General features: G+C 66.9%; 93 protein-coding genes and 1 pseudogene. 34 read left to right on the forward strand and 60 right to left on the reverse strand.

Annotated features, from left to right (window positions below; all coding sequences use genetic code 11):
* The coding region (locus E1261_RS45840; protein ID WP_202874253.1) for a TrbL/VirB6 family protein at positions 1 to 1,057 on the reverse strand (1,057 nt) is incomplete at its 3' end.
* A complete protein-coding gene (locus E1261_RS02540) occupies positions 1,057 to 1,770 on the reverse strand; it encodes a DUF8175 domain-containg protein (protein WP_132401143.1) in 714 nt (237 codons plus the stop codon). The genes E1261_RS45840 and E1261_RS02540, both read right to left, overlap by 1 nt.
* A 210-nt stretch (positions 1,771 to 1,980) precedes the next feature.
* Between E1261_RS02540 and E1261_RS02545 the strand changes: the two genes are divergently transcribed.
* Both E1261_RS02545 and E1261_RS02550 read left to right on the forward strand, forming a co-directional pair.
* Complete coding sequence (locus E1261_RS02545) at positions 1,981 to 2,508, forward strand: MarR family winged helix-turn-helix transcriptional regulator (protein ID WP_132401146.1); 528 nt, start codon at positions 1,981 to 1,983, stop codon at positions 2,506 to 2,508.
* A 111-nt stretch (positions 2,509 to 2,619) separates the two neighbouring features.
* On the forward strand, positions 2,620 to 4,128 hold the full coding sequence (locus E1261_RS02550; RefSeq protein WP_132401149.1) for a molybdopterin-dependent oxidoreductase: 1,509 nt from the start codon (positions 2,620 to 2,622) through the stop codon (positions 4,126 to 4,128).
* Here the strand turns inward: E1261_RS02550 and E1261_RS02555 are convergent.
* Complete coding sequence (locus E1261_RS02555) at positions 4,109 to 4,720, reverse strand: TetR/AcrR family transcriptional regulator (RefSeq protein WP_132401152.1); 612 nt, start codon at positions 4,718 to 4,720, stop codon at positions 4,109 to 4,111. The two genes, E1261_RS02550 and E1261_RS02555, sit on opposite strands and share 20 nt — an antisense overlap.
* 70 nt (positions 4,721 to 4,790) lie before the next feature.
* On the opposite strand from E1261_RS02555, the gene E1261_RS02560 reads away from it, so the two are divergent.
* Genes E1261_RS02560 through E1261_RS02570 form a run of 3 tightly spaced genes read left to right on the forward strand, consistent with a single transcriptional unit; the run spans position 4,791 to position 8,432 of the window.
* The gene (locus tag E1261_RS02560) at positions 4,791 to 5,411 is read left to right on the forward strand and encodes a hypothetical protein (protein ID WP_202874254.1); all 621 of its coding nucleotides are present in this window, start codon (positions 4,791 to 4,793) and stop codon (positions 5,409 to 5,411) included.
* Complete coding sequence (locus E1261_RS02565) at positions 5,408 to 7,471, forward strand: YhgE/Pip domain-containing protein (protein WP_132401155.1); 2,064 nt, start codon at positions 5,408 to 5,410, stop codon at positions 7,469 to 7,471. Before E1261_RS02560 ends, E1261_RS02565 begins: the two co-directional genes overlap by 4 nt.
* A gap of 19 nt (positions 7,472 to 7,490) precedes the next feature.
* Entirely contained in the window at positions 7,491 to 8,432 is a 942-nt protein-coding gene (locus E1261_RS02570; protein ID WP_132401158.1) for a cyclase family protein, read from the forward strand.
* Between the two features lie 161 nt (positions 8,433 to 8,593).
* Here the strand turns inward: E1261_RS02570 and E1261_RS02575 are convergent, their stop codons facing one another.
* The 7 genes from E1261_RS02575 to E1261_RS02605 form a co-directional block, all read right to left on the reverse strand.
* Positions 8,594 to 9,835: a hypothetical protein gene (locus tag E1261_RS02575; RefSeq protein ID WP_132401161.1), complete on the reverse strand. Its 1,242-nt coding sequence runs from the start codon at positions 9,833 to 9,835 to the stop codon at positions 8,594 to 8,596.
* Positions 9,835 to 10,674, reverse strand: a complete 840-nt coding sequence (locus E1261_RS02580; RefSeq protein ID WP_132401164.1) for a carbohydrate ABC transporter permease — start codon at positions 10,672 to 10,674, stop codon at positions 9,835 to 9,837. Before E1261_RS02580 ends, E1261_RS02575 begins: the two co-directional genes overlap by 1 nt.
* 11 nt (positions 10,675 to 10,685) lie before the next feature.
* Entirely contained in the window at positions 10,686 to 11,576 is an 891-nt protein-coding gene (locus E1261_RS02585) for a carbohydrate ABC transporter permease (RefSeq protein ID WP_132401167.1), read from the reverse strand.
* A gap of 1 nt (position 11,577) precedes the next feature.
* Complete coding sequence (ngcE, locus tag E1261_RS02590) at positions 11,578 to 12,951, reverse strand: N-acetylglucosamine/diacetylchitobiose ABC transporter substrate-binding protein (protein ID WP_132401170.1); 1,374 nt, start codon at positions 12,949 to 12,951, stop codon at positions 11,578 to 11,580.
* Positions 12,952 to 13,062: 111 nt separating this feature from the next.
* Positions 13,063 to 13,731 (reverse strand): N-acetylmannosamine-6-phosphate 2-epimerase, encoded by a 669-nt coding sequence (locus E1261_RS02595; protein WP_132401173.1) that lies wholly within the window; start codon positions 13,729 to 13,731, stop codon positions 13,063 to 13,065.
* Entirely contained in the window at positions 13,728 to 14,615 is an 888-nt protein-coding gene (locus tag E1261_RS02600; RefSeq protein WP_132401176.1) for an N-acetylglucosamine kinase, read from the reverse strand. The genes E1261_RS02595 and E1261_RS02600 overlap by 4 nt, the downstream gene beginning before the upstream one ends.
* On the reverse strand, positions 14,612 to 17,275 hold the full coding sequence (locus E1261_RS02605; protein WP_132401179.1) for a hypothetical protein: 2,664 nt from the start codon (positions 17,273 to 17,275) through the stop codon (positions 14,612 to 14,614). The genes E1261_RS02600 and E1261_RS02605 overlap by 4 nt, the downstream gene beginning before the upstream one ends.
* A gap of 101 nt (positions 17,276 to 17,376) precedes the next feature.
* Between E1261_RS02605 and E1261_RS02610 the strand changes: the two genes are divergently transcribed.
* The gene (locus E1261_RS02610; protein WP_165952327.1) at positions 17,377 to 18,207 is read left to right on the forward strand and encodes an LLM class flavin-dependent oxidoreductase; all 831 of its coding nucleotides are present in this window, start codon (positions 17,377 to 17,379) and stop codon (positions 18,205 to 18,207) included.
* A 19-nt stretch (positions 18,208 to 18,226) separates the two neighbouring features.
* Entirely contained in the window at positions 18,227 to 19,312 is a 1,086-nt protein-coding gene (locus E1261_RS02615) for a glycoside hydrolase family 172 protein (RefSeq protein ID WP_132401185.1), read from the forward strand.
* Here the strand turns inward: E1261_RS02615 and E1261_RS02620 are convergent.
* Together E1261_RS02620 and E1261_RS02625 are read right to left on the reverse strand one after the other, a co-directional pair.
* Positions 19,309 to 20,730, reverse strand: coding sequence for a gamma-aminobutyraldehyde dehydrogenase (locus tag E1261_RS02620; RefSeq protein ID WP_132401188.1), 1,422 nt, complete (start codon positions 20,728 to 20,730; stop codon positions 19,309 to 19,311). The genes E1261_RS02615 and E1261_RS02620 overlap by 4 nt on opposite strands.
* Positions 20,721 to 22,352 carry an amidohydrolase gene (locus tag E1261_RS02625; protein ID WP_132401191.1) on the reverse strand — a complete coding sequence of 544 codons (1,632 nt, stop codon included), beginning with the start codon at positions 22,350 to 22,352 and terminating at the stop codon, positions 20,721 to 20,723. Before E1261_RS02625 ends, E1261_RS02620 begins: the two co-directional genes overlap by 10 nt.
* 138 nt (positions 22,353 to 22,490) lie before the next feature.
* Between E1261_RS02625 and E1261_RS02630 the strand changes: the two genes are divergently transcribed.
* The gene (locus E1261_RS02630; protein WP_132401194.1) at positions 22,491 to 23,876 is read left to right on the forward strand and encodes an aspartate aminotransferase family protein; all 1,386 of its coding nucleotides are present in this window, start codon (positions 22,491 to 22,493) and stop codon (positions 23,874 to 23,876) included.
* Between the two features lie 454 nt (positions 23,877 to 24,330).
* Here E1261_RS02630 and E1261_RS45060 read toward each other — a convergent pair whose 3' ends face one another.
* Together E1261_RS45060 and E1261_RS02635 are read right to left on the reverse strand one after the other, a co-directional pair.
* Positions 24,331 to 24,468 carry a hypothetical protein gene (locus tag E1261_RS45060; protein WP_165952328.1) on the reverse strand — a complete coding sequence of 46 codons (138 nt, stop codon included), beginning with the start codon at positions 24,466 to 24,468 and terminating at the stop codon, positions 24,331 to 24,333.
* A gap of 112 nt (positions 24,469 to 24,580) precedes the next feature.
* Complete coding sequence (locus E1261_RS02635) at positions 24,581 to 25,132, reverse strand: TetR/AcrR family transcriptional regulator (RefSeq protein ID WP_132401197.1); 552 nt, start codon at positions 25,130 to 25,132, stop codon at positions 24,581 to 24,583.
* A gap of 82 nt (positions 25,133 to 25,214) precedes the next feature.
* Between E1261_RS02635 and E1261_RS02640 the strand changes: the two genes are divergently transcribed.
* Both E1261_RS02640 and E1261_RS02645 read left to right on the forward strand, forming a co-directional pair.
* Positions 25,215 to 26,117, forward strand: a complete 903-nt coding sequence (locus E1261_RS02640) for an SDR family oxidoreductase (protein WP_132401200.1) — start codon at positions 25,215 to 25,217, stop codon at positions 26,115 to 26,117.
* Positions 26,118 to 26,398: 281 nt separating this feature from the next.
* Entirely contained in the window at positions 26,399 to 27,103 is a 705-nt protein-coding gene (locus tag E1261_RS02645) for a thaumatin family protein (protein ID WP_238175976.1), read from the forward strand.
* Here the strand turns inward: E1261_RS02645 and E1261_RS02650 are convergent.
* The 5 genes from E1261_RS02650 to E1261_RS02670 are packed head-to-tail and all read right to left on the reverse strand — an operon-like array spanning position 27,100 to position 32,526.
* Complete coding sequence (locus tag E1261_RS02650; protein ID WP_238175965.1) at positions 27,100 to 28,470, reverse strand: NAD(P)/FAD-dependent oxidoreductase; 1,371 nt, start codon at positions 28,468 to 28,470, stop codon at positions 27,100 to 27,102. The two genes, E1261_RS02645 and E1261_RS02650, sit on opposite strands and share 4 nt — an antisense overlap.
* Positions 28,471 to 28,523: 53 nt before the next feature.
* Positions 28,524 to 29,327: an ABC transporter permease gene (locus tag E1261_RS02655; RefSeq protein WP_132401209.1), complete on the reverse strand. Its 804-nt coding sequence runs from the start codon at positions 29,325 to 29,327 to the stop codon at positions 28,524 to 28,526.
* The gene (locus tag E1261_RS02660; protein ID WP_132401212.1) at positions 29,324 to 30,226 is read right to left on the reverse strand and encodes an ABC transporter permease; all 903 of its coding nucleotides are present in this window, start codon (positions 30,224 to 30,226) and stop codon (positions 29,324 to 29,326) included. Before E1261_RS02660 ends, E1261_RS02655 begins: the two co-directional genes overlap by 4 nt.
* On the reverse strand, positions 30,223 to 31,338 hold the full coding sequence (locus E1261_RS02665) for an ABC transporter ATP-binding protein (protein ID WP_132401215.1): 1,116 nt from the start codon (positions 31,336 to 31,338) through the stop codon (positions 30,223 to 30,225). Before E1261_RS02665 ends, E1261_RS02660 begins: the two co-directional genes overlap by 4 nt.
* Before the next feature lie 3 nt (positions 31,339 to 31,341).
* A complete protein-coding gene (locus E1261_RS02670; protein ID WP_132401218.1) occupies positions 31,342 to 32,526 on the reverse strand; it encodes a polyamine ABC transporter substrate-binding protein in 1,185 nt (394 codons plus the stop codon).
* A gap of 146 nt (positions 32,527 to 32,672) precedes the next feature.
* On the opposite strand from E1261_RS02670, the gene E1261_RS02675 reads away from it, so the two are divergent.
* Positions 32,673 to 33,155, forward strand: coding sequence for an Lrp/AsnC family transcriptional regulator (locus tag E1261_RS02675; protein WP_132401221.1), 483 nt, complete (start codon positions 32,673 to 32,675; stop codon positions 33,153 to 33,155).
* Positions 33,140 to 34,474, forward strand: coding sequence for an NAD(P)/FAD-dependent oxidoreductase (locus E1261_RS02680; RefSeq protein WP_132401224.1), 1,335 nt, complete (start codon positions 33,140 to 33,142; stop codon positions 34,472 to 34,474). The genes E1261_RS02675 and E1261_RS02680 overlap by 16 nt, the downstream gene beginning before the upstream one ends.
* A gap of 190 nt (positions 34,475 to 34,664) precedes the next feature.
* Here E1261_RS02680 and E1261_RS02685 read toward each other — a convergent pair whose 3' ends face one another.
* The 3 genes from E1261_RS02685 to E1261_RS02695 all read right to left on the reverse strand — a co-directional run bounded on the left by E1261_RS02685 (position 34,665) and on the right by E1261_RS02695 (position 40,005).
* Positions 34,665 to 35,429 (reverse strand): DUF7019 family protein, encoded by a 765-nt coding sequence (locus E1261_RS02685; protein ID WP_132401227.1) that lies wholly within the window; start codon positions 35,427 to 35,429, stop codon positions 34,665 to 34,667.
* 575 nt (positions 35,430 to 36,004) lie between these two features.
* Positions 36,005 to 38,413, reverse strand: a complete 2,409-nt coding sequence (locus tag E1261_RS02690) for a hypothetical protein (protein ID WP_132401230.1) — start codon at positions 38,411 to 38,413, stop codon at positions 36,005 to 36,007.
* 230 nt (positions 38,414 to 38,643) lie between these two features.
* Entirely contained in the window at positions 38,644 to 40,005 is a 1,362-nt protein-coding gene (locus tag E1261_RS02695) for a hypothetical protein (RefSeq protein ID WP_132401233.1), read from the reverse strand.
* A gap of 264 nt (positions 40,006 to 40,269) precedes the next feature.
* On the opposite strand from E1261_RS02695, the gene E1261_RS45065 reads away from it, so the two are divergent.
* On the forward strand, positions 40,270 to 40,446 hold the full coding sequence (locus E1261_RS45065) for a hypothetical protein (protein WP_165952329.1): 177 nt from the start codon (positions 40,270 to 40,272) through the stop codon (positions 40,444 to 40,446).
* Positions 40,447 to 40,965: 519 nt separating this feature from the next.
* On the opposite strand, the gene E1261_RS02700 is transcribed toward E1261_RS45065, so the two are convergent.
* The 11 genes from E1261_RS02700 to E1261_RS02750 form a co-directional block, all read right to left on the reverse strand.
* Complete coding sequence (locus tag E1261_RS02700) at positions 40,966 to 41,322, reverse strand: hypothetical protein (RefSeq protein WP_132401236.1); 357 nt, start codon at positions 41,320 to 41,322, stop codon at positions 40,966 to 40,968.
* 71 nt (positions 41,323 to 41,393) lie between these two features.
* Positions 41,394 to 41,771, reverse strand: coding sequence for a hypothetical protein (locus E1261_RS45845; protein ID WP_202874256.1), 378 nt, complete (start codon positions 41,769 to 41,771; stop codon positions 41,394 to 41,396).
* Positions 41,772 to 41,969: 198 nt separating this feature from the next.
* A complete protein-coding gene (locus E1261_RS02710; protein ID WP_132401239.1) occupies positions 41,970 to 42,599 on the reverse strand; it encodes a hypothetical protein in 630 nt (209 codons plus the stop codon).
* 73 nt (positions 42,600 to 42,672) lie between these two features.
* Positions 42,673 to 43,236, reverse strand: a complete 564-nt coding sequence (locus E1261_RS02715; protein ID WP_132401242.1) for a phosphoribosyltransferase — start codon at positions 43,234 to 43,236, stop codon at positions 42,673 to 42,675.
* Positions 43,237 to 43,393: 157 nt separating this feature from the next.
* Positions 43,394 to 44,326: a DNA-processing protein DprA gene (locus E1261_RS02720; RefSeq protein WP_132401245.1), complete on the reverse strand. Its 933-nt coding sequence runs from the start codon at positions 44,324 to 44,326 to the stop codon at positions 43,394 to 43,396.
* An 89-nt stretch (positions 44,327 to 44,415) separates the two neighbouring features.
* A complete protein-coding gene (locus E1261_RS02725; protein ID WP_132401248.1) occupies positions 44,416 to 45,237 on the reverse strand; it encodes a carbohydrate ABC transporter permease in 822 nt (273 codons plus the stop codon).
* The gene (locus E1261_RS02730; RefSeq protein WP_238175966.1) at positions 45,237 to 46,115 is read right to left on the reverse strand and encodes a carbohydrate ABC transporter permease; all 879 of its coding nucleotides are present in this window, start codon (positions 46,113 to 46,115) and stop codon (positions 45,237 to 45,239) included. The genes E1261_RS02725 and E1261_RS02730 overlap by 1 nt, the downstream gene beginning before the upstream one ends.
* Complete coding sequence (locus tag E1261_RS02735; protein ID WP_132401251.1) at positions 46,112 to 47,404, reverse strand: extracellular solute-binding protein; 1,293 nt, start codon at positions 47,402 to 47,404, stop codon at positions 46,112 to 46,114. The genes E1261_RS02730 and E1261_RS02735 overlap by 4 nt, the downstream gene beginning before the upstream one ends.
* A 164-nt stretch (positions 47,405 to 47,568) precedes the next feature.
* Positions 47,569 to 48,666, reverse strand: a complete 1,098-nt coding sequence (locus E1261_RS02740) for an epoxide hydrolase family protein (RefSeq protein WP_132401253.1) — start codon at positions 48,664 to 48,666, stop codon at positions 47,569 to 47,571.
* Complete coding sequence (locus E1261_RS02745) at positions 48,645 to 49,472, reverse strand: alpha/beta fold hydrolase (RefSeq protein ID WP_132401256.1); 828 nt, start codon at positions 49,470 to 49,472, stop codon at positions 48,645 to 48,647. Before E1261_RS02745 ends, E1261_RS02740 begins: the two co-directional genes overlap by 22 nt.
* Positions 49,473 to 49,509: 37 nt before the next feature.
* On the reverse strand, positions 49,510 to 50,250 hold the full coding sequence (locus tag E1261_RS02750) for a GntR family transcriptional regulator (protein WP_165952330.1): 741 nt from the start codon (positions 50,248 to 50,250) through the stop codon (positions 49,510 to 49,512).
* Positions 50,251 to 50,642: 392 nt separating this feature from the next.
* Here E1261_RS02750 and E1261_RS02755 point away from each other — a divergent pair, with 392 nt between their 5' ends.
* The 8 genes from E1261_RS02755 to E1261_RS02790 all read left to right on the forward strand — a co-directional run bounded on the left by E1261_RS02755 (position 50,643) and on the right by E1261_RS02790 (position 61,112).
* Entirely contained in the window at positions 50,643 to 51,431 is a 789-nt protein-coding gene (locus E1261_RS02755) for a TIGR03084 family metal-binding protein (protein ID WP_132401262.1), read from the forward strand.
* Complete coding sequence (locus tag E1261_RS02760; RefSeq protein ID WP_132401265.1) at positions 51,428 to 53,140, forward strand: acyclic terpene utilization AtuA family protein; 1,713 nt, start codon at positions 51,428 to 51,430, stop codon at positions 53,138 to 53,140. Before E1261_RS02755 ends, E1261_RS02760 begins: the two co-directional genes overlap by 4 nt.
* Complete coding sequence (locus tag E1261_RS02765; protein ID WP_132401268.1) at positions 53,095 to 54,264, forward strand: acyl-CoA dehydrogenase family protein; 1,170 nt, start codon at positions 53,095 to 53,097, stop codon at positions 54,262 to 54,264. Before E1261_RS02760 ends, E1261_RS02765 begins: the two co-directional genes overlap by 46 nt.
* Before the next feature lie 65 nt (positions 54,265 to 54,329).
* Entirely contained in the window at positions 54,330 to 55,865 is a 1,536-nt protein-coding gene (locus E1261_RS02770; RefSeq protein ID WP_238175967.1) for an acyl-CoA carboxylase subunit beta, read from the forward strand.
* 32 nt (positions 55,866 to 55,897) lie between these two features.
* Positions 55,898 to 57,781, forward strand: a complete 1,884-nt coding sequence (locus E1261_RS02775) for an acetyl/propionyl/methylcrotonyl-CoA carboxylase subunit alpha (protein ID WP_165952331.1) — start codon at positions 55,898 to 55,900, stop codon at positions 57,779 to 57,781.
* Positions 57,778 to 58,935, forward strand: coding sequence for an acyl-CoA dehydrogenase family protein (locus tag E1261_RS02780; protein WP_132401277.1), 1,158 nt, complete (start codon positions 57,778 to 57,780; stop codon positions 58,933 to 58,935). The genes E1261_RS02775 and E1261_RS02780 overlap by 4 nt, the downstream gene beginning before the upstream one ends.
* Positions 58,936 to 58,948: 13 nt before the next feature.
* Positions 58,949 to 60,514, forward strand: a complete 1,566-nt coding sequence (locus tag E1261_RS02785) for an AMP-binding protein (RefSeq protein WP_132401280.1) — start codon at positions 58,949 to 58,951, stop codon at positions 60,512 to 60,514.
* The gene (locus E1261_RS02790) at positions 60,507 to 61,112 is read left to right on the forward strand and encodes a TetR family transcriptional regulator (protein WP_132401283.1); all 606 of its coding nucleotides are present in this window, start codon (positions 60,507 to 60,509) and stop codon (positions 61,110 to 61,112) included. The genes E1261_RS02785 and E1261_RS02790 overlap by 8 nt, the downstream gene beginning before the upstream one ends.
* On the opposite strand, the gene E1261_RS02795 is transcribed toward E1261_RS02790, so the two are convergent.
* Positions 61,085 to 61,816, reverse strand: a complete 732-nt coding sequence (locus E1261_RS02795; protein ID WP_132401286.1) for an AraC family transcriptional regulator — start codon at positions 61,814 to 61,816, stop codon at positions 61,085 to 61,087. The genes E1261_RS02790 and E1261_RS02795 overlap by 28 nt on opposite strands.
* 54 nt (positions 61,817 to 61,870) lie before the next feature.
* Here E1261_RS02795 and E1261_RS02800 point away from each other — a divergent pair, with 54 nt between their 5' ends.
* Positions 61,871 to 63,004: an MFS transporter gene (locus E1261_RS02800; protein ID WP_238175968.1), complete on the forward strand. Its 1,134-nt coding sequence runs from the start codon at positions 61,871 to 61,873 to the stop codon at positions 63,002 to 63,004.
* Between the two features lie 5 nt (positions 63,005 to 63,009).
* Positions 63,010 to 64,026: pseudogene (locus E1261_RS46235) on the forward strand (serine hydrolase domain-containing protein); the annotation flags it as partial.
* Between the two features lie 27 nt (positions 64,027 to 64,053).
* Here E1261_RS46235 and E1261_RS45850 read toward each other — a convergent pair.
* Positions 64,054 to 66,135 (reverse strand): NACHT domain-containing protein, encoded by a 2,082-nt coding sequence (locus tag E1261_RS45850; RefSeq protein WP_238175969.1) that lies wholly within the window; start codon positions 66,133 to 66,135, stop codon positions 64,054 to 64,056.
* Between the two features lie 81 nt (positions 66,136 to 66,216).
* Between E1261_RS45850 and E1261_RS02810 the strand changes: the two genes are divergently transcribed.
* Complete coding sequence (locus tag E1261_RS02810; RefSeq protein WP_132401292.1) at positions 66,217 to 67,671, forward strand: MDR family MFS transporter; 1,455 nt, start codon at positions 66,217 to 66,219, stop codon at positions 67,669 to 67,671.
* Here E1261_RS02810 and E1261_RS02815 read toward each other — a convergent pair.
* Positions 67,664 to 68,248: a hypothetical protein gene (locus E1261_RS02815; RefSeq protein WP_132401295.1), complete on the reverse strand. Its 585-nt coding sequence runs from the start codon at positions 68,246 to 68,248 to the stop codon at positions 67,664 to 67,666. The two genes, E1261_RS02810 and E1261_RS02815, sit on opposite strands and share 8 nt — an antisense overlap.
* 38 nt (positions 68,249 to 68,286) lie before the next feature.
* Here E1261_RS02815 and E1261_RS45855 point away from each other — a divergent pair, with 38 nt between their 5' ends.
* Positions 68,287 to 69,348, forward strand: a complete 1,062-nt coding sequence (locus tag E1261_RS45855) for a GNAT family N-acetyltransferase (RefSeq protein ID WP_202874257.1) — start codon at positions 68,287 to 68,289, stop codon at positions 69,346 to 69,348.
* On the opposite strand, the gene E1261_RS02830 is transcribed toward E1261_RS45855, so the two are convergent.
* Positions 69,313 to 69,744, reverse strand: coding sequence for a MarR family winged helix-turn-helix transcriptional regulator (locus E1261_RS02830; RefSeq protein WP_132401394.1), 432 nt, complete (start codon positions 69,742 to 69,744; stop codon positions 69,313 to 69,315). The two genes, E1261_RS45855 and E1261_RS02830, sit on opposite strands and share 36 nt — an antisense overlap.
* 28 nt (positions 69,745 to 69,772) lie before the next feature.
* Here E1261_RS02830 and E1261_RS02835 point away from each other — a divergent pair, with 28 nt between their 5' ends.
* Positions 69,773 to 70,171, forward strand: coding sequence for a MarR family transcriptional regulator (locus tag E1261_RS02835; RefSeq protein ID WP_202874258.1), 399 nt, complete (start codon positions 69,773 to 69,775; stop codon positions 70,169 to 70,171).
* Between the two features lie 348 nt (positions 70,172 to 70,519).
* Here the strand turns inward: E1261_RS02835 and E1261_RS45070 are convergent, their stop codons facing one another.
* Complete coding sequence (locus E1261_RS45070) at positions 70,520 to 70,690, reverse strand: hypothetical protein (RefSeq protein ID WP_238175970.1); 171 nt, start codon at positions 70,688 to 70,690, stop codon at positions 70,520 to 70,522.
* A gap of 229 nt (positions 70,691 to 70,919) precedes the next feature.
* On the opposite strand from E1261_RS45070, the gene E1261_RS02840 reads away from it, so the two are divergent.
* The 5 genes from E1261_RS02840 (at position 70,920) to E1261_RS02860 (ending at position 76,600) form a co-directional block, all read left to right on the forward strand.
* Positions 70,920 to 72,233, forward strand: a complete 1,314-nt coding sequence (locus E1261_RS02840) for an NsdA family TPR-like regulatory protein (protein ID WP_132401297.1) — start codon at positions 70,920 to 70,922, stop codon at positions 72,231 to 72,233.
* Positions 72,234 to 72,259: 26 nt separating this feature from the next.
* Complete coding sequence (locus E1261_RS02845; protein ID WP_132401300.1) at positions 72,260 to 72,817, forward strand: GNAT family N-acetyltransferase; 558 nt, start codon at positions 72,260 to 72,262, stop codon at positions 72,815 to 72,817.
* A gap of 33 nt (positions 72,818 to 72,850) precedes the next feature.
* A complete protein-coding gene (locus tag E1261_RS02850) occupies positions 72,851 to 74,500 on the forward strand; it encodes a PHP domain-containing protein (protein ID WP_132401303.1) in 1,650 nt (549 codons plus the stop codon).
* Positions 74,501 to 74,526: 26 nt separating this feature from the next.
* Positions 74,527 to 75,369: an oxygenase MpaB family protein gene (locus E1261_RS02855; protein WP_132401306.1), complete on the forward strand. Its 843-nt coding sequence runs from the start codon at positions 74,527 to 74,529 to the stop codon at positions 75,367 to 75,369.
* Between the two features lie 73 nt (positions 75,370 to 75,442).
* Positions 75,443 to 76,600 (forward strand): ROK family transcriptional regulator, encoded by a 1,158-nt coding sequence (locus E1261_RS02860; RefSeq protein ID WP_238175971.1) that lies wholly within the window; start codon positions 75,443 to 75,445, stop codon positions 76,598 to 76,600.
* 92 nt (positions 76,601 to 76,692) lie between these two features.
* Here the strand turns inward: E1261_RS02860 and E1261_RS02865 are convergent, their stop codons facing one another.
* Positions 76,693 to 77,289 carry a ParA family protein gene (locus tag E1261_RS02865; RefSeq protein ID WP_132401312.1) on the reverse strand — a complete coding sequence of 199 codons (597 nt, stop codon included), beginning with the start codon at positions 77,287 to 77,289 and terminating at the stop codon, positions 76,693 to 76,695.
* Between the two features lie 128 nt (positions 77,290 to 77,417).
* Here E1261_RS02865 and E1261_RS02870 point away from each other — a divergent pair, with 128 nt between their 5' ends.
* Entirely contained in the window at positions 77,418 to 78,869 is a 1,452-nt protein-coding gene (locus tag E1261_RS02870; protein WP_132401315.1) for an FAD-binding protein, read from the forward strand.
* Between the two features lie 232 nt (positions 78,870 to 79,101).
* Here E1261_RS02870 and E1261_RS02875 read toward each other — a convergent pair whose 3' ends face one another.
* The 6 genes from E1261_RS02875 to E1261_RS02900 all read right to left on the reverse strand — a co-directional run bounded on the left by E1261_RS02875 (position 79,102) and on the right by E1261_RS02900 (position 86,134).
* Entirely contained in the window at positions 79,102 to 79,572 is a 471-nt protein-coding gene (locus E1261_RS02875; RefSeq protein WP_132401318.1) for a hypothetical protein, read from the reverse strand.
* Between the two features lie 144 nt (positions 79,573 to 79,716).
* Positions 79,717 to 80,688 (reverse strand): ABC transporter substrate-binding protein, encoded by a 972-nt coding sequence (locus tag E1261_RS02880; protein WP_238175972.1) that lies wholly within the window; start codon positions 80,686 to 80,688, stop codon positions 79,717 to 79,719.
* The gene (locus E1261_RS02885; RefSeq protein ID WP_132401321.1) at positions 80,685 to 82,628 is read right to left on the reverse strand and encodes an ABC transporter permease subunit; all 1,944 of its coding nucleotides are present in this window, start codon (positions 82,626 to 82,628) and stop codon (positions 80,685 to 80,687) included. Before E1261_RS02885 ends, E1261_RS02880 begins: the two co-directional genes overlap by 4 nt.
* Complete coding sequence (locus tag E1261_RS02890) at positions 82,628 to 83,743, reverse strand: quaternary amine ABC transporter ATP-binding protein (protein ID WP_132401324.1); 1,116 nt, start codon at positions 83,741 to 83,743, stop codon at positions 82,628 to 82,630. Before E1261_RS02890 ends, E1261_RS02885 begins: the two co-directional genes overlap by 1 nt.
* A 97-nt stretch (positions 83,744 to 83,840) precedes the next feature.
* The gene (locus E1261_RS02895) at positions 83,841 to 84,299 is read right to left on the reverse strand and encodes a group II truncated hemoglobin (RefSeq protein ID WP_132401327.1); all 459 of its coding nucleotides are present in this window, start codon (positions 84,297 to 84,299) and stop codon (positions 83,841 to 83,843) included.
* Positions 84,300 to 85,264: 965 nt separating this feature from the next.
* Positions 85,265 to 86,134 (reverse strand): aminoglycoside phosphotransferase family protein, encoded by an 870-nt coding sequence (locus tag E1261_RS02900; protein WP_238175973.1) that lies wholly within the window; start codon positions 86,132 to 86,134, stop codon positions 85,265 to 85,267.
* 47 nt (positions 86,135 to 86,181) lie between these two features.
* Between E1261_RS02900 and E1261_RS02905 the strand changes: the two genes are divergently transcribed.
* Positions 86,182 to 86,898 carry a hypothetical protein gene (locus E1261_RS02905; protein ID WP_132401333.1) on the forward strand — a complete coding sequence of 239 codons (717 nt, stop codon included), beginning with the start codon at positions 86,182 to 86,184 and terminating at the stop codon, positions 86,896 to 86,898.
* Here E1261_RS02905 and E1261_RS02910 read toward each other — a convergent pair.
* The 15 genes from E1261_RS02910 to E1261_RS02980 all read right to left on the reverse strand — a co-directional run bounded on the left by E1261_RS02910 (position 86,895) and on the right by E1261_RS02980 (position 102,635).
* Entirely contained in the window at positions 86,895 to 87,719 is an 825-nt protein-coding gene (locus E1261_RS02910; RefSeq protein WP_132401336.1) for a siderophore-interacting protein, read from the reverse strand. The two genes, E1261_RS02905 and E1261_RS02910, sit on opposite strands and share 4 nt — an antisense overlap.
* Before the next feature lie 76 nt (positions 87,720 to 87,795).
* Positions 87,796 to 88,821: a hypothetical protein gene (locus E1261_RS02915; protein ID WP_132401339.1), complete on the reverse strand. Its 1,026-nt coding sequence runs from the start codon at positions 88,819 to 88,821 to the stop codon at positions 87,796 to 87,798.
* Positions 88,821 to 89,828, reverse strand: coding sequence for a hypothetical protein (locus E1261_RS02920; protein ID WP_132401342.1), 1,008 nt, complete (start codon positions 89,826 to 89,828; stop codon positions 88,821 to 88,823). Before E1261_RS02920 ends, E1261_RS02915 begins: the two co-directional genes overlap by 1 nt.
* On the reverse strand, positions 89,828 to 90,850 hold the full coding sequence (locus E1261_RS02925) for a hypothetical protein (RefSeq protein WP_132401345.1): 1,023 nt from the start codon (positions 90,848 to 90,850) through the stop codon (positions 89,828 to 89,830). The genes E1261_RS02920 and E1261_RS02925 overlap by 1 nt, the downstream gene beginning before the upstream one ends.
* On the reverse strand, positions 90,850 to 91,884 hold the full coding sequence (locus E1261_RS02930; protein WP_132401348.1) for a hypothetical protein: 1,035 nt from the start codon (positions 91,882 to 91,884) through the stop codon (positions 90,850 to 90,852). Before E1261_RS02930 ends, E1261_RS02925 begins: the two co-directional genes overlap by 1 nt.
* A 43-nt stretch (positions 91,885 to 91,927) precedes the next feature.
* Positions 91,928 to 92,977, reverse strand: coding sequence for a hypothetical protein (locus E1261_RS02935; RefSeq protein WP_132401351.1), 1,050 nt, complete (start codon positions 92,975 to 92,977; stop codon positions 91,928 to 91,930).
* 1 nt (position 92,978) lies between these two features.
* Positions 92,979 to 94,046: a hypothetical protein gene (locus E1261_RS02940; RefSeq protein ID WP_132401354.1), complete on the reverse strand. Its 1,068-nt coding sequence runs from the start codon at positions 94,044 to 94,046 to the stop codon at positions 92,979 to 92,981.
* Positions 94,046 to 95,092 (reverse strand): hypothetical protein, encoded by a 1,047-nt coding sequence (locus E1261_RS02945; protein ID WP_132401357.1) that lies wholly within the window; start codon positions 95,090 to 95,092, stop codon positions 94,046 to 94,048. Before E1261_RS02945 ends, E1261_RS02940 begins: the two co-directional genes overlap by 1 nt.
* The gene (locus E1261_RS02950) at positions 95,092 to 96,150 is read right to left on the reverse strand and encodes a hypothetical protein (RefSeq protein WP_132401360.1); all 1,059 of its coding nucleotides are present in this window, start codon (positions 96,148 to 96,150) and stop codon (positions 95,092 to 95,094) included. The genes E1261_RS02945 and E1261_RS02950 overlap by 1 nt, the downstream gene beginning before the upstream one ends.
* Positions 96,150 to 97,178 carry a hypothetical protein gene (locus E1261_RS02955; RefSeq protein WP_238175975.1) on the reverse strand — a complete coding sequence of 343 codons (1,029 nt, stop codon included), beginning with the start codon at positions 97,176 to 97,178 and terminating at the stop codon, positions 96,150 to 96,152. Before E1261_RS02955 ends, E1261_RS02950 begins: the two co-directional genes overlap by 1 nt.
* Positions 97,179 to 97,300: 122 nt before the next feature.
* A complete protein-coding gene (locus E1261_RS02960; protein WP_132401366.1) occupies positions 97,301 to 98,350 on the reverse strand; it encodes a hypothetical protein in 1,050 nt (349 codons plus the stop codon).
* The gene (locus tag E1261_RS02965; RefSeq protein WP_132401369.1) at positions 98,347 to 99,393 is read right to left on the reverse strand and encodes a hypothetical protein; all 1,047 of its coding nucleotides are present in this window, start codon (positions 99,391 to 99,393) and stop codon (positions 98,347 to 98,349) included. Before E1261_RS02965 ends, E1261_RS02960 begins: the two co-directional genes overlap by 4 nt.
* On the reverse strand, positions 99,394 to 100,437 hold the full coding sequence (locus E1261_RS02970) for a hypothetical protein (protein WP_132401372.1): 1,044 nt from the start codon (positions 100,435 to 100,437) through the stop codon (positions 99,394 to 99,396).
* Positions 100,437 to 101,480, reverse strand: coding sequence for a hypothetical protein (locus E1261_RS02975; RefSeq protein ID WP_132401375.1), 1,044 nt, complete (start codon positions 101,478 to 101,480; stop codon positions 100,437 to 100,439). Before E1261_RS02975 ends, E1261_RS02970 begins: the two co-directional genes overlap by 1 nt.
* A gap of 93 nt (positions 101,481 to 101,573) precedes the next feature.
* Positions 101,574 to 102,635: a hypothetical protein gene (locus tag E1261_RS02980; RefSeq protein ID WP_165952332.1), complete on the reverse strand. Its 1,062-nt coding sequence runs from the start codon at positions 102,633 to 102,635 to the stop codon at positions 101,574 to 101,576.
* A gap of 187 nt (positions 102,636 to 102,822) precedes the next feature.
* Here E1261_RS02980 and E1261_RS02985 point away from each other — a divergent pair.
* A partial coding sequence (locus tag E1261_RS02985) for an ATP-binding protein (protein WP_165952333.1) occupies positions 102,823 to 104,883 on the forward strand: 2,061 nt, incomplete at its 3' end.

Genomic DNA, 104,883 nt, shown 5'->3' on the forward strand with positions numbered 1-104,883 from the left:
CCGCACTAGCCGCGCCTCCGACCGTCCGAGCACCAGACGCCCCAGCCCCAGCCCCCGCTCCACCACCAGAGCCACCACCAGAGCCACCTCCCGAACCGCCGAGACGAGCGCGTCCAACGTTGACGGCTCCAGTCGCAAGCCCACCCGGATCGGCGACCGAACTGCCCATCGCGGCGCTGCCGCCGGCAACCGCTGCCGTGAGCGGTACGGCGAATCGCAGCAGCGCGGGCAGTGCGAACACCGCGAGCATCAGCATCATGATCCCGGTCATCGCCTGCACCAACTGGTTGTCGCTCGGCAGCATCGCCGACTGGTTGAGCTTCATCGCCGCCGCATAGATGAGCGCAGCCGCCGGTTTATAGGCGATGAACGCGAGCGACCACCCACAGAACTTGCGGAACCAGGTCCGCCCGACCTCGGTGTTCGTCGCGGCCGCCGCGAGCGGGAACGTCCCGGCCAGGATGACCAGCATCGCGGACCGGATCAGCAACAGCACGATCTGGATCACCGAGGCACACATCACCGAGATGGTGACGCAGATGGCGAGGATGACCTGGCCGGAGGCGACACCGATCTCGGTGAAGCCGCCGTTCGCGACGATGCTTTTGAAACCGGCGTCGATGTTGCCACCGGCGGCCTTGGTGACGATGTCGTGTGCGAGGCCGTCGGACCACTCGGACAGCAACTGCAGCACCGCCGCGCCGGCACCGCAGACCAGCACGAAGGTCATCATTGCCTTGAGCAACTCCTGCAGCGGCTTGGCCCGCTGCTCCCAGGCGGTCCGCAGGCCGGCGATCAGGATCGCGACGGTGAAGACCGCAGCGACGACCGTGAGTGTGCTCTGCTGCAGGTACTCGACCGGGCCGGAGTTCTTCCAGCCGCTACCGGATTCGGTCGCGATCGTTGCGTCCGGCACCTTCAACCACAGGGTCGCCATCGCATGCATGGAGTCGAGGGCGGCCTGGCTGGCCTGCTGCAGCAAGGAATCGAGACTGGACGTCGCGACGGAGATGAAACCCTCCTTGATCTGGCAGCCGATCTCGAGCTGCCCGCACATCAGAGACCACTCCACTTCACGAAGTCGGCGAGGTTGCGAACCTGAGCGAACGGGGCCCCGATGGCCGCACCGGACGGCGGTGGCTGGAGTCGCCAGTCGTGGTCGTGCCAGACCATCGTCACGGTGAGACTCATGTACTGCGTCTCGACAGGTACGGCGACAGTCACGGTGACCTGGTCGCGGCTGGCAGCCAGGACGCGGTACCCGGCGAGCTGGGTCGGCTCGGAGGTGGTCGCCGAGGTTTCCTTGGCGGTCGTGCGCAGCAGCTCGTCAGTGTCCGGGCCGGGCAGCATCAGCTTGCGGGCGGTGGCGGTCGCCTTGGTCTGATCGCCGAGTGCAGCAAGTACGTTGTACGCCGCGAACACCGCACCCGTCGGCGAATGAGCAAAACACCGCCGGAACCCGTCGGAGTCGACAACCCCGGGCCCGAACGCGGTTGACCGAGGAACGACCACCCGCCGGCTCACCTCCCATCCGTCCACGGCAGGAGCCACCGCAGGAACACCTTGGTCGCCAGCAGGTAATGAGCAAGTGGAGCGGGAGGTGGTGGGGTCCGGGGTTGCGGCGGGTGCGGTGGCGACGAGGCTGGTCTTCGGGGAGTCCGCCGTACCGGCGAAGAGGACGACGAGGCCGCAGGTGATGACGGCGGCGATGACGATGCAGGCCGCGACGAAGCCGGCGCCGAAGGGTGTGGTGCTTTCGTTCTCGCTCATTCCGCGCGTCCCCGATCAGTGGTGGAAAACCTGCTGGGACAAGGCTTGCAAAAATCGGGCGATCGCCGCGGAAGTTATCCACAGGCACCCGTCGTACCGGTCTGGACAGGTGCCCGGTTACGCTCAGGAAGTTTGCGACTCCCGGTCGATCTGTAGCCAAAAGGTCACCCCGTGTAGCGAAGTGAACTAGTCAGCTACTAGAGTCCGCGCATGACCATCGCGCCTTCGCTTTGCTCGCCCCTAGCGCTCGCCGATGCAGAACCCACCCGCGCCGCGGAACCCTGGGAAAGCGACGTCATCACGGCCTACGGTCTGCTGCGGGAAGCCGCAGCCGAGCTGGACCAGTTGATGCGGCACTCTCTCAAGCGCAGTGGTCTGCAAATGGCAATGTTCGAACTGTTGCTGCGGCTCGCCCGCAGTCACGGGGAGAAGCAGCGTTTGACCTCTCTGGCCAGGGAGCTGACCGTCACCACCGGCGGTATCACCCGGCTCGTCGACCGCGCCGAGAACCTCGGCCTGGTTCGTCGCGAGCCCTGTCCTGACGACGCCCGCGGTTCCTACGCAGTGATCACCGAGGAGGGGAAGCGGCGGCTGCGCGAAGCACTGCCGGATCACCTCCTGGAGATCGACAGTCTGTGGATGTCGCAGCTGTCCGACGAGCGCGACGTCGTGCTCGGCAAGCTGCGCCGGGTCCGGGACAACGCACGTCGCTGGCCCAACGGCCGGCCGGCACTCTGAGCGCACCAAGGCGAGCAATAAATCAGCAAGTACAACTTCAACGCATTACCCGGAACTAACGGATGGGGCGCTCGACTGGTGTCGGGCGCCCCTCCGCGTCAAGGTTGAGATGTGAATCAACAGATTCGTTGGAGGGGCGCGGTCGGCGGGATACTCGCTGCCCTCGGGGGGCTCGCGGCCGGCAGTGTGGCGGCCGGGCTACTCGGTACGTCGCAGACTCCCGTGGTCGCGATCGGCTCGGCGTTCATCGATCGGGTGCCGCCGTGGCTGAAGGACCTGGCCATCTCCTGGTTCGGAACGAACGACAAGACCGCGCTCCGCACCGGCATTCTGATCGTCCTGCTGGCCCTGGCCGCGGTTGGCGGGATTCTTGCGGTACGGCGGTACTGGGCCGGCGCGCTGATCGTCGTCGTACTGGGCGGGGTGGCCGTGGCTGCCGCGATGACTCGCGCGGACTCGGGGCAGACGGGATTCGTGCCGTCGGCTGTCGCCGGGCTCACGGCGCTGGGCATCCTGCGTCTGTACACGAAACGTCTGGAACCACTGCTCGACTTCCCCGATGACGGCGTCAGCCGCCGGGGCTTTCTGCAGTTGTCGGCCGGTGTCGCGATCGGTTCGGCCGCGATCGCTGCGCTCGGGCGCGTGATCAGCGGCAGCCGGACCGCGGTGGCCGATGCCCGCAAGGCATTGAACCTGCCGAAACCGCCGACACTCGATCCGCCGGCCGGAGTCCAGGCCGATGGCGCTACGCCGTGGGTCACGCCGAACGAGGACTTCTACCGCATCGACACCGCGCTCGCGGTCCCGCAGATCATGCCGTCGGACTGGAAGCTACGGATCCACGGCATGGTCGACAAGGAGCTCAACCTCACCTTCGACGACCTGCTGAAGCGCAAGGTCATGCACAAGTGGGTCACGTTGACCTGTGTCAGCAACGAGGTCGGTGGCGACCTGATCGGGAACGCGTTGTGGTCCGGCGTGCTGCTCAAGGACCTCCTGGAGGAGGCCGGGCCCTCGAAGGACGCGGACGCGATCCAGTCGATGTCGAAGGACGGCTTCACTGCCGGTACGCCGCTCAGCACGCTGCTCGACGATCGCCAGTCGATGCTCGCGTTCGCGATGAACGGTGAGCCGCTGCCGGTGGAACACGGGTTCCCGGTGCGGATCGTCGTACCGGGTCTGTACGGGTATGTGTCGGCGACGAAGTGGCTGGTCGATATCGAGGTGACGCGGTTCGATCAGTTCGAGGCGTACTGGACGCCGCGGGGCTGGTCGGCGCTGGGACCGATCAAGCTGTCGTCGCGGATCGACGTACCGCTGGGCAAGAAGGTGACGGCCGGGCCCGTGACGGTGGCCGGTGTGGCGTGGGACCAGCATGTCGGGGTGTCGAAGGTCGAGGTCCGGGTTGATGGTGGCCCTTGGCAACAAACGACGCTGGCCGCGGACGGGTCGATCGACACCTGGCGGCAGTGGCACTGGACCTGGGACGCACCGCGCGGGACGCACATCCTGCAGGTCCGCGCGGTCGATGCCAAGGGCACTCCGCAGATCGAGGCGTCCGCACCACCGGCACCGGACGGGTCGACCGGTCTGCACACGATCAGTGTGAAGGTTGACTGACTGCGTCGAGGACGATCGGGAGGAAGGCGTGCTCTAGCGAGCCCGCCGGAACCTTGGTGGGCTCGAGCAGGCTCTGCGATCGCGCGCCTTCGTGCAGCGCGATGATCAGCCGGACGAACAGCTCCGGCGGCACGCTGAAGGTCACGTCGCTCGCGGCCGAGATCTCTTCCACCAACCGGGTCAGGCTGGCCCGGAACATCGCGCGCTGCTCGTTCAACGCCCGCGCCGCCTCGGGATTGCGCAAAGCGTGCAGGGTGAACTCGGTCGAAATCAGGTGCCATTGCCGCTGATCGCCGATCGCCTCGTCGAGCAGGCCTAGTACGGCGTCCAGCAGCGTGCCGGGCTGAGTCGCCAGGTCGGGGAGCAGTGCCTCGATCTGCTCGAGCAGCCGGTCGGTCGTTGCCTGGAACAACGCTAGGACCAGCTCGTCCTTGGAGCCGAAGTTCGAGTAGAAGGCACCCCGGGTGAACCCGGCCTGGTCGCAGATGTCCTCCACCGAGGCACCGGCGAAGCCACGCTCGGCGAAGACTTCGAGCGCGCCTGCCAGCAGGCGGGCCCGAGTGGCGGTACGACTGCGCTTGGGCGGTTCCATAAGAGTAGGATACAGTTCTGTATTGGATACACAAACGTATTGAACTGCCCTAGAAATAGATGGAGCATAGATGCAACTCGAGGCCGTCGGAGTCAGCGTGTTCGGTCTGCACGCCCCGATGCTGACCGGTACGTCGGTGCGAGTCGACGAGAAGCAGGTCGTGCTGCTGACCGGCTATCCAGGCCCCGGACATGTTGCTGCCGCGCTGGCGCTCTCCGGGCGTCTCAAGCCGGATACCGGCGAGGTGACGCTCCAGGGCTCCTCAGATCCCGCCGTACTGCGCCGCAAGGTTGCTGTGGTCGACGCACCCGGAATCACTGAGCCGGATGACGCCCTGCCCGTTCAGACGGTTGTGGGCGAGGAGCTGGCCATGGCTGGTCACAAGGCCAGCCGGAAGGCTGTGCTGGAGTGGATGGACGAGCACGGCGTCGCTGAGCATGCGCGCACCCGCTTCGAGCACCTCCCGGTCGCTGCGCGCACCAGACTGCTCGCCGAGCTGACTGTCGCCCGGCCGGACGTGAAGGTCGTCATTCTGACCATGCCGGACCGTCATGGCGGCGATCCGCACGAGTGGTACGCGCTGGGCCAGGATCTGGCCGACCGGGGCTACGCAGTCCTGATCACGTGCGCGGATACCTCCGCCCGGTTGCTCGACGTACCCGCAGATCAAGTTGAGGAGATGAAGGCGTGACCGCGCTCCGGATGGCCCTGAGTGAGCTGCGGCGGCTGACCGCCGGCCGACTGCCCAAGCTGGCCGTGGTGGCCCTGCTGCTGGTGCCGGTCCTGTACGGCGGCCTGTATCTCTACGCGAACCACGATCCGTACAAGCGGCTCAACCAGATCCCCACCGCGGTCGTGGTGGAGGACGAGGGCACCACGCTGGCGACCGGCGAGAAGCTGAACGTCGGGCCGCAGGTGGCCGACGAGCTGGTCAAGTCGAAGAGCTTCGGCTGGCACAAGGTCACTCGGGCCGAGGCGACCAAGGGAGTGTCGGACGGCACGTACGAGTTCGCTCTGGTGCTGCCGAAGTCGTTCTCCGGGGACCTGGCGTCCAGTGCGGACTTCACGCCGCGGCAGGCGAATCTGGAGCTGCTGACCAACGACGCCAACAACTACATCGCGCACACGATCGCCAACCAGGTCGTTGCGCAGGTGACCAAGACCGTCGCGTCCCAGGTGAGCGAGACGGCGGCGAGCAAGCTGCTGGCTGGGTACAACACGATCCACGGTCAGATCAGCCAGGCGGCGTCCGGTGCGGCGCAGCTACAGAACGGACTGACGTCAGCCTCCACTGGTGTTGGCAAGCTGCAGTCCGGTGCTGGCCAGCTCAACACCGCACAGCAGAAGCTGTCGGCCGGTGCGGCCAAGCTGGCCGCTGGGACAGGGCAGGCGCAGCAGGGTGCGGCGAAACTGGCCACTGGTGCTGACCAGCTCAGCGACGGCCTCGGCACGCTGAAAAGTAAGACCGCGAGCCTGCCGAAGCAGACCAAGGCGTTGGCGAACGGCGCCGACCAGGTGGCCGACGGCAACGAGAAGATCGCCGGTGTGGGTCGTCAGGTCGCCACCGCGTCGAACACGTTGGTCAAGGACCTCAAGGCGTTCGACAAGACGCTCGCAGCCCGTCTGAAGGCACAGGGGCTGAGCAACCACCAGATCAACCAGATCCTCTCCGAGACCGCCAAGCTGCGCGGACCGGTCGTCCGGGCGAACACCAAGATCCAGTCGACCTCCACCCAGCTCAACCAGTTAGCCGGCGGCGCACGCCAGGTCTCCAACGGCGCAGCAGCGCTGGCTGAGGCCACACCGGCTCTCACGAATGGCATCAGTACGGCGGCCAATGGCGCCAAGCAGCTCGACGCCGGGGCCGGCCAACTGAGCACCGGGCTCACCACACTGCAGTCCGGAGCGCAGCAGTTGGCGGCCGGTGAGAAGCAGGCAGTGGCCGGACAGGGCCAGCTCCTGACCGGTGTGAACAGCCTGGCCACCGGAGTGACCAAGCTGACGAACGGCGCGACCCAGCTGAACACCGGTCTGGAGAAGGGCGTCAAGGAGATCCCCAACCCGACCACTGCGCAGCGCAAGGCCGTGGCCGAGACCCTGGGTGCTCCGGTCACGCTGCAGAACGTCTCCCAGGCGAGTGCTGAGAGCTATGGCGCCGGCCTGGCCCCGTTCTTCCTCTGCCTGGCCTGCTGGATCGGCGCGTACGTGCTGTTCCTGCTGGTGCGGCCGCTGTCCCCGCGTGCACTGGCCGGATTGCAGTCGCCGTTCCGAGTGGCGCTCGGTGGCTGGCTGCCGCCCGCGCTGTTCGGTGCGATCCAGGCGACGCTGGTCTTCACCGCAGTGACACTCGGCCTCGGTATCAACGTGGCGCATCCATGGCTGACGGTCGGCTTCCTGATCCTGACCTCGATCACCTTCGTGGCGATCCTGCACGCACTGTCCGCATGGTTCGGTGCCGTCGGCAAGTTCCTGGGTCTGGTGTTGATGGTGGTCCAGCTGGTCAGTGCGGGCGGCACGTTCCCGTGGCAGACCATCCCGGAGCCGCTGTACTTCTTCCACCACGCGCTGCCGATGAGCTATGCGATCGACGGTGTCCGCCACCTCATGTACGGCGGCTCCACCGCGTCGCTCGGCAAGGACCTGCTGGCCCTGGCGGCCTGGTTCGCCGTGGCACTGGCCGCGTCTACGCTGGCTGCGCGCAAGCAGCGCGTGTGGCCGGCCAAGAAGCTGCAGCCGGAGCTGGCCCTCTAACCGGAGGAGGCGGTGCCGGATGACGAGGCCCACGCAGGACGACGTACTCGGGTACTTCGACACACTGTCGAACTGGGGACGGTGGGGCGACGACGACCAGCTCGGCACGCTGAACCACATCACCGACGACGTCCGGCTGGCGGCAGCACGGGCCGTGCGCCACGGCCGGAGCGTTTCGTGCGCCTGGGAGATCGCCGTACCGGGTGAGATGGAGCGGGCGACCAATGTGTGTCCGTGCGCGGTAGAGATGCCGGGTGCCGAGCACATGCCGGAGCTGTTCCAGAACGACCGGCGCTGGGGCTTCTCGAACGAGCGCCTCGGCATCATGTTCCACGGCAACACGATCACCCACCTGGACTCGCCGTGCCACCTGCTCTGGGACGGCAAGCTGTACAACGGGCGGTCGCACTCGATGATCGACGCCGAGACCGGGTCGGCGTGGGCAGCGGTCACGGCGGCGGCGCACGGGATCGTCACCCGTGGTGTCGTGCTGGACATCGCAGCGATCCGCGACGTGCCGTGGCTGCAGCCGGGGGAGGGCGTGTTCCCCGAGGACCTCGAGGCGGCCGAGCGTCGCCAGGGCGTGCGGGTGCAGTCCGGCGACGCGCTACTCATCCGGACCGGCTACGGCCGCGCTCGGCACGAGTCTGGGCCCTCGGGCGGTATGACGCAGGCCGGCTGGCACGCGTCCTGTCTGCCGTGGCTGCAGGAGCGGGAGGTCGCGCTGATCGGCGCCGACACCCCACAGGACGTGCAGCCTTCCGGGTACGACGACGTGCTGATGCCGGTGCACGCCGTGAGCCTCGTCGCGATGGGCCTGTGGATGCTCGACAACTGCGACCTCGAGGAGTGCGTGACGACGGCTGCCGAGCTCGGTCAGTGGGACTTCCAGCTCGCCGTTGCACCAGTCCGCTTCGCCGGTACGTCGGGTAGCCCGGTCAACCCGATCGCCACCTTCTAGTGCCCTGCATCGGATGTTGTTTGAGTGATTGCGGCGTCCAGGTGCGTGCATCGCGGTGCCGGAGGAGCGGCCTCGATGCTTTTCCATCGTGGCTGTTCCTCCGGTGCCGTGAGGTGCGTGCCTGGGCGTCGCAAGCGCCAAAGAACATTCGATGCAGGGCACTAAGCGTTGACGAAGGCTGCCGTCTCGGCCACCAACTGGTTGGTCGTCGGCTGGTCGAAGTAGGTGATGAGCGCTTCGTACACACCTGCCTCGGCCGCGGTCGGGTCGACGACGTACCCGAAGTAGCCGTCCGAGTAGCCGATGACCCGGGTGATCGGGTGGCTGCTCTTCTCCTGCAGGACGGCACCATGCAGGGCGAACAGCTCGACCGGCAGGTTGACCCAGCACACGTCGCCCAAGGTGACCACGCTGACCGGTAGCTCAAGTTCGGCGGGCAGGTCGGCCGCAGCCATCAGCGCCTGGCCCCGGGCGCCGTCCAGGCGGGTCTGCGCGATCCTGGCCGACGGATCGTCCACTCCAGTCCGGATGGACCGCTCCGCAGCTCTGACAATCGCTGCGGCGTCGCCGGCGGGAGGCAGCGACCGCACCGGCAGCCGAAGCGCCGTACGGCGAATGCTGGGAGCCGTTGAAGGTAAGGCGAGCCCTGGCTCAGCCAGAGCCGCCCGGACGCGCGTTGCCAGCAGCTCACCCAGTCTGGTGATCTCAGCCGCACCACGTCCCTGCCGAGTGAACCGCGGGCTGACATCACCGGCCGCACCCTGCAGATAGCCGACCACAGCCGGCCCGAGCGCAGCCCTGGCCGCACCGGGCCAGTCAGCCGACCACAGCAGGTTCTCCGGCCCGTATGTCGTCGGATGGCATGCGAAGTCCAACAGGACTGCCTGCAGCGAACCAGTCAGCGAGTGCAGCGCGAGCACTCCGGCCGTGTTGTCGTGCGGACCGTCCTCCCGATGCCGATTGGTACCGACCCCAGTCACTTCAACCGACCGCCACGACGCCACCACCGGCTGCCGGGCCAGTACGGCGTTCGCGACCGCCGAGACGAGTGGTTCGTACAGTCCGGCCTCACGCTCGGCCGGAATGACCGGGTGGATCTGGCCGGTCCACCCGCTCGGTCCGGAGTGCGTGTGCGAGGCCGACACGACTACATGTTCGGCCGGGATACCGGCGGCGTGGCTGGCCGCTGCGGACAGTTCGGCGGTCAACTCCGCGCCGACCGCGATCGCGTCCAGCGTCAACCACAGCACGCCGGGGGCGTCCGCCGTAGTGAGCCAGATGATGGTGGCGCGGAGTGGGTCGGCCGTACCGGTCGCCGGGCCCGTGCGGGCGGCGTACCCGTCCAGGAGGTGGCCGGGGGGAGGTGTTACGTCCAGGGAGGTCGCTGCGAGCAACAGATCCATCACTTCAGGGCTCCTGCGGTCATCCCGGTACTGATCTGGCGATGGAACACAAGGTAGACCGCGAGGACCGGGAGGATCGAAATGGTGAGCCCGGCGAACAGTCCGGAGTAGTCGGAGTGGTACCCCTGGGTCACCGCGAGGTTCGCCAGCCCCTGGGTGACCAGGTAGCGGTTCTCGTCGGTCATCAGCACCAGCGGCAGCAGGTACTCGTTCCACATCCCGAGGAACTGGAAGATGCCGATGCTGACCAGACCCGGGCGGGCCAGCGGCAGCATGATGCGGAACAGCACCCCCCAGTGTGAGCAGCCGTCGACCAGCGCGGCTTCGGCGAGCTCCTTGGACTGGCTCTTGAAGAACGCGGTCAGGAAGAAGACCGAGAACGACATGCCTCCGGTCGCGTAGACCAGGATCAGTCCTAGGTAGGTGTTCATCAGTCCGAGGTTCTGCACGACGAAGAAGAGCGGTACCAGCGCCATGAAGCCGGGGAACACCATGCCGCCGACGAAGACGTAGTACAGGGCCTTGCTGCCCGGGAACTCGAACTGCGCCAGCACGTACGCGACCGCGGCCGACAGCAGCAGGCAGATGACGACACCGCAGGTCACCACGACCAGGCTGTTGAAGAAGTAGCGGCCGATGTGCGACTCGCTCCAGGCCCGGCTGAAGTTGTCCCAGTGCCACACCGCCGGCAACTTCCACGGGCTCTGGAAGATCTCGGAGTCGGTCTTGAAGGAGCTCACCACCGACCAGAGCAGCGGGAACAGCACCATCGCGCCCCACACCAGCGCGAAGCCTTGCGTCATCCCGCCGAACAGCCGGCCGGTCGCCGTACGGGTCATCGGGGCACCCCCTAGTAGACGACCCGCTCGCGGCGGGTCAGTCGGAACGTGAGCACGGTCAGGATCATGTTCAGCGCGAACAGCGTCACGCCGATCGCCGACGCGTACCCGAACTTCCCGTACGCGAACGCGTTCGTGTACATGTACAGCGAGATCACCTGGGTGGCGTCGTTCGGACCGCCCGGCCCGACCGACAGCACCTTGATCAGCGCGAACTGGTCGAGCGCACCGATCACCAGGAACGCGATCGCGACCTGGACGGTGTTCCAGATCAGCGGCAGTGTGATCCGGAAGAACGCCTGCACCGATCCGGCACCGTCCAGAAGTGCGGCCTCGTACAGCTCTTTCGGGATCGCCGCCATGGCCGCGGTGAACAGCACCACGTAGAACCCGACACCGCCCCAGACCACGACCGCGATGATCGAACCGAGCGCGGTGTCACCATCGCCCAACCAGGGCTGGGCAAGTGCGTCCAGACCGACCGCGCGCAGGAACCCGTTCAGCAGACCGCCGCGCGGCTCGAAGATGAACTGCCACAGGACGCCGACCACCGCGATCGACAGCACGGCCGGGAAGAAGTAGATGATCTTGTAGAACTTCGCGCCCCGGATCCCGCCGCGGTGGTTGAGCGCCGCGGAGAAGAACAGCGACAGCGTCACGATGATCGTCGGCAGACTGACCAGCAGGAACAGGTTGTGCCGCAATGCCGTCCAGAACACCGAGTCGTGGAAGAGCGCGACGAAGTTGTCGAACCCGATGTAGCGGTACGTCGCCGACAGGCCTTCCCAGTCGGTGAACGCGATCGGGAAGGCCTGGACGTACGGCGAGACCACGAAGACGGCGTACAACCCGAGCGGGATCAGCAGCAGCCCGAAGACGAAGCGGTACTTGCCGTGATGCATGTCAGGCGTGGAACTTCTTGATCGACGGGTCCTTCGCCGTCTCGTCGGCGTACTTCTGCATCTGCTTGCTCCACTCGTCGGGTGTGACCTCACGGTTCATCAGCGCGGCCATCGCCTTGTCGGAGCTGTCCAGCAACTTCTTGTACCAAATGCGGAACTGCCAGTCGTTGAACATGTTCGAGCCGGCCGCCGAGATCGCCTTCTGCATCGACTCGGCGGCGTGCGTCAGCTTGACGCCGTCGGTGCCGCCCTTCACGACGACCGGCGAGTTGGTCAGGCTGGCGAAGTTCTGCATGCACTTCTTCGAGATCATGATCCGCAGCAACTCCAGCCCACCCTGCGGATTCTTGGCCTGCGCGGGCACGATCAGCGCGCCACCGGGCCCGCCGGTCAGCGTCTCGAACGGCGCCTTGTCGGAGGCCGACCAGCCCGGGACCGGCATCATCGTCATCGCGAAGTCCTTCGGCGCATCCTGGCCGGACTCGTTCTCCAGCCAGCCGCCGCAGGGGATGAAGACCGCTTGCCCTTTGGCCCAGGAGGCCTGCGACTGCTTGTGATCGATGGCCTGCGAACCCTCCAGCAGGTAGCCCTTCGCGGCCAGCTCCTGGTAACCCTCCGCGGCCTGGATCAGCGCCGGGTCCCGCCACGCGTTCGGTTCGAGGTTGTCGACCTTCTTCTTCAGCTCCGGCCCGGCCGCCTTGTACGCCGTCATCAGCATCGGACTGGTCAGGTAGCCGGGGTACTTACCCTGGTAGGTCCACGGCGCGATCTTCGTCGACTTCTTGATCTCGGCGCAGAGGGCGAGCATCTCGGGCCACGTCTTCGGGTACGTCCAGCCATGCTCGTCCAGCAGCTTCTGGCTGAACCAGATGCCGCCGGTCCCGATCACGTAGGGCATCTCGTACTTGACCCCGTCGTACACGCCGTGTTCGGCGACGCCGGGCAGCAGGGTGTCCCTGACCTTCACGCCGGGCTGGTCGAAGGCCTCCATGTCGAGCAGCGCGCCGATGTCCATGACCTGCTTCTTCGCGGCCAGCGCGGCGCCGTCCAGACCGACGTTCTCGATCAGGTCGGGAGGGTTGCCCTGGATGAACCGGGGCTGCAGCTGCTGCTGGAGCTGCTGGCCGCTCGTCAGCTTCACGTTCGCCTGAGGAAACTCCTTGCGGTACAGGTCCAGTGGCATCTCGGTCCACTTCTTCCCGTATCCGCCATCGAAGTTGAAGAACTCCAGCGGCTTGCTGCCGTCGACCTTCGCACCGAGGGCCGGCGCGGGCGCGGACTTCTCAACAACGGGCTTCGCACAGGACGCGAGCGCAGCCACGGCAGGCGCCGCCAGCGCGACGCGAAGAAGGGTACGGCGGTCGACTGTGCTCATGGGACGCGTCCTCTCCAGGGGATTGATTGGGACATGGATACGCCCGCGCGACCGGACTGGGGAAGAGGATTCGACCTGGATCGACAAGGTGGAGTAGACCACTCTGATGGGCTATGACGTGCTGATCGCGCTCACCAGGCGGGCGGTGATGTCCATCGGATTCGTGATCGCGTAGCCGACCACGACGGCGTACGCGCCCGCATCGCAGACTGCACGGACGTCGTCCGGCGTGCGAACCCTGCCCTCGGCAACGACCGGGCAGTCCAGCTTGGCCACCAACTGCCTGACCAGCTCGACGTCCGGTCCGCTCGGAGTGTGGCCATTGGTATAGCCGGACAGTGTCGACGCGACCAGCTCGGCACCAGCTTCACGGGCCGCGATCCCGGCCTCCAGGGTGTCCACGTCGGCCAGAACCGGTACGCCGAGTTCTTCGTGGATCCGGGCGATCTGCTGGTCCAACCGCTGTCCGTCGGGGCGTGGTCGCCGGGTGCCGTCGAGGGCGATCAGGTCGGCGCCGGCCTTCACGATGTCGATCGCGGACTCGAAGGTCGGGGTGATGAAAACGCCGGACGGGTCACCGAGTTTGTTGATCCCGATGATCGGGAGCGCGGTGACCGCGCGGATCGCGGCTACGTCGGCAGCTCCGTTGGCGCGGATGGCGCCCGCGCCACCGGCCTCAGCGGCGCGGGCCATCAGGGCCATCGACTCCGGAGCGTGCAGCGGATTGCCGGGGGCAGCCTGGCAGGACACCACCAAGGTGCCCGGGGCAAGAACTGTCATAGCTTCCTCTGGATCACGGTCAGGGCGGTGTAAGGGCCGGGCTCAGCGGTTGCTAGTCGCTCGGCGCCGTCCAGTGCGTTGCCGGCCGCGGGGACCAGGTGGGCGCGTGTGGACAGCACCGCGCGGACAGGGCCGAGCAGCTGCTCACCGGCACCGGCAAATAGGCCGCCGACACAAGCGACCGGGACTGGTTCGGTGCCGGCCAGCTTGTTGACCGCAGCATCGATCGTCTCCGCGATGTCCGCGGCCGCACCGGCCAAGATGTCGAGGGCAACAACATCGCCTTCGGCGGCACACCGCAGTACGTCGGGCGCGAACCGGGCCACGTCGTCGACCAGAGTCGGCGAACGGTAGTAGGCGATCGGATCCAGTGTCGTCTCAGCCAGCTTGGTCACCGGACCCCGCCCGTCCCGAGCCCGCTGTACGGCGACCAGTCCGGCCCGCCCGATCGCGAATGCACTGCCCGCGTCGCCGAACAGATACCCATGCCCGTCCAGCTTGTGCCAAGTCCCGTCCCGATCCACCGCCAGACACACCAACCCGGTGCCCGCAGCAACCACCACGCCGTACCCATCAGGCAATGCCCCCGCATGAGCAGTAACCATGTCCTGAGTCAGCCGAACCTCATCCGCCTCCAGGAGCTGGACTACTCGGGCTGCAAACTCAGTAGCTGTGTCAGCGGGATACCCGGTCAATCCCAGTGCGACGACTCCGACCGGACCGGCGAGCTCGGCGGCAACGGCCGCCGTACGGATGGCTTCGAGCATGTAGTCGGATGCGTGCGGGCCGTGGGTGTAGCCGGGGCCGGTGCCGGTCGCGCCGGTGGGGAGGACTCGGAGGCGCAGCGCCGACTGGCCGCCGTCGATTGCCACGTTGACCTTCATGCGGTGATCCAGTGGGAGTAGTCCTGCCAGGGGAGGTGCCAGCGGTTGACCTTGTGGGTACGGCGGTCCTGGCCGGCGGTGTCGTTGGCTACCAGGCGGACGGAGCCGAGCTGTTCGTCGTACAGGACGGCTGGGGAGCCGGTGAAGTGCAGGGTGCCGACCTGTTCCCAGGGGGTGTGGCCGCCGCGGACGTCGATCATCGAGCAGTGGTGGATGTGGCCATCGGCGCCGAGGGCGTAGACCTCGATCGCGTTGGCGCCGGGGTTGAAGGCGACCACTGGTTCGTCGGCCAGTTCGAGGTCGCCGAGTTGCTGCCAGCGGCCTTGGCCGACTCGGTTGTCGAGGTAGGTGTGGTGCAGGTGACCGTCGGCGCCACGGACGTAGATCTCGTCCGCCCCGACCGGTTCGTTGCGCGCCCACACCGGCTCACCGGCCGCGATCAGCTCACCGAGAACCGCCTGTACGTCGTTCTGGATCCGGATCACGCGGCCGTCGTCGCGGCGGGTGTAGCTGGCCGATGCCGGCTGACCGGCCTGGATCGCGTCGAATTCCGCCCGAATCGACGCGGGCAGACCGGACAGGCCGGCACCGGGGTCAGGGGCCGGCGGGAAGAAACTGTCGCCGGTCAGGTAAAGCATCGCACCAATGATCGCAGGCGCGACCGACCACCCCGTCTCAACGCAGTACGGACCCCAACCGAGGTCGGCATTCGAGCCGAAGTACTCCCAGGAATCGAAGTCGAACGCGCGCTGCCAGGTGCCGTCGAGCTGCTCGTCGTCGGGATCCTCGATCTGGATCCGGCTCAGGTAGTCCAGGACGCCATGCGCGAGCTCCTGGAACACCGGCTCCCCAGTCACCCGATAGGCCAAGGGCAGCGCCCAGGCGGCGAACGGCGTTCCATAGAGCTGGTCCGTGACCAGATCACCGTTGGCCGCGAAGATCGCGGCCTCGTCGACGCCGTACGCCTCGTTGCTCGGCGGGCACTTCCCGTCCCACTCCGCGAAGCCGCCGTCCGGCCCCTGCCGACTCTTGAGGTACCCAGCCAGCGAGCGCATCGTCTCGAGGTACAGCGGCTTGCGGGTGTAGTGGTACGCGCCGACGAGCGGCAGCAGGAAGCGGCCGGCCTCACAGGTCCGGCTCGTCTCCAGCCGAGCCCGAGGATGCTGCCCGGCCATATGATCGAGCCCCCGAGTGGCCGTGTCGAGGTAACGCTGTTCGCCGGTCAGGCCGTACGCGTAGAGGTACGCGCACTGCGCCGAGCTCTGCCAGTGCGACGTGAGGTCGAGCCCGTCCTCGATCGGCGACCGGGCGATCTCGTCCCAGCCCTTCACCAGCAGCGTGGACGGCGTCCGCCACGGATCGACCTGCAGGCCGAGTTCCTCGCTCGACGTTCGGATCAGCGCCTCGACCCCGCGCAGACCGGGCTCGACATGACCGGACATCAGCGTGAACAGCGAGATCCAACCGTTGTCATCGGCAAACAGGTTGTTCGTGCCGGTCAGATCGGTCCGCGCGCCCCGCGGTTCGAAGGAACCGTAGAGCTGGTTGCGGTCAGTGAGCTGTTGCTCCTCGACGACCAGGCGCATCAGGTTGTCGGCGATCGTTCGGCCGCGCGGGAAGTCGGCGAGGTCGGCGTACATCCGGAAGGCGTGCGCGGTCTGGGTGAAGCAGTCACCACGCGGTACCGGCCGGAACGGAAGCTTGCCCTCGGCATCGATCTCGTTGGAGAACCCTTCGGCAACGCCCTTCGAGCCGTCCGGCGCGTCGTAGAACATGCCCGCCCAGTCGTACCAGGCGATCGCCCGGTCGACCATCCGCCGATACCGTTCCGCGCGCGGTCCGACGGTCACGGTCGCCTGCTGACCGCCGACCGTGAAGCTGTGCTCGCCGTCGGCAAGGTATTGGAGGTCCGATTCGAACCGGCCCGGTTTCGTCTCGATCAGGTCGAGCTCGGCCACCGGCTTGATGCAGGAACGGACCACCAGCTTGACCGGCTCACCGGTCGCGACCCAGACCCGCGGCTCGGTGAACACCTCGATGTCCTCGGCAAGCTGTACCCCGGTCAGTTGGCCGACAACCACCTGCAGCAGGCGACGCCATCGACGTACCGGCTTGTAGCGGCCCTTGAGGTGGTGGCTGAGCGCGGTCGTTGCGTAGAGCAACCGGCCGTCGCCGACCGGGATGTCGAGCAGCGCCGGGAAGGTGACCTCCGGCGGACCGAAGATGGCCTCGTGGGTCCCGGCGACCGTGCCGTAACTGCACAACTCAACCGCGTTGCTGGGGGCAACCACCTGCTGCGCCTGCGAGGAGTGCTCGTCGAGGATGTGCAACGGTTCGATCCCGGCCAGTGCCGCGGTGGTGAAGATCCGCTCGATGTGCGCGGTCCGGATCTCGCCCGTCGGGAGGAACCCGATGTCGTCGAGCGCGAACTCCACGTACGCCGATCCGCCCGCGCGCACGTACTCCGCCAGCCCGGCCACGTCGAGGCGCTCGGGTTCGGGGTACCGGCCGGCGACCACGATCACCGCCGGGTACGAGGAGAGGTCCACGGGAAGTTCGTCGTACCGGACGGAGGCGAGGCCGGCCTGGTCGAGTGCGGCCGTGAACGCGGCGGCCGGGTCCGGCGGGCCGATCACGGCGACGGGCACAGATGCGGTCACCGCATCACTGTCCCCGACTGAGGGCAGCCGGTAAAGCACCTCGGGTAGACCACTCGGGCAGGAAATCCGGGCCTCGGCCACGGCCGTGGCACGCTGGTGGAATGCGATTCGGGCTGAAGGTCAATCCGGCAGGTTGGGACGATGCGTCGTACTGGGCGAAGGTTGCCGAGGACGCCGGTTTCGACGGGCTGTGGACCGGTGACAACCTGCGGAATCCGCGCGATCCCGCCGTACCGGTGCACGACGGGCCGACGATCATCGCGGGTTGGGCGGCGACCACCCAGCGGATCCGGGTCGGCATCCTGATCGCGAACCTGGTCTTCCGGCACCCGACCGTGCTGGCCAAGACCGCGACCACGCTCGACCACGTCTCCGGCGGCCGGTTCGACCTCGGGATCGGCTCCGGCGTCTGGCCGACCGACCACGGCATGGCCGGTACGCCGGTCTGGACGGCGCGCGAGCGGACCGAGCGGCTGACCGAGTTCGTGGCGATCGTGGAGCGGCTGCTGTCGGGCGACGTGACCGACCACGAGGGGCCGCACTACCCGTACTCGCTGGCGGCGATGACGCCGGGGACCGTCCAGGAGCGGCTGCCGCTGATCATCGCGGCGAACGCGCCTAAGGCGCTGGCCGCGGTGGCGGCGCATGGGGATGGGTGGGTGACGTTCCCCGGGGCTGCCTCTGAGGAGGAGTTCTACGCGAAGTCGATCGAGCGGTCGCAGGCTCTCGACGCGGCGCTGGACGGGCGGAAGATCCGGCGGCTGCTGCTTGGGTACGGCGAGCTGGATCCGTGGGGTTCCGAGGACGGCTTCGCCCGGCTGGTCTCGCGCTACGCCGCGATCGGCTTCGATGAGCTGGTGCTGTATGCGCCGAAGGAGCACGAGAAAGTGGTCTTCGAGAAGGTCGCGAACAGGCTGGACAGCTTCCGCTAGCCGCCTAGGGTTGAGGCCCATGGGTGACTTCAATGGGCTCGACGTCCATCTCGGCAATCTCGCGCGGCTGTCATCGGCCCGCACGTTTTCCATCAGCGCCGAGAATCGAGACGGCGCCAAAGGCGGCGGGGCGCGGGCGACCGAGGGGACGATGTCACGGCAGGCCCGTGATCTCGGGGTCGGTTGGAAGATGTCCCCCTGCATCCCGCTGCCGGCCGGCTCGACCACGACGCTGGCCGAGATCGAGGGCTCGGGCGCGATCACGCACATCTGGATGACCGTCGACAAGAAGGTCTGGCGGTCGCTGGTGCTGCGCGCGTACTGGGACGGCGAGGACACGCCGTCGATCGAGGTTCCGCTCGGCGACTTCTTCTGCAGTGGCTGGGGTGAACACGCGCAGGTCAGCTCGGTACCGATCGCGGTGAACCCGTCGGGCGGCTTCAACAGCTACTGGCAGATGCCGTTCCGCGCCGGTGCCCGGATCACCATCGAGAATCTGCAGGAGGTCGACGTACCGGAGCTCTTCTACCAGATCGACTTCGTACGCACCGAGGTTCCGGAGGACGCGGCCTACTTCCACGCGCAGTTCCGGCGGTCGAACCCGGTCCCGTACGGCGAGGTGCACACGTTGCTGGACGGCGTTCGGGGCCAGGGGCAGTACGTCGGCACGTATCTCGCGTGGGGCTGCAACAACACCGGCTGGTGGGGTGAGGGCGAGGTCAAGTTCTACCTGGACGGCGACGACGAGTTCCCGACGATCTGCACGACCGGGACCGAGGACTACTTCGGTGGCGCGTGGGGGTTCATTCATCCGGAAGGCGTGTACGCGACGTTCACGACGCCGTACCTGGGAATGCCGCAGGCGATCCAGCCGGACGGATTCATGAAGAACCAGCAGCGGTTCGGCTTGTACCGCTGGCATCTCACCGACACCATCCGGTTCACCTCGGACCTGCGGGTCACCGTGCAGGCGCTCGGGTGGCGGCACGACGGCCGGTTCCTCCAGCTCCAGGACGACCTTGCCTCCACGTCGTTCTGGTACCAGACCTTGCCGCACGCGCCGTTCCCCTCGCTGCCTTCGCGCGATTATCTGGAGGTCATCTAGCCCTCGATGTTCGACATCACGTGCTTGATGCGGGTGTAGTCCTCGAGGCCGTACATCGACAGGTCCTTGCCGTGGCCGGAGTTCTTGAAGCCGCCGTGCGGCATCTCCGCCACGATCGGGATGTGGGTGTTGATCCAGACGCAGCCGAAGTCGAGCTTGCGGGACATCCGCATCGCCCGGCCGTGGTCCTTCGTGAAGACGGATGAAGCGAGGCCGTATTCGACGCCGTTCGCCCATCTGAGCGCTTCGTCCTCGTCGGAGAAGCGCTGGACGGTGATCACCGGGCCGAAGATCTCGTCCTGGATCGCTTCGTCGTCCTGATGCAGGCCGGACACGACCGTGGGCTCGAAGAAGTAGCCGCGGTCGCCGATCGCGTGCCCACCGGTCTGTACGGCGGCGTGGTCGGGAAGGCGGTCGACGAATCCGCGAACGCGGCCGAGCTGGTCGGCGTTGTTCAGGGCGCCGTACGCGACGTCGTCCTCGGGTTGTCCGGTCTTCGTCTGCTTGGCCTGCTCGGTCAGCGCGGCGACGAAGTCGTCGTGGATCCGCGGGCCGGCGAGGACGCGGGTGGCCGCCGTACAGTCCTGGCCTGCGTTGAAGTAGCCCGCACCTGCGATCGCTTCCGCGGCTGCCTCCAGGTCTGCGTCGTCGAAGACGACGACCGGGGCCTTGCCGCCGAGCTCGAGGTGGGTGCGCTTCAGCTTGCGCGCGGCCGACGACGCGACCTCGCGCCCGGCGCGAACCGAGCCGGTGATCGCGACCAACTGCGGAATGTCGTGCTCGACCAGCGCGCGGCCGGTGTTGCGGTCGCCGCAGACCACGTTGAGCACGCCCGGCGGGAGGAACTCGTTGCACACCTCGGCGAGCAGGACCGTCGAGGCGGGGGTGGTGTCGCTCGGCTTGAGGACGATGGCGTTGCCGGCTGCGAGGGCGGGCGCGATCTTCCAGATCGCCATCATCAGCGGGTAGTTCCACGGGGTGACCTGGCCGACGACGCCGATCGGCTCACGGCGGATCCAGGAGGTGTGACCGGGCATGTATTCGCCGGCTGACCTGCCTTCCAGGACACGAGCGGCGCCGGCGAAGAAGCGCAACTGGTCCACACAGGGCGGGATTTCTTCGCTCGCGGTGAGCGCCAGCGGCTTGCCGGTGTTGCGGCTCTCGACCGCGGTGAACTCGTCCGCGCGCTGCTCGATCGCATCGGCGATCTTGAGGAGTGCGCGCTGCCGAGCGGCCGGCGTACTGTCCCGCCAGCTCTCGAACGCCCGGGCCGCCGCGGTCATCGCCTGGTCCACGTCCTCCGGCCCGGACAACGGCGCCTGGGTGTACGACTCCCCGGTCGCGGGCGCGATCACGTCGTACGTCGCTCCACTCAGCGCGGCGGCGGGTTTGCCGTCGATGAAGTTGTTCAGGGGCACGAGGCGTCCTCTCTGTTCGGGCCGAAGACGAGGTCGCCTTCGACATAAGTGGCCCGGACTCGGGCGGTGTTGATCTCGTCGGTGGGGGCGGTGAACGGATCGCGGTCGAGGATCGCGAGGTCGGCCAGGGCGCCGACCGCGATCCGGCCGGTGTCGTCGGCGTGGTTCACCCAGGCGCTGCCTTGGGTGTACGCCGCGAGCGCGGTCGCCAGGTCGAGCGCTTGCTCGGGGAGGAAGGGGTCGTCGGCTTCGTCGGTACGGCGGTTGACCGCGACGTGAATGGCTTCCAGCGGATCGGGGCTGGAGACGGGCCAGTCGGAACCGGCGACGAGTCGTGCTCCGGCGGTTTGCAGCGACTTGAAGGGGTACTGCCAGCCGGTGCGCTCGGGGCCGAGGAACGGGATGGTCAGCTCGGTCATCTGGGGTTCGTAGACGGCCCAGAGGGCCTGCATGTTCGCGGCGACGTTGAGTTCTTGGAACCGCGGGATGTCGTCGGGGTGGATGACCTGCAGATGGGCGATGTGGTGCCGGTTGTCGTTGATTCCGTTGCTGGCTTGGGCTTTGGCGAACGCATCGAGGGCTTCGCGGGCGGCACGGTCGCCGATCGCATGGACGTGAACCTGGAATCCTGCTGCGTCCAGTTGGGTCACATGCTCTTGGAGGGCTTGGGGGTCGACGAAGGACAGGCCGCTGTTCGCGGTGCGGCAGCCGCAGCCGTCGAAGTACGGGTCGAGCATCGCGGCGGTGAAGTTCTCGGCGACACCGTCCTGCATGATCTTGACAGTGCCGACGCGGAATCTCTTGTATTGCAGGGCTTCCCGGCGTTCGATGAGCTCGGGGATCTGCTCGGGGCCGCGGTCGCGCTGCCACCAGAGGGCGCCGTTGACGCGGGCGGTCAGGCGGCCGGTTTGCGCGAGTTCGACGTACGCGGGGGTGGAGTCGCCGAGGTTGGCGTAGGCGCCGAGGATCGCGTCCTGCCAGCCGGTGATGCCGAGGGAGTGCAGGTAGGCCTGGGCATCGAGAAGCGCGTCGACCATTTCTTGGTGCGTGGTCGGGGGTACCAGTCGGCCGACCAGGTTCATCGCGCCTTCGTGGAGGGTGCCTGTCGGAGTGCCGTCTTCATTGCGCTCGATCCGGCCGTCAGCTGGGTCGAGGGTGTCGGCGTCGATGCCAGCCAACTGGAGTGCCTTCGAGTTCACCCAGGCGCTGTGGTGATCCGCGTTGACGAGGAAGGCGGGACGGTCGCCGGTGACCGGGTCGAGGTCCGCCGCGTTCGGAGCGCCGCCCGGGAAGTCGGGCTGGTGCCAGCCGCCGCCCAGGATCCACGGTGCGGTCGGGTGTTGAGCGCCGTACTGGCTGATCTTTTCCTGGTACGACGGGAGTCCGTGGAACGGGGAGAGGTCGCAGTGGGCGCGTTCGACACCGCCTTGGACCGGGTGGATGTGCGCGTCGACGAACCCGGGGAGCAGCAGACCGCCCTCCAGGTCGACGACCTCGGCACCGTTGCGCTGGCCCAGGTCCGGGCCGATCGCCGCGATCCGGCCGGCTTTCACCGCGACCGCGAGACCCGGACGGTACGCCGTACCGTCGAAGACTGCGCCGTTCACGAACAGGGTGTCCAAGACACAACCTTCCCTGATGCTTGCGAGGTGCGGAATCCGAATGATTTGAGCTTCTCAGGTGCTGACATCGACACTCTATCGGCTTCAGAGGTACGAAATCACTTGCCAGCGAAGATTTTCCCGGGCAGGATTGCGCCCATGGCCGACACCATCGGAGATGCCGAATTCGCCAAGCTGCAGCAGTCTGCGCGCGACCACCTCTGGATGCACTTCACCCGGATGTCGAGCTACGACAAGGCCGACATCCCGGTGATCGTCCGCGGTGACGGCGCCTACATCTACGACGCTCAGGGCAAGCGCTACCTGGACGCCCTGGCCGGGCTCTTCGTCAGCCAACTGGGCCACGGGCGCACCGAGCTCGCCGAAGCCGCCGCCAAGCAGGCCTCCGAGCTGGCCTTCTTCCCGCTGTGGTCGTACGCGCACCCGAAGTCGATCGAGCTCGCCGAGCGGGTGGCTGGGTACGCGCCTGGCGATCTGAACCGGGTGTTCTTCACCAGCGGTGGCGGCGAGGCCGTCGAGACCGCGTGGAAGCTGGCGAAGCACTACTTCAAGCTGACCGGCAAGCCCGGGAAGCACAAGGTGATCAGCCGGGCGATCGCGTACCACGGCACCACGCATGGTGCGCTGTCGATCACCGGGCTGCCCGACCTGAAGGCGCCGTACGAGCCGTTGGTGCCGTCGACCTTCCGGGTGCCGAACACCAACTTCTACCGGGCCCCGGTTTTTGGTGACGATGAGGAGGCCTTCGGTCGCTGGGCTGCCGATCAGATCGCGGTCGCTATCGAGAACGAGGGCCCGTCGACGGTCGCCGCGGTCTTCCTCGAGCCGGTGCAGAACGCCGGCGGCTGCTTCCCGCCGCCACCCGGGTACTTCCAGCGGGTCCGCGAGATCTGCGACGAGTACGACGTACTGCTGGTCAGCGACGAGGTCATCTGCGCCTTCGGCCGCCTCGGCACCATGTTCGGCGCCGAGCGCTACGGCTACCAGCCCGACATCATCACCTGCGCCAAGGGCATCACCTCCGGCTACTCGCCGCTCGGCGCCGCGATCGCCACCGATCGCTTGTTCGAGCCCTTCTCCAAGGGCGACGCCTCGTTCGCCCACGGCTACACCTTCGGTGGCCACCCTGTCTCCGCCGCGGTCGCCCTGGCCAACCTGGACATCTTCGAGAGCGAAGGCATCAACGAGCACGTCCGGAACCACGAGGGGGACTTCCGGGCCACACTCGACAAGCTCCTCGATCTGCCCCTGGTCGGCGACGTCCGCGGCGCGGGCTACTTCTACGGCATCGAACTCGTCAAGGACAAAGCCACCAAGGAAACCTTCAACGCCGACGAGTCCGAACGCCTCCTCCGCGGCTTCCTCTCCAAAGCCCTCTTCGACGCCGGCCTCTACTGCCGAGCCGACGACCGCGGCGACCCCGTCATCCAGCTCTCCCCACCGCTGATCTGCGACCAGTCCCACTTCGACGAAATCGAGCAGACCATCCGCGCAGTCCTCACCGAAGCCGAATCCAAGCTGTAGTCCGCCTGTCCGGTGAGTGGGTGGTTTGCCGTCAGGCCCGTCACAACGTCCGAAGATCCGGAGACCACGCCCGGAGACCACGCCCTCGGATCCTTCGGACGTTGCGGGTACGGCGTTCTGCTGCCGGCGTGGAGGTCGGCGGGTGTGCCGCGGTCACCTAGTGGGGGTGGGGACACCGCATGGTGGGCTTGAACAGGTAATTCCCTGTTCAAGCCCACCGTTTCTTGTTCAAGGCCCCCGGTTGCCGGCTCGGCCGCGGGTGGGCTGGGGAGTGCTAACGGTCGATTTCGGGAGGTAGGACTCCCCAGCCCCACCAGACACCCGCAGACAGCACCCCAACCAGCCCGACCCGCCTCAAACCACCGCGGCGGGTCAGCAGGCAAGCCTCGTCGCTGTCGGCGGCAACCACAGCCCGTCAGCCCCAGGCCTCGTGCACCTCTGGTCGCCGACCTGGCTATCCCGCCCAGCCAGGCACCCCGCCCAGCCACACCTCTTCGGTAACGCCGGCCGCAGCGGCGAGCAACCACCGCCGTACGAGACCGGCCGCATCCGAGCGCACCGCCACCACACCGCCGTACAAGAACCCACACATCCAGCAACAGAGCCGGATATCCCTCCAGTTGGGGGGTTGCCCATCGAGATTTTCAGGGGCAACCCCCCAACTCGACAGGCAACCCCGCCTGCGGCGGCGACACGCGGGCGGGCTACGCAAGGAATGTGCGTGCGAGCGCCTGGGGGTCGAGTTGGCGCGGGTCCCGGCCGCTCATGATGGCGAAGAAGGTGGGCCCGATCAGGCGGGCGGTGGCGAACTCGAGGGCCTGGGGTGTGTCGCAGGCCGGTACTGCGCGCGCGATGACCACCCGGGCGCTGTCGCCTAGAACATCCTTGTCTGCAAGGAGTTTCGCCACATCGGGGTCGTGCTGGGCTTCGCCGATCAGGGCTCGGTAGGCGGAGCCGGCGTGGGAGTGGGCGAGGAAGTTGATGAGCGCCTGGAGGTAGGTAGTCAGGTCGTCGAGTGGGTCGCCGGTGGGGGTGATGGCTAGTTCGTCCTCGGCGTCAGTGGCGCTGGCTTCGAGGAGGATCTCGGCCTTGGTCGACCACCAGCGGTACACGGTCTGGCGGGAGACGCTGGCTCGCTCGGCGATGCCCTTCATGGTGACGGCCGCATAGCCGACCTCGACGAGGAGATCGTCCACTGCGTGGAGCACGGCTTCGCGGGCGCGTTCGCTGCGGGGGCGGCCGACTTTGCTCTCCATGGCAGCACTATAGCTGGACACGGTGACTCGATATTGCTAGATTAATGGACATCGTGTATCGAAATGGATCTGGAGAAGGATCATGCGTGTCTTTGTCACTGGAGCCTCGGGCTGGATCGGCTCCGCCACCGTTGACGAACTGCTGAGCAGCGGGCATGAGGTGGTTGGGCTGGTCCGTTCGGACAGCTCGGCCGCGGTGTTGACCGCGAAGGGCGCGCTGGCGCACCGCGGTGATCTCGACGATCTTGAGTCGTTGCGGAAGGGCGCTGCGGATTCGGATGCCGTGGTTCACCTGGCCAACAAGCACGACTGGGGCAATCCGACCGAGTCCGACCGAGCCGAGCGGGCCGCTGCCGAGACCATGCTCGACGTCCTCACCGGCTCCGGCCGCGCGTTCGTGATTGCCAATGCCCTGTCCGGAATCGTCGAGGGCCGCCCGGTGGTCGAGACCGATCCGTCGCCGGCCGTTGGCTCCGAATCCGACCGGGGTGGTAGCGAGAACCTTGCGCTGGATGCCGCCGTCCGAGGGGTGCGGTCTGCTGTGGTTCGCTTTGCACCCTCGGTGCATGGGCGTGGGGACTGGGGTTTCGTCACCTGGCTGGCCGAGGCTGCTCGCAAGCACGGTGTCTCCGGTTACATCGGCGACGGCTCGGCCAGCTGGTCGGCGGTCCATCGCACCGACGCTGCCCGCCTCATCCGCCTCGCTGTCGAGCAGGCCCCAGCCGGCTCCCGCCTGCACGCCGTCGCCGAGGAAAGCCTTAGCACCAAGGCGATCGCGGAAGCACTCGGTACGGCGCTCGCCGTACCAGTCACGTCGATCGCCCCAGCCGACGCCGCCGACCACTTCGGCATCGTCGCCCATTTCTTCGCCACCACGATGACCGCGAAGTCCACGATCACCCGCGACCTTCTCGGCTGGAAGCCCACCAGCCCCGGCTTGATCGAGGACATCACCTCCGGCGCCTACACCACCGTCGTCGCCTGACCAGCCACCGAACCTCCAGCACTGATCAACTCCCGCAGCGCGCGTATCAGTACGCTCAACCGCAGGTCGGCAACCGCTACCCGAGCCGGTTAGTCAGTGTGGCAGGTCCGGTCCGGGGCTGAGACAAGTGCCGGTCAGTGGCGCGGGCGGCTTGGTGGCGGGGTGATCGCGCTCTCATGAGGCATTGACATCGTTGTAGCGGGTGGGGATGGTGGTGGGGCAGTCGTCCGCGTCCGCCCCGATCTTGCGGAGTCGATATGCCGAAGCTTCTTGCTGTGTTGATGTCGCTTGCATTGTTGCTGGGGATTCCGGCGCCGGTGAGTGCGGCGACCGTTCATACGGTGACGTTTGTTAACCAGTCGGGGCAGACCTTGTGGGTGGGGGCGACTGTCAACGCGGACAGCTCGGTGAATTTGAGTGGGCTGCCGACGTTGGCGAGTGGGCAGTCGGCGACTGTGACGATTCCGGAGGGGGCTTGGCCTTATCACTGGCGCGGGAAGTTTTTCGGGCGTCAGGGGTGTGCCGGGCAGTCCGGGTCTACGTTCAAGTGTGCGGTGGGGGACTGCGGGCCGTGGGCTGATCGGTGCAGTACTGGGGAGCAGCCGACGAGTTTGGCGGAGTTCAATTTCGATCAGAACGACGGGCTCGCGCCTTGGTACAACGTCAGTTACGTGAACGCGTTCTCGGTGCCGATCACGATCCGCGCCAACGACGCCCAGGGCTCACCACCGGAGTGCGAGACGATGGGCTGCCCCGAGAACCTGTTGCCCTACTGCCCGCAGGTCAACAAACGCGTCGGCACGAACGGCGTCACGCCGTACTGTCTCAATCTCGATCGCGACCACCGCACGCCGTACAGTGACGCACTCAGTTCGCGGTGTCCCAAGGCTTACGCGTGGTCGAAGCAGGATGCCGAGCAGGGCAACCAGACCGTCCGCCAGTGCCGCAACTGCAGCGGATTCACGGTCACCTTCCACGCGGTTTAGAAGTCGAAGCCGAGGCCCAGCCGGTCGAGCGTGCGGAGCCAGAGGTTGCGGCGACCGGCGTTGGCGTCGGCCTGTGACATGGAATGCCGGGTCAAGTGGATGCCGGCGGAGCGGATGGGTTCGGGTGGGAACGGGACCGGCCGCGTGCGGACCATCCGGAGAGCGGTGCGTTCGGTGGATTCGCGGTACAGGTGGTCGAGCATGACGTCGGCGCCGAAGCGGGTCGCAGCAACGCCGAGGCCGGTGTAGCCGAGGGCGTAGGCGGTGCGCCCCTCGTGCGCAGTGCCAAAGAAGGCGCAGAAGCGAGTGCTGGTGTCGATGACGCCGCCCCAGCGGTGCGTGAAGCGCAGACCCTCGAGCTGGGGGAAGGTGCTGAAGAAGTGCTCGGCGAGCATGCTGTGTACGGCGGTTTGTTGCTCGTACGCCGGATTGATCCGACTGCCGAAGTGGTACAGCGGGGTGTAACCGCCCCAGATGATCCGGTTGTCGCGGGTCAGCCGGTAGTAATGGAAGAGGTTGGACGCGTCACCGACGCCCTGCCGGTTCTGCCAGCCAATGCTGGCAAGCTGAGCCGGGGACAGCGGTTCACTCGCGAGCACCAGGTCATACACCGGGACGGTGAAGAGCCGCAGCCGACGCAGCAGAGACGGAAAAGCGTTAGTAGCAAGGGCAATCCGCGCGGCACGCACCGAACCACTGGTCGTAGTCAACCGACCGTCGTGGAGCGCCGTCACACGGGTGTACTCGTAGATGCGCACTCCGAGATCCAGACACGCCTGCCGCAACCCCCACGCCAACCGCGCAGGCTCGACCAGCGCTGTGGAGTGCGGATCGGACAGCGCACCGAGATACGTGGGTGAGTTGAGCTCCGCCCGTACGGCGTCCTGGTCCAGCAGCACGACCTCGTCGCGGCGAGCCGCCTCCTCGGCCAGCTCCTCCAGGTGATGAGGTGCGGTGGCGACTGTGAGCTCGCCGGTACGGCGCCAGTCGCAGTCGATCCCGAGACGCACGATCGTGGTGCCGATCGCATCGAGGTTCTCCGTGCCGAGGCGCTCGATGGTGGCGAGCTCTTCGGGCCAGCGGGCGAGGCCGTTGGCGTATCCGTGCGTGAGGCTGGCGTCGCAGAACCCGCCGTTGCGGCCGCTCGCGGCGGAGCCGCAGGTGTTGGCTTCGAGGAGTACGACGTCGAGTCGCGGGAAGCGTTCCTTGGCGCGGAGCGCGGTCCACAGGCCGGTGTACCCGCCGCCGACGATCGCGAGGTCGGCCGCGATCGGGCCGGTGAGCGGAGGCGCCGACTCGGGTGCCGTCGGGTCGTCGAGCCAGAAGACCTCGGGAGCCGCATCCGCCAACGCCGCCGCCACATTCACCACTCGACTCCCCTGGTGTGAGCCGGGAGGAGCGCGTCGCCGATGCTCATCCCTCAACTCCTCGCTCGACGTCGGCGGGTGACCTCGCCGGCCAGGACGAAGATCAACGCGAGCAGGAACATCGCCGTACCGATGACGTTGATCTGTGGCGGGATGTCGCGCTGCGCCGAACCCCAGACGTACATCGGGAACGTCACCGTGGTGCCGGCGTTCAGGTTGGTGATGATGAAGTCGTCGAACGACAGCGAGAAGCTCAGCAGCGCGGCCGCCATGATGCCGGGGAAGACGAGCGGGAAGGTGACGCGCCAGAACGTCTGCCACTCGTTCGCGTAGAGGTCCATCGCCGCCTGTTCCAGCCGCGAATCCATCCCGGCCAGCCGTGCCTTCACGGTCACCACCACGAACGACAGGCAGAACATCACGTGCGCGATCAGGATCGTCCAGAACCCGAGCCGCCCGCCGAACCCGCTCGACACGAACAGCGCCAGCAACGACGAGCCGAGCACGATCTCCGGCGACGCCATCGGCAGGAAGATGAACAGGTTCGTCGCCGACCGCCCGCGGAACCGGTGCCGCACCATCGCGAACGCCATCAGCGTCCCCAGCGCGGTCGCGACCACGGTCGCCAGCAAGCCGATCCGCAGACTCGTCGACACGGCGTCACACAGCCCGTACGGCTGGCACGGATTCGCCCAGTTGTCCCAGGTGAAGCCGTCGAACGTGTACGACAACCGCCCCTTCGGCTGGTTGAACGACATCAGGATCACAACGACGATCGGCGCGAACAGGTACAGCAGCACGATGAGACCCAGCACCATGATCAGGTGCTGCCCGATGAACCGTCCGACGCGCGTCATACCAGATCATCCGTTCCGGCTCGGCGGACGTAGATCAGGACCAGTACGACGATCGCCGCCATCAGCGTCACCGACAATGCGGCCGCGGTCGGGTAGGCACCGGCTGAGAACAGTCGCTGGATGTCGTTGCCGATCATCCGCTGCTTCGGCGTACCGAGAAGCTGTGCGTTGATGTAGTCACCGGCGGCCGGGATGAACGTGAGCAGCGTGCCCGCGACCACACCCGGCATCGACAGCGGCAGGGTGACCACTCGGAACGTCGTCAGCGGGCCCGCGAACAAGTCGCCACCGGCCTCGATCAGGCGGCGGTCGATCTTCTCCAGGCTCGCGTACAGCGGCAGCACCATGAACGGCAGGAAGTTGTACGTCAGACCGGTCACGACCGCGGCCGTTGTCGCCAGCAACCGTCCGTCCGGGCCGAGGATGTGCAGCCACTTCAACGCGTCCACGACGAAACCGTTGTCGCTGAGCAGCAACTTCCACGAGAGCGTGCGGATCAGGAAGCTGGTGAAGAACGGCGCGATCACCAGCGCCAGCATCAGGTTCTTCCAACGGCCGGCCTTCATCGCGATCGCGTATGCGAGCGGATAACCGAGCAGCAGACAGAAAGCCGTGGTCAGCAAGGCATACCAGAGCGATCGCCCGAACGGACGCGCGTAGTCGGCCATCGTGTCGGCGAAGTTGCCGAAGCTCCAGGTCATCGAGAACCCGTCCTCGATCGACCCGTTCGGATCGTACAAACTTGCTGCCAGCAACGACACCAGCGGGACCACGAAGAACAGGAGCAGCCAGAGACCGCCGGGCAGCAACAGCAGGTACGCCGTCAATCGCCGCCCGGACCGTGGCGGCGGTGGAGCCGGGGTCTGGCTGGCGGCGCTCAGCTGGCCGACGGCGCTCATTCCACGTCCTCGACCCCGGCCAGCGCGTCCTGCGCCGCGTCGAGCAGGAAGCTGTGCGCCGGCCGCCAATGCAGGTCGACCGCGTCGCCGGCCCGGAAGGTATCCCGGGCACCGGTGTTCTGCTCGAAGACCGTCAGCTCCTGACCCCACGGCAGCTTCGCCAGGTACTGCGTGCTGACGCCGACGTAACTGACGTCCGTGACGACGGCGCCGAGGAGCTGGTTCACCCCGTCACCCTCCTCGGTGCCGGCTGGGGCGAGGAACACCTTCTCCGGCCGGATCCCCAACCAGACCTCGCCTTCGGTAACCCGGCAGCGGGCCTTCGGAACAAGCACCTTGCGGCCTTGGACATCCACGATCAGGTTCTCGTCGGCCTGGCCGATGATCGCGCCGCGAATCAGGTTCGACTGCCCGAGGAAGTTCGCCACGAACGTGGTGGCCGGCAGGTCGTACAGCTCGGCCGGACTACCCAGCTGCTCGATCAGGCCGCCGTTCATCACCGCGATCGTGTCGGCCATCGTCATGGCCTCTTCCTGATCGTGGGTGACGTGCACGAAGGTGATACCGACCTCGGTCTGGATCCGCTTCAGCTCGAGCTGCATCTGGCGGCGGAGCTTCAGGTCGAGGGCACCGAGCGGCTCGTCGAGCAGCAGGACCTGCGGGCGGTTGATCAGCGCGCGGGCCAGGGCAACTCGTTGCTGCTGGCCACCAGATAGTTGCCCAGGGCGACGTTTGCCGTAGTCGTTCAGCTCGACCAGGTCGAGCATCTCCTCGACCTTCGGCTTGTAGTCCTTGACCTTGCGGCGTTTGAGGCCGAAGGCAACGTTCTCGAAGATGTCGAGATGCGGGAACAGCGCGTAGTTCTGGAAGACGGTGTTCACCGGCCGCTTGTACGGGCGCAGGCCGGTGATCTCGTCGTCGCCGAGCCGGATGGTGCCGGTGGTCGGCTCCTCCAGGCCGGCGATCATTCTCAGGGTCGTCGTCTTGCCGCAGCCTGACGGACCGAGTAGCGCGAAGAAGCTGCCTGCAGGGACGGTCAGGTCGAGATTGTCGACGGCTCGATGACCCGCAAACTGCTTGCTGATGCCTTCTAGAACAAGATCACTGGTCATCTATCAGCCCCCGATCGCGAGGTTGAAGTCGGTTTCGTAGAGCTTCGCCTTGGCCGTGTCGAGCGGCATGAACGACGAGGTCTTCGAAAGCATGGCCTGGTCGGGGAAGACCAGCGGGTTGTCGACCAGCTCGGGGTCGATCTTCTCCATCGCCTGCCGGGCGCCTTCGACCGGACAGATGTAGTTCACCCAGGCGGCCAGCTCGGCGGCGACCTCGGGGTCGTAGTAGTAGTTCATCAGCGCTTCGGCGTTCGCCTTGTGGGTCGCCTTGTTCGGCACCAGCATGTTGTCGGACCAGAGGTTGAGACCCTCTTCCGGTACGACGAACTTGATGTCGGCGTTGTCCGCCTGGAGCGCAAGGACGTCACCGGACCACGCCATACAGGCTGCGATGTTGCCGTCGTTCAGGTCCTGCACGTAGTCGTTCCCGGTGAAGCGGCGGATCTGGCCGGAGCCGACGGAGCTCTCCAGCTTCTCCAGCGCCTTGCTCCACTCGGCGTCGTTGAACTTGCCGGGATCGGCACCCACCAGGCGCAACATGATCGCCATCGTGTCCGGCATCTCCGACAGGAGTGTGACCCTGCCCTTGAGTTCGGACTTGCCGACCAGGTCGGCCCAGCTGCCGATCTCGCCGGTCACCTTGGCGTTGTAGGCGATCCCGGTCAGACCGCTCTGCCACGGCACGCTGTAGTCGCGGTTCGGATCCCAGGTCGGCGACTTGAGCTGCTCGAGCAGGTACTTGTCGACGTTCGGCACCGCTGCGTGGTCGAGCTTCTGGAGCCAGCCGAGGCTGACCATCCGGGCGGCCATCCAGTCGGTCAGCACGAAGATGTCGCGACCGCTGGGCTGACAGGTACCGAGCTGGTCGCGAACCTTCGCGTAGAACTCGGAGTTGTCGTTGACGTCGGCGGTGTAGGTGACCCGGATCCCGCTCTGCTTCTGGAACGCGTCCAGGGTCGGCAATGCGGTCTTGCCGTTGACCTTCTCCTCGGACTCGTCCATGTAGCTCGGCCAGTTCGAGAAGTTCAGCAGCTTCTGGGTGCCGGACTGGTCGGTGCTGATGCACTTGTCCGCACTCTGCCGGGCCGGCGGGATGCCGCAGGCTGCCAGCGCGCCTGCCCCCAGCCCTAACCCGAGGCCGCGCAACACCGCCCGGCGGCCGAGAACCGGCGTACGACGAGGTCTCACGCGTACCTCCTTGCAGGGGCTGTCGCGGTGGATACTGTCAAACCATCGGGACAGAGACAAGGGATTCCGTAGCAAACTTGGATTTTCACAACGAATTCCGCTTCGGCGGCTTGCTTGTGGTCCGGTACCGCTGACAGGATCACCAGGTGGCAGTACGAACGGGGCACCCCGACAAGAACCAAGGTCTGCTGGACGAGACCTCCAAAGCGATCATCGAACAGCTCCAGGTCGACGGACGGCGCTCGTACGCCGCGATCGGGAAAGCGGTCGGGTTGTCGGAGGCCGCCGTACGGCAGCGTGTCCAGCGACTGACCGACGCCGGCGTGATGCAGGTGGTCGCGGTGACCGATCCGCTCGAGCTCGGGTTCGACCGGCAGGCGATGATCGGGATCAAGGCCGAGGGGGCACTCGAACCGATCGCGGAACAGCTGGCCGCGATGGACGAGGTCGAGTACGTCGTGATCACGGCCGGTTCCTTCGACCTGCTGATCGAGGTGTTGTGCGAGAGCGATGAACACCTGCTGCAGGTGCTGTCCGAGCGTGTTCGGCAGATCGAGGGCGTGAAGAGCACGGAGAGCTTCGTGTATCTGAAGCTGGTGAAGCAGACCTACTCGTGGGGTGTGCGCTGAACCTCTGGGGCACTGCTGAGGTGACCCGGGCTCCGTTGGCTGGCGACCGGGATGCCGATGTGGTGATCGTCGGCGCCGGGTACACCGGGTTGTGGACCGCCTACTACCTGGCGAAGGCCGACCCGTCGCTGCGGATCGTCGTACTGGAGCGGGAGACGGTCGGGTTCGGGGCTTCCGGGCGCAACGGTGGGTGGTGCTCGGCGTTGTTCCCGGCGTCGGCGCGGAAGCTGGCTGCGTTGCCGGGATCAAGCCTTGACGCGGCGATCGCGATGCACCGGGCGATGCAGGATTCGGTCAACGAGGTCGGTCTGGTGAGCGCGGCCGAGGGGATCGACTGCGACTACCACAAGGGCGGCACGATCGTGCTGGCCCGCTCGCAGGCGCAACTGGCGCGAGCCCGCTTGGAGGTGGCTTCGGCAGGCGAGTGGGGTCCGGGCGATCTGCGGTTCCTGGAACGTGACGAGGTGCAGGCCCATGTCCGCGCGACAAAGGTGCTGGGGGCAACATTCACGCCGCACTGCGCGGTGATCCATCCGGGGAAGCTCGTGCGTGGATTGGCCTCGGTGGTCGAGGGCCTTGGCGTGGTCATTCACGAGCAGACGCCCGTGGAGGTCATCTCTCGCGGAAGAGCCATCACGCCGTACGGCGTGGTGCGGGCTGAGGTTGTGGTGCGTGCGACTGAGGGGTTCACCGGGGGACGCGCGGTGGCGCCGGTGTATTCGTTGGTGGTGGCAACTGAGCCGTTGAGTACTGCGGTGTGGGATCGGATCGGGTTGGCGGATCGGCCTTCGTTCAGCGATCACCGGCACCTGATCATCTACGGGCAGCGGACTGCCGATGGGCGACTCGTGTTCGGTGGGCGCGGGGCGCCGTACCACTTCAGGTCGCGGGTGCGTCCGGCGTACGACTCGGAGCCGCGCGTGTTCGCCAAGCTGCAAGGGACGTTGCGGGAGCTGTTCGGGCTCGAGGATCTGCGGTTCTCGCATGCGTGGGGCGGGGCGCTCGGCGTACCGCGGGACTGGTGCGCGTCGGTCGGGCTCGAGGACGGGCTCGCGTGGGCGGGTGGGTATGTCGGCGACGGCGTCAGTACGACGAACCTGGCCGGACGCACGCTCACCGACCTGATCCTCCGCCGCGACACCGCCCTGACCCGCCTCCCCTGGGTCGGCCACCACTCCCGCCCCTGGGAACCCGAACCCTTCCGCTGGCTAGGCATCAACACCGGCCTCCGAGCCATGACCTTGGCCGACACCGAAGAACGCCTAACCAACCGCAACAGCCAATTGGCCCGCCTGATGGCGCCGTTGCTCGGTCATTAGCCCACCCGTGCACGTGATGCCAGGTGCATGTGGATTAGCCCACCCGTGCATGTCATTCCGGGTGCATGCACTTGCCCCACCCGTGCACCTGATTCGAGGCGCACGGATCTTGCCCACCCGTGACTGAGGTTGGATGGCACCGCGGTTTGAAGGGTGCGGCATCGTTGAATCAAGGCCGCACCCTTACGCGTTATTCGGCCTGGGGCTCCGGCGTCGCGACCCAGATCGGGGTGCCCAGCATCACAAGGCTGTACCTGCCGCTTTCCCCTGGACTAAGACCGTGAAACGACAGGTCGACGTCCCTGGCCGTGTCGTACGGCCGGAACAGTACGTCCATCCTGTCTGGTCCCTGCGTTGCTGCGGTCGTGTAGATCGTGGCAGCCGAGCGCAGTCGGGATTGCAAGCTCAGGTCACGGTCCCATTCGAGAAACTTCGTCGCGACGACAGGATCTTCAGGCTCGGCAGCGTCCGCGAGTATCTGGTACATCCCCTCCGCGTCGGACGGCATCCAACCACCTGAGTACTCCTCGTCGGCAACCCCGAGGAAGTTCGTCGCAGAGCCGAAGAGCCCGGGGAAGATACTTCCTACATCAGGGACCTCGACGTCGGCGAAGAAGCAAGCGACTCGCACGTTCTGCGCTCGGTCCCAGCCCATGTGTACGGGGATCGCACCCCACGAGAGGTCAACGGTCGCCCGCACATAGTGGCCAGGATTCGCCAGGGTGCCGGTGTTATCAGAGACCACGTCGATGGCGCGGCGGGCGACGTCGTAGATATTGGTGCGATCGACCTCGCGGAGCCCAACCTCTGCTGAGACGCCAGCAGCCTTGGCCCCGAGGTTGAGGCCGACCTTCCTCAGCCACTTTGAGCGTGGCGCCGCATCCTGACCGACTATCTGCCGGGTCAGCCGACGCGAACAGTACTTCACGTCGACCGGCCAGTTGTCCGTAACCACGGATCGCCTCCATCCTCATTGTCCGTCGCTGCGGCTCGACGCCGTTCCCTGCTCACGAGTATGGGCGGACCGTCGCAAATTGAGACGAAGCAGGTCCGGGTGGCTCCTGAGCAAGCGAGCCAGCCAGCCGGCTCTCATTCCAACTCCCAGACCCGGAATCATGCTCCGGTCTGCGGCAATGACTTCTGAGTCTCTAGGATGTTGGCCGAGAGTACGCGATTCGAACTCGTGAGGGGTTGCCCCAACACGCTTTCCACGTCCCCAATCAGCCGTTCAACGTTCGCCCAGGGCCGTGCACGCGGGCCACATCGTCTGGGAACCTAGCTGAACGTCCCCGACCGGATGCGGATAAGACGAGTTTTGAGACTGCTCTCTGGCGGCTGAATCGGGCGCCCTTGAGCCAGCCGGCGGCAGACTCCCGGGGAGAGTGTCGATCAGCTTAGGAACTGCCTTGTCAGCCACAGAAACGCCTGAGCGCGCCGACGCCTAGATGTCATCCGAGTTCGTCGAATCGTTGTAGACCGCCCCCGACTTGCGCGATCCCTCAGATCGGGCACGGATCCGGCACGCCCCGCCTAGAGCACTGCTGCGTAGTCGCGGAACCTCTCAAGCGTGTCTGTTGGGATGCGGCCTAGGTCGGTCTCCATCAGCTGTGCCGTGACAGCTTCAGAGAATACGTGGTCGAGGTCAGTTAGGGTCTTGAGAACATCAAGCGATCCGTCGTCGACTATCGACCGAGCGCAGGTGTGAGCGACGGTGAACGCTCCGCTCTCCTGGGCGCCCGCACCAACTTGCATGGCAAGGCGTACGATCTCAGTCGGATTCTTTGCAGTGGATGCCCAATCCGAAATCGCGTTCCACGCAACCCGAAACTGACCGGGATCGAGACGGACTGCAGCAAGGCATAACGCAGACAAAGACCGAACGCTGAGTGTCTCGAACTTTGGAATTCTTGCGACTTCGCGAAGTCTCGTTACGACCATTTCGAATGCCTCGCGCTGCCTGAGGCGCAGTGCCGTCACGCCTGCGCGCCGCAGCCAGGTAGTTAGGTGATCGGGCCTGTACTGACTGATATCGGCGACCGAGAGTCGCCCGATGAAAATGACCGGCGTCTGTTCCTCTGGTCCAGAGGCCGAGAGACAATGATTGAAGACGACGTCGGCAGCCTTCCGGACTCCATCATCGCTATTGCTTGTGGCTGAAACGAGAAGTGTCATTACGTCGCGCAGGACTGGACTGACTGGATACACGGTGGAGAGTCCAGATCCGAGATGCGTGCCGCCATCATCGCGAGTGTGCTTCGCTCGCAGTCGCGAACGCTCGGTGCTAGCCCGCAGAAGGTGTTCGGACAGAATGCGGCTGGCCTGCTCTGCGATGGCCTCTCCCAGTCGAACGTCGCCAGTCTTCGCGCTGTTCAAGGCGAGCGAGACCAGGGTGACAGCCTGAATGCTCACCTCCTCCAGTGGTCCAGCATCGACTGGCCTCAACCACTTGCGCAGCCTCTTTTGAAGTGACATCGGCAACTTTTGGGAGGCCGGCGGCTTAACATAGGCGATTGTGTCCCCAGCCGAGGCGATCAACCCGAATTGCGAATTGAACTGAATATGTGCACCATCTGCAAAGACCGGATCGGACAGAACTCGCAGCGCCTGGCGACGCTTTGGTAGTAGGATGCCATGGGTCGGGGCGTCAATCTGCAATATGTCATGACCAACCATATGGCGAGCGCCGGTTCCAGCGGATGGCAGCGAATCTAGCCCCTTCCACAGATGTGTTGCCCAGAATTGCGTGGAACCGAATACAGAGCTTGCTCGATTCCATTTACGGAGATGTCGGTCGACGTACGATTTACATGCCTCGGCCGGGTCCGTCCTGTGGAAAATCCGAAACATCGCGGCTGCCATCCAGCCGACCGATGCGATAAGGAGAGCCGCCTGGAGGATGGGCCAGATCTTCGGCGTCGGCGTTGGTGTATACGTCGAAGTCGATAGCAACGATAGCGCCGCTATATACGCGGCCGCCAGATGCCAGGGTTGCCCGGCCACCCGCGCGACCGCCCCAGGGAGTCTTTGTGTCGATAGTTGCACTGTAAACACGTTTATAGTTGCAATGAGAGCAACGATGGCAATCGCCCCCTCTAGGGGCATCGCCGCAAGTGAAATTTTTGCAAGCCACTTCCATTCGATATCACGGTGGGTAGAAATGATCAAAGCGACGATCGCCGGCGCGGCTACGAGAATTACACTTAAGGCGAATCCGGTTGCAAATGTGGTGATCTGTTCACCGAACCGGCGAGTTGGCGAAGGCAATGAAACCTTGGGCGCTGTGCGGAGTGATGTGTCCGCAGCCTTCGCAAACCTTTCTGCCTCGTGACTGCTCAACATCAGCGTCTTATTGATATTCATGAATGATGCTGCTGATTCAGTCCCTTTGCTCCGAACGCTTTGCGCCAGGAGATCTAGTGCGACAATTCGTTTCGGACCACTGAGGGTTGCGCACAATTTTGTGAGATGCGATTCAATCTCTGGGCGTTGCGCTGCTAGATCTACTAGTGCCGCTGAGGCGCCCGGTCTCCTGGAATTGGAGTCATAAGGGTCGAGAGGAGCGCTCGCGAGGTGCCAAATCTTGTCAAAGACAGCCAATGTTTGGCGCTCAGGCAGGCTCGCGGCGACGTGTCGAACCTGAAGCAGCATCAGATCCAGCAAGCTTCCACCAAGCCCTGCCGGGCCGTCCAAGACAATCGCCTCATAAATCGTCTGCGGCAACTCTGCGTCAAGCCGGTAGTTGTCCGTGAACCATCGGAGTCCAGTTGTCTGGAGCGATATCGGGAGCTTCGAAATGTCCGTAAGGATGTCTCTGGCGGAGGCCGCTGTCGCTGGTTGGCCGCTTAGAATCAGAAATAGCAATCTGTCAGCACTGAGGCCCGCCTTCAATATGTCGCGATGCTCAACCGAGATTGAGTTCGACGCGACGGCCAGCAACACCGTGAGGCGGTTAATGTAGTCCGGGAGCGGCGTCCTCGTGGCTGTGTTGAGCCTTCCGACTCGTCCCAGTTGCGCCAGGCTGAACGCTGCTGAACGGCTATAGCAAGTTCTTGCGGTACGCCGAAGCGCCGAGGCTAGTAGGTCACATCTGGTAATCGGCTCAGGAACGCTTAGAGCCGTGGTGACCAGAGCGCTGTGAGCGAGTTGCTTGCCTGAGTTCGCGTCAACAGTCACTCGGCCACCTGGACAGCGATCCTGGGAACGTCCGGTTGCATGATCTCCATCCCAGGGAAGTAGATCGGTGACTTCGGCTCCGGCATATGGACCGCCGCTGGGTTGAAGATTTCGACCGAAGCCCTGGAGAGAGCTGCCAACTGTTGCTCGGCCAGCTTCTGGGAAACCTCTGGCCAGTCTCCGACCTGCGCACGTGCATCCGGGAATTGTTGCATCACCTTGGCGGACAGAAGCATGTGAAGGAAAGATTCACGATTCGCAGTGGTGATAACCAAAGGCTCGAGAATGCTGAGGCCGAGCGTAGACCCGAGTTGCTTACCTCCCTTCACCGGAAGGACGGGAGAGATCTTCACTGGAACATGTTCTCGATTTACAAGGGCGTGTTTCTCGGATATTTCCAAGATATCCTCCGGTCTAATCACCCACGGATTTTTCAGAGGCACAGCTTCCATTGACAGGAGGCCCATTCCGCAAACGAACCCATCTCTTGCCATTTGGGCCGTTAGCGACGGTATTCCACCGATCTCCAGGAGGTCACGGGCCTTCTGGAGCATGCTCTCAGGACCGGGGCCCGTGATCGTCCACCCTTGGGTGAGAACGTTGACGATCTTGTCGATGGTGAGACGAGCATTAGGCATGGAGTTGTAGACATGTCTGACCAGCGGCATTCGGGTGCGGATTTGCTCAGCGGCGAGCAGCGGGGCCTCGTATCTGACATTCAAGGTGAACCCGCTCGCATCTGCGCGAGCGCGTATTGCGTGGCACGCATTTTGCCATCCGTGATTTCGGATTTCGGCACCGACCAGGTTAGTGGTCTCCTGGTCCACCCGAGCTGCTTGATCAGGCAGAGATGGAATCTTCTCTTTAGGGGTTCTCCTAACGAGATCCTGCCGCGCGACCAGCATCGCCAGCGCAGTTAGCGTTGACTCGATCTGTGTTTCAATCGAAGAGTTGAGGACGCATGCCCAGATCGATGGCGATTCCTGCGAACTGTCGGTTGGCGACTGTATCGTCACCCCGGGGCTATTCAGCAGGGTTTCGAGTGCAGCCGAGTCGATCCAGTCCGCCATCTGCTCGCTTGCCCAATCGTGCCCCAAAGCCTCCAGGCGTGGGATTGGGCGGGGCGCTTGGTTGTCTGCATGAATAGGCAGGAGCCAGAACCCAAACAGCTTCGGATTCAAGAAGCCGGGTTGCTCGTAGTGTCCCACCCGTACGTAGAGGTGGTTGTCTGTCTTGCTGTCGCGAGTCGAACTGACCTCTGAGCAAAGCTCTTGGAGGAGGGTGGACGACGCAGTGCGATGTTCGTCGGTGACCTCAGCGGGCTCTGTGCGGTCGTCTGGCATAGGAATGTAGGCCACGATCGGGATTGTGGCACGCAGCGCGTCTGCGGGGTAGGCGCCAGCGTCGGTGCGGGCACAGCAGTCGGCGTCGCCAGAGTCCGGGTCGTCCTGGAAGTGCAGGGTCTGTGTATAGGCCGCGCCGGAGCCTGGCCAGGCTTCGGCAACCGGCGATCTATGGACGGGAAGCGAGAGCCTTACTGGTCAGCATCTTCGAAGAGATCGCATAGCAACTAATCGCAATTCCAATGGCCGCGGCCTGCTGCGCATTTCTAGGCTCAAATCATGAATACGGGAATGCTCGTGTTGTCGTTTGGTACCGGCGTCATCACCGTGCTGATGATCGTGGACTGCCTGCACGACATGGCGAGGCGCCAGTGCCTGACCGCCTCCGGCTGCTTCTATCCCGATGGTTCACGCGACTCAGATCACTTCCGGCGTCTCCGCGACGATGACCGATGAGGCGAAGCCCCGCCCGGTGGTGCTCGGCTACTTCCGCCAGCACCTCTTGATGACTCAGACCGAGGTTCGTACTCGACGCAGCAACTTAGCTACTTCGCCGAGGCGCAAGGCTTCACGCTCGCAGAGGTGTACATCGGGCAGATCGAGACTTGGCCGATGGCTTTGAACTCCTCGTCGCGCACGCCATGCGCAAGGGTGTCGGCGGGGTCTTGCTGCCGAGCATGCTGCATTTCGCCGTGCTCGGCCCTCCCAAGTCGGTCACCGAGCATTTCGAGCACGTCACCGGAACTCGGGTGTATGCCGTCCCCGAGTTGGTGTCGTACAGAGCAGGTGTGGCGGCGTCTAATTCCTGCATCGGCGCCCCCACACCGAACCACCCAGCAGGAAGTCGGGGAGCTTGACGGCCTCAGACCCATCTCGTTGAGCGCCGCGGCGGGCAGTCACGGGCCGGCGGCCGCAATCACCTCGCCTCGAAGCACGTGCACGGGTGGGCTGAACTACCTCCGCCCCGGCCCGTGGCTAGGTGATGCCGGCTTTGGCGTCGAGGTGTTGGAGTAGGTTGTGGGCGGCCAGTTCGATTTTCTTGTGGCGCCATTCGGAGGCTCGGTAGACGCAGGTGATCAGGCCTGTTCGGTGGATGCGGCGGAGGTCGCCGTACACGAAGCCGTAGCGTGCCTTGGTCTCATCGCTCGCGCCTTCGGTGAGGCCGAGGTGCCAGGCCGAGTACTCGGCCCAGGAATGCTTCTCCAGGAAGGCGTTCTGCGCATCTGCGCGCGGCTGCACCGAGCCCCAGTCGCTGTCGAGCACGTACTGGCGGGAGTCGATCAGCTTCCGCGCGTACTCGACCGCGACCTCGTTGACCTCGTAGTTGGCCATACCAATGCCTGTTCCCAGCCGCTAACGCACCAGCTCATCAGATCAAGCCACGCCGGGCTGATGGTCAGAGCTCACGGCCTGTTCGAGCCGACGAAGAACTCCGAGGCCAGCAGGCCGGCCACCAGAACGACCGGCAGGTAGACGGCGAAATGCCATCTGAACGTGGTGATCCTAGCCAGGATGGCCACCCCGATCGGTGCGTAGACGAAGCCGCTCATCACCGCGTAGGTCGAGGTCACATCAGTCATGTAGGCCAAGATATGGGTCGGCAATCCGACGATGCCGGCCGCGGCGTAGGCATAGCCGAACGCGCGGCCCGACGAGTTCGCCGGCAGCCACACCTTCCATCCAGGCGGCGGCGGTCCCCAGCTCGGATCCGGCTGCCAGCCAGGCTTCGGCCGCCAACCCTCAGGTGGCGGCGGCCAGTTCGGTGGCGGGTTGTAGATCATCCTCGGCTCCCGTCGATCGGCCCTCGCTCTCCGAGTCTCCGCACCTCCCATGACATTTCGATGACAGCAAGACCGCCGACCAGCATTGCCCGCGGACCGCCGCCACTGACCAACTCCGGCTGGCTGCGGGTCTCCCGCCTGGGGATCGAGTGAATCCGGGCGATTTGAGGGGTTGGTGAGTGGCTGGGGTCCGCTTTCTCAGTGAAGGGCAGGCTCGGGGTGCAGGGTGGCCAGCGGGAGGCCGGACAGGTGGAGGGTGGGGTGTAGCCAGTCGTTGAGGATGGGGGCTTCGGTGGCTAGGTGGTTGGCTAGTTCGGTGCGGCTCAGTTCGAAGACGTGGGCGGGGTTGCCGGTGAGGTCGACGACGGTTTGCATGAGGCGGCCGGCTTGTTCGTTCCAGAGGGGATCGTTGGCGTCGAGGTCGTCGGGGCGGATGAGCAGGAGCTCGACGTCGGACTCGAGGTCGCCGTCGGCGCGGGCCAGGGCGCCGTACACGGAGGCGTGGACCGGCGGGAGGCGCCAGGCGGTCAGTTCGTCGGCGATGCGGTTGACGAGGGCGGCGCGGAGGTCGGCCAGGAACTCGACGACCGGGGCAGCGAGGTGCTTGCGGTTCAGCCGGTAGGACAGGGAGTTGCCGGCGTCGTCGACGTGGACGAGGCCGGTGGCGGCGAGCCGCTGGAGGACCAGGCGGACCCCGGCCACACTGCCCTGACCTGCAAGTTTGTGGACCTCACGCCCCGACAACCCCTCGTCCGCCCGAGCCAGGACCTGGAGGACCGGCCCGTCCAGGGAGGGGATCACGGTGCTGATCGGCGTCTTCAGGTCCATGACGAGACAGTAGTAACCGATCAGCTCCGCAGAGTAATCATCCTGATCTGGAAGTATTCCTGGGCGGCGGCGATCAGCCGTCCAGGGCGCAGACCGAGAGGTCGAACTCTGCCGCACGCGCTCGCTCGACCAGCGCCTTCGACCCCGCGTGGGCACCGTTCACATGGCGACCCAGGACAACGGTCACGACAGCCTGCGCACCCGACACCTTCAAGGCATGAGCAAGCGACTGTGCCCTCGAGCCCGTGGTCCAGGTGTCATCAAGCAGCAGGACCCGAGCCCCGTCGACCGGGGGTGCGACGAAGCGATCGGGCTGGAAGGTTCGGTCGTCGGGGGGATGGTGCGCACCGATTGCGACTGCCAGAAACGGCAACGACAGACCTGGAGCGAGGAGCGCTTGAAGCGGATGTATCCCAGTCCGTCCACGGGTGCTCGGAACTACTGCCGCGTGGGTCAGGCGGCCGCCCGCTGGACCTTCGAGGCAGCGTCGATGCGTGCCGAGGAACAGCATGCCGAGCGCGCGAAGCGCGCCACGAGCCGCCTGCGAGGGATGCTCGAACTTGTAGGTGGCCAGATGGTGCGCGTGCTGCTTACCCTTCAGCGCATAGGCGATCGGCACGACAGCGTCCGCGATCATCCTGCTTCCGTCTCGATGACTCCGGCAGGGAAAGCAGATGTCGTAGGCATCCTTGGCGGCCGATCTGCAGACACGGCAGATGCCAGGTCCCTCGGGCAATGGGTTACGCAGAAAGACTGCCTGGCGGGCCACCGACGCCCGGAACGACTCCAGTGGATCAGAACTGGACAACGGTCGACAGTTCCTGCGGCGACTCGAAGCCTCCGGCAGCTTCGGCGACCAGCTTCTCGGTCACCGCCAGAAGTTCCTCGGTGTTGTCCACGACGTACACGCCGGGACGCTCCGCGTAGTCGCGAGCCCAGTCATGCTCGAGTAGCTCACGCGGCATCACGACCGGCCGTCCGTGCTGCAGCGCCAGCCGCGCCTGGATCCGGGCGCCACTGCGCCACGGCGCCTCGACCACGACAGTGGCAGCGGCGTACCCACTCATCACCGCGTTGCGCATCGGAAAGGTCTGCTTCGTCGGGGCACCGTCGGGCCAGAACTGGCTGAGTACCAGACCCCTCCGACCGATCTCCTGCTGCAACTGGGCGTTGGCTGCCGGGTAGGCGCGCCGAATGCCAGTCCCGATCACAGCGACGGTCCGGCCCTGCGCCTGCAGTGCGGCCGTGTGGGCTGCGGTATCGATTCCGGCGGCAAGCCCACTGACAACCGTCACATCATTCCTCGCGAGCGCCGTAGCGACCGTACGAGCGATACCAAGCCCCCGCGCACTGGCCTGCCGGGTACCCACGACGGCGACAGCTCTTCGATCATCACGCACTTCACCCCGCGTGAAGATGACCGGAGGCAGTTGATGAACATCACGAAGCTGTGCCGGGTAGCTCGAGTCGTAGAAGGCGTGAACGCCGATACCTTCTGCTTCCCACTGCTGGATGTCGCGCTCGGCCTTGTCCAGAGCAGCCTGGGCATCACCCACCGCGAAGAGCACGTCACCCCCAGCGAGATATCGCTCCAGGACTACCGTCGCGCTTCCCAGCTCCAGGACTTCGGCGGTCACCTCCGCCCAGCGGACCCCAGGTTGCTGCAGCAGCGCAACCAGCGCGGCCCTCTCTGCCCGGATCGGCTCCACGAACCAGATGTTATCCATCCTCAAGCACCTGCTGTCGCAGCAACACTGCGCTCTCTCAAATCGAGACTTCGAACATTTGCTCGAATATATCAGAGAAGCAGAGCGACTCAGCCTTTGACGGCGCCTGTGAGGCCGTTGACGATGTAGCGCTGGAACAGCAGGGCCAGTAGCACCGGGGGCAGAGCAGCCAGTACGCCGCCTGCGGCCACCAGGCCGAAGTCCGATGAGAACTTGCCGGTGAACTCGGCGATCGCGACCGGGATCGTTTTGGAGTTCGTGGTCGAGGTGAAGATCAGCGAGTACAGGAACTCGTCCCACGCGAGCAGGAAGCCGAACATCGCGGTCGCGACGATCCCGGGGCGGGCCAGCGGAAGCACGATCCGGACCAGCGCACCCAGCCGCGAGCAGCCGTCGACGCGGGCCGCGTCCTCCAGTTCGGGCGGGAGGCTGAGGTAGAAGTTGCTCATGGTCCACAGGCAGAACGGCGTGACGATCGAGCAGTAGGTGACGATCAGGCCGAGCTGGGTGTCGAGCAGATGCAGGTTCGCCAGGGCCAGGTAGAGCGGGATCACCAGCGCGATCGGCGGCAGCATGTAGATCGCCAGGAACGCGAACAACGTCGTACGGCGGAAGCGGAATCGCAGGCGGGCGAACGCGTAGCCGCCCAGGCACCCGACCACCAGCGAGATCAACGTGGTCGCCGATGCGACGACCAGGCTGTTCAGCATCGAGACCCGGAACGTGCCGGCGATCCCGTCGGTACCGGACGTGAAGATGTCCTGATAACGCGAGAAGGTCGGATGTGTCGGCAGGAGCGAGCCGTTGTTCAGCTCGTCGGCCGGGGACAGGCTCGAGATCACCAGCCAGCTGAACGGAGCCAGTACGACGATCGCCAGCAGACCGCACATCGCGTATTGGAACTTGCGCATCAGACCCCCGCCATCTGGTTCTGCCGGAGCACCCGCAGGTAGAACATCGCCAGCGCTCCGACCGCAATCACGATCAGATACGCGAGCGCGGCGCCGTACCCGAAGAGCTGGTTCGAGAACGCCTGCAGATAGGTGTAGAAGGCAACGGTCTGGGTGCCGGACGCGGGACCGCCGCCGGTCATCACGTAGACGATGTCGAACACCTTGAACGCCTCGATCGTGCGGAGTACCAGCACCACCGCGATACTCGGCTTCAGCAGCGGTACGACGACCTGCCAGAAGGTGCGCCAGGTCGAGGCGCCGTCCACCACTGCTGCCTCGCGCAGTTCGTTCGGGATCGTCTGCAATCCGGCGAGCAGGAAGAACGCGACGATCGAGGTGTTCTTCCAGACGTCGGCGACGATCACCATGTTCAACGCCAGGAACGGCGAGCCCAGCCACTGGATCTCGGTCCCGAGCAGCTGGTTGAGGACGCCGTACTGGCCGTTGTCGATCCAGCGCCACAAGGCACCGTTGACGATCGTCGGCAGCGCCCACGGCAGCACGACCAGGCTGCGCCACAACCATTTGAAGCGTAGCGGCGCGTTCAGTAGCAGCGCGACGCCCATGCCGAGGACGAGCTCGGCCGCGGTCGAGACCACCGTGAAGTACGCCGTGTGCCCGAGCACCGGGTAGAACGACGGGTCGCTGAAAACCTTGGCGTAGTTGCTCAGCCCGGCGAACGGATAGCTGCCGGGCATCGCGCTGTCGACCTTGTAGAACGACATCAGCAGCGTCCGGAGTACCGGGTAGAGCACCACACCGAAGACGACTGTTGCCGCAGGCAACAACAGGAACAGCGCGAACCGCCCCTCGCCGCGGACCCGCACCGGTTTCACGACTGCAGCAAGCTGTTCGCCTTGTCCGCCGCGTCGTCGAGCGCCTTCTGCGCCAGCTTGCGCCCGAGCAATGCGTTCTGCAACTCGGCCTGCAGTACCTGCGAGAAGGCGTTGTAGCTCTTCGCCTGCGGCCGCAGGATCAGGTCGTCCAGCTGCTTCTTCGCCTGCGGGACGACGGCCGGGTTCGTCTTGATGACGGCATCTTCGTCGTACGACGTCGCCCAGACCGGCAGCGAGGAGAGCGCGTACTTCTCCTGCTCGGGCTGGCTGGTCAGGTGCGAGATGTACTTGAACGCAGCGGCCTGGTTCTTGCTGCCCGCGGTGACGCACAGCGCCATCCCGCCGTTCACCCCCGGCCGGCCGACACTCCCCTTCGGCGTCTGCGCGACCTGAACCTTGCCGACGACCTTGCACTGCTTGGCGTCGTTGGCCGCGCCGTACATGTAGGTCCAGTTCAGTACGATGCTGGCCTGGCCGGCTTGGAAGACGCGCTGTACGTCGGCCTCCAGCGACTGGGTCGACGCCGGGTTGGTCAGTCCGTCGACGATCGTCTGCCGCATCCACTCCAACGCCTGGACCCCTCCACCGGCGTTGAAAGCGACCTTGCCCGAGTCGTCGAGAAACTTGCCACCCATCGCACCGAGCAGCTGGGCGTAGTCACAGACCAGCGCCTCGGCCTGCTGCCAGGACCAGATGAACGGGTACTTCACGACGCCCGATTGCTTCAGCCGGCGGGCCGACTTCAGCGTTCCTTCCCAGGTGTCGAGCCACTGCGGGTTCGCGTTGGCCACGTCCAGGTGCTGGGTGTTCAGGAACAGGTACTTGGTGTCCATGATCCACGGGACGCCGTACAACTTGTCGTCGTACTCGGCGGTGTCGATCGCGCCGGCGAGCATCTCGGTCTTCCACTCGGCCGGCCACTGTCCACTCACGTCGGTGATCATCTTCTTGCTGCCGAACTCGGCCGGCCAGATCACGTCGATCAGCACCACGTCGTACGTCCCGGCCGGCCCGGCGGCGACGATCTTGTCGTGCAACGCCTCGTAGGCGACGAACTCCGGAGTGACCTTGATGCCCGGGTTCGCGGCCGTGAACGAGGCCGTCATCTTGGTGACGTCCGCCTCGGTGTACGCCGCCTGCTTCATGAACAGCGCCCGGATCTCACCGCTGCTCCCACTGCCCTGATCCCCCGTGGTCGCGCCCTTGCCCCCGCTGCACGCAGCCAGCAAGGCCGCCAGCCCGGCCCCACCGGCCGTCCTCAGCACAGTCCGCCTGTCGATCGCCACCATCGCCCCACTCCAGGTCAGTATTTGTTAGGTAACTTTCCTAACATACGGAGTATCGTCAGGCCCGCCGACCGAGTCAAGGATTTCGGCCGCGCTCGCCAGGCGGACCGGCTCACCTTGGGCACGCATCAACCACTTGCCGGGCCGCGCACTTGGTTGAACCGTGCTCAACGTCGTACTGGCTTGGGCGGAGAGTGCTTGAAGAAGGTGTGGAGGTCGTTCACCAGGAGGGTGGGGGATTGGTGGGCGGCGTAGTGGCCGCCGGAATCGTGGTGGGTCCAGGTGGTGATGTTGGTGTGGTCTCGGGTGGCGTAGGCGCGGATCGAGCGGAGGTCGTTGCGGAACTGGGAGAGGGCTAGAGGGACTGTGGTCGGGGCATCCGGTGGGGGTTGGTTCGCGTACTCGGCGTAGAGGCGCATGGCGGAGGCTGCGGTGCCGGTTAGCCAGTACGCCGTGATGTGGGTGAGCAGGGTGTCGCGGTCTAGGTCGCGCATGGCTTGGCGGTTCCAGGCGAGGAGGCCGACTGGGGAATCGTTCAGAGCGGTTCCGAGGATGTCGGGGCGTTGCTCGTGGACGTGGGCGTAGCAGCCGGATGAGCGTTGGAGTTCGCGCAGGCTGTCGAGGGCTGCGCGATCTTCGGGGCTCAGTGCGGTGCGGTCAGGCTCGGCGGTGGGTGGGTACGCCAGCCACTCACCTTCCGGGAAGCAGAACAGCTGCGTGACGTGTACGCCGGTCACCGCGTCCGGTGCGACTCGGCCCAGCTCCGGGGCGATGTGCGAACCCCAGTCGTTGCCGGCCGCGCCGTACCGGTGGTAGCCCAGCCGTTCCATCAACGTCGCCCAGGCGCGAGCGATCCGGCGTGGGCCCCAGCCGCGGTCCGGGGTCGGGCCGGACCAGGTGTAGCCGGGGAGGGACGGGATGACGAGGTCGTAGCCGACCTCGGTCAGCGGGGCGATCACGTCGACGTACTCGACGATCGAGCCCGGCCAACCGTGCGTGAGGATGAGCGGGAACGCATGAGGCTGGGGTGAGCGCACGTGCAGGAAGTGGACGTTCGTCCCGTCGATCGTCGTCGTGTACTGCGGGTATTGATTCAGCCGCCGCTCCCAGACCCGCCAGTCGTACTCGTCCCTCCAGTAGTCCACCAGCTTCCGCAGCTCCGGGTCGATCCCTCGGCGGACATTGGCCAGTCGTTGGCGGAGGTCGGTGAGTTCGTCCTCCGGAACATCGATCACGTACGGCGTCAGTTCTGGCCCGCCAGCCATTCCAGTCCCTCCTCCGCGTGCTCGACGATGGTGAAGTGGCTCGCGCCTTCGTGGAGTTGCAGCGTGGCGGTCGGACAGTGCGCGGCGAGCCAGTCGCCGTGCGAGGGCGGGATGATGCGATCCGCGGTGCCGTGCAGCAGCAGGGTCGGCGCGGTGATCGCGCTGGGGTCGCAACCCCAAGGGCGCGTGTACGACGCATCGTCGTCGATCTGCCCGTACGGTCCGGCATCGAGGCCGGGGCCGGCGACCTTGCCCAGCCAGCCCCACGGGCCCTCGAATAGCCGGTGGTCGGTAGCGGCGAAGCCGGCGTCGTACTCGAATCCTGAGTCGTGCAAGGCGGCTCGCACCTCGGCACCCGCGGCCGCGCTGCCGAGGGCGGCGACGCCGGACGGAACCATGCCGGTGAACCAGTCCAAACCCTCAGCCCCGTACGGCGCGATCGCGGCCAGCGTGACGACGGCGCGCACCCGATCACCGAGTACGGCGGCGGTGCCGAGCGCGAAGGTTCCGCCGCCGGAGTAGCCGACGACCGCGAACCGATCGAGCCCGAGGGCATCCGCGAGAAACTCGGTGTCACGGGCTGTGGAGGCGACCGTTCGGCCACGGGCCACGGTAGAACCGCCGTACCCGGGGCGGTCGAAGGAAATCCAGCGGAGGCCGAGGCGTTCCGCGGCTGCGAAGAGTGGTTCGGGTGGTGCACCGACGTTCGGGGTGCCGTGGTTCCAGATGACGGGTACGCCGTCCGATCCGGCGTCGTACACATGCAGCGTCCGGCCGTCGGCGAGTTGAAGGTTGTTCTCGATCATGTCGGCGACGTCGGAGCGGGTCGGACGGCCTCGACATTTAGAAACTGGTGGCTCGTGCTCGCGGGGTTTGGGTCATCCGGAGTTCGGTGGTGAAGGCGTAGCGGTCGCCTCGGTAGAGCGCCGAGGTGTACTCGAAGACGCGGTCGCGACTGTCGAAGCTGATGCCGTGGGTGGCCAGACACGGCTGGGTGACCGGGATGTCGAGCCAGGCGGCGGTCTTGGCGTCGGGCATGACTGGTTCGAGCCGCGACGTGCCGCTGACCACGTCGATGCCGTAGCGGTTCGTCAGCAGGTCGTACATGGACCCGTTGAGATCCTCGGCCTCCAGGCCGGGAACGTAGGCCGCGGGCAAAGTGGTCCGCTCGACCACCATCGGGAAGTCGTCGGCCAGCCGCAATCGGGTGAACGCGATGATCGGATCCCCGACCGGAATCCGCAGCCTCCGAGCGGCTGCCCGCTCAGCCTTCTGGTGGCGGAACTCGAGTACCTGGTTGCCCGGCCGCATCCCGCGCCGGCGGATGTCCTCGGAGAACCCGATCATCCCCAGCCAGCGCGCCACCTTCGGGCGGGTGGTGTACGTGCCGCTGCCGTGCCGCCGTACCAGCAGCTCTTCGATCACGAGCTCGTCGACAGCACGACGCAACGTCATCCGTGCCACGTTCCAGCGCACGGCCAGCTCCCGTTCGGGCGGCAGCGCAGCGCCCTCCGGCAGCGTGTCGATCAAACTCAGCAACAACGCCCGGATCTCGGCGGCCTTCCCCGGCAGCGAACCATGCATGCCTCTTGGGTAACACCCCAGCATGCCCCACCGAAAGCTTTTCCACCGCCGTCGAAGCCATCCTCACTAGACCACCGAAGAACCCGGGCCGCGCGAGCGCATCAGGTCCACTTGGGTACGGCGATTGTGGTGGGGCGGCGAGGCGGACCTGCGCCACTGATCAACCCGCTCCTGACCGCTTCAGGCCGCTCGCGCTGAGCGGGAACCCAGCAGGCCGCGCGCAGTTGGTCAGTGCTGGCGGTCCGCACATCCGATTGGTCCACCAGGAACCGGGTAGCTGGAGAGCGCGCTGTCCGTCCTCGAAAGTCTTCATTCGGAAAACAAGCGCGCTTGATTCTTTTTGGGGATCGTGCCAATGTCGGGGGCACGATCTCCACCCCCTGGGAGTGCGCGTGCTTGTTGACGAGGTGCTGGCGGATCTGTGGGCCGAGGGTGCTGAGCTGGATCGGCTTGTTGGTGGGTTGGCTGCTGACGAGTGGGCTCGGCCGACGCCGGCTGACGGATGGACGATCGCGCATCAGATTGCGCATCTGGCGTGGACGGATGAGGCCGCGCGGATGGCGGTGGCAGAGCCGGAGGGGTTTGCGGAGCTGCTCAAGCAGGGGGCGGCCAATCCGACTGGGTACGTCGACGATGCGGCGGCTGAGGGTGCGGCGCTGCCGCCGGATCAGTTGCTGGTGTATTGGCGGGAGTCGCGGGCGGACCTGGCCGAGGTGCTGAAGGGGGTGCCGGCTGGGGAGAAGATTCCGTGGTTCGGGCCGCCGATGAGCGCTACGTCGATGGCTACTGCGCGGCTGATGGAGACGTGGGCGCACGGGCAGGATGTGGCTGATGCGCTGGGGGTTCGGCGGCTGCCGAGCAATCGGCTGCGGCATGTTGCGCATCTGGCGGTGCGGACGCGCGGGTTCGCGTACCTGCTGCACGGGCGGACGGCACCGGACGCCGAGATTCGGGTCGAGTTGACCGGGCCGGATGGGGATGTGTGGAGCTGGGGGCCGGAGGATGCGGCGCAGCGGGTGAGTGGGCCGGCGTTGGACTTCTGTTTGCTGGCGACTCAGCGGCGGCATCGCGACGATCTCGCGGTTGTCGCCGAGGGTGCGGATGCGGACGAGTGGCTGGGGATCGTGCAGGCGTTCGCGGGGTTGCCGGGTAAGGGACGCGAGCCGGGGCAGTTCGCGTGAACGCGCCCATCCGGATCGGGAACGCTTCGGGGTTCTATGGAGATCGGTTCAGCGCGGTGCAGGAGATGCTGACCGGTGGGCCGCTGGATGTGCTGACCGGGGACTACCTGGCTGAGCTGACGATGTTGATCCTCGGGCGGGATCGCCTGAAGGATCCGTCGCTCGGCTATGCGCGGACGTTCCTGAAGCAGCTCGAAACCAGTCTCGGCGAGGCGCTCGATCGGGGCGTGAAGATCGTCAGCAACGCCGGCGGCCTGAACCCGGCTGGCCTCGCGCAAGCGATCCAAGAACTCGCGGACCGCCTCGGCCTGCATCCGAAGATCGCGTACGTCGAGGGCGACGACCTGCTCGCCCGAGCCGCCGAGCTCGACCTCGGTACGCCGTTGACGGCCAACGCGTATCTCGGCGCCTGGGGAATCGCCGAGGCACTGCAGGCCGGGGCCGACGTCGTCGTGACCGGTCGCGTCACCGACGCATCCGTGATCGTCGGACCCGCCGCGGCGCACCACGGATGGAAGCGGACCCAGTACGACGAACTCGCGGGCGCGGTGGCCGCCGGGCATGTGATCGAGTGCGGCTGCCAGGCAACGGGCGGCAACTACTCGTTCTTCAGCGAGATCCGCGACCTCGGCCGGCCCGGGTTCCCGATCGCGGAGATCCATGCGGACGGCAGCAGCATCATCACCAAACATGACAAGACCGGTGGCGCGGTCACGATCGACACGGTCAAGGCACAGTTGCTGTACGAGATCACCGGCGCCCGGTATGCCGGTCCGGACGTGACCACCCGCCTCGACACGATCGAACTCAGCGAAGACGGTGACGACCGGATCCGGATCAGCGGGGTCCGTGGTGAGGCGCCACCGCCGACGTACAAGGTCTCGTTGAACAGCGTGGGCGGCTTCCGCAACGAGGTGACCTTCGTGCTGACCGGCTTGCAGTTGGAGGAGAAGGCCGAGCTGGTCAAGGCGCAGCTCGAGCGAGGGCTCGCGAAGCAGCCGGCCGAGCTGCAGTGGACGCTCGCCTGGACGGAGAAGCCGAACGCGGATTCCGAGGAGGAGGCCAGCGTCTTCCTGCGCTGCGCGGTGAAGGATCCGGATCCGAAGGTGGTCGGCCGGGCGTTCTCCAGTGCTGCGGTCGAGTTGGCGTTGTCGAGCTACCCCGGGTTCCACGCGGTCGCGCCGCCTGGGGACGGATCGCCGTACGGCGTCTTCCGGGCCGGGTACGTCGATATCCACGAGGTGGAGCACGTCGTCGTACTGCCCGATGGGGCGCGGGTGATCATCGAACCTGCAGCGGAGACGCAGCCTCTGACTCCGGCTGAGGATGCGGGGCTGCCGATCCCGTTGCCGTCGCTGGCGTCGACGGGTCGGCCGCGGACGCGTGAGGTTCCGCTCGGACGGCTCGTGGGTGCGCGGTCCGGGGACAAGGGCGGCGACGCGAACGTCGGGGTGTGGGTGCGCGACGAGAAGGCGTGGCGGTGGTTGGCGCACACGCTGACTGTTGAGCTGTTCCAGGAGTTGCTGCCGGAGACTGCCGAGCTGACCGTGACGCGGTACCTGCTGCCCAATCTGCTGGCGATGAACTTCGTGGTCGAGGGGTTGCTGGGTGAAGGGGTTGCCGCGCAGGCGCGGTTCGATCCGCAGGCCAAGGCGGTCGGCGAATGGTTGCGATCTCGATATGTCGACATCCCGGAGATGTTGCTGTGAGCGCCGAACGGTTAGCACTGAGAGAGAGCGTGCGGCGGTTCATGGCGGCGGAGGTGTTGCCGCAGCTGGATCAGTGGGAACGGGACGGCGAGCTGCCGCGAGAACTGCACAAGAAGGCTGGTGCGCTGGGGCTGCTCGGGGTGGCGTTTCCCGAGGAGGTCGGCGGGGGCGGTGGGTCGTTGCGCGACATGCTCGCGGTGGTTGAGGAGATGCATTACGCGGGCGGTTCGGGTGGGTTGGTCGCGTCGCTGCTCACCTGTGGAATCGCCGTACCGCATATCGTTGCTGCGGGCAATCAAGAGCAGATCGACCGGTGGGTGCTGCCGACGCTGGAAGGCGAACTGATCGGCGCGCTCGCGATCACCGAACCCGATGGTGGTTCGGATGTTGCGTCGCTGCGGACGACCGCCGTACGCGATGGTGATTTCTTTGTGGTCAATGGCGCGAAGACCTACATCACCTCAGGGGTGCGCGCGGACTTCGTCACGACTGCGGTCCGCACGGAGGGTCCGGGTGCGCACGGGGTCAGTCTGCTGGTGCTGGAACGCGGGATGTTCGAGGTGTCGCGGAAGCTGGAGAAGATGGGCTGGCTCTGCTCGGACACTGCCGAGCTGAGCTTCACTGATGTCCGGGTGCCGGTGCAGAACCTCGTCGGCGCGCCGGGTTCGGGCTTCGTCCAACTGGCGGTGAACTTCGTGGCTGAACGACTCACGCTCGCCGTCCAGGCGTACGCCGGCGCACAGCGCGCGCTCGACCTGACTGTGCGGTGGTGCCGGGATCGGGAGACGTTCGGGCGACCGTTGATCTCGCGGCAGACGGTTCAGCACACGCTCACCGAGATGGCCCGGCGGATCGACGTCGCGCGGGTGTACGTGCAGCACGTCGCCGAGCGGGCCGAGCGTGGCGATGACGTGATCGCGGAGACGTGTTTCGCGAAGAACACGGCGGTCGAGGCCGGGCAGTGGGTGTGCGACCAGGCGCTGCAGTTGCACGGCGGGCTCGGGTACATGCGCGAGTCCGAGATCGAGCGCCAGTACCGCGACCAACGCATCCTCGGCATCGGCGGTGGTGCGACCGAAATCCTCACCAGCCTGGCAGCCAAACGACTGGGGTACACCTCATGAGCACCGTAACGTCCGAACATCCGGAGACCACGCCCTCCGATCCTTCGGACGTTAATCGTCGGGGGATGCTGGACAAGCTCGCGGCACTCGACGCTGAGCATGCGAAGGCGTTGGCGGGGGGTGGGGAGAAGTATGTGGCGCGGCATCACGCGCGCGGGAAGTTGCTGGCGCGGGAGCGGATCGAGTTGCTGATTGATCCGGACAGCGCGTTTCTGGAGTTGTCGCCGTTGGCTGGGTGGGGGTCGGACTTCACGGTTGGCGCGAGTTTGGTGACGGGGATCGGCGTCGTGGAGGGCGTTGAGTGTCTGATCACGGCGAATGACCCGACCGTGAAGGGTGGCGCGAGTAACCCGTGGACGTTGCGGAAGGCGTTGCGGTCGGACGAGATCGCGCGGGCGAACCGGCTGCCGGTGATCAGCCTGGTCGAGTCCGGCGGCGCGGATCTGCCGACGCAGAAGGAGATCTTCATCCCGGGCGGCGCGATGTTCCGGAATCTGACCCGGCTGTCGGCCGAAGGGATCCCGACGATCGCGCTGGTGTTCGGCAATTCGACCGCGGGCGGTGCGTACATCCCGGGGATGAGCGACTACGTGGTGATGGTCGACGGGGGCGCGAAGGTGTTCCTGGCCGGGCCGCCGCTGGTGAAGATGGCGACCGGTGAGGACGCCGACGACGAATCGCTCGGTGGTGCGTCGATGCACGCGCGGAAGTCGGGGCTGGCGGACTACTTCGCGGTCGACGAGCAGGACGCGATCCGGCTCGGGCGGCAGATCGTGTCGCGGTTGAACTGGACGAAGCAGGGGCCCGCGGCAGCGCCGTCGTACCGGGAGCCTTTGTACGACGCGGACGAGCTGCTCGACATCGTGCCGGGGGATCTGAAGATCCCGTTCGATCCGCGGGACGTGATCGCTCGGGTGGTGGACGGGTCGGTGTTTGACGAGTTCAAGCCGTTGTACGGGTCGTCGCTGGCGACTGGATGGGCGTCGGTGCACGGGTATCCGGTGGGGATTCTGGCGAACGCGCGCGGCGTGCTGTTCAGCGAGGAGTCGCAAAAGGCGGCACAGTTCATCCAGCTGGCGAATCGGTCGGATACGCCGCTGATCTTCCTGCACAACACGACCGGGTACATGGTCGGTCAGGAGTATGAGCAGGGCGGGATCATCAAGCACGGTGCGCAGATGATCAACGCGGTCGCCAACTCCAAGGTGCCGCACGTATCGATCCTGATGGGCGCGTCGTACGGCGCCGGGCACTACGGGATGTGTGGGCGCGCGTTCGATCCACGGTTCCTGTTCGCGTGGCCGTCGGCGAAGTCGGCGGTGATGGGGCCGCAGCAGTTGGCCGGGGTGTTGTCGATCGTGGCGCGGGCTGCTTCGGAGGCGAAGGGGCTGCCGTACGACGAGGACGGGGACGCGAAGATGCGCGCGTACGTCGAGGGTCAGATCGAGGCGGAGTCGCTGCCGATGTTCCTCTCCGGACGCCTGTACGACGACGGTGTCATCGATCCCCGGGATACGCGAACCGTGCTGGGTATCTGTCTGTCCGCGATCCACTCCGCACCGGTGGAGGGCACGTCCTCCTTCGGTGTCTTTCGGCTGTGATCCGGATGTCCACTTCAGCCAAGGAGCCGCGCGTGATCACATCCGTGCTTGTTGCCAACCGCGGGGAGATCGCTCGTCGGGTGTTCCGGACAGCTCGGTCGTTGGGGCTGTCGACAGTCGCCGTTTACTCCACGGCTGACGCCGATGCGCCGTACGTCGATGAGGCGGATGCGGCGGTGCATTTGCCGGGGAACGCGCCTGGGGAGACGTATCTGCGCGGGGAGTTGGTGATTGAGGCGGCGCTGCGGGCGGGGGCGGATGCGGTGCATCCGGGGTATGGGTTCCTGTCGGAGAACGCTGGGTTTGCCCAAGCGGTGATCGAGGCTGGGTTGACGTGGATCGGGCCGCCGGTGGATGCGATCTCGTCGATGGGTTCGAAGATCGAGGCTAAGAAGCTGATGGCCGCGGCTGGGGTGCCGGTATTGGCTGAGCTCACGCCGGCTGAGGTTTCGGAGGCTGACCTGCCGGTGCTCGTGAAGGCCTCGGCGGGTGGTGGTGGGCGCGGGATGCGGGTGGTGTCGCGGCTCGCGGATCTGCCGGGTGAGATCGAGGCGGCGTCGGCGGAGGCGTTGTCGGCGTTCGGAGATGGGACTGTTTTTTGCGAGCGGTATCTGCCGGCCGGGCGGCATGTCGAGGTGCAGATCCTGGCTGATCAGCACGGGACGATCTGGGCGGTCGGGGAGCGGGAGTGCTCGATCCAGCGGCGGCATCAGAAGGTGGTCGAGGAGGCGCCGTCGCCGTTGGTTTCCCGCATCCCATCCATGCGTCCGTTGCTGTTCGACGCGGCCCGGAAGGCTGCGGCGGCGATCAGTTACGTCGGGGCGGGGACCGTTGAGTTCCTGGCTGATGAGGACGGGAACTTCTACTTCCTCGAGATGAACACCCGCCTCCAGGTTGAGCACCCGGTCACGGAAGAGACCACAGGGCTGGACCTTGTGGAGCTGCAGATCGCGGTTGCGGACGGCCTAAAGCTTTCGGACGAGCCGCCTCCCACCGTGGGGCATGCGATCGAAGTGCGCTTGTACGCCGAGGACCCGCACCACGACTGGCAGCCGCAGACCGGTGTGCTTCACAAGTTCGCGGTGGATCCGAGTGTGCGGGTGGACTCGGGGGTGGAGGATGGGTCGATCGTCTCCCCTTACTACGACTCGATGCTGGCCAAGGTGGTTGCCTTCGGCCCCGATCGGACAGCCGTTGCGAGGCGGTTGGCGGGGGTTCTGGAGCGGGCGACCATCCATGGGGTGGGTACCAACCGGGACCTGCTCGCGTGGATCTTGAGGCATCCGGCGTTCTTGGCTGGGGAGACTGATACTGCGTTCTTCGCCACGCACGGGATTGGTGGGGCCGCTGGGTCCGCGGAGATGGCTGCGCTGGCGGCGGCGTTGGCGGACGCGGCGGGGCGGACCGGGCCGGTTCGGGTGCCTAGTGGGTGGCGGAACTTGGCGTCGCAGCCCCAGCGGAAGAGCTATCGGGTGGGCGAAACCACTTATGACGTGGAGTATCGGCTGACCCGGGACGGGTTGGTGGTCGAGGGCAACATTCAGCTGGTCGAGAGTTCGCCGGAGCGCGTCGTACTGGAGATTGACGGCGTACGGCGGGTGTTCGAGGTGGCGGCGTACGACGGGCTGGTTTGTGTGGGGTCGGTCAATCTGATTCCGGTACCGCGGTTCGTGGATCCGTCGGAGCAGGTGGCAGCGGGGTCGTTGGTGGCGCCGATGCCGGGGACGGTGATCCGGGTCGGGGTCAAGGTCGGTGAGGTGGTGAAGCAGGGGCAGCCGCTGTTGTGGCTGGAGGCGATGAAGATGGAGCACACGATCGCCGCGCCGGTCGACGGTGTCGTCGGTGAGCTCAAGGTCGAAGCAGGTCAACAGGTCGAGGTCGGCGCCGTACTGGCTGTCGTTGGGGAGAACGCATGAGCTTCGTGGAGTCGGAAGAGCGTCAAGCGCTGCGCAAGGCGGTCGGCGAGCTGGGGAAGAAGTACGGCTACGAGTGGTTCGACAAGCAGGCGCGCAGCGGGGGGAACACCAGCGAGCTGTGGCAGGAGGCCGGGAAGCTGGGCTACCTCGGCGTCAACCTGCCCGAGGAGTACGGCGGCGGTGGCGGCGGCATGGGTGATCTGTCGATCGTGCTCGAGGAGCTCGGTACGGCGGGATGCCCGCTGCTGATGATGGTCGTGTCGTCGTCGATCGTCGGCACGGTGATCACGCGGTTCGGCACGGCTGAGCAGAAGCAGCAGTGGTTGCCCGGGCTGGCCGACGGGTCGACCACGATGGCGTTCGCGATCACCGAGCCCGATGCGGGATCGAATTCGCACCAGATCACCACGACTGCCCGCCGTACCGAGGACGGCTGGTCGTTGTCCGGGCGGAAGGTGTTCATCTCCGGACTCGACGTGGCACAGGCGATGCTGGTGGTCGGGCGGACCGAGGATGCCCGGACCGGCAAGCTGAAGCCGGCGTTGTTCGTCGTACCGACGGATGCGGCCGGGGTCGAGTTCCAGCAGATCGAGATGGATCTGATCAGCCCGGACAAGCAGTTCACGCTGTTCCTGGACGACGTTCAGCTGCCGCCAGAGGCGTTGGTCGGGTCCGAGGACGCGGCGCTGATGCAGTTGTTCGCGGGGCTGAACCCGGAGCGGATCATGGCGTCGGCGTTCGCGATCGGGATCGCCCGGCACGCGCTCGGCAAGGCGATCGCGTACGTCAAGGAGCGGACGGTCTGGAAGACTCCGATCGGCGCCCACCAGGCGATCGCGCACCCGCTGGCGCAGATCAAGATCGAGCTCGAACTGGCCCGGCTGATGATGCAGAAGGCGGCCGCGCTGTACGACGCCGGTGACGACCTGGGCGCGGGTGAGGCCGCGAACATGGCCAAGTACGCCGCGGGTGAGGTTGCGGTCCGCGCCACCGACCAGGCGGTCCAGTCGCTCGGCGGCAACGGCATGACCAAGGAGTACGGCGTCGCTGCGCTCTCCACGGCCGCTCGCGCGGCCCGGATCGCGCCGGTGAGCCGGGAGATGATCCTCAACTTCGTCGCCCAGCACAGCCTGGGTCTCCCCAAATCCTACTGAGAGGCCGCCGCCCATGATCATCACCAGCCAGTTTCCGCCAGTCGAGATTCTTGACGTCCCGCTGCACGATGCCGTCCTCGGGCGCGCCCAGGAGTACGGCGATCGCCCCGCGCTCGTGGACGCGGTCAGCGGCCGCGAGATCAGCTACGCCCAGCTCGACACGATGACGCGGCGGGTCGCGGCCGGGCTGGCCGAGCTCGGGATCCGGCCCGGTGACGTGGTCGCGCTCTACAGCCCGAACACGATCCTCTACCCGGTCGTCTTCTACGGCACCACCCGCGCGGGTGCGACCGTAACCACAGTCAACGCGCTCTACACGGCCGACGAGCTGCACAAGCAACTGGTCGACTCGAAGGCCAAGCTGCTGGTGACGATCTCGTTGTTCCTGCCGGTCGCCACGGCCGCGATCGAGGGCACCGACGTCACGGAGATCTTCGTCTGCGACCAGGCCGAGGGCTACCGCTCCGTCATGGAACTGGTCGCCTCGACCGCGCCTGAGCCGTCAGTCACCATCAATCCCGCCGAGGACGTCGCGGTGCTGCCGTACTCGAGCGGGACGACCGGCTCCGCCAAGGGCGTGATGCTGACGCACCGCAACATCGCGACCAACCTCGTCCAGGCCGAGGCCACGTTCTCGATGGAGGAGGGTGAGCGGATCATCGCGATTCTGCCGTTCTTCCACATCTACGGGCAGGCCGTGCTGATGAATCTGCCGTTCCGCTTCGGCGTGACGGTCGTCGTACTGCCGAAGTTCGAGCTGCAGCAGTTCCTGACCACGCTCGACGAACAGAAGATCACCCGCGCGTTCGTCGCGCCGCCGATCGTGCTGGCGCTGGCGAAACACCCGGCGGTGGACGGCGTCGATCTGTCGGCGCTGAAGTACCTGACGTCGGCGGCGGCCCCGCTGGATGCGGAGCTGGCCGAGGCGTGCGCGAAGCGGCTCGGGCTGGCTTCAGTGCTGCAGTGCTACGGGATGACCGAGCTGTCGCCGGGGACGCACGCCATCCCGCAGGACGACCCGGAGCCGCCGCCCGGCGCGGTCGGCAAGCTGTTCCCGTCCACCGAACAGCGCATAGTCGGTGCCGATGGCAACGATGTGGCCGACGGCGAGGTCGGGGAGATCTGGATCCGCGGGCCGCAGGTGATGAAGGGCTATCTCGGTCGGCCGGCCGAGACCGATGCGACCATCGATCGCGAGGGCTGGTTGCACACCGGCGACCTCGGGCGGGAGGACGAGCGCGGTTATCTGTACGTCGTGGATCGGGTCAAGGAGCTGATCAAGTACCACGGGTACCAGGTGCCGCCGGCCGAGTTGGAGGCCGTGCTGCTGACCGACGAGCGGATCGCGGATGCGGCGGTGATCGGGGTCGTGCAGGACGGCAACGAGGTGCCGAAGGCGTTCGTCGTACCGATGCCGGGGTCGGGGCTGACCGAGGCCGACGTTCTGGAGTACGTAGCGGCGCGGGTGGCGCCGTACAAGAAGGTGCGGCAGGTGGAGTTCATCGAGGCGGTGCCGAAGGCTGCGTCCGGGAAGATCCTGCGGCGTGAGCTCAGAGCGCGCGAGGCTGCGCGTGAGTGAGGCAGTCCGAGCGCCCCAACAGGACCGCAGCCGGGCTACCCGGCAGCGGTTGCTGGAGGCCGCGGTCGATTCGCTCGCCGACGTCGGGTACGCCGCAACCACGGTGGCTGTGGTCGCGGCCCGGGCCGGTGTGTCGCGTGGTGCTGCTCAGCACCACTTCCCGACACGGGCGGACCTGTTCGCGGCGGCGGTCGAGTACATGACCGAGGTGCGGCTGGCGGAGATCCGGGCCGCGCAACTGCCCGCCGGGCCGGGGCGGACCGAGGCGATCGTGAGCCTGCTCGTGGACGTCTACACCGGTCCGCTCTTCAAAGCCGCGCTGCACCTGTGGGTTGCTGCCTCGACCGAGGAGCCGCTGCGCGCGCAGATCGTCCGGCTGGAAGAGCGGGTCGGACGGCGTGCACACCGGGCACTGCTCGACGTACTGGACGTTTCGGAGCGGACGCCCGGCGTACGGGAGACGGTGCAGGGTGTGCTGGACATGGCACGCGGACTGGGGCTGGCTGACCTGCTGTCGGATGACAGCGCGCGTCGGCGTGGAATTGTGCGGCAGTGGAGCAGAATCCTCGATCAGGCCTTGCTTGCGCCTGGTGTGTGACCGAAGGACCTTCTGAAGGTGTCAATGAACGCACTGGTCGACGCCCAGCCGCACTGGTGAGCCACTCGGGTCACTGACTCGCCGGCCGCGAGCAGTCTGAGTGCTGTGTGCAGTCTGAGTTGGGTGCGCCATTGCGGGAAGGTCATGCCGAGGTCTGAGCGGCAGAGTCGGCTCAGGGTGCGTTCGCTCGCGCCGACGTGCGCACCGAGTTCGGTGAGGGTGCGGTTGTCGGCTGGGTCGTTGTGGAGGAGCTCGCAGAGGGCCGCCAGGCGGGGGTCGCTCGGAGTGGGTAGGTAGGTGGGGCGTTGAGGTGACCGCCGGAGCTGGTCCAGCAGTACGGCGTACAGCCTGCTGCGTTCGGCTGGCTCGTCCATGGGAGCTGTGTAGGTGAGGATCAGCTCCCGCAGCAGTGGGCTGACGACCAGCGCGGACGGCAGCTCGAGAGCTAGCGGGTTCTCGGTCAGGCCGATGGTGTGCAGGGCGGTGTAGCCGTAGGCACGGTGTTCGTGGACGGTGCCGGCGGGGATCCAGATGGCGCGATTGGCCGGGGCGATCCAGCTCCCGGCGTCCGTGGTGACAGCCAGCACGCCCTGACCGGCGTACACGATCTGGTGCTCGTCATGCCAGTGCGCGTCGATCGCCCCACCGGCGGGGATCGGCAGGATCCCGGTGGTGGCCTGATCAGCTTGGCGGGTTTGCGGCATAGGTTGGCATTTTATCGGAAGCCGGACACGCGCTGTGGGGACGACGATCGATGGGTGAGGAAAATCCCGCCCATTGGGCTGATGGCGATCGGGCATGCGTGCGTCGATGTGTACCAAGGCGCCGTACCGGCTCTGGTGCCGTTCCTGGTCGCCGAACGCGGCCTCGGGTACGTCGCAGTCTCCGGGATCACGCTCGCCGCGACGCTGCTGTCATCCGTGGTGCAGCCGGTGTTCGGGGTGCTGACGGACCGGCGGCCGTTGACCTGGCTGATCCCGGTGAGCATGACGACGGCCGGGCTCGGGATCGCGCTGATCGGGGTCGGCGACGTCTACTGGCTGGCGTGGCTCGCGGCCGCATTGTCGGGCCTCGGGGTCGCGGCTTACCACCCCGAGGCGGCTCGGATGGCGCGGGCCGTGAGTGGTGGCAGCCATGTCGGGATGAGCTGGTTCTCGGTCGGCGGGAACCTCGGGTTCGCGTTGGCGCCTGCGCTGGTGACACCGATCATTGCGGTCGGCGGGTTGGGGTGGACGCCGGTGCTGATCGTTCCGGCGTTGGTCGGCGCGGTGATCACCCGCGTGGCGGTCCGGTCCACGAGTTTTGTTGCTGCGGGCAACAGTCTGGCGATCGTAGGCTCTGATGACTGGTCGTCTTTCCTGCGGTTGTCGGTGATGATGGTCTTCCGCTCGATCGTGTTCGTCGGCCTCGGCACCTTCATCGCCCTGTACGCCGGCCAACGGGTCGGCGGCGGAACCACCACCGGCGGGATCGCCCTGTTCATCCTGTTCGCCTTGAGCGCGGTCGGCACCCTGCTCGGCGGCCGGTTCGCCACCCGCTTCGGGCGGATCCGGACGTTGCGCGCGTCGTACGGGATCGCCGTACCGGCGCTGGCCGGGCTGGTGTTCGTGCCCGGGCCGGCGTTCTTCGGCTTCCTCGGGCTGACCGCGATCGCCATGGCCGTCCCCTTCTCCCTGCACGTCACCCTCGGCCAGGACTTCCTCCCCACCCGCGTCGGCACCGCCGGCGGCATGACGCTGGGACTAGCCGTCAGCATCGGCGGCATCGGCACCCCGATCCTCGCCACCCTCGCCGAGCACACCTCCCTCCACACCGCCCTCTCCACCCTGATCGCCCTCCCCCTCGCCTGTGCCCTGATCGGCTACGCCCTCAAAGAACCCGTCACGGAGTGATCCCTGTGCAGAATTTTCTCGATGATCTGGTCGCCAGCGGCCGCGAACGCGGGCTGCAGGTCGCGGCCTGTCTGGACGGTGAGCTGATCGTCGACGCCTGGGCGGGGACCGCTGGTCCGGACACGCTCTTCCCGGTCTTCTCGGTCAGCAAGGGGATCGGCGCGACCGTCGTCCACATCCTGGTCGATCGCGGACTCGTCGGGTACGACGATCGCGTCGCTGAGCTCTGGCCGGCCTTCGGCAAGCACGGCAAGGACGTGATCACGGTTGGGCAGGTGCTGGAGCACAGCGCCGGGGTGCCGTTCTTCCCCGCGGGGCTGACGCCGGACGAGATCGCCGATGAGAAGCTCGTCGCGGGCCTGATCGCTGAACAGCCGCTGGCCTGGGAGCCGGGGACGCAGACCGGGTATCACAGCCTCACGTTCGGCTACCTCGTCGACCACATCGTCCGCGGTGCGTCCGGGCAGACGCTCGGCGAGGCCGTACACGCGTTGATCGCACAGCCGCTCGGGATCGCGGACGAACTGTTCGTCGTCCCGCCTGTGCAGTTCGCGGATCGGTTGGCCGAGGTGGACGACTCCGCGTTCGACCCGTCGGTGTTCGGGGAGACGTTCCAGCGGGTCGTCGGCGGGATGACGATCGGGTCGATGGTTCCACGCCGTACGACGCCACCGGGCCGATCGTGGTCGATGGCCGCGCCACTGCCGTTCGGCGCGACGATGACAGCGCGTGCAGGAGCGCGACTGTACGGCGTACTGGCAACAGGTGGTGAGCCACTGCTGTCCGCGGAGACGCTGGCCGCTGCCACGCGCATCCGGCGGCGGGACGCGGATGTGGTGGTCGGCGTACCGGTGCTGAAGTCCTACGGGTACTCGCATGGTGACGAGGTGACCGGTGGCCGGCCGGAGGCGTTCGGCTTCGGCGGTCTGGGTGGCTCGGAGGCTTACGCCGACCCGACGACACGCCTGTCGTTCGCCTTCACCCACAACAGGCTCACACCCCCGACCGAGGTCGACTCAGCGATCGAGCTGGCAAAGCGAGTGCGTGCGCTAGCGGCGAGCGGTCTTACGGCGGTTGACCTTGGCCGCCAGTTCGTCCGGGTTGCAGTCGGCCAGGTGGTCGCGGATGAGCAGGTGGATGAAGGAGTACTCGCCGGGCGCGGTGCGGGCGAGGACGAAGCGGTCGGCTGCATACGTGAGGAAGGCGCGGCGGCGCCAGGGCAGGTCGCCGTTCCAACAGAGGAGGACGTCGAAGAGGACGCGGTAGAGCCGGCCGGAACGCAGCGTCTGGCCGGGCCAGATGCCAACGGAGACGAATCCGAAGAGCAGACCGGGTAGGACCGCGAGGTCGTGTCCAGTGAAGTCGGCTCCCAGAGCTGCTGCCAGGGCTAGACCGGCCAGGCCGCCGCCGAGTGCCCACGACGCGAGCCGCCAGTAGGCCAGCGGCCGCTCCTCGTATGGCCAGGACGGCGGGAAGCTGAGGGTGCGGATGCCCCACGCGACGAACAGACCGATCACGAAGCCAGGCGGGAACCCACCCTGGAGGATGATGGCTGCCGGTAGCAGCTCGATCAGTCCCATCGCGGCGACGAGCAGAACGACACTGGTGGACAGTCCGAGGATCAGACCCAGCAGCAGCACAACCAGCTGCCGTCGACCGCCGGTGCGGAGCGAGATGACGTCTCGGGCGGCGGGCCAGCGGACAGAGAGCAGGACAGCCGGTACGGCGACGGTCAAGCCGGCGACGACGCCGTACTGAGCTGTGGTTGCCAGAGTCGCCCCAGCCACGAGGCCGCCGAGCAGAGCGGGCAGGCCAACGACGTGCAGCAGGTACACAACGTCCGGATGGATGAGGCCGTCCTGGCTGCCGGGGTTGGGCCAGCGCGGCACCACGGTGTGGGCGCCGCGGCGGTTGCTGGTGCGCCAGGCGAGGGTTCGTAGCGCGCGGACGGCGGCGAGGGCGCCGTACTCGCGCTGCGTGGACCGGCGCCGGGCGAGTACCTCGACGATGAACGTGTCGAACAGGCCGCGTCGTACGTCGGCCGGGTCGTCGGCCGCAACGTCGCGGTCCTGGTAGGCGAGGAGGAGGACGTTGAGCATCAGCGGGGAGTTGACGAGGTCCCACAGTTCGTCGTCCTGCTCGATGGCTGCGCGGGCGCCGTCCAGTTCGGGGCCGACGGTGGCGAAGTAGTCGAGGACCTGCTGCCGGGAGAGCCTGATGTCGACGGCGCCCTGGACGCGGAGCGGAGTCTTGAGGTGCTCGTAGTCGTGGGTGCGGCAGGTGACGGCGAGTCTGGCGATCGAGTAGCTCATCCGCAGCTCGTCGAGGACGCCGGCCAGCTTGTCGCGGTGGGCGGGGTCGATCTCGTCCAGACCGTCCAGCAGCAGCGCGAAGCGGCCGTTGACCAACCACCGTCGACCCGCTGCGGGATGGATGCCGTACCGGTTATCGAGCTCGTCGAGCAGCCAGCGGACGAAGCCGGCCAGCAGCGGGCTGTCGCGCGGGTGATCGTCGGGACCGCGCGACACCGACGCCGTCCAGCCCGACAGGTTCACGAGGACCGGGATCGGCTCGGTCTCGTCGGCGTGCGCCTGCTCGGCGAGAGTGCGGGCCAACTCGAGGAGCAGGGTCGTCTTGCCTGCTCCGGGCGCGCCGAGGATCAGCATCGAGAACTCGAGGTCGTCGAAGACGGTGGCGATGTGGGCGTCTTCCGGCAATGAGTGCGGCTCACTGTCGAGCGGCCGGACGACGATGTCGTACGGGCGGGCGACCACCTCGGGACGTTGGTCGAGCGCCAGGGCGACCCGGGTCTGGGCGGCGAGGGAGACATCGACCCGCCGCTGCAGGTAGCGGTCCACCTGGGCCAGCGCGTTCGCCCGGTTGCGGGGTTTGTCGGCCGAGCGGCTGGCGATCACCGGCCGTTGGCGGCTGCGGACTTCGGCGAGGGCGGTCAGCACGAGGATCAGCCAGAGGACGCCGATCGCCGGCCACGTCCAGGCGACGTACGGGGCGAGGAAGGCGGGCGCCGTACCGCCGGTGCCGACGTTGATCGCGATCGGGAGCAGGACCAGGCTGAGCGAGGCGGTCAGCACGATCACGACGGCACGCAGCACGGTGTCACGGATCCTCACGCCCGGAGCGTATCGGTCCGTATCGGCCTGTGGATGGCCGCTGCCGGAGTTGTTCAACGATCACGTAAGTTGGCCTTTGTCATGACTACCGAGCGGATCGACCGCGGAGGTGTCGGGCTGCGGTCGGAACGCGGCCCGATTCTGCTCGCGGTGATGCTGAGTACCGGGCTGGTCGCACTCGACGCGACCATCCTGGCCACGGCCGTTCCCTCGGTGGTCGAGGACCTGGGTGGGTTCACGCAGTTCCCTTGGCTGTTCTCGATCTACCTGCTGGCCCAGGCGGTCTCGGTGCCGATCTACGGCAAGCTCGCCGATCTGCGCGGGCGGAAGCCGATGATCCTGTTCGGGGTCACGCTCTTCGTTGTCGGGTCGGTGCTATGTGGGTTCGCCTGGAGCATGCCGGCGCTGATCGCGTTCCGGCTGATCCAGGGGATCGGTGCGGGTGCGATCCAGCCGATCGGGATGACGATCATCGGCGACATCTACACGGTCGCCGAGCGGGCCAAGGTCCAGGGTTATCTGGCCAGCGTGTGGGGGATCTCGTCGTTCGTCGGGCCGACGCTCGGTGGGGTCTTCTCCGACTACATCTCGTGGCGCTGGATCTTCTTCGTGAACGTGCCCCTCGGTATCGCGGCGGCGATCGTGCTCCGCAAACGCTTCCAGGAGAAGACGGCCGAGAAGACGAAACACCAGATCGACTACGCGGGCGCCGTACTGCTGGCTGTCGGTGGTTCGCTGCTGCTGCTCGGCCTGCTCGAGCGTGGCGTGATGTGGGCCTGGGATTCGCCCGTCAGCATCGTGATCCTGACCGTCGCGGTGATCCTGATCGTGGCCTTCGGCCTGGTCGAACGCCGGGCGGCCGAGCCGATCCTGCCGCCGTGGGTGTTCAGCCGCCGGGTGCTCAACTCGGCCAACGCGACCGCGTTCCTGATCGGCCTGCTGATGATGGGACTGTCGACGTACGTGCCGGTCTTCGCGCAGGGCGTGCTCGGGACGTCCGCTTTGATCGCCGGCTTCACGCTGGCCGCGATGACGATCGGCTGGCCGATCTCGGCCTCGTTGTCCGGCCGGATCTACCTGCGGCTCGGGTTCCGCTGGACGATGCTGCTCGGCTCGGCCTTCGTCGTACTGGGCGCCGGAATCCTGCTGACCGTCGGTGCGACCAGCAGCGTGTGGCAGCTCGCCGCAGCCTGCTTCGTGATCGGCGTCGGCCTCGGCTTCTCCTCCGCACCGGCCGTCGTCGCGGCCCAGTCCTCGGTCGACTGGCAGCACCGCGGTGTCGTCACCGGCACCAACATGTTCGCCCGCTCGGTCGGCAGCGCCGTCGGCGTCGCCACCTTCGGCGCAGTGGCCAACGGCGAGATCGCCGCCCGCCTCGGCGGCGCCCACGAGGACCTGGAAAAACTCCCCGCCACCGTCCTCGCCCCCGCCATCCACGACGTCTTCTACGGCGCCGCGGCAGCCGCCGTACTACTCATAGTCGCCGTAGCGTTCATCCCCAACCGCATCCCCGAAAAGCCGCTCGGCTCTAGTTAGGCAGCGGACCGGTCAGCCCGAACCACAAGCTGACCCCGAGCAACACAACCCACAGGCAGCCAAGGCCGTACCCGACCCGCACCTGAGTAGCCGTCGGCAACGGCTTGCGGGCCACCTTGCTCACGATCAGCAGGACGACCAGGCCGAGCACGAATGTCAGGATGACCGACCCCACCGCGGCCGCCCACCCATAGCTGATCGGTGTGGCCAGATGCTGCACGTCACCGAACCGCTTCTCGTTCCCGCCGTCACCCCGATGCCCGAGCAGCATCGACGAACTCGCCGCGACGGTCGACATCACATAGGTCAGCACCGCCTTCAGCACCGGGCTCAGCCGTCGCCGCAGCACGAACATCGCCGTCATCACCACCAGTGGCCCGCCCATCCACGCCCACCCGACCGCCCGCAGTACAAGCTCGTCCGTCCCGGCAACATCACCGATGGACCGAACCACGTCACGAACCACCAGATCGCCGAAAACCCCCGACAGGATCAGTACGGCGAACGCCGTCAACGGCGCGTACTTCGCCCACCGCCCGAGAGCGACGAGCATCAGGATGATGGGTGAGTTCCGCACGGACGAACTCTGTCAGACGAGCGGTCTAGGTTTTGAGCATGCGGAACGTCGATTGTGTGGGTGCGCTGATTCGGGATGAGCGTGGGCGGGTTTACGTGCATCGGCGGACGGCGGATCGACGGTTGCTGCCTGGGCAGTGGGACGTTGTCGGGGGACATGTCGAGGTGGGCGAGACGCCGGAGCAGGCGCTGGCGCGGGAGGTCGAGGAGGAGACGGGATGGACGGTTCGCGAGGTGCTGGGGATCGTCTCGGACTGGGAGTGGGAGCTCGAAGGTCGCGTACGACGTGAGCTCGACTACCTGATCACCGTCGACGGGGATCTCGGGCGGCCGCGGTTGGAGGTGGGGAAGCATGATGCGTCGGCGTGGGTCGGGGTGGACGACCTGGAGTTGTTGATGGTGGGGCGGACCGATGGGGACCGGCGGTTGCGGGACATCGTGGCGCACGTGGTGCGGATGCGGTTGACCGAGCGGCTGCGACTTGAACCGATCAGTGGACCGGGTGCGGTCCTGGGCGGACATGTGGCGGACCTGGTGCGGTTGTTCGGGGATCCGTGGGTGGCGCGCTGGTACGGCGAGGAGTGGTCGCCGGAGGTGGCTGCGGAGCGGGCGGCCGCGATGCATCGCGCCTGGGAGCGCGATTCGGTGTGCAAGTGGATTGCGTACGAGCGGTCTGGTGGGGAGTTGGCCGGGCGGGGTGGGTTGTCCCGGATGACAGCCGGTACGCCGACGGCCGTGGCGATCGAGGAGCTGGTCGGTGCGGAGTGGGCGGTCGACCGGCTCGAGTTGGGGTGGGCGCTGGTCGAGTCGGCGCGCGGGCGTGGGCTGGCGACGGAGATCGGGCGGGCCGGGCTGGAGTTCGCGTTCGAGACGTTGGGAGCACAGGCAGTGATCGCTTTCACCGAGCGTCACAATCACGCCTCGCGGGCGGTGATGGACCGGCTCGGGATGACGTACGCCGGTGAGATCACCGCGGAAGGCTGGATCGAGGGCTCAAGCCTGGTGCAGCCCGACGCCCCTTTCGCGGTCCATGTCCGCGGACCAGGACCGGACCTCGAGCGGTCCTCAGTGCTCGAGCGCGGCGACGAAGCGGGTCAGTAGCTGGGCGAAGTTCTCCTGCTCGAGCTCTGTCCAGCCGGTCATCGCGGTGGCGAAACGCCGGCGCCGGTGGTCGTGGACGGCGTCGAGTTGCTCGCGGCCTGCGTCGGTCAGGACCAGATTGGTCCGGCGTCCGTCCGCCTGATCCGCCTCACGACGAACCAGTCCGGCTGTGACCGCCGCTGCCACCAACTTGCTGGCCCGCGGCTGGTCCACGCCGAGCGCGGCCGCGACTCCGTTGACGCCGATCGGCGTCGTACCGGCTGCTTCGAGGGCATCGAGAACTTCCTGGACCGGATCTGCTCGGCCGGCCTGCTCCGCGAACGTGCGGCGGGTCTGCCGACGGCGGATCGTGACCATGGCCGCCTCCACGCGACCGACTGCGTCAGGGGTTGTCATCACCGCTCCAGAGTATATGCTCAAAGACATGTATATGTCAGATGACAACAAGCCTATCGGGTGGTGGCTCAAGGAGCTCGACGGCCTGCTGGAGTCGTCGTTCGAGCGACTCCTGGCCGCCGACGGACTGACCCGCAGGCAGTGGCAGGCACTGAACGCCGCGGCTGGCCCGGAGCCGATCGCGGCCGCGCTGGCGCCTTTCCTCGACGGCAACGCCGAAACGCTCGCGGCGGTCACCGAGCCACTGGCTGTGCGCGGCTGGCTCCTGGGCGATGAACTCACACCCTCCGGCCAGGCAGCGCTCACCGGATTGACCGCGAAGGTGCGGGAGCAGCGGAGGCTGGTGACGGCCGGCGTCAGCAACGACGAGTACGCGGCGACGATCGACGTACTGCGACGGATGGCTCAAAACCTGAGCGCGACATGACAGCGGAGCAGGCCACCTCGGGGGGTGGTTCCTGGTGAGGTGTCAGGAACCACCGGTGGTGTCCTACCGCCCAGGACACCAAGCCCCGGCCTGGCCCGAGGTGTCGGCCAGGAGGTGGTGGTTGGAACGGCTGGGCGGCGGCGATACAGGGAACTCAGCCGCCGGCCCAGCCGGGCTTTGGGCGGTGCGGTCCGGGGCTGAGGAGTGCCCCGGACCGCACCTGGGTTTCGTTCGGAACTGAGGAGGGTCCCGAACCTTCCAGAAAGCTGAACCCTGAACGTGAGGAGACTCCAGGGTGCAGCACACCGAGTCTGAGGAGGACCCGGAAGCTTCAATCAGTTGTTTGAATCAGTTGCTGTCGAGCGGTCCGAGGAGGTCGTTGGTGACCTTCAGGCCGGCGAAACGGCGCCGCATCGCCTGCTCGTAGCGGGCCGCCAACGGCGCTTCCGCGACGTATTGGGCGATCACATGCTCGCCGAACCAGACCCGAACCCGGCGACGATGCTGTCGCGCCGTCATTTCCGCGATGCTCACTGCCTCTCACCCCGTAACTCTCAGCCCTTGCAACCAGTTGGACTTACTGGTTGTCATGGCAGTAATGGTGCACGAGCCCAACGTGACCGCTCTAGGACCTGAAGAGGACCTTTGCCGGACCTCTTCCGGACCTCTCGCGGACATCTGGAGGACAGCACCTTGTCGTGGGGCATGAGTCGAGACAACGTCTGTTCTGACGTGAACGGGAGGAACGATGGCGGCGAGGTTGGCGCCTAAGACGGTCCTGGCGCACTTGATCCAGCGCCGGAACCAGACCTACTCCGAGATCGTCGCCGAGTTCGTCGAGCTGGGTGGAACCATCACCGAGCGGCACCTGCGGCGTCTCGCATCGGGCGAGCGGGCAGGAACCACTCCACAGACCCGGCGCACCCTGCAACGCATGTTCGGAAAGCCGGTCGAGGAGCTCCTCGCGCCGTACGTCCCCGAGCAGGTGGCTCCGCAACACGCGGGCGGGCAGATGGTGCCGGTGGCTGCCACGGGTGGACGGATCACGACAGGTAACGAGATGGAGGTTCTCGACATGGCTGCCAGCCGAGCGAGGGCATTTGCCCTTGCGGCCCAGTCCGGTCTCGGAAGCGAGGCCATGGAACAGGTGTACGACGACGTTCGCCACGTCGCGAAGGCCTACCCGCAGCGCCCACTGCCGGAAATCCTCGGTCAGCTGGTGGAGACCCAGGACCTGGTCTTCGCACTGCTGGAGAGCCGGCAACGCCCGGAACACCTACGGCAGCTCTACTTCCTCGGCGGGGTGACCGGTGGTCTGCTCGCCAAGGCCTCCCACGACCTCGGCAACCCGCATGCGGCGCTGACGCAGGCGCGGACCGCGTTCCTGTGCGCCGACAACGCCGACCACCACGGCCTGCGCGCCTGGGTGCGCGGCCTGCAGTCCCTCGTCTCCTACTGGGCCGGCAACCCGCACGACTCCGTCCGCTACGCCCAGCTCGGCGCCGGCTATGCCGAGCAGGCCAACAGCACCACCAGCGTCTGGCTCCCGGTCAGCGAGGCCCGCGCCTGGGCCGCGCTCGGCAACCCGGAGGCCACCCGGGCCGCGCTCGAGCGGGCCGAGGACGCCTGGGACAACGTTCAGAACGACGACCTCGACGACATGGGCGGGCTGTGCACCTTCGGGCGCAACCGCCAGCTGTACTACGCAGCCGACGCGCTGGCGTGGCTGCCGGGTGAAGGCGAGCAGGCCGAGCGGTACTCGCGGCAGGCCGTCGACGCCTACGCCGACCAGAACCACCCGGAGTGGGCCTTCGGCGACGCCGCCGGCAGCCACGCCGCGATGGCGATCAGCCGGATCGCCACGGGCGAGCTGGACGGTGCCGCGGATGCGATCGCCCCGGTGCTCGACCTGCCGACCGAGCGCCGGATCAACGGTGTGGTGCACTCGGCCCGCCGGGTTCACCAGGCACTGCGGCAGTCCGGTCGCGCCGACGACGCCCGTGAGCTTCAGGAGGAGATCGAAACGTTCACCCGGACCCCGATGCAGACCCTCAACCGCTGACCCCCGGCGGCTTCGACAATCACCCTATGGAGCCTCTCAGCGGCGAGCTGACCGTACTGCGCGAGTTCCGCGAGAGCGATCTCGACGACTACCTGGCCATCTCCGGTGACGACCGGGTCACCGAGTGGATGGCGTTCGACAGTCACGACCGGGCGAAGGCGGCAGTGGTGCTGGCCGGCATCATCGAGCGCTCTGCCCGGGACGATCGACCCGACTACATGCTCGCCGTCACCCGCCGGGACGACGACCACGTGGTCGGTTTCGCACGAATCGCCCCGACCGGCCGGGCGGCGAAGCTCGGCTATGCCGTGCACGCCGACCACTGGGGCCGCGGGTATGCGACCGACGCCGCCAAGTTGCTGCTCGGTTTCGCGTTCGGCACCCTGGGCGTGCACCGGGTGACCGCAGCGATCGGCCCGGAGAACGAAGCCTCGATCGCGGTCGTCAAGCGGCTCGGCTTCAGCTACGAAGGTCACTTGCGTGACCATGTGTTCACCAACGGTGGCTGGCGGGATTCCTTGCTCTACTCGATCCTCGAGGATGAGTACGCCGATCGTTCATCTGCGCGTCATCTGGCGCCTTGACGGCCTTTTGTCCTTACCTGCAGGGTGGCGCCTATGCAGCAGCAGCTCCCCGAGTGGGCGGACACCGACGTACCGGCAGCAACCCTGGATCCGCAGGGGGTGTCCCGCCGGAATCTGATCCGGGGAGCCGGCCTGCTCGGCGCGGCCTTCACCGTGACCGCAGCCGGCGCAACGGAAGCGGCCGCCAGCACTGCGTCGTACCAGGGTAGTGACCCGGAGCTGGTCTACCTGGTCGGTGACCACCATGTGCACAGCCGCTACAGCCACGACGCGAAGTACGACTTCACGCAGCTCGCGCAGCGCGGGGCGCAGTTCGGGCTGGACTGGATGGCGTTCACCGAGCACAGCAACTTCGGGCACGCAGACAAGGGCGCAGTGGCCGAGAACGCCGAGGTCGTGAAGGCGCGGGCCGAGAACCCGCGGATGCTGATCTTCCAGGGCCTGGAGTGGTACATCCCGGCGGCCGAGCACGGCACCCTGCTGGTCTCCCCCGGTCCGAACAACGTCGCCCTGCTGCAGCAGTTCGAGCGGGAGTACGACGGGAAGCTGACCAACCGCTCGGGCAACACCCCGGAGAACGAGCAGCACGCGATCAAGGGCCTGCAGTGGCTGGCCGCTCAGAAGCGCAGTGGGTACGTCGACGACGTACTGGTACTCGCAAACCACCCACTGCGGCTCGGTATCGACGCACCGCACGAGATCCGCGGCTGGCGCGACACTGGGGTCTGCATCGGCATGGAGGGCGCACCTGGCTCGCAGGGCGACGCGGAGCCGGCCTGGGTGAAGTTCCGCGGTGCCACCAACGCGCAGCGCGGCGAGTACGTGAACTCCCCGAGCGCTGCGAGCTTCCCGGGCTATCCGCTCGACGCATACCGCACGTACGGCGGTTTCGACTGGGCGACCGCGACTGTCGGCGGACTGTGGGACAGCATGCTGGCCGAGGGCCGGCTGTTCTCGATCACCTCGAACAGCGACAACCACCGGACCATCTGGGACACCTGGACCGACGGTGTCTTCCCTCCCGGCCAAAACTTCGACAGCCTCGGCTGGAAGCCCTCACCGACCAACACGGACACCCCGCAGGCCGGCAGCGACTTCTGGCCGGGCCAGTTCAGCCGGACCCACGTGGGCGTCTCCCGGTACGGGTACCTCGAGGTGATGGCCGCACTGCGGGCCGGCCGCGTGTGGGTCGACCACGGTCAACTGGTCGACGGCATCGACGTACGGGTCGCTCCTGTGGGCTCCCGGCAGCGCGGGGTGACGCTGGGCGGACGTCTGCGGGTACGGCGGCATGAGCGGCTCGAGCTGCGGATCACCGTGACCAGTGCGACCCGGCCGAACTTCCACGGCGTACTGCCGCGACTGGCACACGTGGACGTGATCCGTGGTGCGGTGACCGGACCGACAGCCGACCGGGACACGTGGAAGGCACCTGACACCAGAGTGGTCGAGCAGGTCGACGTACATCGCCGTACCGGGACCTACGACCTCTGCATCCCGCTGGGACGGGCCGAGCGCTCGCACTACGTCCGGGTGCGCGGCAGCGACGGCAACCGGCACGGCGCCGGGTATCTGGGCAGCAGCATCGACCCGGCCGGCCCGATCCAGCACCCGACGAACGACGGCGACCCGTGGCTCGACACCTGGCTCTACACCAACCCGATCTTCGTTGACGTTGTTTAGCTTGGAGTGGTGGGCAGACTGGCTGTATGAGAGACCAGCTGGCCCGGATGATCCTGACGAAGGTCGCGGGGCCGGACCCACAGGCTGAGCGCGACCGGGTGCACAAGACGCCCGGTCCGCGCTGGTTCACACCGGACAGCCCGATCCAGCGGGTCCACGGTGATGCGTCGATGTTCGCGGGCGGTCTGCGCGCACTGCTGTTGCAGTCGCTGCATCCGCTCGCGATGGCGGCGGTCTCGGCGCACTCCGGGTACCGCGGTGACCCGTGGGGACGGTTGCAGCGGACCAGCTACTTCCTCGCCATCACGACGTACGGCGCTGTCCCGGACGCGGAGGCGGCAATCGCGCGGGTGCGGGCAGTGCATGAGCGGGTCCGCGGTGCGAACTACCGAGCATCCGACCCACACCTGCTGAAGTGGGTGCACGTCGCTGAGGTGGACAGCTTCCTCACCGCCCATCAGACGTACGGCGCTCACCCGCTCAACGCGGCCGAGCAGGATCAGTACGTCGAACAGTCGGCACTGGTGGCCGGCAAGCTCGGAGTGATCGACCCGCCGACCACGGTGGCCGAGCTGCGCCGGACACTCGCGACGTACCAGCCCGAGCTCCGTGGCACGACCGAGGCACGGCAGGCTGCCCGCTTCATCCTCGTGCACCCGCCCGTCCCCTGGGCCGCGCGACCGGCGTACGGCGTCCTCACCGCGGCCGCGGTCAGCCTGCTGCCGTGGTGGGCGCGCTGGCCGCTCCGCCTGCCCTACTTCCCTTTGACAGAACAAACCCTGGTCCGCGCGGCCGGTGACGGCCTCACCCGGACCATCCGATGGGCGCTGACGTCCCCGACGTTGGCAGAATCCGACAGAACGGCTTAACCGCCGGTAGGTTGTTCTCGTGCCGCTGCGTCCACATCGTCCTCTCCCGTTGGCTACGCCGGCGGGAGTCGAGGTGCTGACCAGGATTCTGACTCAGGGTCCGATCCCGCGGGTGGAGATCGCACGCCGTACCGGACTCTCACAGGCCGCCGTCACGAAGGCGGTCGCGCCACTGATCGAGGCCGGGTTCGTCACCGACCAGGCCGCTGCGCCGGCCGAGTTGGACAGTGCGAACGGGATGGTCGGCATCGGGCGGCCGGTGAGCCCGCTGACCGTCGTACCGCGCAGTGTGTCGGTGATCGGGCTGAAGGTGACCCCGACCGATCTGATCGGCGTGACCACCGACTTCACCGCGGGAATCCGGAAGGTCTCCCACCGGCCGCTGGACAGCACCGACCCGAAGACCGTGATCGAGCAGCTGGCTGACCTGGCCAAGGAGCTGATCGGCACGCTGAAGTCCGGGGCCGAGGTGGTCGGGCCGGTGATCGGTATCGGCGTGGCCGTATCGGGTGATGTCGACGAGAAGCACGGCGTGGTCCGCGATTCGCCGTTCATGGGGTGGCGCGACGTGCCGCTGGCGGAGCTGCTCGGGCGGCGGCTCAAGCTTCCGATCGTCGTGACGAACGACGTCCGCGCGCTGACCGTGGCCGAGCATTGGTTCGGGGTCGGCGTGGATGCCGACTCGTTCGCGGTGGTGACGATCGGTTCCGGGATCGGCTGCGGGCTCTACATCAACGGCGAGGTCGTCTCCGGCGCGTACGGCGTCTCCGGCGAGCTCGGCCATTTGCCGCTCGCCCCGGGTGACCTGGTCTGCACCTGCGGCCGGCGGGGGTGCGTCGAGACCGTGGCGTCGTCGGATGCGATCCTGACCAGGATCCGCTCGACGACCAAGCAGCCGAAGCTGGACCTGGCCGGAGCGATCAAGCTGGCGCACGCGGGTAATGAGCATGCCCGGGCCGCGTTCGACCGGGCCGGTGAGGTGATCGGCTCGGCCCTGGCCGCGATGGTCAACCTGGTCGGCCCCGAGCTCGTGGTGATCGCCGGTGAGGGCGTGGCGGAGTACGACCTGTACGAGGACCGGATGCGCCAGGCCTTCGGAGCGCACGCCTTCGGAGCAGCCGGTGACTGCCGCCTGATGCTGCGCTCACACACCTTCGACGACTGGGCCCGCGGCGCCGCAGCCACCGTCCTCCGCGCCTACGTCCGCGGTGAGCCCCCACTCCACCGCTGACCCGACGGCCAGAACTCGTGGGTGGAGACACCGCGAAGGGGGCTGAGACAAGTAATAACCTGTCCCAGCCCACCGTTTCCTGTTCAAGCCCCCTACGTGCGGGCGGCGGCGAGGATTTTGCGCCAGACCTTTTTGTAGGCCTCCAGGCCGTCGGCGGCGAGCGGGCCGTCGGGGCCGGCGGTGATGGAGACGCGCTCGGGGATGGAACCCCAGACCGGGATGCCTTCCTTGGCGTACTGCTCCATCAGGTCCTGGTACGCGCGGGTGTAGGTCCGCGCCGAGCAGATCACCACACCGACCGGAACATCCTCCGGAACCAGCTCGAGCACCGCCTTCACCCGGGGTGTCTCGACGCCGCCGACACGGGTCGGGATCACCACGATCCGGGCCCGCTCGAGGGCCTTGTTCAGCAGCCGCTCGTGGGACGGCGGCATGTCGACAATGCCGATCCCCTCCGGTGGCACCTTGTCCAGCGCCTTGGTCAGCAACCGCTCCGTCGGCGCCTCGGCAATCTCGATCCGGTTCAGGTTCGCGTCGTCCGAGGCATCGATCCAGTCGGCAGCACTGCCTTGTGGATCCGCGTCGACGAGAGTGGCTGTGCGACGGTTGGAAGATGCCAGCGCGGCCAAGTACACCGACGTGGTTGTCTTCCCGACCCCGCCCTTCAGTGCAGCTGTCACGATGATCATGGGACCGACGCTACCGTGTTTCGCCGAAAATCCGGCGTGTCGTCGGCGTTGCCCCGCAGACCCGTGATAATTGCCGTCGGCCCCCATGAACAAGCTCAACCCAACTTCAACCTGGTCAAGGAGAGTGGATGAGTACTCGGCGTGCCCTGCTCGGAGCGATCGGACTCGGGATCTTGGTGACTGGATTCGACCCGGTACGGCGGTCCTGGGCCACCTCCGAAGGCGACAACGTGCAGCCGCTGCCACCGCTGGACGGAGAGGTGCTCCTGGATGCCGGGAGCCGCGAGGGCGTGTCGCGCGACGCGGGCCGGTACGTGCAGAAGGTGCCGCAGGCGGTGCTGGTGCCGGGGTCGGTGCGCGACATCCAGGCGATGATCAAGTACTGCGTGAAGCACCGGGTGCAGGTCGCTGCCCGCGGGCTGGCGAACACAACGGACGGCCAGGGGCTGGTCAGCGGGCTGCTGATCGACATGCGGGCGCTGCGCAAGATTCACCGGATCGACGCGGACCGCGCGGTCGTCGACGCCGGCGCCGACTGGCTGCAACTGACGAACGCCGCGCATGCCAAGGGGCTCACCCCGCCCGCACTGACCGGCTTCCTCGGCCTGACCTTCGGCGGGACGCTGTCACTCGGCGGAATCCCGCCGGCGATCCAGTCCGGCGGGCAGATCGACAGCGTGCTCGAGCTCGAGGTCGTCACCGGCAAGGGTGAACTCAAGCGCTGCTCCAAGACCCAGGACCGGGAGCTGTTCGAGGCGGTGCTGGCCGGCCTCGGTCAGTACGCCGTCATCACCAAGGCGACCGTCCGCCTCGGTCCAGCGCCCGCCAAGGTGCGCGGTCACGAGCTCGCCTACACCAGCTCGAAGGACTTCTTCCAAGACTTCAAGACCCTGATCAAGCGCTCCGAGATCAGCGAGATCTACGGCGACTGGTGGCGTCCCGGCGAGCATGGCGAGGTCAGCCACCTGAACGCCTTCACCTTCCACTCCGCAGGGGCGCCGCCGAACGATGCGCACCTCCTCCGCGGCCTCACCAAGCCACCGACCGCGGCGATTGTCAGTACGAACGACTTCCTCCCGCACGTCACCCGGATCGACGAAGCCGTCGAGCAACTCCGCGAAGCACTCGACTGGGACAACCTCCCCAAGCCCTGGCTCACCCTCTGGCTCCCCGAGCGCTCAGTCGAGCAGTACGTCACCGACGTGGTCAGCAAACTAACCCCGCGCGACGTCGGCAACGGCGGATTCGTGCTGCTCTATGCACACCGCCGTACCAAACTGACCCGCCCGTCCCTGCGCCTCCCAGCCCCCGACGGCAGCGACTGGGTCTACCTCTTCACCCTGATGACCGCCGGCCCGAAGGGTGCAGGCCCCGACTTCGCCCAGGAAATGCTCAAACGCAACCACCGCCTCTTCGAACAAGCCCGCGCCCTGGGCAGCACCCGCTACCCCATCGAGTCCACCCCCTTCACCAAGCCCGACTGGCAACACCACTACGGCCCCCGCTGGCCCCACCTACAAACCCTCAAACAAAAGCACGACCCAGCCGGCATCCTCACCCCAGGCCCAGGAATCTTCTAACCGCCCCAACCCGGGTGGACCTCAGCACGAGCCCGTACGACGTTGTGCACGGGTCAGCCAGGTGCGCGGCCAGAAGGTGGTTGATGAGTGCTCAAGGTGCACCGGCTCGTCGACCTTGAGCACGGTTCGACCGTTGCGGCGAGCGTCACGTGGTCGATCGGTGCCCAAGGTGGCGCTGGACACCGGCGGCACCACCGGCGCCCGGTGAGGGCGCCGTGATGCCGCTGGGTTCTCAGCGAACGGAGGTTCCGGTGGTGCCCCGACCTACCTGGGTGGCTGACCCCTGGTAGAGGTTGCCTTCGGCGATGTACGTGCGGTACCCCACCTCCCCGTTCGACCTGGAGGAGTAGCAGGTGTCCTGGCCCTTGGTGACGTGACCGTTTCCGGTGGGGAAGTCGCAGTGCAGACTCCCCACGTGCTTACCGGAGTCGATGATGTGCAGCCGGGCCATGCCCCAGTACCCCTCGGTCAGGTTCGCGTTGAAGTCAACGCAGGCCCAGTAGTCCCAGCCGTACTTGATCAGGTAAATCTGGCCGATCGTGGCGTCTCCGCGAATGAGAGGGCCGTCCTTGATGATCGTGCCTACTCCACATTCAGCCGGCGCCGGCCGCGGCACGACACCAGCAGCGGCCGTTGTCGTCACACCTCCGGTCAGCAGGGCGGCAAGCGCTGGAATCGTCAGTAGAGCTCGGCGCAGTCGCACGGGGCCTCCTAGTAGTCGGCCGACCAGTCTGTCGAGTGCGCACCAGACAGGCAATGATTCTGCAGCAACCTGCAGATCGCACGCGGGGATCGAGCGGGCGTGGACCCGGCGCGAGGGGTGATTACCTCGCGCCGGGGCTGCGAGCTACTTGCCGAGCCAGGTGTCTACTTTGGCGCGGTTGGCGTTGACCCATTTTTCGGCGGCTGCGTCGGGGGTCAGTTTGTCGACGGCGATCATGCGGGCCACCGCGTTCTGGTCTTCGTTGGTCCACTTGAAGTTCTTGACCAGGTCGTAGGCGGGGCTGCCGGAGTCGGCGAACTTCTTGGAGACGATCTTGTCCAGGTCGTACGGCGGGTAGTCGCAGGCGACCTTGGCCGGGTCGGCGTCGCAGCCGGCCGTGTACGCGGGCAGGTTGACCTTGACCAGCTTCAGTTCGTTGAAGAACCACTGCGGCTCGTAGAAGTAGGCGAGCAGTGGCTTCTTGGTCTTCTCGGCGTCGCGGAAGGCCTGGATCAGGGCGGTCTCACTGCCGCTCTGGACCACCTTGTAGTTCAGGTTGAGGTTCTTCACCAGGGCCTCGTCGTTCGTCACGTACGACGGGTCGCCGTCCAGCAGCTGGCCCTTGCCGCCGGACTCCGAGGTCTTGAAGAGGTCGGCGTACTTGTTCAGGTTCTTCGAGTCGGTGATGTCGGGGTACTTCTCGGCCATCCACGGCGGGACGTACCAGCCGATCACGCCTTTGACGCCGGTGGAGCCGGCCTCGACCGCGACCTTGTCGGTCTCGATGTACTTCTTCTTCAGGTCCTCGTGGCCCCAGTTCTCCAGGTTCACGTCGACCTCGCCGGTGCCGAAGCCCTGCCAGGCGATCTCTTCCTTGAGGTTCTTCTTCACCACCTTGCAGCCGAGGTCCTTGGTGGCGACGTAGGCGACCACGGCGGCGTTCGCCTCGTAGCCGACCCAGGGGCTGACGGTCAGGTTGAAGCTGCCGCACTCCTTGCCACCGGCGGACGGCTTCGGATCCTCACCGACCTTCGCGCCGCCGCAGCCGGCCAGCGCCAGCGCCGCGGCCGTCAGACCGATCGCCCACTGAGCGGCGGCGTACCGGAGTTTCTTCACTGCTTGTCTCCTTTTCCGTGCGGCTTGGGTGCCGCGGCTTGCGTAATGCGGTCGAGCAGCACGCCGAGCAGGACGATCGCGAGACCGGCCGCCAGGCCCTTGCCGTACAGCTCACTCTGTGCGAAGCCGGCCGCGACGTCGTACCCGAGGGCGCCGGCGCCGACCAGGCCGCCGACGACGACCATCGCGAGCACGTAGATCAGGCCCTGGTTGACGGCCAGCGTGATCGCCCGCCGGGCTACCGGCAGTTGCACCTTGCTGATCACCTGCCAGTTGCTGGAGCCGACCGAGTTGGCCGCCTCGACGGTCGCGACCGGGACAGCTTTGATGCCGTCAGCAACGATCTTCGTCGTGACCGGTACGGCGTAGACGACGGCGGCCGCGATCGCGGTGAACCGGCTGGTGCCGAACAGCGCCAGGAACGGAACCAGGTACACGAACGGCGGCATCGTCTGCCCGGCATCGAGGATCGGCCGGATCGCCAGGTCGACCCGCCGGTTGCGGCCGGCCCAAACGCCGAGCGCGAGCCCCACGGCGACCACGACGACGGTGGCGAGCAGGGTCGAGGCCAGCGTGATCATGCTGTCCTGCCAGACGCCGGTCGCGACCAGCAGACCGATACAAACAACAGCCGGTACGGCGGCCTTCCAGCGACCGAGAATCGCGGCCAGCGTGACCACGACCGCGCCCACCAACCACCACGGCGATCCGGTCAGCAGCGCCTCCAGAGGGTTCAGCACCCCCTTGGTGACTGCGTCCCGAACGCCGTACGTGAAACCGCCGAAGACGTCCTGCACCCACGCGGTCACATCCGCGGTGATCACGGCGATCCGCGAACCGATGCCGACCTCGGACGGGAACTCCGCGGCCCAGACGTAGGTGCGCGAGAACCAGACCGCGACCAGTACGCCGATCGCGCCCGCGCCGAGCACGACCTTCCGCCGTACCGATGCTGTTCGCCACGGCCGGTCGCCGGCCGCGGTCGTCACGCGGTCGAGGACGATGGCGATCACCACGATCGCGAGACCGGCGTTGAACGCGACTCCGACATCCAGGGTCTGCAGTGCCTTCAGGACGGTCTGGCCGAGACCCGGCGCGTCGATCAGCGCGGCGACCGTAACCATCGACAGCGCGGCCATGATCGTCTGGTTGATCCCGACGACGACCGTACTGCGCGACATCGGCAGCAGCACCTTGGTCAGGGTCTGACCCCGGGTCGAGCCGAGTGAGCGGGACGCCTCGACGCTCTCGGGAGGGACCGAGCGGATCGCGTGCGCGGTCAGCCGGACGGCCGGAGGTGCGGCGTAGATCAGGGTCGCGATCGTGGCCGCGGCCGGGCCGATCGCGAAGAACAGCGTGAGCGGCGCGAGGTAGACGAACGTCGGCAGAGTCTGCATCAGGTCGAGAATGAGCGTCGCGACCTTGAAGGCACGGTTGGACAGACCGGCCCAGATGCCGAGCGGGATCGCGACGAGCAGTGACAGCAGCACGGCCGCGATGGTCAGGGCGAGCGTGTCCATGCTCTCCTGCCACAGCCCCTGCAGCCCGACGAACGCGAGCCCGGCGGCGGTCAGCAGCGCGACCTTCCAGTTCCCGAAAGCCCAGGCCAGGTACGCCGAGATCGCGACGACCCCGAGCCAGCCGACGACCGGCACCGGGCGGCCGAACGACGGCCGCGACACCAGGTCCTGCAGCAGGACGACGAGGTGGTCGACCGCGGTCCGGATCGCGTCGAAGAAGACGTTGCCCTGGCCGACGAAGTCGCGGTTCTCGGTCAGCCAGCGATGGAACCCGGTCGTCTCCTGACCACCGAGCGGCAGGGTGTCGATCCCGCTGAGCAGGAAGTACGCCGCCACCCAGACAACGAGCAGTACGCCGATGATCACGCTGCGCCGAGGTCGACGTACCTCCACCTGCACGTCGCTGGTGATCGCCGCCATCAGAAGGCCGGGCGGTCGGACGGCTGTGCGTCGGACGGACGAGCGGTCCAGTGCGAGTCGGCCGGGTCCGCGACCACCGCGAGGATCTCCTCGTCCCCGATCACGCCGAGCAACTGCCCACCATCGACCACCTTCACCGGGCGGTCGGACGCCAGGACCAGCCGGGTCGCCTCGCGCACGAGTGTGTCCGGGCCGAGCTCGGGACCGTCCAGCGGTTCGCCGTCGCGGGGTGAGCGCGCGATCCAGCGCAGAGTCAGTACGTCGGCCCGCGGTACGTCGCGGACGAAGTCCCGCACGTAGTCGTCGGCCGGTGCACCGACCAGCTCGTCGCCGGTACCGAGCTGGATCGCGGCGCCGTCGCGCATCAGCAGGATCCGGTCGCCGAGTTTGAGCGCCTCGGACAGGTCATGGGTGACGAAGACCATCGTCTTGCCGACCTCGCGGTGCAGGCGGACGACCTCGTTCTGCATCTCGCGGCGGATCAGCGGGTCGAGCGCGGAGAACGGCTCGTCGAACAGCAGTACGTCGGGGTCGTTGGCGAGCGCGCGGGCCAGGCCGACGCGCTGCTGCATGCCACCGGACAGCTGCTCCGGGTACTTGTGCTCGTTACCGGCCAGGCCGACCAGGTCGATGACCTCCTGGGCCCGGCGGCGGCGATCGGGCTTGCTCTCGCCGCGGACCTCGAGACCGTAGGAGACGTTGTCGATCACCTTGCGGTGCGGCAGCAGGCCGAAGTGCTGGAAGACCATCGAGAACTTGCTCCGGCGCAGCGCCCGCAGCCGCTTCTCATCAGCCGCGCGCAGATCCTCACCCTCGAAGATCAGGCTGCCCGCGGTCGGCTCGATCAACCGGGTCAGGCAGCGGACCAGGGTGGACTTGCCCGACCCGGACAGCCCCATCACCACGAACACCTCACCGGGTGCCACGTTGAAACTCAGGTCGCGGACTGCCGCCGTACAGCCGGTCTTGGCAGCCAGAGCGGCGCGGTCCAGCGATGCCAGCTCCGGCCGCCGGGGAACGCGCTGAGCCTTCGGCCCGAACACCTTCCACAGGCCTTGGATCGACAACAGCGCGTTGTCGTCGTCGATCTCGGGATACTCGAGCTGAGCGGTCACGGGTCCCTCCCGAGATTTGTCGTGAACCGCGACTGTATCCAACGACCAGTCCCAGGGTGTCTTCCTGGGGTGTTTGTCTCGTCAGCTAGGGCGTCACCTAAGGCTGGTACGGCGGCGCTTCGCCCCAGCCCCAGTGGGGGACGGGCGCCTTCGGTGGTGGGGTGGCGCCGGGTTGTGAGTTGGCCAGTGCGATCCGGGTGCCCCACTCGACGTACGCGACGAAGGCTGAGCGGAACTCGGGATCGTCGGGGAGCCCGGCCGGATCCGCGCTCGCGGCGATCAGCGCGGCCCAGCGTGAGCGCTGCTCTTCGGTGAGCTGGAGGCCGATGTGGTGGGACAGCATGGCGGGGTAGCCGCCGAGCTCCTCGGTGTAGCGCTCATGCCCGCGAAACACCTCGCCCAGCCACAACGCCACGTGCTCACGGTGCTGATCGCTCATGTGCGCGAACACCGGCGCGAGCACCGGATCCTCAACCACCCGGTCATAAAACACCTCGGTCAGCCGGAGCAGCGCCTCATGCCCACCGGCCCACTCATACAACGTCGGAGTAGTCACGTAATCATGTAATCACGCCAGCGGGCCAGAGCGATACCGGCACTGGTGACAGCCACCGCACACCGCCTCCAGCCGAGCCGATCCCACAACGTCTGAAGGACCCGCGGGCCTGGCCACGCAGGCCTGGCCACCGGATCGTCGGACGTCAATCGCTGCTCCCCGCTAACGTCCGAAGGATCGGAGGGCCGCCCTCCGGTTGTTCGGACGTTAGTCCCGGCTCCCGGTTAACGTCCGAAAGATCGGAGGGCCGCCCTCCGGCTGTTCGGACGTTAGGGAACCTGCAGCGAACAGGGGCGCCGCCGCACCCTCCCCAAACCGGTTTGGGGAGGATCCGCGACGGATTCGGGGGGCCGAGCCTCCCCAGATCCCCACACGACCGGTGCCGGCTCTCCCCGAACCGGTTTGGGGAGGAAAGTGGTCCGGTCAGGGCGAACATGCACCCCAACCACAGCCCCCTGCAACCGTCACTTGTCACGCGGCGGGAACTCAACTTTCCCAGCCAAAGCCCGGAACCCCAAGCAACGTAGGGCCGCGGTCACCGACCGCACCATCCACCCCAACCACCGCGGCGCCCAGCCGTGCTGTCTTTCAGATCGGCCGGTCGCGGCGCTCAGCCACAGCGCACGTGCCCGGCCGAGTCCTTTCGCGCCTTAACCACTCGACCGCCAAAGGCGGCCGACAAAACCAGAGGGCGTGCCGAGCAGATGGCTGAGGGGGATGGCGAGGTCGGTGACCGCGGCTTCACGTCGTTCGGGGCTGACGGACTGTGGCTGAGGTGCGACGCCCGAGATCGCGGGGCCGAGTCACCTTGAGCATCCACCAACCATCTGACGACCCACCGGAACGGTCGAACCGTGCTCAACGTCGTACCGGGTCGCTTAGCTGACCTTGGGGAACTTCACGGCCGGGCGGCTGAACTTGTTGAGCTTGGGGCCGAAGAAGTAGGACACAACAACTGGGCGGGATCAGCCGAGCTTCAAGGCCGTGGCGATGGTTCGTTGGGTGGGGTCGAGCTCTTCGTCCCAGATGGTGTTCTGGAGGATTCGGGCGGCGGTCCAGGCTAGGGCTCGGTCTCGGTCGATGCCGGTGATGTCGCGCATCAGGTCGAAGCGGTCGCGGATCGCCTGGTCGAGGTTGCCGGTGGCGAGCAGGTCGTCCCAGCGGTTGTGCAGCGCCTGGAACAGTTCGAACGCGGGATCACCGGCGAGCGGCTTCGGGTCGATCACCAGCCACGGCTGGCGGTCCGACGCCATCACGTTGCCGTAGTGCAGATCCCAGTGCAGCAATCGGTCGCCCGGCTCCGGAAGCAGCTCGCGGACCTGGTCGGCGTATCGATTGACCAGTCGCTGCTCCGACGAGTCGAGCTTGAGGTCGGCGGCGTCCTCGACCATCTCGGCGGCGATATCGGCAAGCTTGCGGACCTCAGGTGGCGCGGGGACCTGGTTCAGGCGGGCCATCAACTCGGAGAGGATGCGGGTTGCCTCGACATGATCGGGTACGGCGTTCAGCGTCTCCGGGTGAAGTCGCTCCAGCAGCAGTGTGCAGGTGGCCGGGTCGTCTTCGAGTACGGCGACGACGTCGTCAGGCGACCAGGTGCGGAGGGCGAGTGCCTCTGCCTCGCTCTCGTCGTTCCACGGCTGCAACTTCAGCATCGCTTCCGTGCCGTCGCGGCGGACGACAGGGACGATCAGTGAGGCGGCGCCGTTGAGGAAGCCGCCGGTCTGGGTGAGGTCCCAACGGGCCAGGTACTCGTCGAGCTGCGCCGGCAGCGCGGCCAGCCACTCCGGAGACTCGTCCTCGTGCGACTCGATCAGCTGCGCAGGAATCACGATCACCCTCCGCACAGTAGGTGCTGAGGCGTTCATGTGCTTGGGTTTTAGCTGTGACTGAGGTGGAGCGCCGGCATCGGCGCGTGCAGCGGGTTGTGGCGATCGTGTACGTCGGGATCCCGGTGGTGCTGCTGGCGATCGTGGCGTGGGTGAGTTCGCGGGGGTCTGCGGCGGCGTGGATCGGGTGTGTGGTCCCGGTTGCGATGCTCGGGCTGGGGCTGTTCCTGCTGCCGAAGCATCGGTACCAGCCACGGTGGTGGGCCGGGGTCGGCGGGCTGTTCGGTGTAGTGACCGGGCTGTTCGCGACGCTCTTCCCGCTGGTGATCGGCGTGTGGTGGCCGGCGGTTCTCGCACTGCCGGCCGCGATCGTCGGGCTCCTGGCCGGTTTGCTGCTAGCGAGGCGGGCGAACCTGGCGCTGCTGGTTCCGGTGGTGCCCGAGCTGGCGGAGTCGCCGTACGAGCTGACATTCCAGCTGCGCGGCACGCCGCTCGCGACGGTCCTGCTCGGCGCGGACAGTGTCGAGATCCGCAGTTCGCCGGCCGCTCGGGGCGATGAGCAGTCGCGGCGGTATCCGTTGAGCGCGATCACCGGAACGTTCGAGGCGTCGCTGAGTGGCGCCGAGCGGCTGAAGTTCCCGATCGCCCTGTCGGCCGTGGGCACGCCCGGACCGGCCGTCATCCTGCAGGCGTCCGGAGACGACTGGGTGTTGCCGACGAACCAGGCGGCGATCCTGATCGAGCTGCTGGACCGCCGCCGTACGACGATCTAGTTGCCGGCGGCCGCGCGCTCCTTGGCGGCGGTTTCCGCCTTCTCGGCCTGCCAGCCGTCCTCGTTCTTGCCGACGCGCCAGTAGCCGGACACCGAGACGCGGTCGCGCTTCAGGCCGCGGTCATTGAACAGGTGCTTGCGGATCCGGAAGACGAAACCGGCCTCACCGTGCACGAACGCCTGCACGTCACCCTCGGGGAAGGTCAGCGCCTCGACCGCGGCGACCAGTCCGTCACCGCGGGCCGCAGAACTCCCCGCACGGTGGATCCAGGTCACGTCGACATCGCTGAACTTCTGCTCCTCGGTCTCGTCCTCCACCTCGACGAACACGGTCGCCTTGGCGCCCGGCGGCAGCTTCTCGATGGCCGCACCGATGGCCGGCAGCGCGCTCTCGTCGCCGACCAGCAGGTGCCAGTCGGCCGCCTCGTCGGGCAGGTAGGCGCCGCCCGGGCCGTTGTACCAAACCACGTCACCCGGCTGGGCCGCCGCGGCCCACGGGCCGGCGATGCCCTCGTCACCGTGGTGGACGAAGTCGATCGTCAGCTCCTTGGTGGCTTCATCGAAGGTACGCACCGTGTAGGTCCGCATCGTCGGCCACTGCTCGGACGGGAGGGTCTCCCGGATCACGCCCATGTCGAGCGGCTCCGGGTACTCGACGCCGGCCTTGCCGAACAGGAGCTTCACGTAGTGGTCGCTGGTGCCGTTGTCGACGAAGTCGTCGGCAGTGAACACGACCCGAATCATGTGGGGGGTGATCCGCTCGGTACGACGGACCACGGCCCGCTTACACGTGCGGTTACGGCGGGGTGCGGGGCTGGCCACTGGACCACGGTCCTCTCGAGCGTAAGTTAGGTCTACCTAACTCAGGCTAACCCACGCACCCCAACCGGGGACAAACTCAGGTTCCGCGGATGATGAAACTCTTGCTGGTGGCGGTCACCAGGCCGTAGCACGCGGGGAACAGCACCCGGTAGGGGATGTTGCCCTTGTACGCCGGTTGCGCGGTGAGCGTGAACCCATGGCCGTAACGGACCTGCGAGGTATTGACTGTGCGCCACTGGCTGGCGCCGTACAGCCGCTGCAAGTGCACATTGCAGGTTTCCGGGCCCGCGGTGACGATGCCCTTGACCGCCACCTTGGTGCCGACCGGGGCGCTGGTCCGGGCCGGGGTCGCCGAGACGCCCGGGATCCGCTTCGTGCTGGCATAGCCGGAGGCGATCGCGAACGGGTCGCCCGGGATCGTCAGGCAGGTGAGCGGAACAGTGCCGCTCTCCGCCGGGTAGGTGTGGGTCAGGTAGCCGGCGGTGTCGGTGAGGAACACCTTCCCGGGCCATCCGCACGCGGTGTCCTGGCTGAGGTTGACCTTGATCCGCGACCCGTACGGCTTGCCGGTCTGGCCGTTGATCACCGACCAGCGGATCGTGTACGGCTTGCTGACCGGACTCGGCGAGTTGAGGTGCCTGGAGGTGATCCGCGGCTGGTTGGTACCGGTGACGGTGAGCTTGGGACCGTTCACCACATCCACCGGATCCCACTCGTCAAAGGGCAGCTCGCCGCTGGTGATGACGTACTTGACCTGGAGGGACCCATTGACGGTCGACGGCACCCGCACCACGCCGCGCCACTTGCCGTCGGCAGTGGTGCCCTCGTACCTGGTCAGCTTGGCCGACAGCACCCTGTTCAGCTGGCCGGAGCCGCCAACGCGGTCAAAGATCGCGTGCAGGCCCTCCCCCTCGCTCTCCCCGGGGAACTTCGCGTCGACCTCGACGGTGACCGGCACCGTGTTGAGCGACGACACCGCCACGCTGGTCCGGCTCAGCCGGACATCGGTGACCACGTCACCGGGCTCGGCGTGCGCGGCCGGCGCGACGCCGAGCGCCGCACCCGCGAGCGACGCCACGAGCACTGCACGGACTATTTTCATTACACTCCCTGGATGTAGAACGGTTTGGTCGAGCCGGCCGCGAAGTCTCCGCAGGCCGGTACCAGCGCGCGGTACGGGATCTTTCCCCGGTACGACGGCTGGGCGGTCAAGGTGAAGCGAGCACTGGCCCGTACCCTCGCCGAACCGACGGTCCGCCACTGGGTGGCGCCGTACAGGCGCTGCAGGTTGACCGTGCAGCCGCTGGCGTGGGCCGAGACGCCGTTGACCGGGACGAGGGTCCCGACCCTCGCGCTCGTCTTCGACGGCGTGGCCGAGACGGTGCGGATGTAGGTCGGCCGCACGACCCCGCCGTAGTACTGCGCTGGCTTGCCCGGGAAGTGCAGGCAGGCGAACTCGCCGCCCGACGTGACGACCGTTCCGTCGGTGCCGGTGAGCACCGGGGAGCCTCCGTAGCAGGTGGGCTCACCCGAGCCGGCGGCCATCTTGACGCGGGTCGCGTACGGCTTGCCGGTCGCGCTGTCGGTGATCGTCCACTTCACGTGGAACGCCGTGTTGTAGGGCACGGCCTTCTCGACCTGGACGCCGACGACCTTCGGGATGTGCGTCCCCGTCACGGTCAGCCTCGGACCGTCGACCGGTGTCTCGGTCACCCACGGGACAAAGAACCAGCCCGCGTAGGTCTGCGGGACCGCGCCGATGAGCTTCAACTCCTGCCCGTTCGCCATCGACGGCACATTCACCACACCGCGCCAGACGGAGTGCTCATCAGTACCGGACACCCAGGTGAGCGCCGCGAAGAGGTTCTCCCCATGGGCGCCCTGTGGCTGGAGAACCGCGGTGAGCTCCTGCTTGGGGTTCGGCTTGAAGCTGCCCGTCACAGTGACGGTGACCGGCACCGTGTGGAGGCCGTCCACCGCGACACTCGTCTGGCTCATCGTGGCGCCGGTGAGTTCCAGGTCCGGGTCCGGCGTAGCGGACGCGGTCGGCCCGACCAGCGCCCCGAGCAGGACACCGGCCGAAAGCGTTGCTGCTGCTGTTCTTTTCATCAGGTCCCCATGATGTAGAAGGTTTTGCTGACGCCGGCGACCTTGTTGTAACAGGCCGGGAGCTGGGCGCGGTACGGAATCTTCCCCCTGTACGCCGGTTGCGCGTTGAGCGTGAATCGGCCGCTGGACCGGACCTTCGTGGTGCCGACCGTGCGCCAGGCGCTCGCGCCGTACAGACGCTGCAGGTTGACCGGGCAGCCGGCGCCCTTGGTGACAGTGCCGTTGACCGGCACGATGGTGCCGATCGGAGCACTCGTCCTCGAGGGCGTGGCCGAGATGCCCGCCGGGCGCTTCACCAGGGCGAAGATGCTGCCGACCGGAGCGGGCTTGCCCGGGAGCAGCATGCAGTGCACCCAGTCATTGTCCGGCGAGGCGCCGTACCTCACCGTGAAGTTGCCTGCAGCATCGGTCAGGCTCGTCTCGGTACCGAGGCTCTCGACGCAGCGGTTGTCCTCACGAACCCACAGCTTCAACCTGGTGCCGTACGGCTTGCCGGTCTGCGAGTCGGTCACGGTGTACCGGATCGTCCACGGGTCGTTGTACGGCACGACCTTCGGCGTGATCAGCGCGGTCAGCTTCGGGACGTGGAAGCCGTTCACCGTCAGCGTGGGTGCGTTGACGACCGGATCCGGATCGCCTGGTTCGGTTCCGTAGATGTACTCGCCCGAGTAGACGGCGTCCGGCTCGATGGTGCCGTTGGCCGTGGACGGCACGTTGAGCGTGCCCCGCCAGAGACCGGGAGTGCCATCGCCGTCAACGAGCTTCAGCGGCATCGAGTAGAACTCGTCCTCCGGACCACTGCCGCTGACACGCTTGAAGTGCACGTACACGGACTCGCCGTGCCCGGAACCCTCGACCGTGACGGTCACCGGCACGGTGTTGAGCGAGGCCACGGCGACCGTCGTACGACTCAAGGTCACCTTCGCGTCGGCCACCTTGACCTCCGAGGCCTGCGCAACCGGCACGCTGCTGAGTGCCACACCCAGCAGCGGAGCGGTCAGAAGCACGGCAAGCGTCCGCATCAGAGCCCCCGGATTGTGAACGCCTTGCTCGTGGCTGCGACGATGTCATGACAGGCCGGGAGCTGAGCCCGGTAAGGGATGTTGCCCTTGTACGACGGCTGTGCGTTGAGCGTGAACCGGGCACTGGTACGGACCTTCGCGGTACCGACCGTGCGCCAGGCGGTGGCGCCGTACAGACGCTGCAGGTTGATGGTGCAGCCGGCCGCGTAGGGCGCGGTGCCGTTGACCGGGACGATCGTGCCGACCGGCGCGCTGGTCTTCGACGGCGTGGCCGAGACGGTGGTCGAGCTCTTCGGATAGATGGCCGTGTGGGCGAAGGGAGCCGGATTGCCGGGCACAGCGAGGCAGTACCACCCGTAGTTGGAACTGTTCTTGATCGTCACCACGCCGTTGACGTCAGAGAGCGCGTTCTCCAGGAAGCCTTCGACACAGGTGTTCTCCCGTCCCACGAGCGCCTTGATCCGGGTGCCGTACGGCTTGCCGGTCTGCGAGTCGGTGATCCTCCACGTGATGGTCACCGGCTTGCCGATCGGTACCACTGCCGGCGTCGCGGTGCCGGTGATCTTCGGGATGTGCGTGCCGTTCACCGTCAGCGGCGGCCCGTCGACAGCGACCGGGTAGTCGAAGGCGCACTGCGAGCACCCGTAGAAGTGCTCACCCGCGATCACCCGGGCGGCCTTGATCGTGCCGTTGACCGTCGAGGGAACGTTCACCACACCCTGCCAGGTGCCGTCGTCGATCGTGCCCTTGATCAGCTTCAGTGGCATCGAGTACAACTCGTCGTCCGGACCGCTGCCGGCGGTCCGCTTGAACTCGACGTAGAACGTGTCGTAGTCGCTCGGCTTGGCCGAGCCCTCCATCGTGACGGTGACCGGCACGGTGTTGAGCGACGAGACCGCGACAGCCCCGCGGCTCAACACCAGCGATTCGACCTGCAGTTCGGGACCGGCCGCCTGCGCGACGGTCGCCGTACCTAGCGTCATAAACGTCAACGGCGTCGCGAACAGCGCCGCAAGCAAGCGTCGGTTCTTCATGCCTCAAGGATGAGGCTTCCCGAAGCTTCCACTAGACCAGAACTCACGTCCCCTTGATCGTGAAGGTCTTGCTCACACCGGACTTGAAGTGGAAGCAGCCGGGGAAGGAGACCCGGTAGTAGATCAGGCCCTTGTACGCCGGTTGCGCGTTGACCGTGAAGCGGCCGCTCTGCCGGATCTGCGCCGTACCGACGGTGCGCCAGGCAGTCGCGCCGTACAGGCGTTGGAGGTTGATCGAGCAGTTGGGGGCGCCGGCGACCGTGCCGTTGACGGGGACGATGGTGCCGACCGGTGCGCTCGTCTTGGACGGGGTCGCGGTGACGATGCCGGGGCGGTTGGGGATGACGCCCAGGCCGCCGTTGGGGGCTGGGTTGCCGGGGAGCAGGAGGCAGTTGCCGTAGTCCGCGAGGGAGGACGGGTAGGCCTTGGTGACGTAGCCGTTGGTGTCGGTCAGGTACTCGGGTCCGCCGAAGCTCTCAACGCAACCGTTGTCGTTGGCCAGCCAGACCTTCAGCCGGGTGCCGTAGGGCTTGCCGGTCTGCCCGTTGATCACCGACCAGCGGATCGAGTACCCCTGGCCGAACGGGAGCGGATCGGGGAGCACGCGCGCGGTGATCTTCGGCTGGTTCGTCCCGGTGATGAGGAGCTTCGGCGGGTTCGGGACCAGTGTCTCGGTGGTCATCGAGCCGCTGCCGGGGAAGAACGCCCCGGTCATCACGCCGTAGGCCTCGAACGTGCCGTTCGCCGTGGAGGGGATGTTGACGTTGCCTTCCCAGGTGCCGTTCTGGGTGGTGCCGGCGGTCCGGAACAGCTCCATCGAGGTCAGGATGTTCTCCATCCCGGTACCGGCCGTGCGCTTGAGGATGGCGTGCAGCGTCAGGTTCGCGTTCTGCGGATCGGACGAGTCGTAGCCACCGGTGACGGTGAGCTTCACCGGTACGGTGTTGAGCGACGAAACAGCGACACTCGACCTGCTCAGCTCGACCTTGGTGATCGACAGGTCCGGATCAGGATCGGCATGTGCGGCCGGCGCGGTGAGCGCCAGTGCCGCCAGCGGCGCTACCAGGAGCGCCGCCAGGAATCGAGTGCGCATTTCAAACCCCCTTGATGGTGAAAGTCCTGCTGACGCCGGCCTTGAAGTTGGTGCAAGCCGGGAAGGACACCCGATACGGGATGTTTCCCTTGTACGCCGGTTGCGCGTTGACCGTGTAGCGGCCGCTCAGCCGAACCTTCGCCGTACCGACAGTACGCCAGGCAGTCGCGCCGTACAGGCGTTGCAGGTTCACCGGGCAGTAGGACGGCGAACCGGAGACCGTGCCGTTCACCGGGACGATCGTGCCGACCGGTGCGCTCGTCCTCGACGGGGTCGCCGAAACGACAACGGCGCGGGGGAGGCGGTTGACAAAGAACCCGAAACCAGCGAGGGGTATCGGGCCGCCCGGCAACTGCAAGCAGTTCAGGTAATCGGTGAGACTTGCCGGGTACGCCTTGGTTACGTAGCCGTTGGTGTCGGTCAGGTCGACCGGACCGCCGAAGGCCTCGGCGCATCCGTTGTCATTGCGCAGCCAGACCTTCAGTCGGGTCCCGTACGGCTTACCGGTCTGACCGTTGATCACCGACCAGCGGATCGAGTAGCCCTGGCCGTAGGGCACCGGGTCCGGGATCACCCGCGCGGTGATCTTCGGGACGTTGGTCCCCACCACGGTCAGCGTCGGCCGCGGGCTCGGCACCGGCGTCGGACTGGTCATCCCGCCATTACTGATGGACGACCACGGTCCGACCATGACCCCGGCGAGCTCGAACTTCCCGTCGGCTGTCGAGGGCACGAGCACGGTGCCACGCCATTTACCGTTCTGCGTGGTGCCCTCGTAGCGCGTGAGTGGAGTGGCGATGAGGTAGGTCAGCGGTCCCGAACCGCCGGTGCGTTCCAGGTTCGCGTTCAGCATCGTGTCCGGGCCGGCGTCGGGCTCGGTGTACTGCGCGTCGACCTCGACGGTCACCGGCACCAGGTTGAGTGACGAGACCGCGACCGGTGTCGTCCTGATGATCCGGGCCGCCGTGACTGTCAGGTCCGGGTCAGGCGTGGCCTGGGCGGCCGGGGCGGTGAGCGCCAGCCCGATCAACGGCGCCACCAGGACTGCCGCTATCACTCGTGCTCGCATCAGATCCCCCTGATCGTGAAGGTCTTACTGAGGCCCGCTCGGAAGTGCTTGCAGGCTGGGAACGACACCCGGTAAGGGATGTAGCCCTTGTACGCCGGTTGCGCGGACAGCACGAACTTGCCGCTGAGCTGCCGGACGTTCGCCGTACCGACGTTGCGCCAGGCGGTCGCGCCGTACAGGCGTTGCAGGTGGACCGGGCAGCCGTCCGGCGCGCCCATCACCACGCCGTTCACCGGAACGATCGAACCGACCGGGGCGCTCGTCTTCGACGGGGTCGCCGAGACGATGCCGGGACGGTTGATGTGGATCGACAGCCCGCCGGACGTCGACGGGTCGCCCGGCAGCAGCAGGCAGTTCATGGCGATACTTGCCGGGTAGGTCTTGGTGACATTGCCGTTGGTGTCGGTCAGGGCGTTCGAACCGCCGAAGGACTCCACACAACCGGTGTCATTCTGCAGCGCTACCTTCAGCCGGGTCCCGTACGGCTTGGCGGTCTGGCTGTTGATCACCGACCACCGGATCGCATAGCCCTGCCCGAACGGCACCGGATCCGGAATCACCCGCGCGGTGATCTTCGGAAGGTTGCTGCCGACAACTGTCAGCACCGGACGCGTGCCCGGGACCGGCGTCAGCTCGAAGTCGTCGTCCCACCAGAACCGGCCGTGCATCACGCCGGTGAGCTCGAACTTGCCGTTCGCCGACGAGGGCACGTTCACGATGCCACGCCACTTGCCGTCCTGCGTGGTTCCCTCGTACCGCTTGAGCGGTGTTGTGTAGAAGTGGTTCAGCTGACCCGAACCGGCCGAGCGCTCCAGGATCGCGAACAGCGTAGTGTCCGGGTTCGCGTCGGGCCGGGTGTACTTGGCGTCGACCTCGACGGTCACCGGCACCAGATTGAGTGACGAAACGGCGACCGGCGTCGTCCTCAGGATCCGGGCCGCCGTCACCGTCAGGTCCGGGTCAGGCGCAGCTGTCGCGGTGGTCGCGGCGAGTGCCAGTGCTACCAGCGGCATCACCAGCAGCGCCGCGACCACGCGCGGGCGCATCAGAGACCCTTGATCGTGAAGGTCTTGCTGACACCGGCCTTGAAGTTGTCGCAGGCCGGGAACGACACCCGGTAATAGAGCAGCCCCTTGTACGCCGGTTGTGCTTGCAGCGTGAATGCGGCACTGGCCGGCCGGACCCTCGCGGTATTGACGGTGCGCCAAGCGGTCGCGCCGTACAGGCGTTGCAGATGAACGGGGCAGCCGAACGGTCCACCGGCGACAAATCCGTGCACCGGGACGATCGAACCGACCGGAGCACTGGTTTGCCACGGTCCTGCCGTGACGATGCTCGGGCGGTTGACGAAGAACGACAGCCAGCCCGACGGAGCCGGTTCGCTCGGCAGGTGCAGGCAGTTGAGGTACTCGGCGAGATTGGCGGCGTACGACTTGGTCACGTAGCCGTTGGTGTCGGTCAGCGCGACGGGTCCACCGAAGCTCTCCACACACCCGTTGTCGTTGGGCAGCCACACCTTCAGCCGCGTGCCGTACGGCTTACCGGTCTGGCCGTTGATCACCGACCAGCGGATCGAGTAGCCCTTGCCGAACGGCACCGGGTCCGGAAGCACCCGCGCGGTGATCCTCGGAATGTTGCTTCCGGCAACGGTCACGGTCGGCTGCGGGCCGGGAACCGGCGACGGATCGAACGTGTCAGGGTTGCCGGGGTTGAACGGACCGAGCTTGACCCCGGTGAGCGCGAACTTCCCATTCGCCGTCGAGGGGACGTTCACAACACCGCGCCAACTACCATCGCGCGTAGTTCCGGCGTACCGCTTGAGTGGCATCGTGATGAGGGTGTCCAGTTGGCCCGAACCGCCGGTGCGTTCCAGGAGCGCGTACAGCGTCGTGTTCGGGTCCGCTTCCTGCCAGGTGTACTTCGCGTCGACCTCAACGGTCACCGGGACCGTGTTGAGCGACGACACCGCGACCGGCGTCGTCCTCAGGATCCGAGCCGCCGAAGCCGTCAGGTCCGGATCCGGTGCTGCCTGCGCCCCTGGCGCCGTGAGCGCCAGGGCGGCCAGCGGCGCCACCAGGAGCGCCGCGATCAACCGTGGGCGCATCACAGGCCCCTGATGGTGAAGGTCTTGCTGACGCCCGCCCGGTAGTTGTAGCAGGCCGGGAACGACACCCGGTAGTAGAGCAGACCCTTGTACGCCGGCTGCGCGTTCAGCACGAATTTGCCGCTGCTCTGCCGCACCTTCGCCGTACCGACGTTGCGCCAGGCGGTCGCGCCGTACAGGCGTTGCAGGTAGACCGGGCAGTTGGTCGGTGCCCCCATCACTACGCCGTTCACCGGCACGATCGAGCCGACCGGGGCGCTCGTCTTCGACGGGGTCGCCGTGACGATGCCGGGACGGTTGATGCCGATGGACAGCCAGCCGAGCGGCGAGGGGTTGCTCGGCAGCAACAGGCAGTTCAGGGCGCCCGCCATACTCGCGGGGTAGGTCTTGGTCACGTAGCCGTTGGTGTCGGTCAGGGCGTTCGAACCGCCGAAGCTCTCCACACAACTGCTGTCGTTCTCCAGCGCCACCTTCAGCCGGGTCCCGTACGGCTTGGCGGTCTGGCTGTTGATGACCGACCACCGGATCGAGTAACCCTGGCCGAACGGCACCGGGTCCGGAATGATCCGCGCGGTGATCTTCGGGAGGTTGGTCCCGACCACCGTCAGCACCGGACGCACGCCCGGGACCGGCGTCGGGTCCGTCATGTCACCGCTGCCGGGCCAGTACTGCCCGACCATTACCCCGGTGAGCTCGAACTTGCCGTTTGCCGTCGAGGGCACGTTCACGATGCCACGCCACTTGCCGTTCTGCGTGGTTCCCTCGTACCGCTTGAGCGGTGTCGTGAAGAGGTAGGTCAGCTGCCCCGAACCGCTGGACCGCTCCAGGATCCCGAACAGCGTCTCGTCCGGGCTCGCGTCGGGCCAGGTGTACTTCGCGTCGACCTCAACGGTCACGGGGACCGTGTTGAGCGACGACACCGCGACTGGTGTCGTCCTGATGATCCGGGCCGCCGAGACTGTCAGGTTCGGGTTCGGATCTGCCTGCGCGGTGGAGGCGCCGAGCGCCAGACCCACCAACGGCGCCATGAGGAGCGCCGCCACCACTTGTCTTATCCGCATACTGCTCAGAGTGCTGCCGGACCGCCCGCTCCGCCTACAACCGCGCTCAAGAAATGCGCGATCGGGCGGAGCGGGTGGACCAGAACCGATCAGACTCCGGTGATGGTGAAGCTCCGGCTGACACCGGCCAGCGTGTTGTTGCATGCCGGGAGCTGCACCCGGTAGGTGCCCTTGCCCTTGGCGGTGATCGCCGCGGGGAGCGTGTAGCGGCTGCTCACCGAAACCTTCGTGCTACGCAGCGTGCGCCAGGCGGTCGCGCCGGACAGCTTCTGCAGGTTGACCGTGCAGCCGTAGGTGATGCCGGCGACATTGCCCTTGACCGAGACCGTCGTACCGACCTTGGCGCTGGTCCTGTCCGGCGTCGCCGCCACGATGCCCGGCCGCGGCACGAGCTGGATGTGGCTGTCGATCGGCGCCTGGGTGCCCGGGATCAGCAGGCAGTTCAGCTTGTCCGCCTCGGCCGCCGCGTGCTGGGTGACGAGCACACCGGCGGCGTTGGTGAGCACCGCACCCGCCGAGCCCTTGGCCTCCAGGCAGGCGTCACCCTTGGGGTGCAGCACCTTGAGGCGGGACCCGTACGGCTTGCCGGTTGTCGAGTTCAGGACCTGCCAGGTGATCGAGTACGGCTTGCCGAACGGGACCGGGCTCACGCTGAGCTTCCGGGTGATCTTCGGGATATTCAGGCCGGTGACGGCGAGCGACACCCCGGTCACCGGATCGTTGTCGGGGGTCTTGGCCTTGAGTGACCGGTCCAGGACACCGGCGTACACGCTGCCGACGTCGAGCCGGCCGTCAGCCGTGGACGGGACGTTCACCTTGCCCTGCCAGGTGCCATCCGTGCCGGTGCCGTCGATCAGCTTCAGCGGCTCGGAGAACACCTGGGTGGAGTAGGTGTGCTTGGACTCGTAGCTGTTCAGCTCGACGTACATCGGCTGATCCGCCTTGCCCAGCTTGTACGTGGCCTTGACGGTGATCGTCACCGGCACCGTGTTCAGACTGGAGACGGCGACCGACGCGCGGTCGAACTTCACGGACTCGACCTGCAGGTCGAGCGGTTCGGCCTGGGCCGGGACAGCGCTGAGCGCCGCACCCATGAGGGTTGCAGCGCCCAGAGCCGTCACAATGCTACGAGGTTTCATGTACCCATGATCCAGAACGTCGGGCTCACTGCGGTGACGTAGTTGGAACATGTGGGGAACTGCACACGGTAAGGGATCTTGCCCTTGTACGCCGGTTGCGCCTTCAGGGTGTAGCGCTTGCGCGAGTCGGTCTTCACAGTGCCGACGGTCCGCCAGGCAGTGGCGCCGTACAGGCGTTGCAGGTTCACCGGGCAGTACAGCGGGGCGACCTTAACGACGCCGTTGACCGGGACGATCGTGCCGACCGGGGCGCTGGTCCTCGACGGGACCGCGGTGACGACGCCGGGGTGCCGGAGCAGGATCGACAGACCGCCGATCGGCGCCTGGCTGCCCGGGATCAACAGGCAGTGGATGGCGTCATCGGAGATCGTCTTGTTCAGGATCACACCGGCGGTGTCGGTCAGCACCGAACCGGTTCCGCCGACCCGCTCGACGCATCCGTTGTCATCAGCAACGATCACGCGGAGTCTGGTGCCGTACGGCTTGCCGGTGGCCGAGTCGATGACCTGCCAGCGGATCGTGACCGCCGTACCAGGCTTGGAGATCGACGGTGCCGGGGCCGCGCTGAACTTCGGCTGGTGCAGACCGGTGACCTGGATCGCCGGACCATCGACCGGTGTCGCCGGGATGTTGCTGCCCGACGCCGGGTCGAACGTGCCGATGTTCAGACCGGTGATCTTCAGCGAGCCGTTCGCGGTCGAGGGGACGTTCACCTTCCCCTTCCAGACGGCGTTCGTCTCGTTGCCGGACACCATCTTCAGCGGATCGGACACCACCCAGTTGATGTTGGCCGGTACGGCGCCGCTCCGCTTCAGGTCGGCGTACAGCGGAGTGTCCGTGCGGGACGGGTCCCCTTCGGTGATCGAACCCTTGACCGTGATCGTCACCGGCACCGTGTTCAGACCGGCGACCGCGACGCTCGAGCGATCGATCACCACCGAGTCGACCGTCATGTCCGGATCCGCGGCGCTCGCCGGCGCCGCCGTCAGCACCGCTCCGGCCAACGGGACCGCGAACAGTGCGGCCAGCAGTTGTCGCTTCATTCAGACTCCTGTGATGGTGAAGGGCTTGCTGGAGGCTGCCACGTAATTGAGGCAGGACGGCATCAGGACGCGGTACGGGATCTTGCCCCGGTACGCCGGTTGCGCGGTCAGCGTGAATCGGCCGCTGGTGCGGATGTTCGCCGTACCAACGGTCCGCCACTGGCTGGCGCCGTACAGCCGTTGCAGGTTTGCCTTGCAGCCGACCGGCGGGCCGGTGACCGAGCCGTTGACCGGAACGAGAGTCCCGACCTTGGCGCTGGTCCGCGACGGAACCGCCGAGACACCGGCCAGGCGCGGCACCTTGAAGTGCAGGCCGCTGGTCGCGTACGGATCGGCGTACACCTCGAAGCAGTTGGCCCTGCTCGCGTCAGTTGCCTGGTACGTCGCGGTGTAGATGCCGGCGGTGTTCGTCTTGACCAGGGTGGTCCGGTCGGGACCGCACTCGCGGTCCACGTCGGCCGTGATCGAGATGCCGCTGAAGGGTTTGCCGGTGAAGTTGTCGGTCACCGCCCACCGGATCGAGTACTGCTGGCCGACGGGCACGACCTTCGGGGTCACGGTAGCGGTGACCTTGGGGTAGTGGCCGCCGTCGATGGTGACACTGGGGCCGTTGGCAACCGGTGTCGGCTCCCAGGCCGCGCCCGGCTCGACCCACCACGACGTGTACACCTTGCTGACCTTGAAGACGCCGCCCGCGGTCGACACGATGTTCAGGGTGCCGGTCCAGGTTCCGTCCTTGATCGTGCCCGCCGTCCGCCGGAGGTCGGTGGACACGATCGTGTTCAGCGGCCCGGATCCGCCGGTCCGCTCGAGGAAGACGTTCAGCGTCACCTTCGAGCTCTCCGGCCGGTTCGCGAACCCGGCCCGCACCTTCACCGGCACGTGCGCGATCGCAACCCCGCGCACGCCGACGGTCTTCGCGTCGATCTCAACACTCTGCACGGTCAGGTCCGGGTCAGGCTCGGCGTACGCCGGTGCGCCGCCGACCACGGTGCCGGCGAGCGGAACCGCGACCAGAGCCGCGAGCAATCTGCTGGTCTTCATCAGAGTCCTGTGATCGTGAAGGGTTTGCTGGACGCGGTGACGAAGCGGTAGCAGGCCGGGAGCAGAACGCGGTACGGGATCTTGCCCTTATAGGCAGGGGTCGCGGTCAGGGTGTAGCGGCCGCTGTCCCGGACCCGGGCCGAATTCACGGTCCGCCACTGCGAGGCGCCGTACAGCCGTTGCAGGTTGATCGCGCAGCGGGCGGGTGGGCCGGTGACCGAGCCGTTGACCGCGACGTTCGTCCCGACCTTCGCGCTGGTCTTGGCCGGCGTCGCCGACACGCCCGCCAGGCGCATCACCTTGGCCTGTCCGATCCCGCTCGGGTACGGGTCGGTGTACCGCAGGAAGCAGTTCAGCCAGTTCGCGTCCGAGGCCTGGTACGACTTCGTGTAATTGCCCGCGGTATCGGTCTGGATCTTCTGGCCGCCGCCCTCGGCGCACGGCGAGTCGATGCCGACCCACGCGGTGATCGGCGTACCGAACGGCTTGCCGGTGGTGGAGTCGCTCACCGTCCACTTGATCGAGTACGGCTTGCCGACCGGAACCGTCTTCGGCGTGACCGTGTAGGTGATCTGGGGAGCGTGCGTGCCGGTGACCTGCAGCGTCGGTCCGTCGAACGGCGTCGGGTCGATACCGATATCTATCCCGTACGGGCCGGCGCCGACGGAGCCGACCTTCCAGGTGCCGTTCGCGGTGGAGACGATGTTCAGCGGGCCCTTCCAGGTGCCGTTCTTGAGCGTGCCCGCGGTGCGCTTCAGCTCGGTGGAGGCGACGTGGTCGAGATGCCCGGTGCCACCGGTCCGGACCAGGTAGACGTAGAGAGTGGTGTCCTCATCGTCCGGATGGTCGGAGTTGTAGCCCGCCTTGACGGTGACATCGATCGTCGTGGTGGCCAGACCCGACACCGAGACGGCTGCCTGACTGAGGGTCACATCGCTGATGCTCAGTTTGTCGTCCGGCGCGGCCTGGGCCGGAGTTCCGCCCAGCACCGCGACGACCAGCGGCGCCGTCAACAGGCCCGCGAGGAATCGTCGAATGGTCATGATCCTCAGGATGGGGCATCCACAGAGATCAACTAGACCGGAATGCAGCCGCCCCGGGTGGGGAGCACCCGGGGCGGCCGTTCGGAGCGGGGGTCAGAGACCCGTGATGGTGAAGGTCTTGCTGATGTGCTCGATGTAGCCGCCACAGCCCGCAGGGAGCTGCGCTCGGTAGTAGATCTTGCCCTTGACCGCCGGCGTCGCCGTCAAGGTGAAGCGACCGCTGCCGCGCACCATGGCGGAGTTGACGGTCCGCCACTGGGAGGCACCCCGCAGCTTCTGCAGGTTCACCGGGCAACCACTGGCGTGGCCGGTGAGCGTGCCGTTGACCGGAACGTTCGTGCCGACCTTGGCGCTCGTCTTCGACGGCTTTGCCGAGAACACTCCGGACCGCTTCGCGTAGAACCGGTCGGCCGCAGTGGGGTAGGGGGCGGTCCGGAGCGAGCCACAGACCTCGCGGCCCTGGTCGCTCGCCGGGTAGGACCGAATGTAGTTGCCAGCGGCATCGGTCTTCACCGCGTCGCCGTGGGTCGCCGTCTCGGAGCACTCGGTCCCGACCCCGACCTCGAGCGCCGCCGGGACGCCGTACGGCTTGCCGGTCGCGGTGTCGGTCACTGTCCACTTGATCGAGTACGGCTTGCCGGTCGGTACGACGGCCGGCGTCTGCACGTGGCTGACCTTCGGGATGTGCGTGCCGGTCACCGCGAGACTCGGGCCGTCGAACAGCGTCGGGTCTTCGGGGAACCCGCTGCTCATTTGGCCGTACTCGCCCTTGACGACGCCGGTGACCTTGAAGGTCCCGTTCGCGGCCGAGGCAACATTCAGGACACCGGTCCAGGTGCCGTTCTTGAGGGTGCCGGCCGTGCGCTTCAGCGCGACCGAGCCGATGTCGTCGATGATCCCCGAACCGGCGGTGCGGTCGAGGTAGACGGTCAGGACGGTGTTCTCGTCCTGCGGGTTGTCGGAGTTGTAGCCGGCCTTGACGGTGACATCGACCTTCGCGGTGTCGAGGCCTGTTACCGAGACAGCAGTCTTGTTCAGCTGGACATCGCTGATGGTCAGTTTCGGATCGGGGTCGGCGTGCGCCGGCAGTGTGCCAAGCAACAGCGCCCCCAGGGGCGCTGCGAGGAGCGCCGCCATTACTCGTTGTCTACGCATGCCATCGACAGTGCCGGTGATCCCGAGCGCTCGCCAAGAGAATTGCGGGAGGTCTGCGCGATGGTGTCGGGGAGTAGACCGGATCTCGTACTCCGAGGGCTGTCGACAGGTGCTGTTCGGGCGATCCGGGGCGGGTGTTCACCCGGTGGTCATGTGGCGACCCGGTGCGGTCCGCAGGCTGGGCGGCATGAGCCAGGTCTTCGGTACGCCGCGGCTTCCGGCGCACGCGGTCGCCCGGATCGACCGGCTCGGGCGGGCGGTCACGCTGGCACCCGTGCTGCCGGAGCGGCGGGCGATCCTGTTCACCGGGCCGCCCGGGGCGGGGAAGACGCGCGAGCTCGATCACGCTCAGGAGTTGGCAGCGCGGCACGGCTGGACGGCGATCCGGGTGGAGGCGTCGGCGCGGGAACCGTTGGAGCACCGGTTCACCCGGGCGATCGGTGCGGATCTCAGCAAGCTGCGCCGAGAGTTCGGTGGGTTCCGGGTCCGGAAGCTGCGGCGGGCGGTTCGGGATCTGACCCAGCGGCAGCGGAAGGTCCAGCACGGCGCCGAGGTGCGGATCGGCGGTGGGCCGGTGCAGTTCGTCACGAAGAAGCAGTGGGACGCGACGCCTGCCGACAACCTCGGGACGACGCTGCACGACGTCGCCGACCAACTCGGTGACCTCTCGCCGGATCGGCCGGTGCTGCTCATGGTCGACAACGTGGACGCGGCGTCGCCGTACGACCTGGCAGGGTTGAACGAACTCGCCGAACACCTGGAGCGCAGCGGCCGTCCGGTGTGGCTGGTCGCGGCCGGTGGCACGATGACGACCAGCCAGCTGCTGGCCGCGTCCCAACGGATGCCCTTCGAGGTTCGCGAACTCGGCCCGATGTCCGACGCCGAGCTGACGTCGATCCTGACTGTGCCATTGGATCGAGCCGGTGTTCCTTATGAGCAGGCGGGCGTCGATGCGTTGGTGCGCTCAGCCAACGGTGATCCGGAGCGGCTCCGCACGCTCGCTGACACGGCGCTTGAACTAGGCGGCATCACGGCTGAGGGTGCCGCGGCGGCGACCGACCGGGTGCACAGTCGGTCCGCCGTGCTTTATCAGGCTCGCTGGGACAAGAGCAGCAATCCGCAGAAGGCCGTGCTGGCAGCGGTCGCTGCTGGTCAACCGCTCGGCGAGGTTCCGGGCCAATGGCAACAAATCGACCAGGCCCGGGGTGAGCTCGTCGCCCGCGGTCTCATCCGCGAGAACGCCGAGCAGCCTCTGGTTGCCGACCCCGGAATGCAGTCGTGGCTCAACCAGACCCTCGACCAACCAGCACCCCACGTTTCCACCCAGCGCGCTCTCGCTCCGATTGCAGAGGCCGGGCGTGCTGCCACGGCAGGCCAAATCCTCGGTACGGCGCGGGAGCCGTCGTACACGGTGGATCGTCAGGATGCGGAGGGGCGGCCGATCTCGCTGGATCAGCGGGTGCCGGGTGGGACCACGGTGTTGTTCACCGGGGAGCCCGGGATGGGGAAGAGCCGGGAGCTCGATCGGGCGCAGGGGCTTGCCGCTCGGGAAGGGTGGATCGCCGTACGGGTGGAGGCTTCGCCGCGCGAGCCGCTGGAGAACCGGCTGATTCGGGCGATCAGTCAGGACCTCGACACGGTCCGGGAACACTTCGGTGCCGGTGCGGCGCGCACGCTGAAGAAGGACCTCGATCAGCTGGCCGGCCGGTCGCGGCATCCGCAGTCGGGGAACGAGGTGCGGGTGGGGGTGCCCGGCGCGTTCCAGGTGGTGGCGAAGGAACAACATGAGACCGACGAGGTCGACGAGGTCGGCAGCACGCTGAACGAACTGGCCGACCGCCTCGGCGAAATCTCAGCAGCCAAAGGCGAACCGCTCCTCCTGATGGTCGACAACCTCGACAACGCCTCCGACCGCGACCTGGTCGCCGTCACCGAACTGGCTGCACGCCTGGAACAGAACCGCCAGCCGGTCTTCCTGATCGCCGCCGGCAGCGACCGAACCACCAGCCGCCTCCTCGCAGCCTCCGGTGGCCAAGCCGGTATCGAGACCGACGTCGTCAGCCGCTTCGACATCCGCAAGCTCGAGCCCTTCACCGACGCCGAACTCCGCCCCGCGCTCGCCGAACCCCTCCGCCAGGCCGCCGTACCGCACACTCCCGAAGCCGTAGACCACCTGGTCCGAGCCGCCAACGGCAACCCCGCCCGCCTCCGCGCCCTGGCCACCACGGCGCTAGAGATGTCGCCCACC

Origin of the sequence: Kribbella albertanoniae, assembly GCF_004348455.1 — a bacterium.
Classification (GTDB): Bacteria; Actinomycetota; Actinomycetes; order Propionibacteriales; family Kribbellaceae; genus Kribbella; species Kribbella albertanoniae.

What these genes read in the sequence shown, in the direction of transcription:
- E1261_RS02540 (WP_132401143.1), bottom strand. Translation starts at nt 1,770, where the DNA reads ATGAGCGAGAACGAAAGCACCACACCCTTCGGCGCCGGCTTCGTCGCG.
- E1261_RS02545 (WP_132401146.1), top strand. Translation starts at nt 1,981, where the DNA reads ATGACCATCGCGCCTTCGCTTTGCTCGCCCCTAGCGCTCGCCGATGCA.
- E1261_RS02555 (WP_132401152.1), bottom strand. Translation starts at nt 4,720, where the DNA reads ATGGAACCGCCCAAGCGCAGTCGTACCGCCACTCGGGCCCGCCTGCTG.
- E1261_RS02560 (WP_202874254.1), top strand. Translation starts at nt 4,791, where the DNA reads ATGCAACTCGAGGCCGTCGGAGTCAGCGTGTTCGGTCTGCACGCCCCG.
- E1261_RS02570 (WP_132401158.1), top strand. Translation starts at nt 7,491, where the DNA reads ATGACGAGGCCCACGCAGGACGACGTACTCGGGTACTTCGACACACTG.
- E1261_RS02575 (WP_132401161.1), bottom strand. Translation starts at nt 9,835, where the DNA reads ATGGATCTGTTGCTCGCAGCGACCTCCCTGGACGTAACACCTCCCCCC.
- E1261_RS02580 (WP_132401164.1), bottom strand. Translation starts at nt 10,674, where the DNA reads ATGACCCGTACGGCGACCGGCCGGCTGTTCGGCGGGATGACGCAAGGC.
- E1261_RS02585 (WP_132401167.1), bottom strand. Translation starts at nt 11,576, where the DNA reads ATGCATCACGGCAAGTACCGCTTCGTCTTCGGGCTGCTGCTGATCCCG.
- ngcE (WP_132401170.1), bottom strand. Translation starts at nt 12,951, where the DNA reads ATGAGCACAGTCGACCGCCGTACCCTTCTTCGCGTCGCGCTGGCGGCG.
- E1261_RS02595 (WP_132401173.1), bottom strand. Translation starts at nt 13,731, where the DNA reads ATGACAGTTCTTGCCCCGGGCACCTTGGTGGTGTCCTGCCAGGCTGCC.
- E1261_RS02600 (WP_132401176.1), bottom strand. Translation starts at nt 14,615, where the DNA reads ATGAAGGTCAACGTGGCAATCGACGGCGGCCAGTCGGCGCTGCGCCTC.
- E1261_RS02610 (WP_165952327.1), top strand. Translation starts at nt 17,377, where the DNA reads ATGCGATTCGGGCTGAAGGTCAATCCGGCAGGTTGGGACGATGCGTCG.
- E1261_RS02615 (WP_132401185.1), top strand. Translation starts at nt 18,227, where the DNA reads ATGGGTGACTTCAATGGGCTCGACGTCCATCTCGGCAATCTCGCGCGG.
- E1261_RS02630 (WP_132401194.1), top strand. Translation starts at nt 22,491, where the DNA reads ATGGCCGACACCATCGGAGATGCCGAATTCGCCAAGCTGCAGCAGTCT.
- E1261_RS45060 (WP_165952328.1), bottom strand. Translation starts at nt 24,468, where the DNA reads ATGTGTGGGTTCTTGTACGGCGGTGTGGTGGCGGTGCGCTCGGATGCG.
- E1261_RS02635 (WP_132401197.1), bottom strand. Translation starts at nt 25,132, where the DNA reads ATGGAGAGCAAAGTCGGCCGCCCCCGCAGCGAACGCGCCCGCGAAGCC.
- E1261_RS02640 (WP_132401200.1), top strand. Translation starts at nt 25,215, where the DNA reads ATGCGTGTCTTTGTCACTGGAGCCTCGGGCTGGATCGGCTCCGCCACC.
- E1261_RS02645 (WP_238175976.1), top strand. Translation starts at nt 26,399, where the DNA reads ATGTCGCTTGCATTGTTGCTGGGGATTCCGGCGCCGGTGAGTGCGGCG.
- E1261_RS02655 (WP_132401209.1), bottom strand. Translation starts at nt 29,327, where the DNA reads ATGACGCGCGTCGGACGGTTCATCGGGCAGCACCTGATCATGGTGCTG.
- E1261_RS02660 (WP_132401212.1), bottom strand. Translation starts at nt 30,226, where the DNA reads ATGAGCGCCGTCGGCCAGCTGAGCGCCGCCAGCCAGACCCCGGCTCCA.
- E1261_RS02665 (WP_132401215.1), bottom strand. Translation starts at nt 31,338, where the DNA reads ATGACCAGTGATCTTGTTCTAGAAGGCATCAGCAAGCAGTTTGCGGGT.
- E1261_RS45065 (WP_165952329.1), top strand. Translation starts at nt 40,270, where the DNA reads ATGAATACGGGAATGCTCGTGTTGTCGTTTGGTACCGGCGTCATCACC.
- E1261_RS02700 (WP_132401236.1), bottom strand. Translation starts at nt 41,322, where the DNA reads ATGGCCAACTACGAGGTCAACGAGGTCGCGGTCGAGTACGCGCGGAAG.
- E1261_RS45845 (WP_202874256.1), bottom strand. Translation starts at nt 41,771, where the DNA reads ATGATCTACAACCCGCCACCGAACTGGCCGCCGCCACCTGAGGGTTGG.
- E1261_RS02710 (WP_132401239.1), bottom strand. Translation starts at nt 42,599, where the DNA reads ATGGACCTGAAGACGCCGATCAGCACCGTGATCCCCTCCCTGGACGGG.
- E1261_RS02715 (WP_132401242.1), bottom strand. Translation starts at nt 43,236, where the DNA reads ATGATCGCGGACGCTGTCGTGCCGATCGCCTATGCGCTGAAGGGTAAG.
- E1261_RS02720 (WP_132401245.1), bottom strand. Translation starts at nt 44,326, where the DNA reads ATGGATAACATCTGGTTCGTGGAGCCGATCCGGGCAGAGAGGGCCGCG.
- E1261_RS02725 (WP_132401248.1), bottom strand. Translation starts at nt 45,237, where the DNA reads ATGCGCAAGTTCCAATACGCGATGTGCGGTCTGCTGGCGATCGTCGTA.
- E1261_RS02735 (WP_132401251.1), bottom strand. Translation starts at nt 47,404, where the DNA reads ATGGTGGCGATCGACAGGCGGACTGTGCTGAGGACGGCCGGTGGGGCC.
- E1261_RS02740 (WP_132401253.1), bottom strand. Translation starts at nt 48,666, where the DNA reads ATGGCTGGCGGGCCAGAACTGACGCCGTACGTGATCGATGTTCCGGAG.
- E1261_RS02745 (WP_132401256.1), bottom strand. Translation starts at nt 49,472, where the DNA reads ATGATCGAGAACAACCTTCAACTCGCCGACGGCCGGACGCTGCATGTG.
- E1261_RS02750 (WP_165952330.1), bottom strand. Translation starts at nt 50,250, where the DNA reads ATGCATGGTTCGCTGCCGGGGAAGGCCGCCGAGATCCGGGCGTTGTTG.
- E1261_RS02765 (WP_132401268.1), top strand. Translation starts at nt 53,095, where the DNA reads ATGGTTGCGATCTCGATATGTCGACATCCCGGAGATGTTGCTGTGAGC.
- E1261_RS02770 (WP_238175967.1), top strand. Translation starts at nt 54,330, where the DNA reads ATGCTGGACAAGCTCGCGGCACTCGACGCTGAGCATGCGAAGGCGTTG.
- E1261_RS02780 (WP_132401277.1), top strand. Translation starts at nt 57,778, where the DNA reads ATGAGCTTCGTGGAGTCGGAAGAGCGTCAAGCGCTGCGCAAGGCGGTC.
- E1261_RS02785 (WP_132401280.1), top strand. Translation starts at nt 58,949, where the DNA reads ATGATCATCACCAGCCAGTTTCCGCCAGTCGAGATTCTTGACGTCCCG.
- E1261_RS02795 (WP_132401286.1), bottom strand. Translation starts at nt 61,816, where the DNA reads ATGCCGCAAACCCGCCAAGCTGATCAGGCCACCACCGGGATCCTGCCG.
- E1261_RS02810 (WP_132401292.1), top strand. Translation starts at nt 66,217, where the DNA reads ATGACTACCGAGCGGATCGACCGCGGAGGTGTCGGGCTGCGGTCGGAA.
- E1261_RS45855 (WP_202874257.1), top strand. Translation starts at nt 68,287, where the DNA reads ATGCGGAACGTCGATTGTGTGGGTGCGCTGATTCGGGATGAGCGTGGG.
- E1261_RS02830 (WP_132401394.1), bottom strand. Translation starts at nt 69,744, where the DNA reads ATGACAACCCCTGACGCAGTCGGTCGCGTGGAGGCGGCCATGGTCACG.
- E1261_RS02835 (WP_202874258.1), top strand. Translation starts at nt 69,773, where the DNA reads ATGTATATGTCAGATGACAACAAGCCTATCGGGTGGTGGCTCAAGGAG.
- E1261_RS45070 (WP_238175970.1), bottom strand. Translation starts at nt 70,690, where the DNA reads ATGACGGCGCGACAGCATCGTCGCCGGGTTCGGGTCTGGTTCGGCGAG.
- E1261_RS02840 (WP_132401297.1), top strand. Translation starts at nt 70,920, where the DNA reads ATGGCGGCGAGGTTGGCGCCTAAGACGGTCCTGGCGCACTTGATCCAG.
- E1261_RS02845 (WP_132401300.1), top strand. Translation starts at nt 72,260, where the DNA reads ATGGAGCCTCTCAGCGGCGAGCTGACCGTACTGCGCGAGTTCCGCGAG.
- E1261_RS02850 (WP_132401303.1), top strand. Translation starts at nt 72,851, where the DNA reads ATGCAGCAGCAGCTCCCCGAGTGGGCGGACACCGACGTACCGGCAGCA.
- E1261_RS02855 (WP_132401306.1), top strand. Translation starts at nt 74,527, where the DNA reads ATGAGAGACCAGCTGGCCCGGATGATCCTGACGAAGGTCGCGGGGCCG.
- E1261_RS02865 (WP_132401312.1), bottom strand. Translation starts at nt 77,289, where the DNA reads ATGATCATCGTGACAGCTGCACTGAAGGGCGGGGTCGGGAAGACAACC.
- E1261_RS02870 (WP_132401315.1), top strand. Translation starts at nt 77,418, where the DNA reads ATGAGTACTCGGCGTGCCCTGCTCGGAGCGATCGGACTCGGGATCTTG.
- E1261_RS02885 (WP_132401321.1), bottom strand. Translation starts at nt 82,628, where the DNA reads ATGGCGGCGATCACCAGCGACGTGCAGGTGGAGGTACGTCGACCTCGG.
- E1261_RS02915 (WP_132401339.1), bottom strand. Translation starts at nt 88,821, where the DNA reads ATGAAAATAGTCCGTGCAGTGCTCGTGGCGTCGCTCGCGGGTGCGGCG.
- E1261_RS02920 (WP_132401342.1), bottom strand. Translation starts at nt 89,828, where the DNA reads ATGAAAAGAACAGCAGCAGCAACGCTTTCGGCCGGTGTCCTGCTCGGG.
- E1261_RS02925 (WP_132401345.1), bottom strand. Translation starts at nt 90,850, where the DNA reads ATGCGGACGCTTGCCGTGCTTCTGACCGCTCCGCTGCTGGGTGTGGCA.
- E1261_RS02930 (WP_132401348.1), bottom strand. Translation starts at nt 91,884, where the DNA reads ATGAAGAACCGACGCTTGCTTGCGGCGCTGTTCGCGACGCCGTTGACG.
- E1261_RS02935 (WP_132401351.1), bottom strand. Translation starts at nt 92,977, where the DNA reads ATGCGCACTCGATTCCTGGCGGCGCTCCTGGTAGCGCCGCTGGCGGCA.
- E1261_RS02940 (WP_132401354.1), bottom strand. Translation starts at nt 94,046, where the DNA reads ATGCGAGCACGAGTGATAGCGGCAGTCCTGGTGGCGCCGTTGATCGGG.
- E1261_RS02945 (WP_132401357.1), bottom strand. Translation starts at nt 95,092, where the DNA reads ATGCGCCCGCGCGTGGTCGCGGCGCTGCTGGTGATGCCGCTGGTAGCA.
- E1261_RS02950 (WP_132401360.1), bottom strand. Translation starts at nt 96,150, where the DNA reads ATGCGCCCACGGTTGATCGCGGCGCTCCTGGTGGCGCCGCTGGCCGCC.
- E1261_RS02955 (WP_238175975.1), bottom strand. Translation starts at nt 97,178, where the DNA reads ATGGCGCCGTTGGTGGGTCTGGCGCTCGGCGCCTCCACCGCGCAGGCA.
- E1261_RS02960 (WP_132401366.1), bottom strand. Translation starts at nt 98,350, where the DNA reads ATGAAACCTCGTAGCATTGTGACGGCTCTGGGCGCTGCAACCCTCATG.
- E1261_RS02965 (WP_132401369.1), bottom strand. Translation starts at nt 99,393, where the DNA reads ATGAAGCGACAACTGCTGGCCGCACTGTTCGCGGTCCCGTTGGCCGGA.
- E1261_RS02970 (WP_132401372.1), bottom strand. Translation starts at nt 100,437, where the DNA reads ATGAAGACCAGCAGATTGCTCGCGGCTCTGGTCGCGGTTCCGCTCGCC.
- E1261_RS02975 (WP_132401375.1), bottom strand. Translation starts at nt 101,480, where the DNA reads ATGACCATTCGACGATTCCTCGCGGGCCTGTTGACGGCGCCGCTGGTC.
- E1261_RS02980 (WP_165952332.1), bottom strand. Translation starts at nt 102,635, where the DNA reads ATGCGTAGACAACGAGTAATGGCGGCGCTCCTCGCAGCGCCCCTGGGG.